This window comes from Cellulosimicrobium cellulans (assembly GCF_007679345.1).
GTDB lineage: Bacteria > Actinomycetota > Actinomycetes > Actinomycetales > Cellulomonadaceae > Cellulomonas > Cellulomonas cellulans_A.
On the sequence record NZ_VEGH01000014.1, the window covers coordinates 56,402 to 145,418 of the forward strand.

Annotated in this window: 79 protein-coding genes, 4 tRNA genes and 1 pseudogene (1 of these 84 only partly in view); 49 read left to right on the forward strand and 35 right to left on the reverse strand. The window is 76.3% G+C overall.

The genetic code is table 11. The features are described from left to right. The 10 genes from FS882_RS16875 to FS882_RS16920 form a co-directional block, all read left to right on the forward strand. Positions 1 to 402, forward strand: partial view of an NADH-quinone oxidoreductase subunit G gene (locus FS882_RS16875; RefSeq protein WP_158374778.1) — the final stretch only. The gene continues 2,259 nt to the left of window position 1, outside the view; the window shows 402 of its 2,661 coding nt (coding positions 2,260–2,661); the start codon falls outside the window, past its left edge; it ends in the stop codon at positions 400 to 402. 20 nt (positions 403 to 422) lie between these two features. Next, a complete protein-coding gene (gene nuoH, locus FS882_RS16880; protein ID WP_158374911.1) occupies positions 423 to 1,808 on the forward strand; it encodes an NADH-quinone oxidoreductase subunit NuoH in 1,386 nt (461 codons plus the stop codon). Beyond that, positions 1,801 to 2,553, forward strand: coding sequence for an NADH-quinone oxidoreductase subunit NuoI (gene nuoI / locus FS882_RS16885; protein WP_158374780.1), 753 nt, complete (start codon positions 1,801 to 1,803; stop codon positions 2,551 to 2,553). The genes nuoH and nuoI overlap by 8 nt, the downstream gene beginning before the upstream one ends. Next, positions 2,550 to 3,467 carry an NADH-quinone oxidoreductase subunit J gene (locus FS882_RS16890; RefSeq protein ID WP_158374782.1) on the forward strand — a complete coding sequence of 306 codons (918 nt, stop codon included), beginning with the start codon at positions 2,550 to 2,552 and terminating at the stop codon, positions 3,465 to 3,467. Before nuoI ends, FS882_RS16890 begins: the two co-directional genes overlap by 4 nt. Beyond that, positions 3,464 to 3,763: an NADH-quinone oxidoreductase subunit NuoK gene (nuoK, locus tag FS882_RS16895; protein ID WP_147795399.1), complete on the forward strand. Its 300-nt coding sequence runs from the start codon at positions 3,464 to 3,466 to the stop codon at positions 3,761 to 3,763. The genes FS882_RS16890 and nuoK overlap by 4 nt, the downstream gene beginning before the upstream one ends. 7 nt (positions 3,764 to 3,770) lie before the next feature. Further along, positions 3,771 to 5,690, forward strand: coding sequence for an NADH-quinone oxidoreductase subunit L (nuoL, locus tag FS882_RS16900; RefSeq protein ID WP_374233551.1), 1,920 nt, complete (start codon positions 3,771 to 3,773; stop codon positions 5,688 to 5,690). A gap of 10 nt (positions 5,691 to 5,700) precedes the next feature. After that, positions 5,701 to 7,323 (forward strand): NADH-quinone oxidoreductase subunit M, encoded by a 1,623-nt coding sequence (locus FS882_RS16905; RefSeq protein ID WP_158374786.1) that lies wholly within the window; start codon positions 5,701 to 5,703, stop codon positions 7,321 to 7,323. Next, complete coding sequence (gene nuoN, locus FS882_RS16910; protein WP_158374788.1) at positions 7,320 to 9,143, forward strand: NADH-quinone oxidoreductase subunit NuoN; 1,824 nt, start codon at positions 7,320 to 7,322, stop codon at positions 9,141 to 9,143. Before FS882_RS16905 ends, nuoN begins: the two co-directional genes overlap by 4 nt. Before the next feature lie 102 nt (positions 9,144 to 9,245). Next, a complete protein-coding gene (locus tag FS882_RS16915; protein WP_158374790.1) occupies positions 9,246 to 10,253 on the forward strand; it encodes a polyprenyl synthetase family protein in 1,008 nt (335 codons plus the stop codon). 27 nt (positions 10,254 to 10,280) lie between these two features. Next, positions 10,281 to 12,083 (forward strand): RDD family protein, encoded by a 1,803-nt coding sequence (locus tag FS882_RS16920; protein ID WP_158374792.1) that lies wholly within the window; start codon positions 10,281 to 10,283, stop codon positions 12,081 to 12,083. A gap of 452 nt (positions 12,084 to 12,535) precedes the next feature. Here FS882_RS16920 and eccCa read toward each other — a convergent pair whose 3' ends face one another. Beyond that, a complete protein-coding gene (gene eccCa, locus FS882_RS16925; RefSeq protein WP_158374794.1) occupies positions 12,536 to 16,513 on the reverse strand; it encodes a type VII secretion protein EccCa in 3,978 nt (1,325 codons plus the stop codon). A gap of 260 nt (positions 16,514 to 16,773) precedes the next feature. Here eccCa and FS882_RS16930 point away from each other — a divergent pair, with 260 nt between their 5' ends. Continuing rightward, entirely contained in the window at positions 16,774 to 18,141 is a 1,368-nt protein-coding gene (locus tag FS882_RS16930) for a hypothetical protein (RefSeq protein ID WP_158374796.1), read from the forward strand. Between the two features lie 97 nt (positions 18,142 to 18,238). Continuing rightward, positions 18,239 to 19,696, forward strand: coding sequence for an RDD family protein (locus tag FS882_RS16935; RefSeq protein WP_187365345.1), 1,458 nt, complete (start codon positions 18,239 to 18,241; stop codon positions 19,694 to 19,696). A gap of 66 nt (positions 19,697 to 19,762) precedes the next feature. Here the strand turns inward: FS882_RS16935 and FS882_RS16940 are convergent, their stop codons facing one another. The 6 genes from FS882_RS16940 to FS882_RS16965 all read right to left on the reverse strand — a co-directional run bounded on the left by FS882_RS16940 (position 19,763) and on the right by FS882_RS16965 (position 24,231). Then, on the reverse strand, positions 19,763 to 20,125 hold the full coding sequence (locus FS882_RS16940; RefSeq protein ID WP_158374800.1) for a hypothetical protein: 363 nt from the start codon (positions 20,123 to 20,125) through the stop codon (positions 19,763 to 19,765). 141 nt (positions 20,126 to 20,266) lie between these two features. After that, the gene (locus FS882_RS16945) at positions 20,267 to 21,772 is read right to left on the reverse strand and encodes a hypothetical protein (RefSeq protein WP_158374802.1); all 1,506 of its coding nucleotides are present in this window, start codon (positions 21,770 to 21,772) and stop codon (positions 20,267 to 20,269) included. Further along, a complete protein-coding gene (locus FS882_RS16950) occupies positions 21,765 to 23,081 on the reverse strand; it encodes a S8 family peptidase (protein ID WP_158374804.1) in 1,317 nt (438 codons plus the stop codon). Before FS882_RS16950 ends, FS882_RS16945 begins: the two co-directional genes overlap by 8 nt. Continuing rightward, positions 23,081 to 23,467, reverse strand: coding sequence for a hypothetical protein (locus FS882_RS16955; protein ID WP_158374806.1), 387 nt, complete (start codon positions 23,465 to 23,467; stop codon positions 23,081 to 23,083). Before FS882_RS16955 ends, FS882_RS16950 begins: the two co-directional genes overlap by 1 nt. 149 nt (positions 23,468 to 23,616) lie before the next feature. Further along, positions 23,617 to 23,901 carry a WXG100 family type VII secretion target gene (locus tag FS882_RS16960; RefSeq protein ID WP_147795412.1) on the reverse strand — a complete coding sequence of 95 codons (285 nt, stop codon included), beginning with the start codon at positions 23,899 to 23,901 and terminating at the stop codon, positions 23,617 to 23,619. An 18-nt stretch (positions 23,902 to 23,919) separates the two neighbouring features. Continuing rightward, positions 23,920 to 24,231, reverse strand: a complete 312-nt coding sequence (locus tag FS882_RS16965) for a WXG100 family type VII secretion target (RefSeq protein ID WP_147795413.1) — start codon at positions 24,229 to 24,231, stop codon at positions 23,920 to 23,922. A 378-nt stretch (positions 24,232 to 24,609) separates the two neighbouring features. On the opposite strand from FS882_RS16965, the gene eccD reads away from it, so the two are divergent. The 3 genes from eccD to FS882_RS16980 are packed head-to-tail and all read left to right on the forward strand — an operon-like array spanning position 24,610 to position 28,715. Further along, positions 24,610 to 25,959, forward strand: coding sequence for a type VII secretion integral membrane protein EccD (eccD, locus tag FS882_RS16970; RefSeq protein WP_158374808.1), 1,350 nt, complete (start codon positions 24,610 to 24,612; stop codon positions 25,957 to 25,959). Between the two features lie 3 nt (positions 25,960 to 25,962). Then, the gene (gene eccB / locus FS882_RS16975) at positions 25,963 to 27,354 is read left to right on the forward strand and encodes a type VII secretion protein EccB (protein WP_158374810.1); all 1,392 of its coding nucleotides are present in this window, start codon (positions 25,963 to 25,965) and stop codon (positions 27,352 to 27,354) included. Further along, the gene (locus FS882_RS16980) at positions 27,351 to 28,715 is read left to right on the forward strand and encodes a S8 family serine peptidase (protein WP_187365346.1); all 1,365 of its coding nucleotides are present in this window, start codon (positions 27,351 to 27,353) and stop codon (positions 28,713 to 28,715) included. The genes eccB and FS882_RS16980 overlap by 4 nt, the downstream gene beginning before the upstream one ends. Positions 28,716 to 28,760: 45 nt before the next feature. On the opposite strand, the gene rarD is transcribed toward FS882_RS16980, so the two are convergent. Then, the gene (gene rarD / locus FS882_RS16985; protein WP_158374814.1) at positions 28,761 to 29,750 is read right to left on the reverse strand and encodes an EamA family transporter RarD; all 990 of its coding nucleotides are present in this window, start codon (positions 29,748 to 29,750) and stop codon (positions 28,761 to 28,763) included. A gap of 138 nt (positions 29,751 to 29,888) precedes the next feature. On the opposite strand from rarD, the gene FS882_RS16990 reads away from it, so the two are divergent. After that, positions 29,889 to 31,286 (forward strand): FAD-dependent oxidoreductase, encoded by a 1,398-nt coding sequence (locus FS882_RS16990; RefSeq protein ID WP_158374816.1) that lies wholly within the window; start codon positions 29,889 to 29,891, stop codon positions 31,284 to 31,286. Between the two features lie 164 nt (positions 31,287 to 31,450). On the opposite strand, the gene FS882_RS16995 is transcribed toward FS882_RS16990, so the two are convergent. From FS882_RS16995 to FS882_RS17005, 3 genes are read right to left on the reverse strand one after another with little or no spacing between them, the layout of a single operon-like run. Continuing rightward, a complete protein-coding gene (locus tag FS882_RS16995) occupies positions 31,451 to 32,227 on the reverse strand; it encodes an amino acid ABC transporter ATP-binding protein (RefSeq protein ID WP_158374818.1) in 777 nt (258 codons plus the stop codon). Continuing rightward, positions 32,224 to 33,111 (reverse strand): amino acid ABC transporter permease, encoded by an 888-nt coding sequence (locus tag FS882_RS17000; RefSeq protein WP_158374820.1) that lies wholly within the window; start codon positions 33,109 to 33,111, stop codon positions 32,224 to 32,226. Before FS882_RS17000 ends, FS882_RS16995 begins: the two co-directional genes overlap by 4 nt. Before the next feature lie 26 nt (positions 33,112 to 33,137). Next, a complete protein-coding gene (locus FS882_RS17005) occupies positions 33,138 to 33,995 on the reverse strand; it encodes a transporter substrate-binding domain-containing protein (protein WP_158374822.1) in 858 nt (285 codons plus the stop codon). Between the two features lie 119 nt (positions 33,996 to 34,114). Between FS882_RS17005 and htpX the strand changes: the two genes are divergently transcribed. Further along, the gene (htpX, locus tag FS882_RS17010; RefSeq protein ID WP_158374824.1) at positions 34,115 to 34,990 is read left to right on the forward strand and encodes a zinc metalloprotease HtpX; all 876 of its coding nucleotides are present in this window, start codon (positions 34,115 to 34,117) and stop codon (positions 34,988 to 34,990) included. Between the two features lie 76 nt (positions 34,991 to 35,066). Here htpX and FS882_RS17015 read toward each other — a convergent pair whose 3' ends face one another. The 5 genes from FS882_RS17015 to FS882_RS17035 all read right to left on the reverse strand — a co-directional run bounded on the left by FS882_RS17015 (position 35,067) and on the right by FS882_RS17035 (position 38,973). After that, the gene (locus FS882_RS17015; RefSeq protein WP_158374826.1) at positions 35,067 to 35,519 is read right to left on the reverse strand and encodes a hypothetical protein; all 453 of its coding nucleotides are present in this window, start codon (positions 35,517 to 35,519) and stop codon (positions 35,067 to 35,069) included. Between the two features lie 11 nt (positions 35,520 to 35,530). Beyond that, positions 35,531 to 37,042, reverse strand: coding sequence for a hypothetical protein (locus FS882_RS17020; protein ID WP_158374827.1), 1,512 nt, complete (start codon positions 37,040 to 37,042; stop codon positions 35,531 to 35,533). Then, positions 37,039 to 37,842, reverse strand: coding sequence for a hypothetical protein (locus tag FS882_RS17025; RefSeq protein ID WP_158374829.1), 804 nt, complete (start codon positions 37,840 to 37,842; stop codon positions 37,039 to 37,041). Before FS882_RS17025 ends, FS882_RS17020 begins: the two co-directional genes overlap by 4 nt. Next, the gene (locus FS882_RS17030; protein WP_158374830.1) at positions 37,839 to 38,309 is read right to left on the reverse strand and encodes a WXG100 family type VII secretion target; all 471 of its coding nucleotides are present in this window, start codon (positions 38,307 to 38,309) and stop codon (positions 37,839 to 37,841) included. Before FS882_RS17030 ends, FS882_RS17025 begins: the two co-directional genes overlap by 4 nt. A gap of 163 nt (positions 38,310 to 38,472) precedes the next feature. Further along, positions 38,473 to 38,973: a YajQ family cyclic di-GMP-binding protein gene (locus tag FS882_RS17035; RefSeq protein ID WP_158374831.1), complete on the reverse strand. Its 501-nt coding sequence runs from the start codon at positions 38,971 to 38,973 to the stop codon at positions 38,473 to 38,475. 113 nt (positions 38,974 to 39,086) lie between these two features. On the opposite strand from FS882_RS17035, the gene FS882_RS17040 reads away from it, so the two are divergent. The 6 genes from FS882_RS17040 to FS882_RS17065 all read left to right on the forward strand — a co-directional run bounded on the left by FS882_RS17040 (position 39,087) and on the right by FS882_RS17065 (position 40,673). Next, positions 39,087 to 39,168, forward strand: a tRNA-Tyr gene (locus FS882_RS17040). Between the two features lie 168 nt (positions 39,169 to 39,336). Further along, positions 39,337 to 39,408: transfer RNA gene (locus tag FS882_RS17045), tRNA-Thr, on the forward strand. A 48-nt stretch (positions 39,409 to 39,456) separates the two neighbouring features. Then, a tRNA-Met gene (locus FS882_RS17050) sits at positions 39,457 to 39,533 on the forward strand. A gap of 78 nt (positions 39,534 to 39,611) precedes the next feature. Beyond that, complete coding sequence (gene rpmG, locus FS882_RS17055; RefSeq protein WP_146839572.1) at positions 39,612 to 39,782, forward strand: 50S ribosomal protein L33; 171 nt, start codon at positions 39,612 to 39,614, stop codon at positions 39,780 to 39,782. A 19-nt stretch (positions 39,783 to 39,801) separates the two neighbouring features. After that, positions 39,802 to 40,251: a MaoC family dehydratase N-terminal domain-containing protein gene (locus FS882_RS17060; protein WP_158374832.1), complete on the forward strand. Its 450-nt coding sequence runs from the start codon at positions 39,802 to 39,804 to the stop codon at positions 40,249 to 40,251. Continuing rightward, complete coding sequence (locus tag FS882_RS17065) at positions 40,251 to 40,673, forward strand: MaoC family dehydratase (RefSeq protein WP_158374833.1); 423 nt, start codon at positions 40,251 to 40,253, stop codon at positions 40,671 to 40,673. Before FS882_RS17060 ends, FS882_RS17065 begins: the two co-directional genes overlap by 1 nt. A gap of 129 nt (positions 40,674 to 40,802) precedes the next feature. Here the strand turns inward: FS882_RS17065 and FS882_RS17070 are convergent, their stop codons facing one another. Beyond that, a complete protein-coding gene (locus FS882_RS17070) occupies positions 40,803 to 41,870 on the reverse strand; it encodes a LacI family DNA-binding transcriptional regulator (protein WP_158374834.1) in 1,068 nt (355 codons plus the stop codon). Between the two features lie 212 nt (positions 41,871 to 42,082). Here FS882_RS17070 and FS882_RS17075 point away from each other — a divergent pair, with 212 nt between their 5' ends. The 3 genes from FS882_RS17075 (at position 42,083) to FS882_RS17085 (ending at position 46,061) form a co-directional block, all read left to right on the forward strand. Continuing rightward, the gene (locus tag FS882_RS17075; protein ID WP_262348375.1) at positions 42,083 to 43,660 is read left to right on the forward strand and encodes an MFS transporter; all 1,578 of its coding nucleotides are present in this window, start codon (positions 42,083 to 42,085) and stop codon (positions 43,658 to 43,660) included. A 65-nt stretch (positions 43,661 to 43,725) separates the two neighbouring features. Further along, the gene (locus tag FS882_RS17080) at positions 43,726 to 44,970 is read left to right on the forward strand and encodes an MFS transporter (protein ID WP_158374835.1); all 1,245 of its coding nucleotides are present in this window, start codon (positions 43,726 to 43,728) and stop codon (positions 44,968 to 44,970) included. After that, positions 44,967 to 46,061, forward strand: coding sequence for a UDP-N-acetylmuramate dehydrogenase (locus tag FS882_RS17085; RefSeq protein ID WP_158374836.1), 1,095 nt, complete (start codon positions 44,967 to 44,969; stop codon positions 46,059 to 46,061). Before FS882_RS17080 ends, FS882_RS17085 begins: the two co-directional genes overlap by 4 nt. A gap of 67 nt (positions 46,062 to 46,128) precedes the next feature. On the opposite strand, the gene FS882_RS17090 is transcribed toward FS882_RS17085, so the two are convergent. The 10 genes from FS882_RS17090 to FS882_RS17135 form a co-directional block, all read right to left on the reverse strand. Next, entirely contained in the window at positions 46,129 to 47,169 is a 1,041-nt protein-coding gene (locus tag FS882_RS17090; protein ID WP_158374837.1) for an adenosine deaminase, read from the reverse strand. A gap of 149 nt (positions 47,170 to 47,318) precedes the next feature. Then, positions 47,319 to 47,885 (reverse strand): response regulator, encoded by a 567-nt coding sequence (locus tag FS882_RS17095; protein WP_410053297.1) that lies wholly within the window; start codon positions 47,883 to 47,885, stop codon positions 47,319 to 47,321. An 86-nt stretch (positions 47,886 to 47,971) separates the two neighbouring features. Continuing rightward, positions 47,972 to 49,267 carry a sensor histidine kinase gene (locus FS882_RS17100; RefSeq protein WP_158374838.1) on the reverse strand — a complete coding sequence of 432 codons (1,296 nt, stop codon included), beginning with the start codon at positions 49,265 to 49,267 and terminating at the stop codon, positions 47,972 to 47,974. Positions 49,268 to 49,289: 22 nt separating this feature from the next. Then, positions 49,290 to 50,129 (reverse strand): ABC transporter permease, encoded by an 840-nt coding sequence (locus tag FS882_RS17105; RefSeq protein WP_158374839.1) that lies wholly within the window; start codon positions 50,127 to 50,129, stop codon positions 49,290 to 49,292. After that, a complete protein-coding gene (locus FS882_RS17110; RefSeq protein WP_158374840.1) occupies positions 50,126 to 51,028 on the reverse strand; it encodes an ABC transporter ATP-binding protein in 903 nt (300 codons plus the stop codon). Before FS882_RS17110 ends, FS882_RS17105 begins: the two co-directional genes overlap by 4 nt. 98 nt (positions 51,029 to 51,126) lie before the next feature. Beyond that, the gene (locus tag FS882_RS17115) at positions 51,127 to 52,356 is read right to left on the reverse strand and encodes a pyridoxal phosphate-dependent aminotransferase (RefSeq protein WP_158374841.1); all 1,230 of its coding nucleotides are present in this window, start codon (positions 52,354 to 52,356) and stop codon (positions 51,127 to 51,129) included. 31 nt (positions 52,357 to 52,387) lie between these two features. Continuing rightward, the gene (locus tag FS882_RS17120; RefSeq protein ID WP_158374843.1) at positions 52,388 to 54,961 is read right to left on the reverse strand and encodes a LuxR family transcriptional regulator; all 2,574 of its coding nucleotides are present in this window, start codon (positions 54,959 to 54,961) and stop codon (positions 52,388 to 52,390) included. Positions 54,962 to 55,005: 44 nt separating this feature from the next. Beyond that, complete coding sequence (locus FS882_RS17125) at positions 55,006 to 55,785, reverse strand: hypothetical protein (RefSeq protein ID WP_158374845.1); 780 nt, start codon at positions 55,783 to 55,785, stop codon at positions 55,006 to 55,008. Further along, positions 55,782 to 57,197 carry an immunoglobulin domain-containing protein gene (locus tag FS882_RS17130; protein ID WP_158374847.1) on the reverse strand — a complete coding sequence of 472 codons (1,416 nt, stop codon included), beginning with the start codon at positions 57,195 to 57,197 and terminating at the stop codon, positions 55,782 to 55,784. Before FS882_RS17130 ends, FS882_RS17125 begins: the two co-directional genes overlap by 4 nt. A gap of 16 nt (positions 57,198 to 57,213) precedes the next feature. Next, positions 57,214 to 57,831, reverse strand: coding sequence for a hypothetical protein (locus FS882_RS17135; RefSeq protein WP_158374849.1), 618 nt, complete (start codon positions 57,829 to 57,831; stop codon positions 57,214 to 57,216). A gap of 341 nt (positions 57,832 to 58,172) precedes the next feature. Between FS882_RS17135 and FS882_RS17140 the strand changes: the two genes are divergently transcribed. The 5 genes from FS882_RS17140 to rplA all read left to right on the forward strand — a co-directional run bounded on the left by FS882_RS17140 (position 58,173) and on the right by rplA (position 60,889). After that, positions 58,173 to 58,245, forward strand: a tRNA-Trp gene (locus FS882_RS17140). Positions 58,246 to 58,359: 114 nt separating this feature from the next. After that, positions 58,360 to 58,644, forward strand: a complete 285-nt coding sequence (gene secE, locus FS882_RS17145; RefSeq protein ID WP_262348376.1) for a preprotein translocase subunit SecE — start codon at positions 58,360 to 58,362, stop codon at positions 58,642 to 58,644. A gap of 71 nt (positions 58,645 to 58,715) precedes the next feature. Then, on the forward strand, positions 58,716 to 59,531 hold the full coding sequence (gene nusG / locus FS882_RS17150; protein WP_158374853.1) for a transcription termination/antitermination protein NusG: 816 nt from the start codon (positions 58,716 to 58,718) through the stop codon (positions 59,529 to 59,531). A 96-nt stretch (positions 59,532 to 59,627) separates the two neighbouring features. Further along, positions 59,628 to 60,059 (forward strand): 50S ribosomal protein L11, encoded by a 432-nt coding sequence (rplK, locus tag FS882_RS17155; RefSeq protein WP_147795436.1) that lies wholly within the window; start codon positions 59,628 to 59,630, stop codon positions 60,057 to 60,059. A 110-nt stretch (positions 60,060 to 60,169) separates the two neighbouring features. Then, positions 60,170 to 60,889 (forward strand): 50S ribosomal protein L1, encoded by a 720-nt coding sequence (gene rplA / locus FS882_RS17160; RefSeq protein ID WP_158374855.1) that lies wholly within the window; start codon positions 60,170 to 60,172, stop codon positions 60,887 to 60,889. 253 nt (positions 60,890 to 61,142) lie between these two features. On the opposite strand, the gene FS882_RS17165 is transcribed toward rplA, so the two are convergent. Further along, complete coding sequence (locus FS882_RS17165) at positions 61,143 to 61,784, reverse strand: hypothetical protein (protein ID WP_158374857.1); 642 nt, start codon at positions 61,782 to 61,784, stop codon at positions 61,143 to 61,145. Beyond that, positions 61,781 to 62,206: a DUF4383 domain-containing protein gene (locus FS882_RS17170; RefSeq protein ID WP_158374858.1), complete on the reverse strand. Its 426-nt coding sequence runs from the start codon at positions 62,204 to 62,206 to the stop codon at positions 61,781 to 61,783. The genes FS882_RS17165 and FS882_RS17170 overlap by 4 nt, the downstream gene beginning before the upstream one ends. A gap of 190 nt (positions 62,207 to 62,396) precedes the next feature. Between FS882_RS17170 and FS882_RS17175 the strand changes: the two genes are divergently transcribed. After that, positions 62,397 to 62,690, forward strand: coding sequence for an MTH1187 family thiamine-binding protein (locus FS882_RS17175; RefSeq protein ID WP_158374860.1), 294 nt, complete (start codon positions 62,397 to 62,399; stop codon positions 62,688 to 62,690). Between the two features lie 202 nt (positions 62,691 to 62,892). Then, positions 62,893 to 63,963: a hypothetical protein gene (locus FS882_RS17180; protein WP_158374862.1), complete on the forward strand. Its 1,071-nt coding sequence runs from the start codon at positions 62,893 to 62,895 to the stop codon at positions 63,961 to 63,963. Positions 63,964 to 63,987: 24 nt separating this feature from the next. On the opposite strand, the gene FS882_RS17185 is transcribed toward FS882_RS17180, so the two are convergent. The 5 genes from FS882_RS17185 to FS882_RS17205 form a co-directional block, all read right to left on the reverse strand. Beyond that, entirely contained in the window at positions 63,988 to 64,956 is a 969-nt protein-coding gene (locus FS882_RS17185) for an alpha/beta hydrolase (RefSeq protein WP_158374864.1), read from the reverse strand. A 31-nt stretch (positions 64,957 to 64,987) separates the two neighbouring features. After that, complete coding sequence (locus FS882_RS17190) at positions 64,988 to 65,950, reverse strand: zinc-binding dehydrogenase (protein ID WP_158374866.1); 963 nt, start codon at positions 65,948 to 65,950, stop codon at positions 64,988 to 64,990. A gap of 84 nt (positions 65,951 to 66,034) precedes the next feature. Continuing rightward, positions 66,035 to 66,853 (reverse strand): maleylpyruvate isomerase N-terminal domain-containing protein, encoded by an 819-nt coding sequence (locus FS882_RS17195; RefSeq protein WP_158374867.1) that lies wholly within the window; start codon positions 66,851 to 66,853, stop codon positions 66,035 to 66,037. 227 nt (positions 66,854 to 67,080) lie between these two features. Next, entirely contained in the window at positions 67,081 to 68,274 is a 1,194-nt protein-coding gene (locus tag FS882_RS17200; RefSeq protein WP_158374869.1) for a homoserine O-acetyltransferase, read from the reverse strand. 86 nt (positions 68,275 to 68,360) lie between these two features. Further along, positions 68,361 to 69,680 (reverse strand): bifunctional o-acetylhomoserine/o-acetylserine sulfhydrylase, encoded by a 1,320-nt coding sequence (locus FS882_RS17205; protein WP_158374871.1) that lies wholly within the window; start codon positions 69,678 to 69,680, stop codon positions 68,361 to 68,363. 599 nt (positions 69,681 to 70,279) lie between these two features. On the opposite strand from FS882_RS17205, the gene FS882_RS17210 reads away from it, so the two are divergent. Beyond that, entirely contained in the window at positions 70,280 to 71,605 is a 1,326-nt protein-coding gene (locus FS882_RS17210) for a C40 family peptidase (RefSeq protein ID WP_158374873.1), read from the forward strand. 102 nt (positions 71,606 to 71,707) lie between these two features. Here FS882_RS17210 and FS882_RS17215 read toward each other — a convergent pair whose 3' ends face one another. Beyond that, positions 71,708 to 72,205 carry an inorganic diphosphatase gene (locus tag FS882_RS17215; protein WP_146835884.1) on the reverse strand — a complete coding sequence of 166 codons (498 nt, stop codon included), beginning with the start codon at positions 72,203 to 72,205 and terminating at the stop codon, positions 71,708 to 71,710. Positions 72,206 to 72,389: 184 nt separating this feature from the next. On the opposite strand from FS882_RS17215, the gene dacB reads away from it, so the two are divergent. From dacB to FS882_RS17290, 15 genes and pseudogenes are all read left to right on the forward strand, one after another. Next, positions 72,390 to 73,784, forward strand: coding sequence for a D-alanyl-D-alanine carboxypeptidase/D-alanyl-D-alanine-endopeptidase (gene dacB, locus FS882_RS17220; protein WP_262348377.1), 1,395 nt, complete (start codon positions 72,390 to 72,392; stop codon positions 73,782 to 73,784). A 183-nt stretch (positions 73,785 to 73,967) separates the two neighbouring features. Further along, the gene (locus FS882_RS17225) at positions 73,968 to 75,080 is read left to right on the forward strand and encodes a zinc-dependent metalloprotease (RefSeq protein ID WP_158374877.1); all 1,113 of its coding nucleotides are present in this window, start codon (positions 73,968 to 73,970) and stop codon (positions 75,078 to 75,080) included. A gap of 1 nt (position 75,081) precedes the next feature. Further along, positions 75,082 to 76,305: a tRNA lysidine(34) synthetase TilS gene (gene tilS / locus FS882_RS17230; protein WP_158374879.1), complete on the forward strand. Its 1,224-nt coding sequence runs from the start codon at positions 75,082 to 75,084 to the stop codon at positions 76,303 to 76,305. Beyond that, positions 76,302 to 76,856 carry a hypoxanthine phosphoribosyltransferase gene (gene hpt / locus FS882_RS17235; RefSeq protein WP_154730732.1) on the forward strand — a complete coding sequence of 185 codons (555 nt, stop codon included), beginning with the start codon at positions 76,302 to 76,304 and terminating at the stop codon, positions 76,854 to 76,856. Before tilS ends, hpt begins: the two co-directional genes overlap by 4 nt. A gap of 130 nt (positions 76,857 to 76,986) precedes the next feature. Next, complete coding sequence (gene ftsH, locus FS882_RS17240; RefSeq protein WP_158374881.1) at positions 76,987 to 79,014, forward strand: ATP-dependent zinc metalloprotease FtsH; 2,028 nt, start codon at positions 76,987 to 76,989, stop codon at positions 79,012 to 79,014. A 2-nt stretch (positions 79,015 to 79,016) separates the two neighbouring features. After that, on the forward strand, positions 79,017 to 79,619 hold the full coding sequence (gene folE, locus FS882_RS17245) for a GTP cyclohydrolase I FolE (RefSeq protein ID WP_222848251.1): 603 nt from the start codon (positions 79,017 to 79,019) through the stop codon (positions 79,617 to 79,619). A 52-nt stretch (positions 79,620 to 79,671) separates the two neighbouring features. Next, on the forward strand, positions 79,672 to 80,556 hold the full coding sequence (folP, locus tag FS882_RS17250) for a dihydropteroate synthase (protein WP_410053296.1): 885 nt from the start codon (positions 79,672 to 79,674) through the stop codon (positions 80,554 to 80,556). Next, a complete protein-coding gene (gene folK, locus FS882_RS17255) occupies positions 80,553 to 81,941 on the forward strand; it encodes a 2-amino-4-hydroxy-6-hydroxymethyldihydropteridine diphosphokinase (RefSeq protein ID WP_158374883.1) in 1,389 nt (462 codons plus the stop codon). Before folP ends, folK begins: the two co-directional genes overlap by 4 nt. Further along, entirely contained in the window at positions 81,941 to 82,426 is a 486-nt protein-coding gene (locus FS882_RS17260) for a DUF3180 domain-containing protein (RefSeq protein ID WP_158374885.1), read from the forward strand. The genes folK and FS882_RS17260 overlap by 1 nt, the downstream gene beginning before the upstream one ends. A 70-nt stretch (positions 82,427 to 82,496) precedes the next feature. Continuing rightward, positions 82,497 to 83,066 (forward strand): PH domain-containing protein, encoded by a 570-nt coding sequence (locus FS882_RS17265; RefSeq protein ID WP_158374887.1) that lies wholly within the window; start codon positions 82,497 to 82,499, stop codon positions 83,064 to 83,066. Beyond that, positions 83,063 to 84,691, forward strand: coding sequence for a PH domain-containing protein (locus tag FS882_RS17270; RefSeq protein ID WP_262348378.1), 1,629 nt, complete (start codon positions 83,063 to 83,065; stop codon positions 84,689 to 84,691). The genes FS882_RS17265 and FS882_RS17270 overlap by 4 nt, the downstream gene beginning before the upstream one ends. Continuing rightward, positions 84,688 to 85,809: a Rossmann-like and DUF2520 domain-containing protein gene (locus FS882_RS17275; RefSeq protein ID WP_158374889.1), complete on the forward strand. Its 1,122-nt coding sequence runs from the start codon at positions 84,688 to 84,690 to the stop codon at positions 85,807 to 85,809. Before FS882_RS17270 ends, FS882_RS17275 begins: the two co-directional genes overlap by 4 nt. After that, on the forward strand, positions 85,806 to 86,696 hold the full coding sequence (gene panC, locus FS882_RS17280; protein ID WP_158374891.1) for a pantoate--beta-alanine ligase: 891 nt from the start codon (positions 85,806 to 85,808) through the stop codon (positions 86,694 to 86,696). Before FS882_RS17275 ends, panC begins: the two co-directional genes overlap by 4 nt. A 2-nt stretch (positions 86,697 to 86,698) precedes the next feature. Further along, a pseudogene (panD, locus tag FS882_RS17285) lies at positions 86,699 to 87,136 on the forward strand (aspartate 1-decarboxylase); the annotation flags it as partial. A gap of 134 nt (positions 87,137 to 87,270) precedes the next feature. Beyond that, positions 87,271 to 88,971 carry an L-aspartate oxidase gene (locus tag FS882_RS17290; RefSeq protein ID WP_158374895.1) on the forward strand — a complete coding sequence of 567 codons (1,701 nt, stop codon included), beginning with the start codon at positions 87,271 to 87,273 and terminating at the stop codon, positions 88,969 to 88,971. The last annotated feature ends 46 nt before the right edge of the window (positions 88,972 to 89,017 follow it).

Genomic DNA, 89,017 nt, shown 5'->3' on the forward strand with positions numbered 1-89,017 from the left:
GCCCCGGCCGTCGCCGCCGCCGAGCCGCCGGCCGTCGCCCCCGGGCACGCGGTCCTGGCGTCCTGGCACCAGCTGCTCGACGCCGGCCGGCTGCAGGACGGCGAGCCGTTCCTGGCGGGCACCGCCAAGCGCCCGGTCGCCCGGCTGTCGCCGGCGACCGCGGAGGCCGCGGGGGTGCTGGACGGCGCGCTGCTCACCGTCGCCACCGACGCCGGGTCCATCACGCTGCCGGCCGTCGTCACCGACATGGCCGACCACGTCGTCTGGCTGCCCACCGCCTCGGCGGGCAGCCAGGTCCGGGACGCGCTGCGCGCGGTGCCGGGCGACCTGGTCCGGGTCGGGCCGGCCGAGCCCGCGGGTCCTGTCGAGGGCACCGCCACCGACGAGGAGGTGACCGCGTGACCGCGACCCTCGCGGCCGTGCTGCCCACCGTGCTCCCCGCCGCCGCGGCGGACGGGGGCGCGGCCGACTTCAGCCAGGACGTGTTCTGGGTCTGGCTGCTCAAGGCCGTCGGCATCCTGGTGTTCCTGCTGCTCAGCGTGCTCATCGCCATCTGGTTCGAGCGCCGCGTCGTCGGCCGGATGCAGCTGCGTCCCGGCCCGAACGTGCACGGCCCGTTCGGCCTGTTCCAGTCGCTCGCCGACGCGATGAAGCTGCTGCTCAAGGAGGACGTCACCGTCAAGGCGGCCGACAAGCTGGTCTACCTGGTGGCGCCGTTCATCGCGGTGTTCTGCTCGCTGCTGACGATGGCGGTCATCCCGTTCGGGCCCGAGGTGTCGATCTTCGGCGTGCTCACCCCGCTGCAGCTCACCGACTTCCCGGTCGCGGTGCTCTACATCCTGGCCTGCGCCTCGGTCGGCGTGTACGGCATCGTCCTGGGCGGCTGGTCGTCCAACTCGACCTACCCGCTGCTCGGTGCCGTGCGGTCCACCGCGCAGGTCATCTCGTACGAGCTCGCGATGGGCCTGTCGCTGGTCAGCGTGTTCATCCTGGCCGGGTCGATGTCGACCTCCGAGATAGTCGCCTCGCAGACCACGATCTGGTGGCTGATCCCGCTGGCGCCGGCGTTCGTCATCTACGTCATCTCGATGGTCGGCGAGACCAACCGGCTGCCGTTCGACCTCCCCGAGGCGGAGGGCGAGCTGGTCGGCGGCTACACCACCGAGTACTCGTCGATGAAGTTCGCCTGGTTCTTCCTGGCCGAGTACATCAACATGCTCAACGTCTCGGCCGTGGCGACCACGCTGTTCTTCGGCGGCTGGCGCGCCCCGTGGCCGCTGTCCTGGATCGGCGACGGCGTGCTCAACACCGGCTGGTGGCCGCTGCTGTGGTTCGTCGCCAAGGTCTGGCTGTTCATGTTCCTGTTCGTGTGGATCCGCGGCACGCTGCTGCGGTTCCGGTACGACCAGTTCATGAAGTTCGGCTGGAAGGTGCTGATCCCGTCGGCGCTGGTCTGGCTGGTCTGCGTCGCGGTCGTCCAGGGCGTCCGCCAGTTCGGCGGCGCGGACGTCATGGCGATGCTGCCGTGGCTCGGCGGCGCGATCCTCGTGATCGTCGCGCTGTCGTTCCTCATCCCGGAGAAGAAGGCCGCTCCGGAGCCGGCGCCGTCGGACGAGCCGTTCGACGCCTTCGCCGGCGGCTTCCCCGTTCCGCCGCTGCCCGGCCAGAGCCTGCCGCCGTCGCCGCGCGCTGCACGGCGCGAGGCGCAGGCGCCCGCGTCGCCCGCCCTCGTCGGCGGACCCGCGACCGACCAGGGCGCGGACGGCGACGCCCCCGAGTCCCCCACCCAGGAGGTGCCGCGTGGCTGACACGCCGGACAAGTCCGTCGAGCGGAAGGGTGGTGGTGGCGAGGTCGCCCGGCCCGCCACGGTCCGCCCGTACGAGTCGCTGATCCCGAAGCGGAGCCCGGTCGCCGACGCGCTCGCGCCCGCCGCCGGTTTCGGCGTGACGATCAAGAACTTCTTCAGCCGGACCGTCACCGAGCAGTACCCGTTCGAGACTGCGCCCGTGAAGCCGCGGTTCCACGGCCGGCACCAGCTCAACCGGTACCCGGACGGGCTGGAGAAGTGCATCGGCTGCGAGCTGTGCGCGTGGGCCTGCCCCGCGGACGCGATCTACGTCGAGGCGTCGGACAACACCCCCGAGCGGCAGATGTCGCCGGGCGAGCGGTTCGGCAGCGTCTACCAGATCAACTACCTGCGCTGCATCTTCTGCGGGCTGTGCATCGAGGCCTGCCCGACGCGCGCGCTCACGATGACCAACGACTTCGAGCTGGCGGGCCCGACCCGCGAGGGCCTGATCTACGAGAAGCAGGACCTGCTCGCGCCCCTGGCCGAGGGCATGCTCGCGGCCCCGCACCCGATGGTCGAGGGCACGACCGACACCGAGTACTACCGCGGCGAGGTCACCGGCCCGACGCCGGCGCAGGTCGACTGGGTCGCCGAGCAGCGCCCCGACGACCCGACGCTGGAGGCCGCGCGCCGCCGGGCGGGCTCCGCGCCGGCGACCGCCTCCGCCGAGGCGCCCGCCCCCGTGGGACGGGAGCCCCGATGACCCCGTCGACCGCCGAGACGGTCCTGTTCTGGGTGCTGGCGCCGATCATGGTGCTCGCCGCGTCCGGCCTGCTGTTCGCGCGCAAGGCGGTGCACGCCGCGCTGTGCGTCATCACCGTGATGATCTCGCTCGCGTTCCTGTACGTCGCCCAGGAGGCGCCGTTCCTCGGCGTCGTCCAGGTGGTCGTCTACACCGGCGCCGTCATGATGCTGTTCCTGTTCGTGCTCATGCTGGTCGGCGTGGACGCGTCCGACTCGCTCGTCGAGACGCTCAAGGGCCAGCGCTGGGTCGGCTGGCTCGCCGCGCTCGGCCTGGGCGTGGTGCTGGTCGGCGTCGTCGGCCGGGCCACCTACCCGGACGCCGTCGGCCTCGCCGAGGCGAACGCGCCCGGCAACCCGACCGGCGTCGCGCGGATCATCTTCGGCCAGCACGTGTTCGGCCTCGAGGTCGTCGGCGCCCTGCTGGTGACCGCCGCGCTGGGCGCCCTCGTGCTCACCCACCGGCAGCGCCTCAAGCCGCTGGTCAAGCAGCCCGAGCGCGCCGCGGCCCGCGTGGCCGCCGGCGCCCGGCTCACCCCGCTGCCCGCCCCCGGCGTGTACGCGCGGCACAACGCGATGGACGTGCCCGCGCTCGACCCCGACGGGAACCCGATCGACGAGTCCGTGCCCCGCGTGCTGCGGATCCGCGGCCAGGAGGCCGGCACCGCCGAGTACCGCGCGGACACCTACCGCCGCGCGGTCACGGCCGTGCTCGCCGAGCGCGGCACGGCCGTGCCGGACGGGGAGGTCGACGCGGCCCTCGGGACCGTCGAGGACGACCCGCGGCCCGCCGCGGCACCGCCCGGGACCACGACCGGCCCGACGGCCGACATCGACCTCGGCGGCGGCTCGACCCGGACGGAGACCGAGCGGTGACCCTCACGAACTACCTGGTGCTGTCCGGGATCCTGTTCTCGATCGGCGCCGCGACGGTGCTGCTGCGCCGCAACGCGATCATCGTGTTCATGGGCGTGGAGCTCATGCTCAACGCGACCAACCTCGCGCTGGTGACGTTCTCCCGGCTGCACGGCGACCTGACCGGTCAGGTCATGGCGTTCTTCGTCATGGTCGTGGCCGCCGCGGAGGTGGTCGTCGGGCTGGCGATCATCGTGTCGATCTTCCGCACCCGGAAGTCGGCCTCCGTCGACGACATCAACCTGCTGAAGAGCTGAGGGGACTGTGGACGTGAACTCCCTCGCCCCGCTGCTGGTGGCGGTGCCGCTGGCGAGCGCGGCGGTGCTGCTGCTGCTCGGGCGGCGCTCCGACCGCTGGGGCCACTGGCTCGGCCTGCTGGCGTCGACCGCGGCGTTCGTCGTCGGCGCGCTGCTGCTGGTCGAGCTGCTCGGCCGGCCCGCGGACGACCGCTCGATCGACGTGCACCTGTTCGACTGGATCTCCGCGGGCCGGTTCGACCTGTCGGCCGGGCTGCTGGTCGACCCGCTGTCGCTCACCTTCGTCCTGCTGGTCACGTTCGTCGGCTCGCTGATCCACCTCTACTCGGTCGCGTACATGGCGCACGACGCCGCGCGGCGCCGGTTCTTCGCCTACCTGAACCTGTTCATCGCGGCGATGCTGATCCTGGTGCTCGCGGACTCCTACCTGCTGCTGTTCGTCGGCTGGGAGGGCGTCGGCCTGGCGTCGTACCTGCTCATCGGGTTCTGGAACCACCACACCCCGTACGCGGTCGCCGCCAAGAAGGCGTTCGTCGCCAACCGGATCGGCGACCTCGGCCTGCTGGTCGCGCTCATGCTCATGTTCGCGACGTTCGGCTCGGTGGACTTCGCGTCGGTCTCCGCCGGCATCGACGGCGGGCTCGCGTCCACCGCCACGCTCACCGCGACGGGCCTCATGCTGCTCCTGGCGGCCTGCGGCAAGTCGGCGCAGTTCCCGCTGCAGTCCTGGCTCGGCGACGCGATGGCCGGCCCGACCCCGGTCTCCGCGCTCATCCACGCGGCGACGATGGTCACCGCCGGCGTCTACCTGATCGTCCGGTCCGCGCCGGTGTTCGAGGGCGCGCCCACCGCGCAGCTCGTCGTGACGATCGTCGGCGCGATCACCCTGGTGTTCGGGGCGGTCGTGGGCTGCGCGAAGGACGACATCAAGAAGGCGCTCGCCGCGTCGACGATGTCCCAGATCGGCTACATGGTGCTCGCCGCGGGCCTCGGCCCGGTCGGGTACGCGTTCGCGATCTTCCACCTCGTGACCCACGGCTTCTTCAAGGCCGGGATGTTCCTCGGCGCCGGGTCCGTCATGCACGGCATGGACGACCAGACCGACATGCGCCGGTTCGGCGGGCTGCGCAGGTACATGGTGATCACCTGGGTGACGTTCGGCCTCGGCTGGCTGGCGATCCTCGGCGTCCCGCCGTTCTCCGGCTTCTGGTCGAAGGACAAGATCATCGAGTCCGCGTTCGTGGTGCCCGAGGGCGCGGGGGAGTGGCGGGCCTGGCTGTTCGGCGCGGTCGCGCTGATCGGCGCCGGGATCACCGCGTTCTACATGTCGCGGCTGTTCTTCATGACCTTCCACGGGACGAAGCGCTGGACGAAGGACGCGGACGGCCACGAGCCGCACCCGCACGAGTCGCCCGCGCTCATGACCATCCCGATGGTCGTGCTCGCGATCGGCTCGGTCGGCCTGGGCTTCGTGCTCCAGCTCGGCGGCGGCTTCACCACCTGGCTCGAGCCGGTCACGGGGCACGTCGAGCACCACGAGCCGGTGCTGCCGGTCGTGGTCATCCAGGTCGTCACGCTGCTGGCCGTCGCGGTCGGCCTCGTCCTCGCGTGGCGGCAGTACGCCTCGCTGCCGGTGCCGGAGACGGCGCCGGAGGGGTCCGCGCTCACCCGCGCCGCCCGGGTCGACCTCTACCAGGACGCCGTCAACGACGCCGTGCTGGTCGAGCCCGGCCGCCACCTGACCCGCTCCCTCGTCTACGGCGACCGCACCGCCGTCGACGGGACGTTCACCGGGCTCGGCCGCCTCACGGTCGGGATCGGGGAGCTCGTGCGCAGGCTGCAGACGGGCTACGCCCGCCAGTACGCCGCCACGATGCTGCTCGGCCTCGTCGTGCTGGCCGTCGTCGTCCTGGCACCTCGGATCTGAGGGGAAGTCGATGTCGTCCTCCGTCGCCACCACGGACGTGCCGTGGCTGACCCTCCTCATCGTGTGGCCGCTCGTCGGCGCGCTCGTCCTGTGGCTGCTGCCGCGGGGCTCGCGCGCCGCCGTCCCGGCCGACGCCGAGGGCACCGTCACCGCCGGGCCGCGGCGGTACACCCGGCAGATCGCCCTCGGCGTCTCGCTCGTCGAGGTCGCCCTCGGCGTCGGCGCGCTGCTCGCCTTCGACACCGGCGCCTCCCGCGTGCACCAGCTGTCCGAGACCCACGCCTGGATCTCCCAGCTCGGCGTCTCGTACGCGGTCGGCGTCGACGGCGTCGGCCTCGCGCTGGTGCTGCTGTCGGTCGTGCTCGTGCCGGTCGTGATCCTCGCCGCCTGGCGGGAGCAGGGCTCCGGCGCGCTGCCCACCGAGCGGCTGCGGCACTACCTGGCGCTCGTCCTGGTGCTGACCGCGTTCATGGTCGCGGTGTTCGCCGCCCGGGACGTGTTCCTGTTCTACGTGCTGTTCGAGGCCATGCTGATCCCGGTCTACTTCATGATCGGCGCGTTCGGCGGCCCGCAGCGGCGGTACGCGGCCGTGAAGTTCCTGCTGTTCTCGCTCGCGGGCGGGCTCATCATGCTGGCCGGCGTCATCGCCCTCTACCTGCAGGGTCCCGGCGGCCCCCAGGGCTTCCTCACCGACAACCTCACCGGGCTCGACCTGCCGGTGGGGACCGAGCGCTGGCTGTTCCTCGCGTTCTTCGTCGCGTTCGCGATCAAGGCCCCGATGTTCCCGGTGCACACCTGGCTGCCCGACGCCGCCGAGCAGGCGCCCGCCGGGACCTCGACGCTGCTGGTCGGCGTGCTGGACAAGGTCGGCACGTTCGGGATGCTCACGCTCTGCCTGCCGCTGTTCCCCGAGGCGTCCCGCTGGGCGGCGCCGGTGATCATCGCGCTCGCCGTCGTCTCGATCCTCTACGGGGCGCTGCTCGCCATCGGGCAGCAGGACCTGTTCCGGCTCGTGGCGTACACCTCGGTCTCGCACTTCGGGTTCATCGTGCTCGGCATCTTCGCCTTCACGTCGACCTCGGTCGCCGGCTCGTCGTTCTACATGGTCAACCACGGGCTCTCCACCGGCGCGCTGTTCCTGCTGGTCGGGTTCCTCGCGGCCCGCCGCGGCTCCGCCCGCATCGAGGACTTCGGCGGCCTGCAGAAGGTCACCCCGGTGCTCGCCGGCGTGTTCCTGGTGACCGGCCTGTCCGCGCTCTCGCTGCCCGGCCTGTCGACCTTCGTGTCCGAGTTCCTGGTCCTGGTCGGGTCGTTCGGCACCAACCGCGCCGCCGCGGTGGTCGCGACCCTCGGCGTGGTGCTCGCCGCGGTCTACGTCCTGTGGACCTACCAGCGCCTGTTCACGGGCCCGGTGCGCGGCGACCTCGCCGGCACCCGGGACATCGGCGGTCGTGAGCGGTGGGTCGTCGGCCCGCTCATCGCGATCATGCTGGTGCTCGGCTTCTACCCGGCGCCCGCGCTGCGCCTGGTCGACGAGCCCGCCGCGCAGACCATCGAGCACGTGGGCGGCGAGCCGCCCGCGGTCGAGATGCCGATCGCCGTCGACGGCGACTCCGAGGGGAGCGAGCAGTGAGCTTCACCGTGCCCGACATCGCGTGGGCCCAGCTCGCGCCGGTGCTCATCGTCCTCGGCGCCGCCGTGGTCGGCGTCCTCGTCGAGGCGCTCGTGCCCCGCCGCGTGCGCCGCGTCGTCCAGCTGACGCTGACCCTGGTCGCGCTCGCGGCCGCCGTCGTCGCGGTCGCCGCGCTCTGGAACGGCGTCGCCGACACCGGCGGCGCGGAGGTGCTCGGCGGGTCGCTGCTCGTCGACGGCCCGACGCTCGTGCTCTGGGCCATCACCGCCGTGCTGGCGCTGCTGGCCGTGCTCGTGATCGCCGACCGCACGGCCACGGGCGAGGACGCGTTCGCCCCGCAGGGCGCCGCGGTGCCCGGGTCCGGCTACGAGGAGGCGGCGCGCGCCGCCGGCCTGGAGCAGACCGAGGTCTACCCGCTCGTGCTGTTCGCGACCGGCGGCATGCTGATCTTCCCGGCGACGGGCGACCTGCTGACGCTGTTCGTGGCGCTCGAGGTGCTGTCGCTGCCGCTCTACCTGCTGACCGGGCTGTCCCGGCGGCGCCGCCTGCTCAGCCAGGAGGCGTCCATGAAGTACTTCCTGCTGGGCTCGTTCGCGTCCGCGCTGCTGCTGTTCGGCATCGCGCTGCTCTACGGGTTCTCCGGCTCCCTGCGGTACGCCGAGATCGCCGAGGCGGTCCGGACCGTGACCGGCATGGACGGGCTGCTGCTCGCCGGGTCGCTGCTGGTGCTCGCCGGCCTGCTGTTCAAGGTCGGCGCGGTGCCGTTCCACTCCTGGACCCCGGACGTCTACCAGGGCGCGCCCACCCCGATCACCGGGTTCATGGCCGCCTGCACCAAGGTCGCCGCGTTCGGCGCGCTGGTCCGGGTGTTCTACACGGTGGTCCCCGACCTGCGCTGGGACCTGGAACCGGTGATGTGGACCGTCGCGATCGCCACCATGGCGGTCGGCACGGTCGTCGCGCTGGTGCAGACCGACGTCAAGCGGGTGCTCGCGTACTCGTCGATCGCGCACGCGGGCTTCGTGCTCACCGGCGTGGTCGCGCTCGTGCAGTCCGGGATCACGGCCGTGCTGTTCTACCTCCTCGCGTACGGCGCGGCGACGGTGGGGGCGTTCGGGATCGTGTCGCTCGTGCGGGAGCGCGGGGCGGTGCGGTCGGGTGCGGCCGGCGCGGTGGGCGCGGCCGGTGCGGCCGGCGCGGCAGGTGCGCGGGTGCCGGCGCTGGCGGCCGCGGGGTCGTCGGCGCGCGCGGGCGCGTCGGCCGGCTCGACGGCGGACGTCGTCGGGACCGGCGCCGGGGCGGGAGCGGGGGCCGGGGACGGCGTCGACCGGCCCGCGGTCGCCGGGGCCGACGGCGAGGAGCCGCCGGTCGAGGCCGAGGGCCCGATCCTCGGCGAGGCCACGCACCTGTCCCAGTGGGCCGGCCTCGGCCGGACCAACCCGGTGCTCGCCACCACGTTCGCGCTGTTCCTGCTGTCGTTCGCGGGCATCCCGCTGACGGCCGGCTTCACCGGCAAGTTCGCGGTGTTCTCCGCGGCCGTCGAGGGCGGCGCCTGGCCGCTCGCGGTCGTCGGCGTCCTGGCCTCGGCCGCCGCCGCGTTCTTCTACGTGCGGATCATCGTGCTGATGTTCTTCACCAGCCCGCACGGCGGCCCGCGCGACGACGCCGACGACGAGGCCCGCCCGGGCGCCGTCGTCGTCGCCTCGCAGGGCTTCGCCGTCGTCGCCATCGGCGCCTGCGCCGTGCTGACCGTGCTGCTCGGCGTGCTGCCGGGGCCGGTCCTGGACGCCGTCGCGGGCGTCGCCCAGCTCCTGCCCTGACCGTCCTCGACCGCACGCGGCCGTGCGCCCGACCACCTGCGTGGCCGGGCGCACGGCCGCGTCGGTTCTGCCCCGGCCCGCCCGGCCAGATAGGTTCGTCCCGTGACTTCCCCGACCACCCTGCCGCTCGCCGATCCCGCGCTCGCCGAGCGCATCGCGGGACGACTCGACCTGGTCGAGGAGCGCCTGCGGACCGCCGTCGCGTACGCCGACCCGCTCGTGGACGACGCGGCGCACCACCTGGCGAACGCCGGGGGCAAGCGCCTGCGCCCGCTGCTGACGCTGCTGGCCGCCGAGCTCGGCGCCACCGCGGCCGCGGACGAGGTCCTGGACGCCGCCGTCGTGGTCGAGCTGACCCACCTCGCCTCGCTGTACCACGACGACGTCATGGACTCCGCGCCGCTGCGCCGGGGTGCACCCGCCGCCCACGAGGTCTGGGGCAACAACGTCGCGATCCTGGTCGGGGACCTGCTGTTCGCCCGCGCGTCCCGCACCGTCGCGCACCTCGGCCCCGAGGCCGTCATCATCCAGGCCGGCACGTTCGAGCGGCTCTGCCTGGGCCAGCTGCACGAGTCCACCGGCCCCGGCGCGGACGACGACGCCGTGCAGCACTACCTGCACGTGCTCGCCGACAAGACCGCCTCGCTCATCGCCACGTCCGCGCGGCTCGGCGCCATGTACGGCGGGGCGTCGCCCGAGGCCGTCGAGACCGTCGCCGCGTTCGGCGAGCGGATCGGCGTGGCCTTCCAGCTCGCCGACGACGTCCTCGACCTCACCTCCGAGGGCGAGGTCTCCGGCAAGACCCCCGGCACCGACCTGCGCGAGCAGGTGCCGACGATGCCGGTGCTGCTGCTCCGGGAGCGCGCCGCGACCGGCGCCGACCCGGCCGACGCCGACCTCGTCGCCCGGCTCGACGGCGACCTGTCCGACGACGGCGTGCTCGCCCAGGTGCTCGCCGACCTGCGTGCGCACGACGTGGTCCGCGAGACCCGGGAGCGGGCCACCGCGCTCGTGTCCGAGGCCGTCGACCTGCTCGCGCCGCTGCCGGACGGGCCCGTGAAGGACTCGTTCGTGTCGTTCGCGGACGCCCTGGTCGACCGGGCGTCCTGACCCGCTGACGGCTTCGGGGGGAGCGGGATGAGCACGCCGACCACGGCGGGGGACGCCGGGGCGGGCGCGGCCGGGGTCTGCGTCGTGTGCGGCGCGGTGCTGGAGCCGGGCGCGGCGTTCTGCGGCGCGTGCGGTGCGCGGGTGCCGGCGGTGAGCGCGCCGGGTGCGGCGGCGAGCGCGAGCGCGCCGACCGTGGGCGCCGTGCGCAGGGAGCCGTCCGCACCGGCACGCGCGGGCGAGTCGCTGCGGGCGGAGCCGCCCGGGCCGGGACGGGGGGCGGCCGCGGCGCCGGGCTGGTCGCTGGGCGCCGACGTGGACGATGCCGTCGCGCCGGTGTGGCGCCGGCTCGTCGCCCTGCTGGTCGACCAGGCGCTGGCCGTGCTCGTCGGCAGCGCGGGTCTGCTCGCGGTGCTGCCCGCGCTGCGCTCCGACGGCTCGGTCGGCGCGCTCCTGGTGCCCGGCCTGCTCCTGCTGCTGCTCGCCGCGGGCCAGTGGTTCGCCGAGGCGTTCGGGGGCCGCACCGTCGGCGGCGCCCTGCTCGGCACCCGCACCGTGTCCGCCCGCACCGGCCGCGCGCCGGGTCTGTGGGCGGTGCTGGTGCGGAGCGTGGTCCAGGCGCTGGGCGTCCTGCTCGGGGGCGTCGGCGTCTACGTCGTCGCGGGCTCGGGCGCCTGGGACGAGGGCCCGGAGCAGCGTGGCTGGCACGACAAGGCCGCGGGCACCCTCGTGCTGCGCGCCCGTGCACCCCGCCGCGAGGACCCGGCGCCCGCCCCCGTGGCACCGGGGACCCGTCCCACGGCCCCGACGTCCGGGCCGCCGCGGTCCGCCGCGGTCACCGCCCCCGAGCCCTCCGCGCCGGCGGCCCCGCGCGCCGCCCCGACGTCCGGGCCGCCCGCCGGCGCGGACGCGCCGACGCCGGGAACCCGGACGTCCGCCGGCGCGGACGCCTCGACGCCGCGGACCGAGAGCCCCGCCGGCGAACAGGCCGCCTCAGCGGCGGGGTCGACCCCCGGCGCCCCGGCGGGCCTGCACGCGCCCGGCCTCGCGGCGGCGGACCTGCACGTGCCGCCTCCGCCCATGTCGGACGCGCGGTCGCCGGACGCGTCCGAGCCGTTCGGGTCGCCCGCGTCGGAGTCGCTCGGTTCGGCCGCGTCGGAGTCGCGCACGCCGGTCCTGCCCGTGCCGCCCTCGGTGCCGGCGTCGGCGTCGCACTCGCCCGACGTGCCCGCGACCCCGCCCGACGTGCCCGCGACCCCGCCCGACGTGCCCGCGACCCCGCCCGACGTGCCCGTTCAGCCGACCGTGCCCGTTCCCGATCCCGCGGCGGCACCTCCAGCGACGGCGCCGCGGCACGCGGCATCGTCCGCCCCCTCGCCGGCCACGCATCCCGCGCCCGCGGCCGACGCCCCGGTCGACCTGCCGGACACGACCGTCCCGACGGCGAGCCTCGGCGACCTGGAGCACACCCGCGTCGGCCGGTGGGCGGGCTCGCTCGACGCGGCGTCCACGCTGGCCCTCGTGCTCGACACCGGCGAGCACATCACCGTCACCGGTCCCGGTCTGGTGGGTCGCCGCCCGGTCCCGGGGACCGAGCAGTGGGCCCACCTGGTCACGATCGACGACCCGGGCCAGTCGGTGTCCTCGACCCACCTGGCGTTCTGGCCGGTCGACGGCGGCCTCGACGTGCTCGACCGCGGCTCCACCAACGGCACGGTCCTCCTGGACGCGGCAGGCAAGCCCTGGAGCCTCCCGCCCGGGCAACCGGCCCGCGTCGGCGCCGGCTGGACCCTGGTCCTGGGCAGCCGCCGCATCACCGTCACCACGGCCTGACGCCGAGGTCGAGCGTTTCCCGCCTGAGACCCCGCAGAACCCCTCGACGTCGCCGAGAACCCTCGACCTCGCCGTCGGGGGAGCCGGCGGGCGACGCTCACCCCGTGCGGATGAGGTGACACGCGCGCCCCCGGCGGCAGCATGGTCGCAGCCGGGTCTCCCGGCAGGCGCGCCGCCCCGGGGCCGGGGGGACCGGGGCCGGCCGCGCCGCCCACTCCGCAGCGCCGCCCCGCCGGTCGCTCCACCCGCGCACGCATCCCACAGGCGAGCAGCCGACGCGTCATCGAGTGGGCGATCGACACGTCGAGTGGGTATGCGGCGGATGCACTCTCGACGTGTCGTTTGCACAGTCGGCGGCGGGACCGTGCCCGGCCGACGCGCGGACGGCTCCCCGCGCAGGGCTACCCGCGGCTCTCGGCGGCGGGACGGCGCCGGCGGGAGCCGCGCGCTCGTCAGAGGGTCGGCGGGGTCCAGGCCAGCTGGACGACCTGGCGGCCCTCGTCGCGGGTCACCAGCTGCGCGCGCCCGGCCACGGACGGCACGGGCTTCGCCCCGCCGACCAGCGCGCCCTCGTCCGGGCTGCCGGACATGACGATGCCCGGGGCGGCCAGGTCGCGGAGCGCCTGCAGGACGGGCTCGTACATCGCGCGCCCGGCGCCGCCGGACCGGCGGGCGAGGACCAGGTGCAGGCCCACGTCGCCGGCCTGGGCGAGCAGCGGCACGAGCGGCTGCAGCGGGTTGCCCGTGGTGGTCGAGACCAGGTCGTAGTCGTCGACGATCACGTAGACCTCGGCGCCGGTCCACCACGACCGGGACCGCAGCTGCTCCGGCGTCACGTCCGGCCCGGGCAGTCGGGTGCGGAGGTAGTCGGCGAGCCCCGCGATCTCGGCCGCCGCCTGGTCCTGGGTCGTGAAGTAGCCCGCGAGGTACTCCTCGGGGATCTCGCCGAGCAGCGACCGCCGGAAGTCGACGGCGAAGATCTGCGCCTGCTGCGGGGTGTGCAGCCGACGGACCTCGGACGCCACGGCCCGGAGCAGCGCGGACTTCCCGGAGCCGCCGTCGCCGAACGCGTACAGGTGCGGCTCCTCGGCGACGTCGATCCCGACCGGCGCGAGCGCGGCCTCGTCGATGCCGAGCAGCAGGCGGCGCGCGTCGGCGCGGGCGTCGGACCGGACGTGGTCGAGCGTGACCTCGTCGGGCAGCAGCCGCAGCTTGGGGCCGGCGGGACCCTGCCACGCGGCGTTGACGGTCTCGATGAGGTGCGCGACGCCGGCGCCGAGGGTGTCGGGCGAGGAGTCGCCGTCGACGCGGGGGAGCGCGGTCAGCACGTGGTGCTTCGACACGGCGAGGCCGCGGCCGGGCCGGTCCTTGGGCACGTTGACGGCGACCTTGCGGTCGATCTCCGAGTCCATCGGGTCGCCGAGCCGGAGCTCCAGCCGGGTGCCGAACAGGTCCTTCACCTGGGTGCGGAAGTCCATCCAGCGGGCGGCGGACGCCACGAGGTGCACGCCGAACGTGAGGCCGCGGCCGGCGAGCGCCTGGATGCGCGGCTCCAGCTCGTCGAACTCGGCGCGGATCGTGGACCAGCCGTCGACGAGCAGGAACACGTCGCCGTAGCCGTCGTCGGCGGTGCCCTGCGCGCGGCGGGTGCGGTAGGTCTCGATCGAGTCGATGCCGTGCGCCCGGAAGTACCGCTCGCGCTCGTCGACGATCGACTCGACCTCGGCGACCGTCCGGCGCACGACGTCGGGCTCGGCCCGGGAGGCCACGCCGGACACGTGCGCGAGCCCGGCCAGCGGGGCGAACGTGCCGCCGCCGAAGTCGAGCACGTAGAACTGCACCTCGAGCGGCGTGTGCGTGAGCGCGAGCGCCGTGACGACGGAGCGGAGCACGGTCGACTTGCCGGTGCGCGGGGCGCCGACGACCGCCATGTGCCCGGCCGCGCCGCCGAGCGACACGGTGAGGTTCTCGCGGCGCTGCTCCAGCGGCCGGTCGACGGTGCCGAGCGGGACCGTGAGCGTGCCGGCGGACCGCCAGCCCGGGGACACCAGGCCGAGCCGCGGGTCGGCGACCAGGTCGGGCATGAGCTCGTCGAGCGTGCGGGGGACGACCAGCGGCGGCAGCCACACCTGGTGCGCGGGCGGGCCCTGGCCCTTCATCCGCTGCACGGCGATGTCGAACGTCGCGCGCGACTCCTCGGGCTCGGTCGCCACGACCTCGGTGGTCGCGGGCTCGACCTCGACCGCACCGAGCACCGGCGCGGCGGTGAACGACTCCAGCCGGGTCAGCCCGGTCCCCGCGACGGTGCCGCCGGCCGCGGCCCGGCGCCGGGCCTTCGGCGGGCCGGAGACGTAGGCGGCGCGGAACTGGATCATCGTCGTGGTGTCGGGCTTCAGGTAGCCCATGCCCGGCACCGGCGGCAGCGTGTAGGCGTCGGGGACGCCGAGCACGGTGCGCGACTCGGCGGCCGAGAAGGTGCGCAGGCCGATCCGGTAGGACAGGTGCGACTCGAGCCCGCGGAGCCGGCCCTCCTCGAGCCGCTGCGAGGACAGCAGCAGGTGCATCTGCAGCGACCGGCCCAGGCGGCCGATCGTCACGAACAGGTCGACGAACTCCGGCTTCGCGGACAGCAGCTCGGAGAACTCGTCGCAGACGATGAGCAGGGCCGGCAGCGGGGCCAGGTCGGTGCGGCCGCCCTTGCGGGCCTTCTCGTAGTCGGCGACGTTGGCGAAGTTGCCCGCGGCGCGCAGCAGCTCCTGGCGGCGGACCATCTCGCCCTGCAGGGCGTCCTGCATGCGGTCGACGAGGGTGAGCTCCTCGCCGAGGTTGGTGATGATCGCCGAGACGTGCGGCATGTCCGCCATGCCGGCGAACGTCGCGCCGCCCTTGAAGTCGACGAGGACGAAGTTCAGGTCCTCGGACGAGTGCGTCATCGCGAGCGCCAGCACGAGCGTGCGCAGCACCTCGGACTTGCCGGAGCCGGTGGCGCCGATGATGAGCCCGTGCGGGCCCATGCCCTGCTGGGCGGACTCCTTGATGTCGAGCGCGACGGGCTGGCCCTGCGGCGTGACGCCGATCGGCACCCGCAGCCGGTCGCGGGGCAGGCGGGGCCGCCACGCGACGTCCAGGTCGAGGTCCCGGACGTCGCCGACGCCCAGGAGGTCGACCAGCTCGGACGACACCTCCTCGTCGCCGCGCTCCGGCCCGGACTCGACGTGCAGCGGCAGCAGGCGGCGCGCGGTGGCCTCGGCGTCCGCGACGGACATCTGGTCGCCCTCGACCCGCACCGGCGCGTTGCCGAGCCGCAGCACGTCGACCGGCGCGCGCACGGCGTCCTCGGTGGCGACCGCCCCGCCGACGTTGAGCCGCAGCGTCGTGGGCTCGTCGAGCTCGTCCCAGCGGTCGGGCAGCTCCAGGACGGTCACGCCGAGCACGCCGTCGGTGGTGAGGATCGCGTTGCCGACCGGGACGTGACCGCCGTCGACCACGACCAGCACGTGCGGCAGCGGCGCCTCGGCGGCGTAGCCGAACCGCGGGCGGTCGACGAGGTCCTCGGGGAGCAGCGACTCGACGTCGGCCAGGGTGGTCCCGATCATCCGGGCGGCGCCGACGGCGTCCCGGGTCCGCGTCGAGTGGGCGTGCGGCAGCCACTTGACCCAGTCCCACTCGGGGAGGGCGGCGTCGCTCGCCACGACGGCGATCTGCAGGTCCTCGGGCGCGTGGAACGTCGCGAGCTGGCTGACGACGGCGCGGGCGAGGGCGCGCGTCTCGCTGGCGGCGCCGGTGATCTCGATGCGGGCGACGGACCGGACGTCGAACGCCAGCGGGACGCCCTGCTGCACCCGGTGGGTCACCAGGAACCGGTGCGCGGCGGACGCGGCGACGGGGTCGAGCTGCGCCAGCGGCGGCGTCTGCGGCGCCTCGAGGTCGAGGCAGAGCGGCTGCGCGCCGACGCCGACCCGCGCCACCAGGAAGTCGTCGTGCTGCGACCGGCGCTCCCACACCCGGGTGCGCTCCTCGGCGACCGCCGGCAGGGCCCGCGGGTCGGGGGAGGTCCACTCGGCGGCGCGGCGCTGCGCGTTCGCGGCCTGCCGGACCGAGTTCCGCAGGTCGGACAGGTAGGCGAGGTACTCGCGCCGGGCACCGACGACCTGGGCCTGGTGCTGCGACCGCTGCCGCCAGCCGTTGACGCCGACGAACCCCAGCGAGGCCAGCAGGAACATGCCCGCCGTGATGAAGCCGCGCGGACCGGGCTGCGTGGTCGCGACGAACACGATCGACCCGACCGAGCCGAGCATGGGGATCGCGTTGGCGAGCATCCCGCTGATGCCGTCGGAGGCCTGGATCTCGGGCGGGGGCTGCAGGACGACCTGTCCGCTGGGGACGGCGGGCGGCTCGAGGCGCGTCCCCTGCTGCGGCGCGATCGACATCGTCGGCGCTCGGTCCCTCCTGCCGGGCGGGGAGCCAGACGCCCCCCGACGTTCCTGTGGCGTCAACCTACCCGCACGGGCGCGCGCGGGTAGGTCGGCGTTCCACCGTCCGGGCGATCCTCGCCGCGGTGCGCCCGGACCGGGGGACGACCGGGGTGCTGACCGGCCCTGACCGCATAGCATGACTGGCGCCGCGCCCGGGGGCGGGCGGGACCGCCGCCGACGCCCCGCCGGGCGCGCGACCGGCGGAGGGAGAGCGCGTGACGGTGCAGGCGACCGGCGCACCCCTGACGCGCGTCGCCGTGCACCTGGGCACCCGCCGCCTCGACGTCGCCCTGGACGCCGGCCGCACCCTCGGCGAGCTGCTCGCCGCCGCGGGTGTGCCGCTCGTCCCGGGGATGCTCGCCCTCGACTCCGCGGGTCGCGTCCTCGACCTCGCCGCGCCGGTCGCCGCGCAGGTGTCCGACGGCGCGGTCGTGCACGTCGTCGCCCCGGCGCCGCGCCCCCGCGGCCGGGCCGCACGCGCCCGCGCCGGCTGGGTCGCGAGGCGGCCCGACCCGCAGCCGGCGCTGCTGGGCGCCGCCGCGGCCGCGGCGGGCGTGCTCGCGGCCGTCGCCCTGATCGACCCCGTCGCGCGGGGCTGGCTCGCGCTCGCCGCCGCGATCCTGCTGGGCGCCGCGGCCCTGGCGCTGGCCGTGCTGCCCGTGGCGTCGGCGACCGCCGCCACGCTCGCCGCACCCGTGCTGGCGTTCGCCGCGGGGGTGTCCGCCGTCGACCCCGCCGGGTCCGCCGACCGCCGGCTCGCGCTCGTCGCCGGGCTGGTGTCCGCGACCGCCGTCGCCGCGGTGCGATGGGTCGCCACCCGGGCGGAGCGGCGGGGCCAGGACGTCGCGGGGGTGCTGGTCGTCGCGGTCGGCGTGGTGGCCGGGCTGGCGCTCGCGGTGCTGCTGGCCGGGCTGCCCGGGGTCGTGGCCGCCGCCGTGCTGCTCGGGCTGACGCCGGTCGCCCTGCGCGCGCTGCCCGTCCTCGCGCTGTCCGTGCCCGACGAGCAGCTCGTCGACCTCGCGCACGTCGCCCGCACCGCGCCGTCCGTCCGCGGGCCCCGGCCGCGCGGCCTGGGCCGGGTCAACGAGCGGCAGGTCGTCCGCACCGTCGACTCCGCCGAGCGCCGCACGGACGCCGGCGTGCTGCTGGTCTGCGCCGTCCCGCCCGTGCTGGTGCCCGTCGTGCTCGCCGCCGCGCTGGGCGACCCGCAGCGGGCGACGCTGCGCGGGTGGGCCGCCGTCGCGCTCGTGGCCGCCCTCGTCGCCGTGCTCTCCCTGCAGCCGCGCGCGGCCCGCGGGCCCGTCGCGCGGTGGGCACCACGGGTGGCGGCCGCGCTCGTGCTCGTGGAGCTCGCGGCGCTCGGCGGCCCACGGCTCGGCGCCGACGCCGTGCCGGTCGCCGCCGCGTGCGTCGTGGCCGGACTGGCCGCGGCCGCGATCGGGGTCGCGCTCGGTCGTGGGTGGCAGTCGGTGGTGGCGTCGCGGTTCGCGGACGCGGTCGAGGGCCTGGGCGTCGTGCTGGCGCTGCCGGCGGCGCTCGTGGCGGCCGACCTGATCGAGACCCTGCGGCGGGTGACGTCGTGAGGCGGCGGGCGGGCAGCGGCGGCGTGGCCCGCGTGGCCCGCGGCGGGGCGGGGCAGCCACAGGGGAGCAGCACGACAGCGACGACGGGGGAGCCGACGTGGACCAGACGATGAGCGCGATCCCGGTCGGCACCGTCGCCGTCCGCACCTGCGCGAGCTGCCACCGGCCGCTGGCCCCCGACGCCCGGTTCTGCACCGCCTGCGGCACCCCGGCCCAGCCCGACGCCACCGTCACGGTCGTCGAGGGCGCCCAAGGCCGGGCCCGCGGCGACGCCCGGCCGCGCGAGCCGCGCCCCGCCGTGCTGCACCCGGCGTTCGGCGACGCGACTCCGGCCGGCCCCGGCCGCCGCGTGCTGGCCTACGCGGTCGACGCCGTCGCCGTCGGTGCGGTCGCGGGCGGTCTGCTCGCCTGGACCGGCTCCTGGCTGCTGGCGGCGCTGGTCGTCGTCGAGCTCGCCGTCGGCGTGCTGGTCTGGGAGGCGCACACCGGACGGACGCTCGGCAACACCGTCCTCGGGCTGCGCACCGCGCGCGAGGAGACGCCGTACTCGGTCGGCCCAGCGCGCGCGTTCCTGCGCGGGCTGGTGCTCGCCGCCGGACACGCCGCCGCGGGTCTGGGGCAGTGGGTGGTCGTCGCGTCCGGGGCGTTCGACAAGACCGGGCGGGCGCAGGCGTGGCACGACCGCGTGGGGCGCGCCGTCGTCGTGGACGTGCGGGCGCACGAGCGGGCCGTGGAGGAGGCCGCCGAGGTCGAGGAGCGCGCGGGGGCCGTGGCGGTCGGGGCGGCGCCGCGCGCGGCCGCGCAGGTCGGCGCCGGGGGCGTGCCGCAGCAGCAGACCACGGGTGCGGCGGCCGGAAGGCCCCCGGTGCTCGCCTCGCCGGCGCAGCGCCCCCAGCCGCAGCAGGTCGCTCCGGCCGCCACCACCACCGCCGTTTCGCCGACCACGGCTCTCCAGCCGCCCGTGCCGGTGGCGCCCGCGCCGCTGGCCACGCCGGCCGACGGCGGCGCGGGAGCCCCGACCGGTCGTCGGGCCGCGCGTGCCGCGGCCGAGCAGGCGTCCGCGGTCCCGGCGGCGCCCCAGGCACAGCCCCCGGCCGCAGCGGTGCAGCCCGCCGCGGACGCCGCGTCGGTCGGCATCCGCCCGGTGGTCCCGGCCCGGCCGGCCCCGGAGCCCGCAGCCCCGCGCGTGGTGCACCACCAGGCGCAGCCGTCGCCGTTCCTGGTCACCCTCGACACCGGTGAGGTCATGTCCGTCACCGGCCCCGGGCTCATCGGCCGGGCGCCGCGTCCGGCAGCCGGCGAGCGGTGCGACCACGTCGTCGTGGTGGACGACCCGGAGCGCAGCGTCTCGCGCACGCACGCGCGGTTCGGGATCGAGGACGGCACGTTCTGGGTGTCCGACGCCGGCTCCGGCAACGGCACCACGCTGCGGCTGCCCGGCGGGCGGGTCGTGCCGGTGCCGGCGGACCAGCGGGTGCTGGTGCCGTCGGGGTCGACGATCCAGGTGGGGGACCGCGGGGTGCGGATCGACGCGCCGGGGGCGGCGCGGGGCTGAGGGACGGCCGCGGCCGGCGGTGGACCTCGCGCGGCCGGCGGGCGACGGCCCGGGCGGGCCTCGCCCTCAGGCGGGCGCCACGTCCGCCGCGGGCAGCCACACGGCTGCGGTCAGCACACGCGGATCGCGCACCCTGACCCGGACCAGCGCGACCCCGTCCTGGTCGGTCCACCGCTCCAGGACCTCCGTCGCGGTCCGCTCCTCGCCGGTCGCCCACCGCAGCACCGCCACGGCAGGGGCAGGGTCCGCGACGTCGTCGTGCTCGCCCGCGGGTACCCGCCGGGCGTTCAGCAGCGGGACGGTGCCGCCGGTGGCCCCGTGGTCGTGGCCCGCGGAGTCCGCCGCCGCGTGCGCCAGCGCGGGCCACCGCTCGTACGTGCCGGAGTCGGGCAGCCACGCGAGGCGCCGTGCGGCGGGGTCGTCGTCCACGCGACCCACCGTGGCAGGCCCGCGACGCCACCCTAGGGGCGGTGGGCGGGCCCGGGAGGGAGCGCTAGGTGGTGCCGGTCGTCGGGGACGACCCGCGGCCGGCGGGACGGCTCACGCCGCGGATCCGCCGGCCGTGCGAGGTCACCAGTCGTCCTGGTCGTCGTCCGCGACGGCGGACACCGGGGCGGCGGACCGGAGCGAGTCCCGCCCGCCGGCGCGGGCGGCAGCCCCGAGGTCGGGACGCTCCCCGCCCTCGTCGACGTCGATGTCCGGGGCGAGCAGCCCACCGGAGGTACGGCGCTTGGAGCCCTTCGCCGCGCCCGCGCCACCGCCGCCACCCATCGGGGCGCCCGCCATGCCGCCGGTACGAGCGCCCGACGCGCCGGCGCCCGTGGCACCGGCCTGCGAGCCCTGGACCAGGGCGGACGTGGAGCCGGAGAGACCAGAGCCGGAGGTGCCGGCGCCGACCGTGCCGAGCGGGACGCCTGTGCCGGCACCCAGGCCGCCGACGCCGCCAGCGCCACCGAGGCTGCCGACGCCACCGAGACCACCAGCACCGCCGCCGGCGGCGAGCCGGTTCAGGCCCGCGCCACCGAGGGCCGCGCCACCCACGGTCAGACCGCCGGCGAGGCCGCCCGCGCCCAGACCGGCGAGGCCGTTCGCGCCGTTGGTGCCCGACGAGCCGGACCCGCCGAGGAACGTGCCGCCGCCCGCGCCGGACCCACCGGGGACCGTGCCGCCGACGAGGCCGTCCGAGGACGTGCCGTCACCGGAACCGGGGACGTGCCCGCCGCCGAGGCCGCTGCCGCCGCCGGTCGAGCCGCCGCCGCCGGTCGAGCCGCCGCCACCGGTCGAACCGCCGCCGGTGAAGATCGGGTCCTTGCCCACGGAGCCGACGCCGGAGTCGTTGCCCCCGTGACCGCCCGAGCCGGTCGGCACCCCGCCGACCGAGGCGCCGGGTGTCCAGGACGACCCGACGAGGCCCGCGCTGGCGCTCGTGCCGGGGGAGTAGGAGTCGACGCCGCGGCCGGCGCCACCGGACGAGCCACCGGACCAGCCGCCGGAGACGCCGGGGCTGCCGGAGCCAGAAGTCGGCCCACCCGTCGGGCCGGTCGAACCCGTCGACGGGCTGTCGACGTTGTCGCGGGAGTCCGAGGGCATGGAGATCGAGTCGATCGCCGAGTCGAGCTGACGCAGTGCAGCCGCGGCCTCCGCCTCGCGCCGCTGCTCCCGCTGACGAGAGAGGACCTCGCCGGCGACGACGCCGGTAACCGGACCGATCCCGGGCAGGGCGACCGTGGTGGCCGCGGTCAGCCCCACGCGCTCGGCGGCGCTCAGCTCCCCGGGGGGGAGGTCGGCGTACGCCTGCTTGGCCGCGACGATGGCGGACGTCGCCGACGCGCCCGCCTGGGCGAGCGCGTCCAGGTCGTCCGCGACCGTCGCGACCTCGCGCGCGAGCCGGGCGAAGTGCTCGAGCGCGGCGTCGGAGCTCGCACCGTCGATCCCGGTGTCGGACCCGACCCCCCGCAGCCCGTCGACGGTCGTCTCCATGCCGGCGGAGTACGAGGAGAGCCGTCGGACCGAGGAGTCCAGGACCCCGAGGTCGGCGTCGCGGGCACGGCCCAGCTGGTCGGCCTGGTCACCCATGATGTCCCCCTGAGTAGTTGGTCGGCGTGTCATGCGGGTCGGTTCCGGATCTTGGGTGGCGGCGTCGCCCCAGGACGACGGCGATCACGATGCCGCCGACGACGACCAGGGCGATGACGCCCGCCACCACCGGAACCACGGGGAAGCCCGGGGAGGCATCCGTGGTGTCGTCGGTCGCCGCAGCGCTGTCGTCGGTCACGGGTGGGGCGCTCGCGTCGTCCTCGGGCCCGGCGGTCGGGGCATCACCGGACGTGCCGAGCACGTCGGACACCAGGGGCTCACGGCCGTCGTCGAGCAGGAACGGGTTCTCATCGGGGTAGCTCGTCGGGTCCACCGAGAGCAGAGTGCGGACGCTCACCGTGCCGTAGCCCCACTCCCAGTCGTGCGCCGGGGTGTCGCGCACCTCGCCGTCGGTGGTGTGGACGAGGGCTTGGAGGAGCTGCCCGGCGGATGCCTCCGGGTGGAGCGACCAGAGCAGCGCCAGGACCCCGGCGGTGTACGCCGTCGCGTTCGAGGAACCCGTCGTCGTCTGGTAGGCGTCCCACGTCCCCGAGAGAGCGCGGATGCCGGCGCCAGGCGCGACGACGCTCAGCTTGCTCCCGACCGGGCTGCCCTCGGCCAGCGTCGCGTCGGACGTCACCGTCCCCGTGGTCACGACTCCGTTGGCCACGGCGGGCATGCCGCTGATCGCCCCGTCGTTGCCGCCCGCACCGATGACGATGGCGCCGGCGCGCAGGGCGTCCGCGACCGCGGCCGACGTGATGTTGTTCGAGCCGGGCACGGCGATGATGTCCGCACCCTCGGCGAGGGCGTCGCGCATCGCGTCGTCCTGCGACCAGTCCTGGTCGGCGGGCGTCTGGCACGCTCCGTCCACGATGATGGCGTACGTGCGCAGGGTCACCCCAGGTGCGACCCCAGGGATGCCCTCCGCGCCGCCGGTGCCGGCGTCGGTGCCGGCGATCATCGTGGCCATGGACGTCGCGTGCCGCCCGTCCGGGTCGGTCGTCGTCGCGGCGTACGGCTCGCCGCCCACCTCTGGAGCGCAGTAGGCGGGCTCGTGCGGCTGCACGTCCGCACCGGCCAGGTCGGGAGCGGCGGTGTTCACGCGTCCGTCGAGCACGGCGACCGTCACGCCCTCGCCCGTCGTGCGCTGGTGGATCTCGGCGAGGCCCGTCGCCTCGTAGTACCACCGGCCGTCGTCGGAGCCGGGCACGGCGGCCACGGCCGCCGCGGGTGAGGCGGCGGCGGCCGCCGCGAGCGCGCACGCGGCGGCGAGAGAACGGCCGAGGCGCGCCGTCGGGCGCGGCATCAGAACGACCGGGTCACGTTCGGTGCGCCGTGGCTCGTCGCGGTGTTCGTCGACGGCGCCGCGTCCAGCCGCTCGGCCAGGAGGCGCAGCTGCTCCTCGACGGCGGCGTCCTGCTGCTCGAGGGAGAGCGCGCTGTCGGCGAGCGCCTGGCGGCACGCGTCGATGGCGGTGCGGATCGACTCGAGGCGGTCCTCCCGCGCCTGGAGCGCGTGGCGGAAGCTCGCTGCGAACGCCTGCACGCTCGGGATCTCCGGCCACGCTCCGGCCTGACCCTCGCGGAGCCGCGAGATCTGCCCCTTCAGCCGGTCCGTGTCGTCGAACAGCGTCACGAGCTGCCCCAGCCGGGCCTGCAGGACCTGGGTCCTGACCTCGACGTCGCCTGCCACGTCCGTCCTCCGCAAGAAGTCTCGTGCGCGTCGCCCCCTGCGACGCGATGGCCGCGCGGTCGCGCCGCTGCCGTCGTGGGTGACGGCGGGCGCGACCGCGCGGGTCGTGCTGGGTCGGCGTCACGCGCGGGGCGCGGCGCCGGGGTGGTTCACCAGCGGGCGGCGTTGGCCCGCTCGGTGGACTGGTACTCCTCGCCGGAGGTCGACACCGCGCGGCCGACGTCGGCCAGCAGCGCCTTCATGTCGGTCAGCGCGGCCTCCCACTTCGCCTTCGCGGCGGTGTAGGCGGTCGACGCCTCGCCGGACCAGTTGGCCCGGAGCGGCTGCAGGGAGCGGTCGAGGTCCGCCAGGCGGGACTCGATGTTGCTCGCGCTCGACTGGATGTCGGCGGCGGCGGTCGACAGACCACCGAAGTTGACCTTGAGGTCAGCCATCGTCTCGTCCTCTCCCGGTCAGCCCAGCCGGCCCTGAAGGCGGCTGAAGGTGGACTGCTGCGACTCGTCCGACGCGGTGTACGTCGACTGCGAGGTGAGCAGGTTGGCCTCGAACTCGTTGAGCGCGGACACGATCTTGTTCGCGTCCTCGCGCCACCGGGCCATCAGCGCGTTGAACGCGACGGCGCCCTGGCCCTGCCAGTGCGACCCGATGCCGGACAGCTTGCCCTCGAGGGCGCTCAGCTCGCGCTGCAGCTCCCCACGGCTCTGGACCACGGCGTCGGCGCCCTGCTTGAGCGCGCCGTCTGCTGCGGAGACCTCTGCTGCCATGTCACCTCCCCCTACACGGCCCGGTGGGCCTGCCTGACGTGCACCCCTGCGGCGCCGCCTGTGCCCGAGCTCACTCGACCCCGGAACCGCGACGAGGCTAACCGACAGGTCGCGGACGCGTCAGGTGAGATCACCCTCCCTGTGGACAACCACGCTGACTGGTGTCATGGATCACCCGTTCGGCCCAGTCGGGCCGCGTGCTCTGTCACCCGGTGTCCCATTTGCCGGGCACGACGCCCTCCGCGCGGGGGACGGCCGACCGGGCGGCGGGCCCACGAGTCCACCCGGACGGCCGCGCCCACCCGTGCGCCCCGCGGGCGGGATCGGCTGCCGTCGCTATGCTGACCGCCGACCTGCCCAGGGAGTACAGGGGACCCGATGACAGACGCACCCGTCAGCACGACGTCCGTGGGGACGCTCGTGCGGGTGTCGGTGACCGCCGGGGACCGCCGCCTCGACCTCGGCATCCCGGGCGCCGTGCCGATGGCCGAGGTGGTCCCGGGCCTGGCCCGCGCGCTGGGCCTGCTGGACGCCGCCACCGCGCACGGCGGGTACCGCCTGGTGCGGGCCGACGGCACGCCCGTCGACTCCGCCCGCAGCCTGCTGGCCGAGGGCGTCGAGGACGGCGCCGTGCTCACGCTCGAGTCCGGCGCGCGCCGCGAGGCGGAGCGGATCTACGACGACGTCGTGGAGGCCGTGGCCGACGCGGTGGAGAACCAGTACGCCCCGTGGACGCCGCGCGACTCCGCGCTGAGCGCCGCGTGGGCGGCGGGCGCGCTGCTGCTCGCCGGGGCCGCCCTGCTGCTCGGCGCCGACCAGGCGTCGCTCGTGCCGCCGGTGGTCGCCGCGCTGGCCGCGGTCCTCGCGCTGGTGGCCGGGGCCGTCGTCGGCCGGGTGGGCACCGAGCCCGCCGCGGGCCGGGTGCTCGTGCTGACCGCGCCCGTGCTGGCCGCGGTCGCCGGGCTGACCGCCACCTCCGCGCCGCCCTCGTGGGGCTGGCCCGCGGCGCTCGCCGGGACGGGGGTGCTGGTCGCCGGCCTGCTGGGGATGCCCGCGCTCGTCGACCGCCGGGAGCTCAGCGCGGCGCCGCTGGCCGGCGGGCTCGCGCTCGCCGTCGCGGGCACCGCGATCGCGCTCACCGACGCCCGCCCCGGGGAGGTGCTCGCGGTGGTCGTGGCCGTCGTCGCCACCGCGAGCATCGGCGTCCCGTGGCTCGCGCTGTCGAGCACGCCGCTGCGCGTGGTGTCGCCGCGCAACGAGGCCGAGATCCTCGCCGACCCGCCCGCGGTGCAGTCCGCGCGCGTGCGCTCGCAGCTCGCGGCGGGGCACCGCATCCAGGTGTCGCTGCGGGTCGCGATCGGGGTGCTCGCCGTGGTCGCCGCGCCGGCGGTCGTCGCGACCGGCGTCGCCGGAACCGTCCTGCTGGTGCTCGCGGCGGCGGGCCTGCTGCTCGCGACGCGCCAGACCTACTCGCGGCTCGACGTGCTGCTCACGGTCGGGCTGTCGGTGGCGCTGCTGGTCGTCGTCGCGGTCGTGGCCGCCGCGCAGCACCCGGCCTGGCGCCCCGCGCTCGTGGGCGTGGCCGGCGCCGCCGCCGCGGTCGTCGTCGGCCTGGGCCTGGTCGCCCCCCGCCGCCGCGTCGGCCTGGCGCGGCTCGGCGACTTCCTGGAGATCGCCTGCCTGGCGCTGCTGCTGCCCCTCGGCGTCGTCGCGGCGGGGCTGGTCTGACCCGTGGCGTCCAAGCGCGACCTCGTCGAGGCGCAGAGCTACAGCCGCCGTCGCCTGCTCACCGCGTTCACCAGCGGCGCGCCCGGCGGCCGGGAGCTCGAGCCCACCAAGCCGCTGCGCGGCGTCGTCGCCGGTGTCTCGCTGTCCGTGCTGCTGGTGCTCGGGAGCCTGGGCTTCGGCCTGCTCAGCCCGACCCTGCCGGACGGCTGGGACGACCAGTCGCTGATCATCGTCGAGGGCGACGGCAGCCGGTACGTCGGCATCCAGGGCACGCTGCACCCGGTGCTCAACGTGACGAGCGCCCGTCTGGTGCTCGACTCGGGCTCGTTCCACGTGGTCGACGTGAGCGAGGACGACATCACCGACGCCCCACGCGGCGCCACCCTCGGCATCGCCGGCGCGCCCGACGAGCTGCCGCTCGCGAGCCGGCTCGCCGCCACGGGCTGGCAGGCGTGCGTCGCGCCCGACGGCGGCACCGCGCTGACGATCGACCCCGACGCCCCCGCCCCGGTCGCCGACCCCGGCGCCGGCGCGCTGGTGCAGGCCGCCGGGACGCTGTACCTGGTGTCCGACGGCACCCGGCACCGCATCCCGGCCGGCGACGAGGCCGCCGTGCTGCGCGCGCTCGGCCTGGACACGGCGACCCCGCTCGCCGCGGGTGCGGACTGGCTGAACCTGGTGCCGGCCGGCTCCGACCTGGCGCCGCTCACCGTCGCGGGCGCGGGCGCCGCCGCGCTCCCCGAGGGTGGGCTGCCGATCGACACCCGGGTCGGCACGCTCGTCCAGGTGACCGGCGTCGGCGACGGCGCCCGGCGTTACGTCGTGGACGCGAAGGGCGAGCTCGCGCCGCTGTCCGACCTCGCCTACCCGCTGTACCTGCTGGGCGCCGGCGAGCTCGCCGCGCGGCCGCTGGAGGTCACCGCCTCGGAGATCGCGGCCGTCCGCACCTCGGCGACGCCCGTGGCCCCGGACGACCTGCCGGCCACGGTGCCGACGCTGCCGCCAGCCGGTTCGACGGCGTGCGTGGTGCTCACCACCGGCGACGCCGACCGGGTCGACCTCGTGCTGCGTGACGCCTCCGAGGTCGTCGCCGGCGTGCGCGTGGCCCCGGGCTCGGGGGCGCTGGTCCGTGCCCAGACGACCGCCGGGGCCGCCGCGACCGTGCGGCTCGTCGACGGCTCCGGGCGGGCCTACCCGGTGCCGGACGCGAGCGACGAGGTCCTGGCCCGGCTCGGCTACGCGCCGGACGACGTGACGCGGGTGCCGCCGGCGTGGGCCGACCTGCTGCCGACGGGGCCGGACCTGACCGTCGAGGCCGCCGCGACCGAGGTCTCCGGCGGGACGGCGGCGGCGACCGGCGCCACGGACGCGGGCACCGGCGCCGGGGCCCCGTGACGGGCGTCCCCGCGGGCGCGCGGCGCGGCCCGGCCCGTCCCGCTCGGCGGTCCGGCGGGCGCCCGGCGCGCGGCTCGACGCACCACGCCGCCCGGCGCACCGCGCCGCGGACGACCCTGGCCGGCCTCGCCGCCGCGCTCCTGCTCGCCGGGCCCGCCGCGGGCGTCGCGCTCGCCGGCCCGCCCGCGGCCGCCGCGCGGGTCCCCGCCGCGACGACCACCCAGTGCACCCAGGAGAAGACCCAGTACGTCGCGGAGGCCCCGCCCGCGCTGACCCGGCTCGCGGCCCAGCGCGCGTGGCGATCGGCCACCGGCGCGGGGGTGCTGGTCGCGGTCGTCGACTCCGGGGTGGACCCCGGGAACGCGCACCTGACCGACGCGGTGGTCCCGGGTGTCGACCTGGTCGGGGTCGCCGGCGACCCGGCGGGCCGGACGGACACCGCGGGGCACGGCACGGCCGTCGCCGGCCAGATCGCCGCCCGCTGGCGGGACGACCTGGGGTCCGGCGTCGTGGGCCTCGCGCCGGCCGCCACGATCCTGCCGGTCCGCGTCTACTACGCCGACGACGACCAGGCCCGCGAGCAGGGCGTCGCCCCGGACGCGACGCGGATGGCCGCGGGCATCGACGCCGCGGTCGCCGCGGGTGCCCGCGTCGTCAACGTCTCGATGAGCACCCCGAACGACACCCCGGCACTGGCCGACGCCGTCCGGCGGGCGACGGCGGCCGGTGCCCTCGTCGTGGCCAGCGCGGGCAACCGGAACACCAGCAGCGACGAGACCGACGGCCCGCGGTACCCGGCGGCGTACGACGGCGTGCTCGCGGTGACGGCGGTCGACGTCGACGACCGGCCGGCCGGCGACGCGATCCACGGCGCGCACGTCGACGTCGCCGCGCCGGGCACGAACGTCCTGACCACCTTCCACGCGGCCGGCGACTGCATGCTGTCCGGCGAGGGCACCTCCACCAGCTTCGCGACCGCCTACGTCAGCGCGGCGGCGGCGCTGCTCGCCGAGCGGTACCCCGAGGAGACGCCCGCGCAGTGGGCGTACCGGCTCGAGGTCACCGCCGCCCGCGCCCAGCCCGCCGCGCGGGACGACCTGGTGGGCTGGGGCGTCGTGCGCCCGGACGCCGCGCTGGAGTTCGTGGACGACGGCACGGCGCCCGGCCCGGTCAGCCCGGTGCACGGGCGGGCTGCGGCGCAGGCCGCGGACGTGCGGACCGTCGACGTCTCGCCGCGCGAGGACCCCCTGGCCGGGGCGCGCGCGGGCGCCGTCTGGTGGGGCATCGGCGGGATCGCGGTCGTGCTGCTCGCGGCGCTGGCCGCGCGCGTGGCGGGGCGTCGGCGCCGGGGCCGGGGCTGACGCTCCTGCTCCCGGGTCGACGGCGGGCCGGCGCGGCCGGTCGCGTCAGGCGGCCGGCGCGGGTGCCGGGGCGGCGGCGCGCAGCCGCTGCGCGCGCTGGGTCCGCACCCCGTCGACCGTGAGCAGCACCAGGGCCACCCACACCAGCCCGAAGCCCCACCAGCGCGCGGGCGGCATCGTCTCGTGCAGCACGAGCACGCCGATGACCAGCTGCAGCACCGGCGCCAGGTACTGCAGGCTGCCGACGACGCTCAGCGGCAGCCGGCGCGCGGACTCCCCGAACAGCAGCAGCGGGAGCGCCGTCGCGATCCCGGTCCCGGCCAGCGCGAGCGCGTGCCACACCCCGGTCGCGGCGAAGGTGGAGCCACCCGTCGTCCCCAGCCAGACCAGGTACACCGCGGACACGGGCGCCAGCACGAGGGTCTCGGCGGCGAGCGCCGGAGCGGCGGCGACGCTGCGCCCCACGCGGTTCTTCAGCAGCCCGTAGACCCCGAACGACCCGGCGAGCGTCAGCGCCACCCACGGCAGCCGCCCGAGCCCGACCGTGATGACGACGACCGCCGCGACGCCGAACCCGAGCGCCACCCACTGCGTCCGGCGCAGCCGCTCGCGCAGCACGACGACGGCGAGCAGCACCGTGACGAGCGGGTTGATGAAGTACCCGAGGGCGGCGTCCACGACGTGGCCGCCGAGCGCCGCGAAGACGAACGTCAGCCAGTTCACCGCGAGGAGCACGGACGCCGCTGCCACCAGGGCCATCGTCCGGCGGTTCCGGAGCACCACGCCGAGCGCCCGCCAGGTGCGGGTGGCCGACAGCACGACCGCGCAGAACACCAGCGACCACAGCACCCGGTGCGCCACGACCTCGACGGCGCCCGACGGCTTCAGCAGCTCGAAGTACAGCGGCAGGACGCCCCAGAGCAGGTAGGCGCCGACGCCGGCGGCGAGGCCGCGCGGGTCGAGGGCACCGGTCGCGGCGGGGGCTGCGGGGGTCGTGCTCGGCGCGTCGGTGGGGGACGGGGACGGGGTGCTCACGACCCGACGCTAGCGCCGCCCGCCGACGCGCCCCGGCCCCGTCCGCGCCCGCGCGCGGAGAACGGCGGGAAGTCGCGGCAGATCGGCAGAGGTTAGGGCGTCCTACACTGGGCCACGACCCCGAAGGAAGGCACCTGCGTGACCTCGAACCGCCCTGTCCGTGTGGCCGTCGTCGGCGCCGGCCCCGCCGGCATCTACGCCTCGGACATCCTGAGCCGCTCGGGCCTGGACGTCTCCATCGACCTCATCGAGCGGCTGCCCGCGCCGTTCGGCCTGGTCCGGTACGGCGTCGCCCCCGACCACCCGCGGATCAAGCAGATCATCGTCGCCCTGCACAAGGTGCTGGAGCGCGGCGACATCCGCCTGATCTGCAACGTCGACTACGGGGTCGACCTCAAGCTGGAGGACCTGCGCCGGCACTACGACGCGGTGGTCTTCGCGACCGGCGCCATCAAGGACGCCGACCTGCCGATCCCGGGCATCGAGCTGGACGGGTCGTACGGCGCCGCCGACTTCGTGTCCTGGTACGACGGCCACCCCGACGTGCCGCGCACCTGGCCGCTGACCGCGCAGCACGTCGCGGTGCTCGGCGCCGGCAACGTGGCGCTCGACGTCGCCCGCATCCTCGCCAAGCACGCCGACGACCTGCTGCCGACCGAGGTCCCGCAGAACGTCTACGACGGCCTCAAGGCCAGCCCGGTGACGGACGTGCACGTGTTCGCCCGCCGCGGCCCGGCGCAGGCCAAGTTCTCCCCGCTGGAGCTGCGGGAGCTCGGCCACGTGCCGGACGTCGACGTCGTCGTGTACCCGGAGGACTTCGACTTCGACGAGGGCTCGATGGCCGCCATCCACTCGTCGAACCAGACCAAGCAGGTCGTCAAGACGCTGACCGACTGGACGCTGAAGGAGCCGGAGGAGCTGACGGCGAGCCGCCGCATCCACCTGCACTTCCTGCACAAGCCGGTCGAGGTGCTCGGCGAGGACGGCAAGGTCGTGGGGCTGCGCACCGAGCGCACCGCGCTGGCCGGCGACGGCTCGGTCGCGGGCACCGGAACCACGCACGACTGGCCGGTGCAGGCCGTGTACCGCGCGGTCGGCTACTTCGGCTCGCCGCTGGTGGACGTGCCGTTCGACGAGGCCAAGGGCGTCATCGCCAACCGCGAGGGCCGGGTCGTGGACGTCGACGGCGAGCCCGTCCCCGGCGTCTACACCACGGGCTGGATCAAGCGCGGTCCGGTCGGCCTGATCGGGCACACCAAGTCCGACGCGAGCGAGACGATCCGGCACCTGGTCGAGGACGCCGGCGACATCACGGAGCCGGGCAACCCGTTCCTGTCCGCGACCGAGCCGGACCCGCAGGCGGTCGTCGACTTCCTGACCGCGCGGGGCGCCCGCCCGATCCACTGGGCCGGCTGGGAGCTGCTGGACGCGTACGAGCGGTCCCTCGGCGAGCCGCACGGCCGCGAGCGGGTCAAGGTCGTGCCGCGCGAGGACATGGTCCGGATCGCCCTGGCCGAGGCGGCGGGCGAGGCCTGACGCCCGGGGCGCCTTCTGCCACCACGGGCGCGAACGGATCCCTTCGTGCGCGCGCGGGAGTGAATGGATCCGTTCGCACCGACACGCCCGGGTGTGTCCGTGCGAACGGATCCATTCGCACGGGGTGGCCGGGGGCGCGCCCGCGGGAGGTCCTGCCCGCGGGGTCAGCCCGTGAAGCGGCGGAGGAACTCCTGGGTGCGGGGCTCGCGCGGGGCGCCCAGCACCTGCTCCGCCGGGCCGCGCTCCAGGATCCGGCCCTGGTGCAGGAAGCAGACCTCGTCGGCGACGTGCCGGGCGAACGCCATCTCGTGCGTGGCGACGACCATGGTCGTGCCCTCGTCCTTGAGCTCACCCAGGAGGTCCAGCACCTCGCCGACCAGCTCGGGGTCGAGCGCGCTCGTCACCTCGTCGAGCAGCATCAGCGCCGGCTGCGTCACCAGCGCCCGGGCGATCGCCACGCGCTGCTGCTGACCGCCGGACAGCTCGTCGGGGAACGCCTGCGCCTTGGCGCCCAGCCCGACCCGCTCCAGCATCGCGGCGGCGCGCTCCCGGGCCTCCCGCTTGCCGACCTTGTGCACCAGCCGCGGCGCCAGCGTCACGTTGTCGAGCACCCGCAGGTGCGGGAACAGGTTGTAGGCCTGGAACACCATGCCGATCCGGGCGCGCACCGCGTTCGCGTCGACCCGGGGGTCGGTGACCTCTTCCCCGGCGACCTCGATGACGCCGTCGTCGACCTCCTCCAGCAGGTTGACGCACCGCAGCAGCGTCGACTTCCCGGAGCCGGAGGCGCCGATCAGCACGACGACCCGGTGCTCCGCGACGTCGAGCGACAGGTCGTCGAGGACGACGTGGTCGCCGAACGCCTTGCGGACCCGGTCGACGCGCAGCAGCGGGGTGCCGGCGGGGACGACGTCGGGGGAGGGGGCGGCGGGCGCGCTCATCGCATCGCCCCCGCTCCCGCGAGCCCGCTCTGCGACCCCAGCCAGCCGCCGCGCTTCGCGAGCGCGTCCGTGAACCGGGTCAGCGGGATGGTCAGCAGCACGAACAGCACGCCCGCGACCACGTACGGCGTGAAGTTGGCGTAGGTCGCCGTCTGGATCTGCGCGGCGCGCACCGCGTCCACCGCGCCGAGGATCGAGATCAGGCCGGAGTCCTTCGACAGCGACACCAGGTCGTTCAGCAGCGGCGGGATCACGCGCCGGACCGCCTGGGGCAGCACCACGTGCCGCAGCGTCTGCCCCCGGGTGAGGCCCAGCGACCGGGCGGAGGCGACCTGCGACGGGTGCACCGACTCGATGCCCGCGCGGAACACCTCCGCGACGTACGCCGAGTACGTCAGCACCAGCGCGAGCCCGCCCAGCACGACCGCCGAGGTCGGGACGCCCTGCAGCCGCAGCCCCGGCAGGCCGAACCCCACCAGCAGCAGCACGAGGATGAGCGGCAAGCCGCGGAACACGTCGACGTACCCGGTGGCGAGCGCGCGCAGCGGGAAGAACGCCGGCCCCCGCAGCGTCCGCGCGAGCGCCAGCAGCATCGCCACGACGACGATGATCACCGCGCACACCGCCATGACCCGCACGTTGAGCCACAGGCCCTCGAGCACCTTGGGCAGCGAGGCCCACGCGACCTCGGGGTCGAGGAACGACTGCTTGACCCGCGGCCACCCCGGCGAGCTCACCAGCCCGAGCACGGCGACGCCCGCCACCACGGCGGTGCTGACCAGGGCGACCAGCGTCGAGCGGCGGGTCTGCCCGCGCCGGTAGGCGTCGCGCTCGCGCTGCCGGTCGGACGGCACCCACGCGGGGCGGGTGCCGTCCGGCGGCATCGCGGGGTCCGCGGGTCCCGCGGGCACTACTGCAGGACCGGCGCGCCGGCCGCGTCGGTGAGCCACTGCGACTCGAGGTCGGCGAGCGTGCCGTCCTCGCGCAGGGTGTCGACAGCCTCGGTCACCGGCTCGGTGAGCGACGAGCCCTTGTCGAGGACCAGGCCGAGCTGGTCCGCGCCGGCCGCGTCGTCGGCGGGGAGCTGGCCGACGAGGACACCGCCGTCGAGCTCGGCCGCGGTGATGTAGAGCGCGGTCGGCAGGTCCACGACGATCGCGTCGACCAGGCCGGCCTGCAGCGCCTGCTTCACCTGGTCGTTGTCGTTGAACACCTGGATGTCGGTGCTCGGGTCGATCGCGTCCTGCGCGACCGTGAGGCTCGTGGTGCCGACCATCGCGCCGAGCTTCGCGTCCTTCAGCTCGGCGATGGAGGTCGCGCCCGCGACGGACGAGCCCTCCAGGGTCACGACGGCCTGCGCGGTGTCGTAGTACGACGACGAGAAGTCGAGGTTCTCGGCGCGCTCGGGGCTGATCGACACCTGGTTGATCGCGAAGTCGAACGACTTGGCACCCGGGGCGATGATCTGGTCGAACGTGACCGGGACCCACTCGACCTGATCGGCGTCGTAGCCGAGCTGCTGGGCGACCGCGTAGGCGACGGCGGCCTCGAAGCCCTCGCCGCTGCTCGGGTCGTTGCCGACGACCCACGGCTCGTACGCCGGGTCGGAGGTGCCGATGGTCAGCACGCCGTCGGTGAGGGTGTCGAGCGCGCCGTCGGTCGCCGCGGACTCCGACGCGCCGGCGTCGGTCCCCTCGTCGACGGGCGCGCAGGCCGCGAGCGCCAGCGCGCTCGCGGCGGCCAGGGCCAGGATGCGGACGGTACGCACGGTGTCTCCTCGGGGAGTGGCGGGATCTGCGGGGTCAGGGTAGGGGAACTGCCGGACGGCCTGCAGCGTTGTCTGGAACGCGGGACGAGTTGTCGGCCGCGAGGACGGGAAGGACGCACATGGGGCACCGGCACTACAACGGCCTGAAGACGGCGCTGCTGTTCGGCGTGCTGTGGGCGGTGCTGCTCGGCATCGGCGCGTTCGTAGCGGGCGGCCGGTACATCTTCGTGTTCGCGCTGCTCGGCGTGGTGATGACCGCGTACTCCTACTGGAACTCCGACAAGATCGCGATCCGCGCCATGCACGCGCGTCCGGTGTCGGAGATCGAGCAGCCCGCCATGTACCGGATCGTCCGCGAGCTCTCCACCGCCGCCCGCCAGCCCATGCCGCGGCTGTACGTGTCGCCGACCGCCGCGCCCAACGCCTTCGCTACGGGTCGGAACCCGCGCAACGCCGCCGTCTGCTGCACCGAGGGCATCCTGCAGATCCTCGACGAGCGCGAGCTGCGCGGCGTGCTCGGCCACGAGCTCATGCACGTCTACAACCGGGACATCCTCACGTCGTCCATCGCGGCGGCCGTGGCCGGCGTCATCACCTCGGTCGCGCAGTTCGCGCTGTTCTTCGGCGGCGGAAACGACCGCGACCGCGGCGGCAACCCGATCGCCGCGCTCCTGATGGTGTTCCTCGCCCCGCTCGCCGCGACGCTCATCCAGCTCGCGATCAGCCGGACCCGGGAGTACGACGCCGACGAGGACGGCGCGGCCCTCACCGGAGACCCGCTCGCGCTGGCCTCGGCGCTGCGCAAGCTCGAGCAGGGCACCGCCGCGCGGCCGCTGCCGCAGGAGCGGGACCTCGTGGACGTGTCGCACCTGATGATCGCGAACCCGTTCAAGGGCGCGGGGATCGGTCGGATGTTCGCGACGCACCCGCCGATGGCGGACCGCATCCAGCGGCTGGAGCGCATGGCGGGGTACGGCGGGGTGGAGCGGTACTGATCCGACGGGTTCGGTACCTCGGGCCGAGTTCGGTGCCTGCGACCACCGAACCCGGCTCGGAGCACCGAACGCGGCGTCAGCGGGTGGTCGGCGACGACGTGGGCCCGCCCAGCGAGGGCGGGGTGCAGGCGCGCAGAGTCGCGGTGGGCTGCGGCTCGGTGGGGCGGGGGCCGTAGCGCTCCCCGAGCGGGGTCTCGCCGACCAGGTCCTCTGCGCGCACCGTGGTGCCACCCTGCTCCACCTCGACCGCGCGCAGCGACGTGTCCTGCCGGCCCTGGTAGAGGACGGCGAGGGCTTCGTCGAGCACGCAGAGCGGGTCGGCGGCGTCTTCCGCCGTGATGGTCCCCGTGTAGAAGGGCGTGTTCCCGAAGTTGCGCTCCCACCGGATCGCGGACGACCTCACACCCGGCAGCTCCGCGACCTGGTCGAACAGGACGTCGTCGGGCACGGGCGCGCTGGGCTTCGCGGACTGTCCCACCGCGCAGCCCGCGAGGGCGGTCGCGACAGCCGTGCCGAGCAGGACCGTCATCCCGGGCCGCCTCACGGCGCTGTCACATCCCACCGGGTCGTCGTCCCGGCGCCGTCGAAGAAGGACCGCTGCTGCTCGAGCCACGCGCGAACCGACGGGTCCGTCGATGCGTCGACCATCGCGCCGGTCTGCGCGTAGACGTCCGTCCCGTGCGCGGCTCCCACGTCGCGGGGGAGCGCGGGCTGCGAGCGATCGGGGTTCTCCGGGTCGTGCTGGCCGGTCGGCGCCTGCGACAGGTCACGCTCGACCGTGACCCACGTGGACCGGTCCGGGTTCTCCCGGCCCTCGAGCATCGGGACGGCGTCCTGGTCGTGCTCCAACGACAGCACGGCCACGGAGTCGGGGATGGCGAACCGGGCGATGGGCGAACCACCGGTGACGACGGCCTGCACGGTGAACCGGTCCTGGAAGACGGCGTTCGAGGCGAGGGACGCGGCCGTCATCCCGCCCTGGCTGTGCCCGGTCAGCATGACCGGGTGGTCCGCCCCGACGCCCGCTGCGATCATCGCCGCCCGCACCTGGTCGTTCATGTGCGTCGACTCGCCGGCCATGAGACGGACGTTCGTCGTGACGTCGACCGGGTTGTCGCCTCGCACGGGATCCCACGGCTGGGTACCCGGGATCTGGACGATCCACGACGAGCTCCCGTCGGCCCCGACCACCTCGGTGATCTGGATCTGCCCCCAGTTCTCGCCCTCACCGATGGTGCCCTGCTCCGTGAAGATGTCCTCGACCGAGCGGGGCGTGTGCCCGGTGAAGTCGCCCTCGACCTGCCGCACCCCGACCTCGCCGGAGTCCTGGAAGAGCCCGAACATCCCGCCCGCGTGGATCAGCCCGCCCACGGCGTCCTCGTACGACCCTGTCGGCCACCGTCCCCCGGACAGCACGTACGGCACCGTCACCCCGCCGAGCGGCCCGCCCAGCAGCATCCCGAGCGACCACGCCGAGCCCTGCACCAGTCCGGGCGCCATGCCGGTCAGGCGCTCGAGGAGCCAGGGGTTGTCGTAGAGCCCGCCCATGAGCGCGCCGGGCGCCTGCGTCAGGTCGACGGTCCGGGCCAGCAGGACCAGCGCCGGCCAGTGGGCGGGCGTCGACACCGCGGAGAGGCCGAGCCCCAGAGTGACGACCGTCCCGCCGATCGCCAGGAACGGCAGCGTCGCCCCGAGCGTGAACCCCGCCGCGTTCTGCAGCGCCTCCAGCACCCGCTGCTGGGTGGCGTCGACGAGCTCGTACGTCGTCGCCGACGCCCGTAGCACCACGGCGGTGCCCTCCAGCCGGGTGCTCACCACGAGCAGCCCGTTCGCGCCGATCGTCGCGGCGGCGACCGAGCCGGCGACCGCCGCGACCTCCCCGGGGCACAGCAGGGTCGCGACGGTGACGTCCGGGTGCACCGCGACGGCCGCGACGGACCCGCTCCACCGCCGGACGTCGTCGCCCGCGGCGTCGAGCAGCCCGGCCTCGGAGCGCAGGTCCTGCAGGCGCGCGCCCATCCCGCCCGCGCCGCCGCTCACGCTGATGCTCACGCGCCGTCCTCCGTCGTCGCGGTCGCGAACCGGCCGGTCAGGTCGTAGAGCAGCGCGGCGCGCACGTCCTCGCGGCTGCGCGGGGTGTGCACGACCTGGCCGTCGGCGGTGCGGGTGAGCTCGACCCAGCCGGCGTCCGTCCGGAGCATGCTGAGCGTCGAGACGTCCGTGCGGCCGCGGCTCGCGACCGACACCACCAGGCTGCCGTCGGTGCCGCGCACGGCCGCCTCGACCACGGCGGGCGGCCCGTCGGTGCCGAGCTCGGTGCACAGGGCGTCGACGGTCGTCGTGTCGCCGGTGCGGATCGCCTGAGCGAGGGCGATGGTGAGCTCCTCGGGGACGCTCGCAGGGGCGGCGGCGACGCGGACCGGCGCCGCGGGGACGTGCCGCAGCGCCTCGTCGACCAGTCGCTCGGCCGGGAAGGCGCTGACCTCGACCCCGGGGCGCGGCGTCGTGCCCGCGAGGCCGGCGCCGGGCACGACGTCGACGCCGCGGGCGAGGCCGGAGCCCGCCTCGGCGTCGGACCACAGCACCGCGAGCAGGGCGCGCTCGCCCGCGGCGGCGGCCACCTCGACGGTGACGAGCGCGGCGCCTGCGCCCTCGGCCGCGGCACGCAGCACGGGGTCGACAGGATCCGGTCCGTCCGCTCCGCCGGGCTCGACCGCCGACCCGTCCCGGTCGACCGGCAGCGCCCCCGCCCAGCCGGGCAGCCCCTGGACGCCCGCGCTCGCGACGGCCCAGTCCCGCTCGCGCAGCCGCGCCCGCAGCCCGCCGTCGAGCGGCGCGAGGGTCGCCGTCACCGGATCCGCCCGATGCGGTCGGCGACGCCGGACCAGTCGGGGGAGCCGGGGGTGGGCAGGCCGCCGGCGACGGTGCCGAGCACGCCGTGGGCGGCCCGGCGCGCCGCCTGCTCGGCGCCGGTCAGCAGGCCGTCCGCGACGCCCGCGAGCCGGCCGACGGTGCGCCGGGCGTCGTCGAGCCGGTCCTCGACGAACCGCATCGCCCGGCGGATCGCCGCCTGCCGCGACTCGAGCTCGTCGGCGAGCCGGTCGAGCGCGCCCGCGGTGCCGAGCAGCTCGTCCTGCGCGGCCGTCACGCGCTGCGCGTGCTCGGCGAGGCGCTCGCGGTACCGGTCGGCCGCGACGCCGACCCACTCGACGCCCGCGCCGGCCCGCACGCGGTCGCCGGTGCGGGCCACGTCGTCCGCGGTCGCGCGCAGCCGTCTGGCGTGCTGCCGGATCGCCTCCGGATCTCCCCCTGCCGTCATGCCACCCGATCGAAGCAGAGGTCAGGGCCCCGCGACAGGCCGACCTGCGCCGCCTGTGGACGACCGCGGCCCCGCCCCCGCCGAGACGGGAGAAGGCGTGGAGTTCCGGCACCCGGAACCCCACGCCTCCTGCGATCTCGGCGCCGGAGCGCCTGCGCCCGCGTCAGCGGTAGTTGATGAACTGCAGCGCTGCGTCGATGTCGTCGGCGCCCTTGAGCAGCGCGATGACCGCCTGCAGGTCGTCGCGGGACTTCGCCGAGACGCGGACCTCGTCGCCCTGGATCTGCGTCTTGACGCCCTTGGGGCCCTCGTCGCGGATGAGCTTGGTCACCTTCTTGGCGATCTCGGAGGACAGGCCCTCCTTGATCGAGGCCTCCAGGCGGTACTCCTTGCCGGACGGCTTGGGGTCGCCGTCGCCGGTGTCGAGCGCCTTGAGCGAGATGTTCCGCTTGATCAGCTTGGTCTGGAACACGTCGAGGACGGCGCGCACGCGCTCCTCGGAGTTGGCGACCATGAGGATCTTCTCGCCGCTCCACGCGATCGAGGCGCCGACGCCCTTGAAGTCGTACCGCTGCGCGATCTCCTTGATGGCCTGGTTCAGCGCGTTGTCGACCTCCTGGCGGTCGACCTTGCTGACGACGTCGAACGACGACTCGCTCGCCATGACTCCTCCTGACCTGTGGTGCGGGTGGTGCGGGGCCGGTTTCGGAACCGGCCCGAACCCTTGCTATCCTTCCATCCGCACCCCGGCGACGCAGTCACCGAGGCGCGCACCCTGGCGGGTTACCCGAGTGGCCAAAGGGGGCTGACTGTAAATCAGCTGGCATCGCCTACGGGGGTTCGAATCCCTCACCCGCCACGCACGGACGACGGGGCGTCTCTCCTCACGGAGGGCGCCCCGTCGCCACGCACGGACGGGCTCGACCTGCTCCGGTGCGGGGCGCGACCGGCTCCGGCCTGCGGGATCACGCGGGTCGGGGGACGGATTTCGCACCCGCCCCGGGCACCGTGTAGCCTGGTCCGCGCTGCCCCGATAGCTCAGTGGTAGAGCACTTCCTTGGTAAGGAAGAGGTCACGGGTTCGAATCCCGTTCGGGGCTCTGTGGTGTGCCGCAGGCCAGGATCGTCTGGCCGGCGTGCGCACCCGAGGCGGGGTAGCTCAGTTGGTGAGAGCGCACGACTCATAATCGTGAGGTCGCGGGTTCGAACCCCGCCCCCGCTACCAGCACTGAATCCAGTGGGGCGTCCGCCGGCGCCCGACGACGAAGATCCAAGCGCTTCGGGCGCGAGAGGTGGCAAGACCATGGCCAGCAAGAGCGCGGACGTCCGTCCGAAGATCACGCTCGCCTGCACGGAGTGCAAGGAGCGGAACTACATCACGAAGAAGAACCGTCGGAACGACCCCGACCGGCTCGAGATGAAGAAGTTCTGCCCGCGCGACGGCCGTCACACGCTGCACCGCGAGACCCGCTGACCTTCCAGCGACGCTGATCGTGGCCGTCAACCCCGAGTACGCGGGACGCGAGTACCCGCCGAACGAGGCGTACGAGGTCGGCCGCGAGCATCTCCGCGCGTTCGCGGAGGCGGTCGGGGCGACGCACCCGGCCCACACCGACGTCGACGCGGCGCGAGCACTCGGGTACCCCGACGTGATCGCGCCGCCGACGTTCGCGGTCGTCGTGGCGCAGCGCGCCGAGGCGCAGCTGATCGAGGACCCCGAGGCGGGCATCGACTTCAGCCGGGTCGTGCACGCCGACGAGCGGTTCATCCACCACCGCCCGATCCACGCCGGTGACCGCCTGGTCACCGTGCTGCACGTGGACGCGGTCACCGAGCGCGCCGGTCTGTCGATGGTGACGACCCGCGCCGTGATCGCCGCGGAGGGCGGCGAGCCCGTCGCCACGGTGACGTCCACGCTCGCGGTCCGCGGAGAGGACGCCTGATGGCCCCCGCGTTCGAGGAGCTGGCCGTCGGGCAGGAGGTCGGCCGCCGCGAGCTCGCCGTCGACCGGTCCCGCCTGGTGCGGTACGCCGGCGCGTCCGGCGATTTCAACCCGATCCACTGGAACGAGCGGTTCGCGACCGAGGTCGGCCTGCCCGGCGTCATCGCGCACGGCATGTGGACGATGGGCGCCGCCGTCGGCGTCGTGTCCGACTGGGTCGGCGACCCGGGCGCGGTCGTCGACTACCAGACCCGGTTCGCCCGGCCCGTGCCGGTGCCGGACCCGGGCTCGGCGGCCGTCGAGGTCGTCGCCGTGGTCGGCGCGCTCGACGCCGACACCCGCACCGCGCGCATCGACCTGACGGTCACCGCCGCGGGCGCCCGCGTGCTGGCCAAGTGCCAGGCGCTCGTCCGCCTCACCTGACGCGCCGCGCCCGCACCGCCGTCCCGGCGCCGTGTCGCGCCGCCCCCGGGTCGATCGGGCGGTGGCGCGGCGATCGGGCGGGCATCAGCCCGCGGCGGCGCGCGGCAGCCCTCGCCGATCCCGCCGGCGTCAGGCGCCCGGCGCCGGGCCCGTGGTCGTGCCGAGGCGCAGCCGGACCGCCAGGACCTCGTCCGGCGGGGTCTCGCCGGCCAGCAGGGCCTCGATGGCCCGGCCGACCACCGCGCCCTTCTCCGTGATCGGCTGCGTCACGGTCGTGAGGACGTCCGGCGCGAGCCAGGGCAGGTCCAGCCCGTCGAACCCGGCGACCGACACGTCCTCCGGCACCCGCAGCCCGAGCTCCCGCGCGCCCAGCACGACCCCCGACGCCAGCAGGTCGGACTGCGCCACGACCGCCGTGGGCCGCGTCTCCGCGGGGCCCGACAGCAGCGCCTGCGCCGCCGCGTGCCCGTGCTCGACCAGCGACGCGGGCGTCTCGTACACCGCGACCGGCGTCACCCCGGCGTCGGCCAGGCCGTCCAGCCGGCGCCGCGCGATCGACCAGGTGATCTGCCCGAGCCGGTCGGCGTCGGCGAGCCCGCTGCGCCGGTCCGGGCCGAAGGGCAGGGTCACGGTCGCGATCCGCTCGTGGCCCAGGCCGGTCAGGTGCCGGGCGATGTCCGCGACGCCCCCCCGGTCCTCGATGCCGACGGTCACGATCCCCGGCAGGTCCTGCCCCTCGACCACGACCAGCGGGATCCCGCGGCGCTGCAGCGCCTGCAGGGTCGGATCGTCCAGCGTCCCGCCCCAGATGAGCACGGCGACGTCCATGGCGGCGGACTCGACCAGCGGGTCGACCGCCGGGGCGCCGGGCTCGAGCGAGCCGGGCACCAGCAGCACCCCGAGGCCGAGCGGGCTGATCGTGTCGACCAGGCCGTCGAGCAGCTGCACCGACACCGGCTCACGGAACGACCGGCGCAGCGCGTCCCCGACGACGACGCCGACGATCCCCGACCGCCCGCTGCGCAGCTGCCGCCCGAGCGGGTTCGGCCCGGCGTAGTCCAGGCCGGCGGCGGCGTCGAGGACGCGCTGCCTGGTCGCCTCGGCGATGGGCCCGGCACCGGAGAAGGCCAGGGACGCGGTCGAGACCGAGACCCCGGCGGCGGCGGCCACGTCGGCCAGGGTCGGTCGCTGGGACACCGCGGCGCCTCCGGGTGTGCGGGGCTCGGGGGTGAGGGGCGTCACCGTCCCCCGTGAGTCGTTGACGCCGTGGCCAGCGTACCCGCAGACTGGTGCGGTCCCCCGAATCGATTCGACCCGCCCGCTCCGGCGCCTGGATCGAATCGATTCGAACCGGGCCTCGACCCGGTCGGGACCTCTTGACCACCCCCTTGCACCGACCTGGAGCTGCCGTGAGCCAGCAGCGGGCCCGCACCGGGCGCGCCCCCCTCCGCCCGGCCAACCGCCGACCCCGCCCTGAGGCGCCCGTGACCGGCGGCCGCCGGCCGGGCCGGTCCGGCCGGGCCACGTCGTCGACTCCGCGGCTGCCCGTGGACCCCGCGGTGCACCGCGCCCGGTGGCTGCTGATGGGCCTGTTCGCGCTGAGCGGCCTCATGCTGTCCAGCTGGCTTGCCCGGCTGCCCGCCGTCCGCGCGGCCCTCGACCTCGGGACCGCGGAGCTGGGCGGCCTGCTCATCGCCGGCTCGATCGGCTCGCTGGCCACCGTGTCGGTCGCCGGCGTGCTGGTCAACCGGTTCGGCGGGCGCGCGGTGCTGTACGTGTCGATGGTGGCGTTCGCCGCCGCCTACGTGCTGATCGGGGTCGGTCCCACCATCGGCTCGGTCCCCGTGCTGACGGTCGGCATCTTCCTGTCGGGCGTCGGCTTCGCGATCGGCAACGTGCCGCTGAACGTCGAGACCGCGGCCGTCGAGCGGCGCATGGGCCGCACCGTGCTCCCGCAGTTCCACGCCGCGTTCTCGATCGGCTCGGTGCTGGGCTCCGGCATCGGCGCGCTGTGCGCCGCGGCCGACGTCCCGCTGCTCGCCCAGTTCGCGGCCACCGCCGTCGTCGGCACCGTGTGGCGGCTGGTGTCGGTGCCCGGCGCGGTCATCGAGTCGCTGCCGCCGGACCGGGCCGCCCTCGCGGCCGCCCGCGACGTCCGCGCGGAGGGCCGCAGTCCGCGCGAGGCGGGCCTCGCCGGCCGGCTGCGCGCCGCCCGGGTCCGCCGCGTCGCCCGCCCGGGTTCCGCCCTCGGTGCCTGGCGCGAGCCCCGCACGCTGCTGATCGGCGTCGTCATCATGTCCGCCGCGCTGTCGGAGGGCGCCGCGAACGACTGGCTGGCGATCGCCGTCGTCGACGGGTTCGACCAGGTCGAGGCCGTGGGCGCCGCGATGTTCGGCGTGTTCGTCGGGGCGATGACCCTGGTCCGGCTGCTCGGCACGCAGCTGATCGACCGGTACGGGCGCGTGACCGTGCTGCGCACCTCGGGCCTGGTGTCGTTCGGCGGCCTGCTGCTGTTCGGCTTCGCGCCGTCGCTGCCGCTGGCGGCCGTCGGCATCGTCGCCTGGGGCTGCGGCGCCGCGCTCACCGTCCCGCTGGGCATCGCCGCCGCGTCCGACGACCCGCTGCGGGCGGCGAGCCGGGTCGCCGTCATCTCGTCGTTCTCCTCGACGGCGTCCCTCGCGGCGCCGCCGCTGCTGGGCCTCGCCGCCGAGCTGCTCGGCACCCGGCACGCGCTCCTGCTCATCACGGTGGCGATGGTCGCGTCGGTGCTGCTGGCCCGGACGGTCCGCCGCCCGGACGGCGTCGCCGGCGCGGGCACCGCCGCCCCCGTGCCCGACGACCCGGCGGCCCCCGTGGTCGCCACCGCCGTGCCCGCTGCGGTCCCCGCGCTCGAGCTGCCGGGGGAGGACGCCGTGTGCGTGCCCTCCGGTACCGTCCGACGGGAGCCCGCCGGCGACCACGTGCCGGAGCCGGCCCGCCCGGCCTGACCCCGGCCGGGGCCGCCGCGCCCCGACCCCGCCCCTACCCGCACGACCTCCCGTGGAGCCCCGCGATGACGCACCCCACCCCGGCCGCCCCGTCCGCACCGCGCGCCGTGCGCACCGCCTCGGTCGCGGTGTTCGTGGTGTTCGCCCTGTCCGGGTTCAACTTCTCGAGCTGGGCGGCCCGGCTGCCGGCGGTGCGGGACGCCCTCGGCCTGTCGGAGGCCCAGATGGGCCTGCTGCTGCTCGTCGGGTCGTGCGGCTCGCTGGTCGCGCTCCCGCTGTCGGGGCTGGTGGTGACCCGGATCGGCGCGGTGAAGGCCGTCGCCGGGTTCGCGCTGCTCAACGCGGCGGGCCTGTCGATCGCGACGTTCGGCGCGGCGATGGGCGAGGTCGTCGTGACCGCCGCCGGCCTCGTGGTGTTCGGGGTCGGCACCGGCGTGTGGGACGCGGCGATGAACCTCGAGGGCGCGATGGTCGAGCAGAAGCTCGGGAAGACCGTCATGCCGCGGTACCACGCGGGCTTCTCCCTCGGCACGGTGGTCGCCGCCGGCGTCGCCGCGGTGGTCGCCGCGGCGCACGTCCCGGTGCAGGTGCACGTCCCGGTGGCCGTCCTGCTGTCCTCGGTCGCGGTGCTCGTGGCGGTGCGGTCGTTCCTGCCCGCGGGCCAGCACGCGCCCGCCGCCGACGGCGAGCACGCCGCGCACGCCCCGCGGTCGGTGTTCGCCGCCTGGCTGGAGCCGCGCACGCTGCTCATCGGCCTGGTCGTCCTCGCCGCCGCGCTCACCGAGGGCGCCGGCAACGACTGGCTGAGCCTCGCGGTGGTCGACGGCTTCGACCAGTCCGACGCGGTCGGCGCCATCTCGTTCGGCGTCTTCGTCACCGCCATGACCGTGATGCGGTTCCTGGGTACGGCGCTGCTCGACCGGTTCGGGCGGGTCGCCGTCCTGCGGCTGTGCGCGGGCCTCGCGCTGGTCGGCCTGCTGATCTTCGGCCTGGTCCCGGACGACCTGCTGTGGCTCGCGCTGCTTGGCGCGGTGCTGTGGGGCATGGGCGCGGCGCTCGGGTTCCCGGTCGGGATGAGCGCGGCGAGCGACGACCCGCTGCACGCGGCCGCCCGGGTGTCCGTGGTGTCGACCATCGGCTACTCGGCGTTCCTGGCCGGCCCGCCGCTGCTCGGCCTGCTGGCGCACGAGGTCGGCTACCGGCACGCGCTGCTGGCGATCGCGGTGCCGATCGTCATCGGCCTGCTCGTGGTGAACGCCGCGGCACCGGCGCGGCGGGAGCCCGCGGAGCGGCCTACGCTCGTCCCGTGACCACCGACGTCCAGTCCGCGACCTTCAGCGAGCTCACCACCCTCGGGGTGGGCGGCCCCGCCGACCGGCTCGTGGAGACGAGCACCGAGGCCGAGCTGATCGACGCGGTGCGCACCGCCGACGCCGAGGGCGTCCCGCTGCTGGTGCTGGGCGGCGGGTCCAACCTGCTCGTCTCCGACGCGGGCTTCGACGGCCTGGTGGTCCGGGACGTCCGGCGCGACCTGACCACGCCCGACCACTCGGCGTGCGCCGGCGTCACCGTCACGGTCGCCGCGGGCACCCCGTGGGACGACGTGGTCGCGCACGCCGCCGCGCACCGGCTCAAGGGCATCGAGGCGCTGTCCGGGATCCCCGGCTCGACGGGCGCGACGCCCGTCCAGAACGTCGGAGCGTACGGCCAGGAGGTCGCCCAGACGATCGCCACGGTGCGGGTGTGGGACCGGCAGAAGAGCCGGGTGCGGACGCTCCCGGTCGTCGACCTGCAGTTCGGCTACCGGACGTCGCTGCTCAAGCGGTCGATGCGGTCGCTGCCGGACGCCGCCGACCCCGGCGCCCCCTGGTTCCCGACGCCGCGGTACGTCGTCCTGGACGTGACGTTCCAGCTGCGCGTCGCCGACCTCTCGGAGCCGATCCGGTACGCCGAGCTCGCGCGGGCCCTCGGCATCGCGGTGGGGGAGCGGGCGCCGCTGCCGGAGGTGCGCGCGACCGTGCTGGCCCTGCGCGCCCGCAAGGGCATGGTGCTCGACCCCACGGACCCGGACACCCGCTCGGCGGGGTCGTTCTTCACGAACCCGGTGCTGACCGAGGCGGACGCCGCGGCGCTCCCCGAGGACGCGCCCCGGTTCCCGGCCGGCGAGGGCCTCGTGAAGACCAGCGCCGCGTGGCTGATCGAGCAGTCCGGGTTCACGAAGGGCTACGGCCTGCCGGGGCCGGCGGCGCTGTCGACCAAGCACACCCTGGCGCTGACGAACCGGGGCGGCGCGAACGCCGGCGACCTGCTCGCCCTGGCGCGCACGGTGCGCGACGGCGTCGCGCACCGCTACGGCATCACGCTGGAGCCGGAGCCGGTCCTGGTGGGCGCCGACCTCTGACGCCGGACGCGCCCGCCCCGGCGCGCCCGTCGCCCCACACCCGTCGCGAATGAGCGCGGTGGGTTGATCAACCGGAGGGTTGCGCAACCGGGTCGGCAGCCAGCCACGCGTCGATGCCGGCCAGGAGGCGCGCCCTCGTGCCGTCCGAGGCCCGGCTCGCGCGGATCGACGCGCGGGCCAGGTCGGCCAGCTCGGCGTCGGTGAAGCCGTGCACCTCGCGGGCCGTCGTGTACTGCTCCACCAGCCGGGACCCGAACAGCAGCGGGTCGTCCGCACCGAGGGCCACCGTCGCACCCGCGTCGACCAGCCGGCGCAGCGGCACGTCCTCCGGCCGGCGGTAGACGCCGAGCGACACGTTGGACGCCGGGCACACCTCCAGGGCGATGCCGCGGTCCACGATCCGGCCCAGCAGCGCGCCGTCCTCCGCCGACCGCACCCCGTGGCCGAGGCGGTCCGGGGCCAGCGACTCCAGGACGTCCTCGACGTGGGGCGGGCCGAGCAGCTCGCCGCCGTGCGGCACGGACGCCAGGCCCGCCCGCCGGGCGATCGAGAAGGCCGGGGCGAACTCCGGGGTCTCGCCGCGGCGCTCGTCGTTGCTCAGGCCGAAGCCGATGACCTCGCCGGGGCCGTCGCCCGCGTACCGGGCGGCCAGCCGCGCGAGGGTCCGCGCGTCCAGCGGGTGCCGCATCCGGGACGCGGCCACGATCACGCCCACCTCGACGCCGAGGTCCGCGCTCGCCGACCGCGCCTCGTCCAGCACGATCTCCAGGGCGGGCGTGATGCCGCCGACCGGAGGCGCGTACGACGTCGGGTCGACCTGGATCTCGAGCCGGCCCGAGCCCTCGGCGGCGTCGTCGGCCGCGGCCTCCCGCACGATCCGGCGCAGGTCCGCCTCGCCGCGGACGCACGCGCGGGCCGCGTCGTACAGCCGCTGGAACCGGAACCAGCCCCGCTCGTCGGCGGGGACCCGCAGGCCCTCGCCGTCGAGCAGCGTGGCCGGCAGCCGGACGCCCCGCTCAGCGGCCAGGTCGGCGAGCGTCTGCACGCGCATCGACCCGGTGAAGTGCAGGTGCAGGTGGGCCTTCGGGAGCAGGGCCAGGTCGCGCACCCGGCGAGTCTGCCTGATCCCCGCGCGCCCCGCCCCCTCCGCCGCGCCGGGGCCCCGCCGGCGCGAGGTCGAGGGTTCGCGTCGAGGTCGAGGGGTTGCGCGGGCGGTTTGACGCGAAACCCTCGACCTCGGCGGGGCCCGGCACGGGGTCAGGGCGCGGGGAGGAGGCCGCGCTGCATCGCGACGGTGACCGCGTGGGTGCGGTCGTCGACGCCGAGCTTCGCGAACGAGCGCAGCAGGTGCGTCTTCACGGTCGCCTCGGTGATGTACAGCTCCCGGCCGATCGCGGCGTTCGACAGACCGCGCGCCACCCCGGCCAGCACCTCGAGCTCGCGCGCCGTCAGCCGCTCGCCCTCGCCGCGCATCTGCTGCACCAGCCGCGACGCCACGGACGGCGACAGCGCCGACTCGCCCCGGGCGGCGCCGCGCACGCCCGCCACGAGCTGGTCCCGCGGGGTGTCCTTGAGCAGGTACCCGGTGGCGCCCGCCTCGACCGCGCGCAGGATGTCCGCATCGGTCTCGTAGGTGGTGAGCACGAGCACCCGCACGCCCGGCAGCTCGGCGACGATCCGCGCGGTCGCGGCGGCGCCGTCGAGCACCGGCATCCGCAGGTCCATCAGCACCAGGTCCGGCCGGAGCGTCCGCGCGGCCTCGACCGCCGCGGCCCCGTCGGCGACCTCGCCGACCACCTCGACGTCCGGCTCGACGGTCAGCATGCCGACCAGGCCCGACCGCACCACGGGGTGGTCGTCGGCCACCAGCACCCGTACCGCCGCCGTGGTGTCCTGCTGCTCCCGCGCGGTCACACCGTCCCCGTCCCCGGGCCGGCGTGCGGCCCCTCGTCGCGGAGCGGCATCGCCAGCCGCACCCGCGTCCCGCGGCCGGGCTCCCCGGCCACGTCGAGCGTCCCGCCGCCGGCGGTGACGCGCTCGCGCATCCCGCGCAGCCCGACGCCCTCGGCGGTGCCGGGCGCGAGGCCCTGCCCGTCGTCCAGCACCTCGAGCGACAGGGCGCCGTCGTCCCGCACCAGCCGGAGCAGCACCCGGCGGGCGCCCGCGTGCTTGCGGACGTTGGCCAGCGCCTCCTGCGCGGCCCGCAGCAGCACGACCTCGGTGTCCCGGTCCGGGGCGCCGGCGTCGCCGAGCACGACCTCGACGCGGACCCCCGTCTCGGCCTGGAACCGCTCGGCCAGCCGCTCCAGCGCCTCGGCGAGCGTGGCGTCCGCCAGGGCGGCCGGCCCGAACGCGGCGACCAGGGCCCGCGCCTCGGCCAGGTTCTCCCGGGCCACCCGCTCCACCTGGTCGAGCCGGTCCCGCGCGAGCTCGGCCCGGCCGGCGTCGAGCTGCGCCTGCGCGGTCTGCGCGAGCATCACGACGCTGGTGAAACCCTGCGCGAGCGTGTCGTGGATCTCCTGGGCCATCCGCTCCCGCTCCGCGAGCACCCCCGCGGCGTGGTTGCTCTCGGCGAGCTGGGCCTGGGCGGACTCGAGCCGTTCGAGCAGCTCCGCCCGCTCCTCGGACCGCTCGGCGACCCGGGTGATCCAGACGCCCAGCGCGAGGGAGAAGATCAGGCCGACCGCCATCTGCGCGACCAGCACGACCAGGTCGCGCGCCGACGGGTCCTCGCCCGCCGCGAACGCCGCCGTGGCGATCGCGGTGCACGAGCACACCGCCAGCACGACGGACGCCACGACGCCCTCGCGCATCGAGGCCGCGAAGAACCAGACCTGGGAGAAGCCGACGAACAGCAGGATCGACCCGATGGTGCTGACCCCGCTGCACAGCGAGACCACCAGCACCAGCACCACCAGGTACGCCCGGGTGAGCCGCAGGTCGCCGGTCCGCGCCCCGCGGCGGCCGACGAGCACGTACGCGGCCAGCAGCACGAGCAGGCCGCCGAGCGCGGCCCAGGTGGAGCCGGCCGGCGGGTAGCTGTCGGCGACGGTGACGATGGAGATCGCGCTGATCGCCAGCAGGGCGTAGAAGGCGGCGTCCCACCCGGCCAGCGAGCGGCGCCAGAACATCGTCCGCTCGGACTCGGCACGGGCGGCGCCGGGGGCCGGGGCCGTCGCCCCGTCCCCCGGTCGTGCTGCGCTCATCACGGGCCCAGTGTGGCGCAGGTCAGCCGTCGTCACGGCGCCGCCACCGGAAGGTCCGCACCCCGACGACCAGCCCGACGACCAGCCACGCCAGGAGCACCGCCGCGGTGGCGCCGTGCTGCCAGGACCCGGACGGCTCCAGGGCGGCCGCCTCGTCCGGCAGGAACACCGACCGCATGCCCTGCGCCATCCACTTGAGCGGGAACACCGACGCCACCTGCTGCATCCACGACGGCAGGTCGTAGAACGCGAAGAACACCCCGGAGATGAACTGCAGCACCAGCACCACCGGCGTCACCACCGCGCTCGCGGAGCGGCCCGACCGCGGCAGGGACGAGAACCCGACCCCGCACACCGCGCCGGCGGCCGCGCCGAGCAGGAACACCCAGGCGAACGTGGCCCACCCGGCGGCGTCCGGCATGTCGACGTCGAACAGGAGGGCGGCGACGGCCAGCAGGAGGGCCACCTGGACCACGGAGACGACCAGCACCTGGCCGACCTTCCCCAGGAAGTACGCGGCCGGCGGCAGCGGCGTCCCCCCGAGCCGCTTGAGCCCGCCCTCGTCGCGCTCGACCGGGATGGAGATGGCGAGCGACTGGAACGACGACAGCAGCACGCCCGTGGCGATCATGCCGGGCAGGAAGTACTGCGCGAACGGCACGCCGTCCGCGACCTCCGCGCCGTCCTGGCCGAACACCGTGGCGAAGATCGCCAGCATGATGATCGGGTACGCGAAGATGAAGATGATCGCGTCCCGCTCGCGGAAGAACCCGCGGATCTCGTAGCGGGCCCGCTCGACGCCGAGGGGCAGGGTCCCGGGCAGGCGGCCGGTCGTGGTCCGGTCCGTGGTCGTGGCGCTCATCGTGCGGCCTCCGTCGTCGCCAGGGCGGACGGGGCCGCCGGGGTGCCGAGCTCGTCGTCCGCGATGAGCCCGAGGTAGATGTCCTCCAGCGTCGGCCGGACGACCTGCAGGCCGGGGACCTCGCCGCCGAGCCGGGCGCCGAGCGCCGCGACCAGCGCGGTGGGGGCGTCGGTCTGCTCGCGGCGGACCGCGCCGCCCTCGGTCCACTGGACGACCGCCTGCCGGGCCGAGCGACCGCCGAGGTCGGCCGGGGTGTCGACCGCCACGACCCGCCCGGACCGGACGACGGCCACCCGGTCGGCCAGGTGCTCGGCCTCCTCCAGGTAGTGCGTCGTCAGCAGGATGGTGGTGCCCCCGTCGCGCAGCCCGGACACCAGGTCCCAGAACGCGTGCCGGGCCTCCGGGTCGAACCCGGTCGTCGGCTCGTCGAGGAACAGCAGCTCCGGGCGCCCGACGATGCCCAGCGCGACGTCGAGGCGCCGCCGCTGGCCGCCGGACAGCTGCCGGCTGCGGGTCCGCGCCTTCTCGCGCAGGCCGACCGCCTCGATCACCTCGTCGGGGTCCCGCGGGTCCGGGTAGTACCGGGCGAAGTGGTGCACGAGCTCGGAGACCGTCGCCTCGGCGAGGTCGTGCGTGCCCTGCAGCACGATGCCGATGCGGGCGCGCCAGTCGCGTCCCGCGGTCTGCGGGTCGGCGCCGAGGACGCGGACGTCACCGCCGTCCCGGTGCCGGTAGCCCTCCAGGATCTCGACCGTCGTCGTCTTGCCCGCCCCGTTCGGGCCGAGCACGGCGACGATCTCGCCGCGGGCCACCGTCAGGTCGAGCCCGTCCACGGCGCGCTTCTCGCCGTACCGCTTCTGCAGGCCGGTCACCCGGACCGCCAGGTCGCTGTCGTCCATGGCACCCAGCCTGGCGGGCGGGGGTCGCGGGGCGGGACGACCGGGGGACGGGACCGCCCGTCCACCGATCGGTGGACGGGCGGGTCGGCCGGGTCGGGTCAGCCCTCGGCGAGCAGCGCCTGGATGCGCCCGACGCCCTCGGCCAGGTCGGCGTCGCCCAGCGCGTAGGACAACCGCAGGTACCCGCTCGGCCCGAACGCCTCGCCCGGGACCACCGCGACCTCCGCCTGGTCGAGCAGCAGCGCGGCCAGCTCGGCGGAGGTGGTGGGCGTGACGCCGCGGAACGTGCGGCCGAGCAGCCCGTCCACCGCCGGGTAGGCGTAGAACGCGCCCTCCGGGGCGGGGATCACGACGCCGTCGATCTCGGACAGCATCGACACCATCGTCCGCCGGCGGCGGTCGAACGCCTCGCGCATCGCGGCGACGGCCGACAGGTCACCGGTGAGCGCGGCGATGGCGGCGTGCTGGGACACGTTGGCGACGTTGGACGTCAGGTGCGACTGCAGGTTCGTCGCGGCCTTGACGACGTCCGACGGGCCGACGAGCCAGCCGACCCGCCAGCCGGTCATCGCGTAGGTCTTGGCGACGCCGTTCAGCACGACCGTGGTGTCCGCGAGCTCGGGGACCGCGGACAGCACCGGCGTCGCCACCGCGCCGTCGTAGGTGAGGTGCTCGTAGATCTCGTCGGTGACGACCCAGATGCCGTGCTCGAGCGCCCAGCGGCCGATCTCGGCGGTCTGCTCCGGCGAGTGGACGGCGCCGGTCGGGTTCGACGGCGAGCAGAACAGCAGCACCTTGGTCCGCGGGGTCCGTGCGGCCTCGAGCTGCTCGACGGTGACCTTGTAGCCCTGGTCGACGCCGGCGACCACCTCGACGGGCACGCCGCCGGCCAGCCGGATCGCCTCGGGGTAGGTGGTCCAGTACGGGGCCGGGAGCAGCACCTCGTCGCCCGGGTCGAGCAGCGTCGCGAACGCCTGGTAGACGGCCTGCTTGCCGCCGTTGGTCACGAGGACGTCGGCGGGGGAGATCGCGTAGCCGGAGTCGCGCAGCGTCTTGGCCGCGATCGCCTCCTTGAGCGCGGGCAGCCCGCCGGCGGGGGAGTAGCGGTGGTTCGCGGGGTTCCGCGCGGCGGCCACCGCGGCCTCGACGATGTAGTCCGGCGTCGGGAAGTCCGGCTCCCCGGCGCCGAAGCCGATGACCGGCCGGCCGGCGGCCTTGAGGGCCTTGGCCTTCGCGTCCACCGCGAGGGTGGCGGACTCGGCGATGCCCCCCACACGGGCGGACACGCGACGGGGGCGGGCGGGCTGGGCGGGGGCGGACGCGCTCACGGGGCCATCCTCGCAGAGGACGCGGCCGGGCTCACGCGAGGCGCGCGATCTCGGCCCGGTCCCGGGCGCCCGTCTTCCGGCGGATGTTGCGCAGGTGCGCGTCCACCGTCCGCCGGCTCAGGAACAGCCGGGCGGCGATGGCGCCGTTCGACTCCCCGAGGGCGACCAGCCCGACGATCTCGCGCTCCCGGCCGGTGAGCACCGAGGCGAGGCCCGCGGCGGGCTCGGCGTCCCGCAGCGCGTGGTCCGCCTGCGCCGCCCGCTCCGGGTCGCCCGCCAGCCGGAGCAGCCGGCCGGCGTTGCGGAAGCACCGCGCCGCGAGCGGTCGCACGCCGAGGTCGACGAGCTGGTGCCCGGCCGCCATCAGCGCCCGGGGATCCTCGTCGTGCAGCGCCCGCGCGGCGGCGAGGTAGGCCGCGTACCGCGGGCCACCGAGCCGGTCCGCGCCGCCGGCCGTGCGCCGGGCACGCTGGGGGTCGTACCGCAGCAGCAGCCGGTGCAGCTGGGCGACGTCCGCGGCCAGCCCGTACCGCCGCTCGACCAACCGCTCGAGCATCTCGTCCTGCACCCGCACGGCCCGCTCGGGGTCGTCGTGGGCGTACAGGTCCATCGCCGTGGCGGACGCCGGGTCGCCGAACGGCAGCGCCGCGCCGCACCCGGTGGGCTGCCGGGCGAGGTGCAGCGGCCCTTCCGCCCCCGGTTCCGGCCAGCCGGCCAGCACGAGCGTCGCGAGCAGCACCCGGACCGCCCCGTCGGGCGGCAGCACCAGCCAGCGGGCGCCGGCGCCGGAGGCGAGCACGGCGTACAGCTCCCGGCGGGCATCGGCGAGCTGCAGCCGCGCCGTCATCGCGAGCGCGGCGATGTACCGGCCGCCGACGGCGGCCGGGGATGCGCTGTCCGCTGCGCGGCGGACCATCGCCCGCCCGTGCGCCAGCGCGTCGTCCATCCGGTTGTCCCCGAACACGGCGACCCCCGTGAGCAGGTCCGCGCTCTCGCCCAGCAGCGCCGGCCAGCCGCTCCGGTCGACCGCCAGCACCCCGAGGGCGTCGCGGGGCTCGCCCAGCACCAGCCGGCACGCCGCGAGCGCGACACGCGCGGTCGCGCCGCCGAACCCCGGCTCCGCGGTCAGGGGCGCGAGCACGGCCGCATGGTCCGGGGGCACCGCGTCGAACTCCGCCTGCAGCGCGACCGACAGGGCGACGAGCGCGGGGTGGGCCGGCGAGCAGGGCGGCAGGTCCGTCAGGTCGGCGAGCACGGCGTCGCAGGGCTCCCCTGCGCCGAGGCGCAGCCGCGCGCGGAGGTACCGGAGCTCGACCGTGGTGAACGGTGCCGGGTCGGCGGTGCGTTCCGCGCGGTCCAGCACCTCGTGCGCGGTCGCGCGCTCGCCGGAGTCGAGCAGGCAGCGCACGAGGCGCACGGCGTCCTCGGCGGAGCCGCGGTCGCGCCACGCCCGGGTGGCGGCGTGCCGCTCCGCGGCCACGGCACGGGCGGAGGAGGCGGCGGAGACGGCGTCCGCGAGGTCGCGCGCCGACGGTGACTCCGGGTGGGCCGGCAGGTCGCCCGGCGGCGCCACGCCGACCGGGGGATCGCCGTCGGCGGCCAGCCGGGCGCGCAGCAGCTGGGCGGCCCGATCCGCGTGCGAGGTCCGCTCGGCCCGGTGCAGCGCCTCCGCGAGCACCCGCCGCCGGCGGCCGGTGAGCGGCGCCCGCGCGACCCGGTCCGTCAGGCCGGGCGGATGCAGCTGGACCACGGGGAACGGGCGCTCCGGTGCGCCCGGGTCGCGCCCGGTGCGCAGCACGCCGGCGTCCTCCAGCCGCTCGACGGCGCCACCGCACAGGGCCTCCGCGGTGGCCGTGCTGACACCCCCGACGACCGCGAGCACGTCGAGCGCGTCCCGTTCCTCCTGCTCCAGGCCGGCAAGGTGCGGCGTCCAGGGCCAGTCGGCCCCGGGGCGTCGCGGGCCGGTCTCGGCCACCACGCCGTCCGCCGCGGCGACCGCCCCGTCCGCGACCGCGGCCTCCAGCAGCGCGCAGGCCAGCACCGGCAGCCCGCCGGACTCGGCGTGCAGCTGCGCGGCGACGGCCGGGGACACCGCGCAGCCGACGTGCTCCTCCAGGACGGCGTGCAGCCGGTCGACCCCGAGCCCGTCCAGCCGCAGCTCGGCCAGCGGCTGCACGGTGCGCGCGAGCCAGGCGTCGGGCCCGGGCGGCACCGTCGCGACGACGGGGTTGCCCAGGCGGGCGCGCAGCAGACCGAGCAGCGCGCGGGACCGCGGGTCCAGCAGGTGCGCGTCCTCGAGCAGGACGACGTGGTCGCCGTCGGCGAGGAACTCGTGCAGGACCTCGTAGAGCCGCGCGAACACCACCACCGGATCGCGCAGCCGCGCCCCGAGGCCGGGCGGCAGGGACAGGCGCAGCGCCTCCAGGTCGGGGACCCCGGCCGCGCCGAGGACGCGGAACGCGTTGCGCCCGCGCTCGCGGAGCAGGTCGTCGAGCCGGCTCAGCAGCGCGGACCGGCCGGAACCGGGGCCGCCGGTCACCCGGACGCCCACGCCCCGGTCCACCAGGTCGAGCACGCGACGGGCCTCGTCGTTCCACAGGGGCACGCCGTCCTCCCCGGGTCCGGGCGCCCCCCACGACCGTCGGGCAGTCACGAGCGTAGACGGCCGCGGGTGGCGGGGGCGGGGTCCTTGGTCACCGCGGTCGGTCCCGTCGTGGCGGAGCGAGCGGGGCGGCGCGCGAGCGCGGTGCCGGCACGCAGGAGCGCGGCGGCACCGAGCGCGAGCGCGGCGGCCGTCCCGCCGGTCCGGGCGAGGCCCCTGCGGACCGGGTCCGGGGCCGTGCCGGCACCCGGGGGCGGGACTGCCCCCGACCCGGCCGGGGCGTCGCCGAACCAGGACACGACGAACGCCGCCCGCACCACCTGCACCTCGCCCGGGGCGCCCGTCACGGCCGCCGGGTCCGGTAGGGACACCCGCACCGGGACGACGACCTGGCCGCCCGCGTGCACCCGGGGCTCGGCCCCCAGGGCGTCGCCGTAGGACACCGGCTCGGCGAGCGTTCCGGCCGCGTGCCACTCCACGAGCCGCCCGACGGCGTCGACCCGGCCGTACTCGACGGCCAGCGCCCGCGCCAGCGTCTCGGCCACCGGTCGGTCCGCTGTCAGCACGCCGTCGAACGGCACCGGTGCGGCCCTGGACGCGGTGCCGGCCGCCGAGACGCGCCACTCACCGGCCACGGCGTCACCGGGATGCGCCAGGTCGAAGGTGTGCCTCAGGGGCTCCCCCTGCACGGTGAGGGCGGTGGCCGGGTCGGTGTTCGCCGCCCGCGTCCCCGCCGCGGCGGCATCGCCGCCGACCGCCAGCCCGGCAGCGGCGACCGAGACCAGCGCCGCCCATCGCGCCCGGGACCACCATCGCACCGTGCTCACCCCGCTCCCCGCGCGCCCGTCGGCAGCGCGTCCACCAGCGTCACCCGCGGCGTCACCCGCAGCGTCAGCGCGGGCACCTCCCACAGCACCGTCAGCCGGGCGGGCTCCGACCACGCCGGCCCGGCCTCGTTCGTGAACTGCGCCCGGTACTGCCACCCGTCCATCTCCGCGGTGACGCCGCTGAGGACCAGCGGCAGGGAGGTGCCGCCCGGCACGTCCTGGAAGTCGGTACCGCCGGCGGTGCTCACCTGCCACTGCGCCGCGACGGGCGCGTCGGTCCCGCCGTACGCGGCGCGGAACGTCGCGGAGCCGCCCTCGGTCACGATCTGCGGGGCGGGGTGCTCGGTCACGACCGGCCTCGCGACCTCGACGGTGAGCCGGGCGCCGGTGGTCCACCGGGTGCCGAACTCGTTGTCCACGCGCAAGCGGTACCACCACCCGTCCATGTCGAGGGTGACCGGGTCGAGCGTCAGGGTCGGTCCCTCCGGCGCGTCCAGGAGCTCCCAGGTCTGCCCGCCGTCCGTCGAGCGGAGCCACCGGGCGGTGAGCGGCGGCTCGCCGGTGTACTCCGCGGAGAAGGTCACCGCGGTGCGTTCGGGTGCGACGGTGTGCGACGGGTGCCGTGTCACGGTGGGGGGCGCCTTGACGGTGAGCACCGCATAGTCCGTCGTGACCGACCCCCCCGTGTTGCTGAACCGCGCCCGGTACCGGGTGCCGCTCTCCGGCAGGCCCACCGGGCCGACGGCCAGCGCCGGGGTCGTCGCGCCCTCGATCGTGGTCCAGGGGCCGTCGGGACCCGTCGAGCGTTCCCAGTGCGTCGTGGTGGCCGCGGCGGTCCCGCCGTACGCCGCCGTGAAGATCGCGGTGGCGCCGACGCCCACGGTCTGGTCGACGGGGTGCAGCGTGACGACCGGCACCGCCGGGATGACGTGCAGGACGGTCGGCCCGATCTCGAGCCACACGGGGAACCGCATCACGCGGAGCCGGTAGTGCCAGCCGTCCATCGACATCGTGACGTCGGACAGCGTGAGGGTGAGGTCTGTCGCCCCGGGGATGTCGGTGAACGTCTGCCCGTCCGTGGACACGGACCACTGGGCGGACGTCGGCGCGACCCCGCCCGCGGTGGCGTCCTCGGACGCGTCCAGGGTCACGGACCCGCCTTCCGCCACCGAGTGGCCGGCGGGCAACGACCGGCTCGCCGCCCCGGCGGGCGAGACTGGCGGGGCAGGGGCCGCCGCCGCCGGGGCCGCCAGCAGGACGGTCAGCGCCAGCACCAGCACGGATGCCGCCTGCCGCGTCGAGCCGCGTGCCACCGGGGGCAGACCCTCCCCGTGCGCCTGCCCGGCCGACGGCGCACCGAGCACGGCCAGCAGCACGGTGGCGGCCGCCCGGACGATGCGGAGCGGGGACACGGGGGTCGCCTCGCGCTCAGGACCCGAGCCGCGGGTCGAGGTAGGACACCGTGAAGTCGGCGACAAGGGTCAGCTCGTCGCCCGCGGCGCCCTCGAGGTCGCGCGGATCCGGCAGGACGACGCGCACCGCGATCGGCACCGACTCGCCGCCGGCGATCGTGACCGCCTGCGTCCCGTGCAGCACGTCGCCGATGCTGCGGTGCTCGGCAAGCGTGCCGGCGTCCCGCCACCCGATGACCTGGCCCTGGTCGTCCAGGACGCCGTACTCGACCGTGAGCGCCGCGGCCAGCGTCGCGGGCACGTCGGCCCCGACGTCGAAGGCCCCGTCCCAGGTCGTGGCGTCCGGCCCGTGGTTGGTCAGCGTCCAGTCGCCGCGCACCTGGTCGACGTGCCCGGAGGTGTCGAAGGTGTGGTCGATCGGGTCGCCGGCGATCCGGAGCAGGGCGCCCTGGGGCGCCGTGCCCGCGTCCGGCACCTCGGCCCGGAAGGTGTTCCCGGCGAGGGTCGTGTACAGCGTGCTGAGCGCCCCGGTGCCGACGGCGGTCGCCGCCACGGCGCCGATGCCGACGACCGCGGCGATCGTGCGGAGGCTCCGGCCGCGGGAGGGCTTGGTCTGGTCGATCGTCCTGGACACGATGTCTCCGTCCTCTGCGCTGTCGCCGTCAGTGCCACTGTCGTCCGGCCGCAGGGACCAGGCCCGGGCGGGCCGGAGACTAGGCGTGCGGGACGGCGGAGATCGGTGGCGGGCGGCCGGAGTACCGATCCCGCCGACGGGGCGACCTACGACCAAGGTCCCGGCCGTGCGGAGGGGCCGAGGACGAACTCGTCGCCCGGGTGGCGCCCTCCGGCGCCGGGGCGTCTCGGAGGTGGTTCGACCTCGGCCCGCGCGTCGCGTAGAGTGGTCCACCGGTGGTTGACGTCCGCCATGATGAGCCGTGCCCCGGCGGGGCGCTCGTCACGGATCGACGCCGCCGTAGGGTAGTGGCGCAATTGGTAGCGCACCGGTCTCCAAAACCGGCGGTTGCGAGTTCGAGTCTCGCCTGCCCTGCGCGTGTGGTCACGGACCGCGCGGCTCCCCCGGGGACCTCCCGGGGCGCGGCCGCCGGCCGACATGAGGCGCCCGGCGACGGCCGGCGTCGCGAGACGTAGGGGAATCGATCAGGTGAGCGACTCGGCACCCGTGGCGGCGTCCGACGCGGGCGAGCCCGCGGAGCGGACCGGCGGCAAGAAGGCCGCCCGCCCGGAGAAGAAGCGCGGCCTGTTCGCCCGGATCGCCCTCTTCGTCCGCCAGGTGATCGCGGAGCTCAAGAAGGTCGTCCGCCCGACCCGGTCCGAGCTGGTGACCTACACCGCCGTCGTGCTGGTCTTCGTGGCCGTCGTGATGGCCTTCGTGACCCTCGTGGACTTCGGCATCGGCCGGGCCACGTTCTGGATCTTCGGGGGCTGAGCCTCCGCGGCGCCCCCGCGGGGCGCACGTCACCTCAGCACCACCTTCCGCAGCAGAAAGCAGGTTCGCCCGTGTCGCAGGAATCGCAGGAGCCCGGTCTGGGTGCCGCCGAGTCCGAGCTCGACGACGCCCTGGCGTCGGTCGAGGCGGTCGAGGCCCCGGCCGCCGGCGAGCCCGCGGACGAGGCGGCCGACGAGGTCGAGGCCGTCGAGGTCGACGACGAGCCGGTCGAGGACGAGGCCGTCGAGGACGAGGCCGGCTCCGCCGACGAGGACGACGTCGACGTCGACGAGGACCCGGTCGCCGCGTTCAAGGCGCAGCTCAAGTCGCAGTTCGGCGACTGGTACGTCATCCACTCGTACGCCGGCTACGAGAACCGGGTCAAGACGAACCTCGAGAACCGCATCCAGAGCCTCAACATGGAGGACTTCATCTTCCAGGTGGAGGTCCCCATGGAGGAGGTCGTCGAGATCAAGAACGCGCAGCGCAAGGTCGTGCGCCGCGTCCGGATCCCCGGCTACGTCCTCGTGCGCATGGACCTCACCGACGAGTCGTGGGGCGCCGTCCGGCACACCCCGGGCGTCACGGGCTTCGTGGGCCACACCCACCAGCCGGTCCCGCTGACCCTCGACGAGGTGTTCTCCATGCTGGCGCCGACGATCGAGGCGAAGGCCCCGGCCGCCGCCCCGCAGCAGAAGACGGCCACCCCGATCGAGGTCGACTTCACCGTCGGCGAGTCGGTCACCGTCACCGACGGCCCGTTCGACACGCTGCCGGCCACGATCTCCGAGATCAGCCCCGAGAACCAGAAGCTCAAGGTCCTCGTCTCCATCTTCGGCCGGGAGACCCCGGTCGAGCTGTCGTTCAGCCAGGTCGCCAAGATCTGACCCGCCGCCCCGCGCCACGCGGGGCGCGCGCGGACGCAGCACTGCAACCGGGTCATCGCCCACGGCGTCGGCCCACGAGAGAAGAAAGGGTGGCTCATGCCCCCGAAGAAGAAGGTCACCGGCCTCATCAAGCTCCAGATCAACGCCGGTGCGGCGACCCCCGCCCCGCCGATCGGTCCGGCGCTGGGTCAGCACGGTGTCAACATCATGGAGTTCTGCAAGGCCTACAACGCGGCCACCGAGTCGCAGCGCGGCAACGTGATCCCGGTGGAGATCACGGTCTACGAGGACCGGTCCTTCACCTTCATCACGAAGACCCCGCCGGCCGCGGAGCTCATCAAGAAGGCCGCCGGTGTCGCGAAGGGCTCGCCCACGCCGCACACGGTCAAGGTCGCGACGCTGACCGCGGACCAGGTCCGCGAGATCGCCTCGACCAAGCTCGAGGACCTGAACGCCAACGACCTCGCCGCCGCCGAGAAGATCATCGCCGGCACCGCGCGCTCGATGGGCATCAAGGTCGAGGGCTGAGCCCCCGGCTCGACTGAACCACCGCCCGCCCCGGGACCTCCGGGGCGGGCGCCCCAGTGGCAGGGCCCTGTGCGGCCCGACGACCACGACTGCTGAAGGAGAGAGAGCAGATGGCGAAGCACAGCAAGGCGTACCGCGCCGCGGCCGAGAAGATCGAGGCCGGCACCACCTACAACCCGCTGCAGGCGATCCGCCTCGCGCAGGCCACGTCGACCACGTCGTACGACGCGACCGTCGAGGTCGCCATGCGCCTCGGTGTCGACCCGCGCAAGGCGGACCAGATGGTCCGCGGCACGGTCAACCTGCCGCACGGCACCGGCAAGACCGCCCGCGTCATCGTGTTCGCGACCGGTGAGCGTGCCGAGCAGGCCCGCGCCGCCGGTGCGGACGAGGTCGGCGGCGACGAGCTGATCGAGAAGGTCGCGGCCGGTTACACCGACTTCGACTCCGCGGTCGCGACCCCGGACCTCATGGGCAAGGTCGGCCGTCTCGGCAAGGTGCTCGGTCCGCGTGGCCTCATGCCGAACCCGAAGACCGGCACCGTGACCATGGACGTCGCGAAGGCCGTCGCCGACATCAAGGGCGGCAAGATCGAGTTCCGCGTCGACAAGCACGCGAACCTCCACTTCATCATCGGCAAGACGTCGTTCTCCGACACCCAGCTGGTGGAGAACTACGCCGCCGCGCTGGAGGAGATCCTGCGTCTCAAGCCGTCCGCGTCGAAGGGCCGCTACATCACCAAGGCGACCGTCTCGACCACGAACGGCCCCGGCATCCTGGTCGACCAGAACAAGACCCGGAACCTCACCTCGGAGGACGAGGCGGCCTGAGCCACCTCACCCGGAACACGGAGGCCCGGCACCCCTGAGGGGGTGCCGGGCCTCCGCCGTCCGCGCTCGAGCGGTGGCGCCGAGCGCGGTGGCTCCAGCCGAGCGCGGCAGCTCCTGCTACCGCGCCCGGCGCGAACCACCGCGCTCGGCGACGACGGTCCGCGCGGGGCCGCGCGGCGCCGGGGGAGCAGTCCCGGCCGACGCCGCGCGGCGGTCGTGGGCCGGCCCTGTCAGGGGGCCGGCCGGTGCGGGGCTAGTGCCCCGCGTGTCCCGTGTCGGCCGGGAGGCCGTGCGAGCCGTGCGGGACCGCGTGGGCGCCCGCCTCGGTGGCCGCGAGGCCCGGCACGGTCACCAGGGCCACCAGCAGCGCGCCCGCCGCGAGCGTCCCCGCCTGACCCGCCCCGCCGGGGGCCCGGCGCCGGGACCCCGGGGCGCCCGCCGCGCGCAGGCCGAGGGCGAGCAGGACGCCGGTCGCCAGCGCCAGCACCAGCGCGGCCGCCTCGGCGGCGGTGGTCGCCGTCCCGGTCAGCGGGGCGCTGAGCAGCACCGCCGGCCCCGCCGCCAGGGCGACGCCGGCGGCTGCGCGGGGCGCCGGGGCGGGTCCGCGCAGGGCGAGGACGCCCCAGCCGAGGGTGACGAGCCCCAGGGCGGCGAGCGCGACGCCCACGGGCAGGTGGTGCTCGAGGTGGCCCGCGCCGACGCCGCAGGCGACCAGCCCCAGGCCGAGCGCCGCCAGCGACGACCACTGCCGGGCCAGCGCCTCGAGCGCGCCCTCGCGGACCGCGCCGGCGTCCGGGACGACGGCGCCGCCCGCCGGCCGCGCCGGGGCGTGCGTGCGGCCGCCGAGCAGCCCCCGCGCCGGCCCGGGCACGCGACCGGCGAGCGACGCGCTCACGCCCGGCGCGCCGCGGCCGGGGCGGTGGCGGCGCGGTCGGCGCGGTCGGCGCCCAGGCCGACGCCCAGCAGCAGGATCGCGCTGGCGAAGTGCAGCACGTTGTCCGCGCCGTTCAGGGCGAGGATGTTGGCCGACGACCCGACGAGGAACAGGCCGAGCAGGCCGACCAGCAGGTAGACCGCGCCGACGGTGGTGTTCGCGCCGCGCGCGGCCCGCACGGAGGACAGGGCGGCGCCCAGCAGGGCGGCGCCGATCGCGAGGTGCACGATGTTGTGCAGGGGGTTGACCTCGAAGAAGATCAGCGTCCCGCCCTCGGTCCCCGCGAAGTCGGCGCCGGAGCTCACGAAGAACCCGGCGATCCCGACGAGCAGGTAGACGGCGCCGAAGATCCCGCCGACGAGGCGGTTGGCAGACTGGCCCATGGTGATCTCTCCTCCCGGGGTGACGTCCCCGCTGGTGTGGCGCACGGGGCGTGCGCTGGTCGGGGTTCGGAGCCGGGGCGGGACCGGATGGGTCCGGCCTGCGGGTGAAGCGCGCCGCACCCGTGCGCGCGCGCCCCGCACCCGTCCGGGGGCTGGACGGACCCCCGTCCCGTGCACCAGGGTGGGAGGCATGCTCGTGGCGTTCTCCGTGTCCCCGCTCGGTGCGGGTGAGTCCGTGACCGAGGCCGTGGCCGACGCCGTGCGCGTCGTCCGGGACTCCGGCCTTCCGCACCGCACCGACGCGATGTTCACCACGATCGAGGGCGAGTGGGACGAGTGCATGGCCGTCGTGAAGCGGGCGTCCGAGGCGGTCGGCCGGCACGCCGGCCGGGTGAGCCTGGTGCTGAAGGCGGACGTCCGGCCGGGGCGCACGGGTGAGCTGACCGGCAAGGTCGAGCGGCTGGAGGAGCACCTGTCCGCGTGACGGCGCGCGCGTCCGGCCCCCGTGCCGGGCGCGTCGGCGTGGACATCTCGTGCAGATGGGTGAGCCCGGGGACCCGTGCGGTGCCCGGGGTGGAAGACTTCCGCGGGGTGGAGCGCCCGGCGGTGCCGGGCACCGAGCAGCGGTGCGTGCGGCGCGGTGGGGCGGTCCGGCAGGGGGCCGCGGGAAGGGATGCAGCGGACTGATGGCGATCTTCGAGCTCGACGGCGGCCAGGGGACCCTCGTCCAGCCGATGCGGCCCCGGGCCGACGCGTTCGAGTCCGACTCGTCCGCGCTGGTGACCGAGCACGTGTCGGACCTCCTGGGCGAGCAGGTGCTCCCGGTCCGCGAGGGCGGCAGCGGCGGCCCGCACCTGCTGGCGCTGGACGCGGGCTCGCGGCCCGTGGTGGTCGAGGTCGTGCAGCTGCTGGACGAGGCGGGCCTGGTGCGCGCGCTGCGGCACGCGGGCGGCGCGGCCCGGCTGAGCCGTGCCGAGCTCGCGCGGATGTACCGCGGCGGGCCGGAGGCGTTCGAGGCGGACCTGGCGGTGTTCCGGGACCGTGCGCCGGTGCTGCAGTCGCAGCGGCCGGTGCCGCCGGGCGCCCGGCTCGTCGTGGTGTGCGCCGACGTCGCGGAGGACGTGCTGGAGGCGGTCGACCACGTGACGGCCGCCGGCGGCGTGGAGGTGCTGCGGCTGGGCGTGACGCAGGGCCCCGGCGGCCGCCGCTACGTCGACGTGTCCCCGCTGCGCACGACCCCCGGCCAGCGCCGCGCCGTCGAGCCGGGGCCGCGGACCGGCGCGGTGCCGGTGACCGCCGGGCGCACGGCCGCCTCGGGCGCCCAGCGCGGCGTCGCCGCGACCGACCCGACCCCGGTGGTCCGCCCGGACGACGCCGAGCACCACCGGCACGCCGCGCCCGCGGCCGCGCCGCGCCCCGCGCCGCGGACGGACGAGACCACGCTGATCCCGCCCGTCGTGGACGACGTCCCGGCACCGCGCGACGGCGACGCGGCCGACCCGCTGCCCGAGCTGGAGGCGCTGGCCGCCGCCGAGCGCCGCGACCTCGAGCTGGTGTGGCACCGGGTGCGCCGCAACCAGCGGCTGGTGGCGACGCTCCGGGTGGACGGGCTGATCGAGCTCGCCGACGGCAGCGTGCACGCCGACCCGAGCAGCGCCGCGACCGCGGCCGCGGACCTGGAGCGGCCGGCCGACGGCTGGCGGGTGTGGCGGTTCGGCGAGGACGGCCCGACGCTCGGCGAGGCCGTCGGCGCCTGACGGCCCGCGCGCCGCCGCGGTCCCTCACGACCAGCCGTACGCCGCCGCCCACCGGCTGATCTCGGCGTACAGCCGCGCCCGGACCGGCGCCGGCGACAGCGTGAGGTCGTGCAGCCCGCCCGTGATCCGCACCACCGACACCACCGGCCCGAGCTGCACCGCGCGCCGGGCCAGCAGCTCGACGTCGAGCACCACGTCCGCGGCGCGCATGTCCTCGCTCCACCGCGGGCTGATGACGGTCCGGTCGGACGCCAGCATCAGCACGGGCACCCGGATGTGCAGCCCACGGGCCACCTCGGCGTGCCCGGCCAGGATCGCCGCCAGCCAGCCGGCCCGCACCGGGAACGACGGCACCGGCCGCCAGGCGTCGTCGTAGGTCCACTCGCCGCCGTCGGCGGCGCGGAGGGTGCGGGCGTAGTAGCCGGGGTCGATGTTGGGCAGCGGCGCCTTCGGCTGCAGCCGGGCCAGCCGGGCGATCGCGGGGGCGCTGATGTGCCGTGCCAGTGCCGCGCCCTGCAGCTCGAGCCACGGCGAGTTGAGCACGAGGCCGTGCAGGCGCCCGGGATGCCGGTTCGCCCACAGCGACGCGATCAGCCCGCCGGTCGAGTGGCCCATGAGCATCACGCGCGCGAACCGGCCGAGGTCGCGGTGCACCTGCTCGAGCGCGGCCTCGATCTCCTCGTCGTACGTGCGCAGGTCGGCGACGTACCCGGGGGTCTGGTGCGGCCGCAGGCTCCGCCCGTACTTGCGCAGGTCGAGGGCGTAGAACGCGGCCCCCTGCGCGTGCCAGAACTCGGCGAGGCCGGTCTGGAAGAAGTAGTCGGACCAGCCGTGCAGGTACAGCACCGCGCGCGAGGGCCGCAGCCGCTCGGGCGTCGGCGGCGCGTACCGGACGAGGCTGGCGACGACCTCGCCCTCGTCGTCCGGCGCCAGGTCGATCGTCCGGACCCGGTAGTCCTCGCCGAGGACGTCCTCCTGCCACCGGCCGGCCATGGCGCGCCCCCCTCGTCGGCCCCGGGGGCCGTCAGACCTCTGCGACGACCTTGCCGAACTGCTCGCCGCGCGCCAAGCGTGCCAGGCCGTCGCCGACCCGGGCCAGCGGGACGGTCGAGTCGACGACCGGCCGGACGCCGGTGCGGGCGAGGAACGCGAGCAGCTGCTCCAGGTCCTGCTTGCTGCCCATCGTCGCGCCGAGCACCGCGATCTCCAGGAAGAACACGCGCTGGATCTCCATCGCGGCGGGGTCCCCGGTGGTGGCGCCGGCGACGACGACGGTCCCGCCCGGCCGCACGGAGCGCACCGAGTGCGACCAGGTCGCGGCGCCGACGGTCTCGATGACCAGGTCGACGCGGACGGGCAGCCGCTCGCCGGCGCCGACGGCTCCCGCGGCGCCGAGCTCCAGGGCCCGCGCACGCCGGCGCTCGTCCCGGCTGGTCACCCAGACCTCGAGGCCCGCCGCGGCGGCGAGCCGGATCGCGGCCGTGGCGACGCCGCCGCCCGCGCCCTGCACGAGCACCCGCTGCCCGGGCTGCGCGCGGCCGGTCACGAACAGCATCCGGTACGCGGTGAGCCAGGCGGTCGGCACGCAGGCCGCCTCGACGAACGACAGCGCGGCGGGCTTGGCGACGAGGTTCCACGTGGGGACCGCGACCCGCTCGGCGATCGTGCCGGGATACCGCTCGGACAGCAGCGACCGCGGCTCCGCCGGACCGACGCCGTGCCCGGACGCGCCGCCGATCACGGCGTGCAGCACGACCTCCCGGCCGTCGGCGGTGACGCCGGCCCCGTCGGTGCCCAGCACCATCGGCAGCTGCTCGGGCCTCAGGCCCACGCCGCGCAGCGACCACAGGTCGTGCTGGTTCAGCGCCGCCGCGCGCACGTCGACGGTCGTCCAGTGCTCCCGGGCCTCGGGCTCGGGGTGCTCCCCGACGGTCAGCCCCGCCAGGGGGTCGTCGGGCGAGAACCGGGTGACCATCGCGGCGAGCACCCCTCGACCCTAGCCCCGCCGTCGCCCGGCGACCCGGGACCCGCGCCCCGGCGTTCGGGCGCGCGGGGTGCGGGGGCGGGCGGGTCAGAGGAGAGGGAGCATCCGACCCAGGTCCGGGACCGAGTCCGAGGTGAACCGCGGCGCGAGCGCCGCCGCCAGCACGTCGACGTCGTACGGCACCCGGCCGGCGGCGAGGCGCACCCAGGTCAGCGGCTGCACGACGTCGAGGTCCCAGCCGCCGCGGGCCTGCACGATGTGCAGCAGCTCCGTCGCCACGAGGTCGAGCGCGTCGCCGTCGAGCGGCCCGGCCGAGGTGACCCCGTCGCCGAGGCCGCCCTCCGGCCCGAGCCCGCCCGGGACGCCCGGCAGCGGCCCGACGCCGGTGCCGAGCTCCGCCCGCGACCCGGGGGCGGCGCCGCGGGCGCGCGCGAGGGAGCGCTGCAGGTCGTCGGCGTGCACGACGAGCTCGGTGACCCGGGAGGCGAGCATGGTGGACAGCAGGACGGGGCCGCGGCGCGCCTGCACCACGCGGTCGTCGGGGCCGAGCTCGTCCGCCCGGCGCAGCGCGCGCTGGACCAGCGCGTCGACGTGCCGCAGCGGGTCGTCGGCGATCTCCGCCGCGAGCTCCTTGGTGACCCGGTCGATGTCGGCGGCCCGGCCCGCGTACGAGCCCAGGTACTCGGCGAGGGTGAGCGGCACCGTGCCCGCCGGCGCGGGCTCGCACACGGCGAGCGCGTCCATCGCCCGGCCGAGGTGCGCGACGAGCTCGGCGACGCTCCACCCGTCCAGCACGCTGGCCGCGCGCGCGGTGTCGGCGTCCAGCACGTCCCCGACCCACGAGCGCAGCGCGTCCCACTGCCGGCGCAGCACCTCGGTGCGCGCGGTCACGTCCCCGGTCCTCATGGGGTCAGCGTGCCAGACCCGGACGCGCGCCCGGCCCGCCGTCCGCGCCCCCGGCGCCCCGGCGCCCCCGTGCCCCCGTGCCCCCGTGCCCCCGTGCCCCCGTGCCCCGTGCCCCCGTGCCCCCGTGCCCCCGCGCCCGCGAATGGATCCTCTCGCACGAACACGCCCGGGCGAGTCCGTGCGAAAGGATCCATTCGCCGCCCGGGGTCCGGCCCGCCCGCGCGGCCTCAGCCCGCCAGGTGCTCGCGCACGAGCGGCCCGAGCTGCTCGTGCTCGATGAGGAACCCGTCGTGGCCGTAGGGCGTCCGCAGCGTGCGCAGCGGGCGGGCCCCCGGGACCCCGGCGGCGATCCGCGCGGACTGCTCGGGCAGGAACAGCCTGTCGGAGTCGACCGCGACCACCAGCGTGTCCGCGGTGACCGTGGCGAGCGCGGCCTCGACGCCGCCGCGGTCCCGGCCCAGGTCGTGCGTGATCATCGAGCGGGTGAGCACGGCGTAGGTGTTGGCGTCGAACCGGCGCGCGAGCTTGTCCCCGTGGTGGTCGAGGTAGGACTGCACCGCGAACCGACCGCCGTCGAGCGGCTCCTCGCCGCCCTGCGGGATGCGGCCGAACCGGGCGTCGAGCTCGGCGGCGCTGCGGTAGGTCTGGTGCGCGATCTGCCGCGCGAGCCCGAGCCCGACGTGCGGGCCCTCGCCGTCGGGGGCGTCGTAGTAGTCGCCGCCGCGGAACCGCGGGTCGGCGGTCAGCGCGGTGAGCTGGGTGTGGAACGAGGCGATCTGGTCGCCGGAGGTCTGCGCGCTGGTGGCGATCGCGGCGAGCCGCCGGACCCTGTCCGGCGCGGTGACCGCCCACTCCAGCGCGCGCTGCCCGCCCATCGACGCGCCCACGACGAGCGCCCAGGACCCGACGCCCAGCGCGTCGGCGAGCCGCAGCTCGGCCGCGACCTGGTCGCGGACGGTCAGCTGCGGGAACCGGCTGCCCCACGGCCGGCCGTCGGGCGCGGTGCTCGCCGGGCCGGTGCTGCCCTGGCAGCCGCCGAGCACGTTCGGCGCCACGACGAACCACCGGTCGGTGTCGATCGGCGCCCCCGGGCCGACGAGCGTCGACCACCAGCCGGGCGTCGGGTGGCCGGGTCCGGCGTCGCCGGTGACGTGCGAGTCGCCGGTGAGCGCGTGCAGCACGAGCACGGCGTTCGAGCCGTCGGGGGCGGGCGTGCCCCAGGTCTCGTAGGCCATCCGCACGTCGGGCAGCCGGCCGCCGGCCTCCAGGTCGAGGGCGCCGACGTCGACGAACCGGCGCCGGCCCACCGGGTCGCCCTCGCGCCAGGCGGACGACGCACGGGGCGGGGTGCCCGGTGCGGGCCGCCCGCTGCGGTCGCCCGGACCGGCGGCTGGGGTGGTGCGGGTGGTGCGGTGGGGCACGGGGCGTCCTGACGTCGGTGCGCCGACGGGCGCCGCGGGGGTCGCGGCGCCCGTCGGGGTGGATCGGGTGGCGGGCACGGGGTCGCTCAGGCCCCCTTGGCGGCGCGGAAGCCGGCGTCGAGGTCGGCGAGGATGTCCTCGATCCCCTCCAGGCCGACGGAGAGCCGGACCAGCCCGGGCGTGACGCCGGACAGCGCCTGCTCCTCGGGCGTCAGCTGGCTGTGCGTGGTCGAGGCCGGGTGGATGACCAGCGAGCGGACGTCGCCGATGTTCGCGACGTTGGAGTGCAGCTCCAGCGCCGAGACGAACGCCTGGCCCGCGGCGGCCCCGCCCTCGACCTCGAACGCGAGGACCGCGCCGGTGCCGTTCGGGCCGTACTTGCGGCCGAGCTCGTACTGCGGGTGCGACGGCAGGCCGGCGTAGGTCACCGACAGCACGTCGTCCCGGGCCTCCAGCCACTCGGCGACCTTCTGGGCGTTGGCGACGTGCCGCTCGACCCGCAGCGACAGCGTCTCCAGGCCCTGGGCGATGAGGAACGCGTTGAACGGGCTGATCGCCGCCCCGAGGTCGCGGAGCAGCTGCACCCGCGCGCGCAGCACGTAGGAGAGGTTGACCCCGAACGCCCCGTCCTTCCCGAGGTCCCGCGCGAACACCAGGCCGTCGTAGGACGGGTCGGGCGTGTTGAACGAGGGATAGCGCTCGGGATCGGCGCCGTAGTCGAACGTGCCGCCGTCGACGATCACGCCGCCGATGGCCGCGCCGTGCCCGCCGAGGTACTTGGTCGCCGAGTGCACGACGACGTCCGCGCCCCACTCCAGCGGCCGGATCAGGTACGGCGTCGGGACGGTGTTGTCGACGATCAGCGGGACGCCGGCCTCGTGGGCGACGCCGGCGACGGTCTCGATGTCGAGGACGTCCTGCTTCGGGTTCGGCACCGTCTCCGCGAAGAAGGCCTTGGTGTTCGGGCGGACCGCGTCGCGCCACGCCTGCGGGTCGTGCGGGTCGGTGACGAACGTCGTCTCGATGCCGAACCGGGGGAGCGTGTGGTGCAGCAGGTTGTAGGTGCCGCCGTACAGGCTCGGGCTGGCGACGACGTGGCTGCCGGCCTCGGCGATGTTGAGGATCGCGTACGTCTCGGCGGCCTGGCCGGACGCGAGCAGCAGCGCGCCGACGCCGCCCTCGAGCGAGGCGATCCGGTCCTCGACGGCCTGGACGGTGGGGTTGCCGATCCGGGTGTAGATCGGGCCGAGGTCCTTGAGCGCGAACCGGTCGGCGGCGACGCCGGCGTCGGGGAACACGTAGGACGTGGTCTGGTAGATCGGCAGGGCACGGGCGCCGGTGGCGCTGTCGGGCGTCTGGCCGGCGTGGATCTGGCGGGTCTCGAAGGACCACTGCGACTGGGTCATCGGGCTCTCCTGGCGTGCGTGGGGGCTGGCGGTGCGGGCGGGTGGTGGGCGGTGCGCACGCGCGTCGTGCCAGGAGGGGTCCCGGGCGGCCGGTGCCGGTGTGCGGCGCCCCGGGCGACGGTCGGTGTCGCGGTCTGCGGGGGCGCCGGGGCCGCGTGCCCCGGGGGGCCTGCGGGCACAGCCGAGCGTGCGCTGGTCAGCGACACATTCGGCGGGACATGCGGCCCACAGTACGGAGCGGCCACCAGGAGGTGGAACAGCCGTCTCGGATGATGGGACACGCTGTCCACCGCGCGACGTCCCGGGTGGGCAGAACGGCACGTCGGGACCCGTCCGCGTGCTCCGGGCGGGTGATTCGCGTCCGTCGCTGTCCGGTTCGTCCCGAACCACGCCGATGTGACTCGTGTGAACGGTGTGACTCGTGTTCACTTCTGTGATTTTCCCCGGTAGCGTCCTTCGCGGGGCGCGGGACTTTCCGCCGGCCCCGGCCGCGCACGACGTGCGCGGGGGGCGGCGGACAGGCGACGAGAGGCAGACGGGTGCGGACGACGGGACGAGCGCGCGCGGCGCGCGGGGCAGCCGCGGCGATCACGGCGGCGGTGCTCCTGCTGCCCGCGGGCGGGGTGGCGCTGGCCGACCCGGACGTGAGCGACCAGGACGTCCGGGACGCGCGGCAGGCCGTGTCGTCCGCGTCCTCGGCGGTCGCCGGCATCGAGGTCCGGCTCGCGGAGCTCAGCACGCAGGCCGAGACCAGCCAGGTGGCGGTGCAGCAGGCGGGTGAGGCGTACGCGCAGGCCCAGGCCGACCTGGCCGCCGCGCAGCAGGCGGCCGCCGACGCCGCCACGCGGTACGACGAGGCGCAGGAGCAGTTCACCTCCGCCCGGGCGACGCTGGTCGCGATCGCCCGCGAGGCGGCCCGCTCGGGCGGCTCGATGGACACCCTGCAGGCCCTGCTCTCCGCCGACGGCTTCGAGGAGGTCGTCCAGCGCAGCGAGGGGCTGTCGCACGTCAGCTCGAAGGCCGACCAGGCCGTGCAGGGCTACCTCGCCGCCGAGCAGGTCGCCACGACGCTCAAGGGCAAGGCCGACGAGGCCGCCGCCGCGCGCACGGCCGCCGCGGCCGGGGCCGAGGACGCGCTCGCCGCGGCGCAGCAGACGCAGGCGGACGCCGACGCGGCCGTCGCCTCCGCGCAGGCGGAGCGCGCGGGCCTGATCCAGCAGCTCGCCGCCGCCCGGAGCACCAGCGCCGAGGTCGAGCAGGCGCGCCAGGACCAGATCGACGCCGAGCGCCGGCAGCGCGCCGAGGCCGCCGCCCAGGCCGAGCGCACCGCCACCCCCGCGGTCGGCACGCCCGCGGCGGGCGGCGGCAGCACGACGCCGGCGGCGGGCGGGGGGACGACCGCGCCGTCGACGCCCAGCACGCCCTCGACGCCGAGCACGCCCTCGACGCCCAGCACGCCGTCGAACCCCGGCACCCCCTCGACGCCCACCCCGCCGCCGGTCACGACGCCGCCCGTCACCCCGCCCCCGGTCACGACCCCGCCGCCGGTGTCCGCGAGCAAGGCGGAGACCGCGATCGCCTGGGCCCGGACCAAGCTGGGCCTGCCCTACGTCTGGGGCGGCACCGGTCCCAACGGGTACGACTGCTCGGGCCTGACCCAGGGCGCGTGGAAGGCGGCCGGCGTCAGCCTGAACCGCACCTCCCGCGACCAGTACCGCCAGGTCACCAAGATCGCGTACAGCGACCTGCAGCCGGGCGACCTGGTGTTCTGGGGCACCAACAAGAACGACGCGAGCAGCGTCTACCACGTGGCGCTCTACATCGGGAACGGCCAGATCCTCGAGGCCCCGAGCGAGGGCAAGCCGGTGCGGGTCGCCGCCATGCGGTACTCGAACTCCATGGCCTACGCGGGCCGCGTCGGCTGAGCCGGCGCCGCCCCCGCGGGCGACGACGACGGGCCCCGGCGCGCGTGCTGCGCACCGGGGCCCGTCGTCGTGCACGGCCCGCCGGGAGGCGGGCCGTCCTGCTCAGTGCTGGTCGTACCCCGCGTCGATCGCGCGCTGCCGGGAGCGCTCGATCTCGGCCTCGGCCTCGGCGCGGCCGACCCAGTGCGCGCCCTCGACCGACTTGCCCGGCTCCAGGTCCTTGTAGACCTCGAAGAAGTGCTGGATCTCGAGGCGGTGGAAGTCCGAGACGTCGTCGATGTCCTGGCGCCACGCGGCGCGCTGGTCGCCCGTCGGCACGCAGAGCACCTTGTCGTCGCCGCCGGCCTCGTCGCGCATGCGGAACATGCCCAGCGCGCGGCAGCGGATCAGGCAGCCGGGGAACGTCGGCTCCTCGAGCAGCACGAGCGCGTCCAGCGGGTCGCCGTCCTCGCCCAGCGTGCCGTCGATGAAGCCGTAGTCGTCGGGGTACCGGGTCGAGGTGAACAGCATGCGGTCCAGGCGGATCCGTCCGGTCGCATGGTCGACCTCGTACTTGTTCCGCTGGCCCTTGGGGATCTCGATCGTGACGTCGAACTCCACACCTGCTCCTTCGTCTCCGCCGCCGGCGACCGTGGCGCTGCGGCGCGCAGCTGATCACGGCGGCGTGCCAGGTGGTGGCCCGTCGCCTTCAAGCCCCTAGTGTGACGCACGGACGGCTCGGCGGTGGCCCGGGCCGCGGATGTCGACGGGAACGGGTGGTCCGGTGGCGCGCGCGGGAAGGACGGTGGGCGTCTCGGCGCTCGTGCTGGTGCTCGCGGGCGGCGCCTACGCGACCGCGGACGCCTACGACGTCGTCCCGGGGGTGGTCACGCTCGCGCCCGAGGCCGCGCCGGCGGCCCCGTTCCCCCAGGTGCCCGGGGCGACCACGACCGGCGCGGGCGCCGCGGTGCTCGCCGACCTGGACCCCGCGGTCCCGGCGCCGGACGCCGCCCGGGTGCAGCCGCTCCTGGACGGCCTCGCGGTCGACCCGCGGCTGGGACCCAGCGTGGGGGCGGTGGTGGCCGACGCGCTCACCGGCGAGGTGCTGGGCGAGCACGCCTCCGACGCGGCACGCACGCCCGCGTCCACGGCGAAGCTCGTCACCGGCGTCGCGGCGCTGACCCGGCTCGGGGCCGACCGCACCTTCGACACCACGGTGCGTCAGGGCGCCGGGGACCAGGTCGTCCTGGTCGGCGGCGGCGACATGATGCTGGCCGCGGGCGCGGGCGACCCGGACGCGGTGAACGGCCGCGCCGGCCTCGCCGACCTCGCGGCCGAGGTGGCGGTGCAGCTGCGCCTGGCCGGCCGGGACACCGTGACCGTCGGCCTCGACGACACGCTGTTCAGCGGGCCGGCGACCGCGCCCGGCTGGGACCCCGCCGACCTGGCCGCCGGGTACGTCGCCCCGGTCGCGCCGCTGGCCGTCGACATCGCGAAGATCTCCGCGGGGGAGTACCCGCCCCGCCGGGCCGACCCCGCGCTGCACGCCGCCACGGAGTTCGCCGCCCGGCTCACCGAGGCCGGCATCACCGTCACCGGCAGCCCGGCGCGGGTGTCCGCGCCGGCGACCGGCGACGTGCTCGGCGTCGTGTCCTCGGCGCCGGTGCCCGAGGTCGCGCAGTACTTCCTCGACACCTCGGACAACACGATCACCGAGGTGGTCGCCCGGATGGTCGCGCTCGACCTGGGCCTGCCCGGCAGCTTCGAGGGCGCCACCCAGGCGGTGCTGCGCACCGCGCAGACCCTCGGCGTGGACACCGCCGGCGCGACGCTGGCCGACGCCTCCGGCCTGGCGGACGGGTCGGCGCTGCCGCCGCGGATGCTGCTCGACCTCCTGCAGCTGGTCGTGGACCCGGCGCACCCCGAGCTGCGCGAGGTGAGCAACGGCATGCCGATCGGCGGCCTGACCGGGACGCTCGCCGACCGGTTCCGGTCCGGTGACGCGACCGGGCTGGTGCGCGCGAAGACGGGCAGCCTGACCAGCGTCACCTCGCTCGCCGGGTCGGTGCTGGACGCCGACGGCCGGCTGCTGCTGTTCGTGCTCATGGCCGACCAGACCGGGGCGGTGGGGCAGTACCAGCCCCGCCAGGCGCTCGACGGGTTCGTCTCGGCGCTCGCGGGCTGCGGCTGCCGGGGCTGACCCCGGGCGGGGCGCGGGCGGGCTGGTCGCGCGGGCGGGCGCTCGCGCGCCCGCGGCCTGATCCCCACCGGATCGTCCCGGTGCCTGCCGATCGGTCGGGTGGCGGCGGGACGATCGGGTGGAGACGCGGACCGGCGCGGCCCCGCGCGGCGACCCGCGGCGCCGCGTGGTTACGGTGGGCGGGTGCAGCCCGCCGTCGACTGGGACCTGGCCGCCCGGCTCGCCGCGCGCGCGGTGCGGTCCGGGCCCGCCGCCACGCGCGCCGAGCGGGAGGCGGTCGTGGCGGACCTGCGCGCCGCGGCGCCGGTCGCCGCGGAGCACGTGGCGCGGATCACCGGCATGTCGGCCGCCGACCCGGGCGCCCCCGCGCACGAGGTGCGGGTCGTCGACCGCGCGTCCTGGGCCCGGGCCAACGTCCGCTCGCTGGCCGCGCTGACCGACCGGGTGGGGGTGCCTGCGGCCCGCGGGCTGCGCGGCACCGCCGGTGCCGGGCAGGTCGCCGCGGTGCTCGGCCTGCTGTCGGGCGCGGTGCTCGGGCAGTACGACCCCTGGGGCGGCCGCGGGACGCTGCTGCTCGTCGCGCCGAACGTGCTCGCGGTCGAGCGCGCGCTCGGCGTCGACCCCGCCGACTTCCGGCTGTGGGTGACGCTGCACGAGCAGACCCACGCCCAGCAGTTCGCCGCCGCGCCGTGGCTGGTCGGGCACCTGACCGACCGGCTGCGCGCCCTGCTGGCGGAGGACGCCGGGCGGCCGTGGTGGTCGCCCCGGGGCGGCGCCGCCGCGGAGCAGCGGACCGCGCAGCAGCGGGCCACGCCGGAGGGGGCCGCGGAGCAGGCGGCGGGCGCGCCCGGGTGCGCCGCCGTCGCGGGCGGGGCCCCCGCCGCGGGCGGGGCCGCCGGCCGACGCCCCCGGTCGCTGCTCGACCTCCTCGACCCCCGGCAGCGGGTGCTGCTCGACGAGGTCGGCGCCGCGATGGCGCTGCTCGAGGGGCACGCCGACGTGACGATGGACGCCGTGGGCCGGGCGGTCGTGCCCTCGGTGCGCCGCATCCGCCGCCGGTTCGAGGCGCGCCGGGACGGCGCCGCGGGTACCGGCGGGATGCGCACCGCCCTGCGCGCGGTGCTCGGGATGGACGTGAAGCTCGCCCAGTACCGCGAGGGCGCGGCGTTCGTGCGCGCGGTCCGCCGCCGGGTCGGCACCGACGGGTTGAACGCGGTGTGGACCGGGGCGGACGCGCTGCCGTCCGCCGCCGAGATCGCGGACCCGGCCGCCTGGGTGCGCCGGGTGCACGGCTGACGTGGCCGGTCCCCACCCGGCGGTCGCCGCCGTCCGCGGGGCCGCGGCGGCGGCGCTCGCGGACCTCCCGGACGGTGCCCTGGTGCTCGTCGCCTGCTCGGGCGGCCCGGACTCGCTGGCCCTCGCGGCCGGGGCGGCGTTCGTGGCGGGGTCCCGGGCCCGGCGCGGCGCGCCCGGACCGCGCGTCGGGGCGGTCGTCGTCGACCACGGCCTGCAGCCGGGCAGCGCCGCGGTCGCGGGACGGGCGGCGCGGGACTGCCGGGCGCTCGGCCTGGACCCGGTGGAGGTGGTGGCGGTCGACGCGACCGGGTCGGGCGGTCCGGAGGCCGCGGCGCGGGACGCCCGGTACGCGGCCCTCACCGCCGCCGCGGACCGGCACGGCGCGGCGGCGGTGCTGCTCGGGCACACCCGCGACGACCAGGCCGAGGGCGTGCTGCTGGGCCTGGCCCGCGGCTCCGGGGCGCGGTCGCTCGCCGGGATGCCCGCGGTCCGCGGCGTGCTGCGCCGGCCCCTGCTGGGGCTGTCGCGCGCCGAGACGGTCGCCGCGTGCGCCGCGCTCGGGCTGGACCCGTGGCACGACCCGACGAACGTGCCGTCCGAGGGCGACGCCGGCGCCCCGGCCCGGTCCCGGGTCCGCGCGCGGGTGCTGCCGGTGCTGGAGCGCGAGCTCGGCCCGGGGGTCGCGGCCGCGCTCGCCCGGTCGGCGGACCTGCTGCGCGAGGACGCGGATGCGCTCGACGCGCTGGCGGCCGACCTGCTGGCCCGCGCGGAGGCCGCCGCGGCGGCTCCGGCGGCGGGCGCAGCGGGCACCCGCGCGACCGGCGGTCCCGCGGGTCGCGAGCCCGCGACGCCAGGCCCCGCGACGCCGGGCGCCGCGGGTGCCCCCGGCGGCACCCCCGCCCCCGCCGTCCTGCTCGACCCCGCCGTCCTCGCCGCCGCTCCCGCGGCCCTGCGGCACCGCGCCCTGCGGGCCGCCGCCGTCCGCGCGGGCGCCCCCGCCGGGTCCGTCAGCCGGGCGCACGTGGCGGCCGTCGCCGCGCTCGTCACCGACTGGCGCGGGCAGGGGCCCGTGCACCTGCCCGGGCGCGTCGCGGCGTGGCGCGCGTGTGGCAGGCTTGCGCTGCGCGCAGCATCCCCGTCGTCCGTCCCGGGCGACGTCGTGCGCGCGGGCCCGGGGGCACGCCGGGCCGTCGACCCGGACGACGAGGGAGAGCCGCAGCGGTGAACGTGGACGACATGGGCGCGGACCTGGAGCGCGTGCTCCTCACCGAGGAGCAGCTCGGCACCCGCCTGGACGAGATCGCCGCGCAGATCGACGCGGACTACGCCGGGCGGGAGATCCTGCTCGTCGGTGTGCTCAAGGGCGCCGTCATGGTGATGGCCGACCTGGCCCGCCGGATCAGCACCCCGCTCGCGATGGACTGGATGGCGGTGTCCTCCTACGGCTCCGGCACCAAGTCCTCCGGCGTCGTGCGGATCCTCAAGGACCTGGACGCCGACCTCACGGGCCGGCACGTGCTGATCGTCGAGGACATCATCGACTCCGGCCTGACCCTGTCCTGGCTGCTCGCGAACCTGCGCAGCCGCGGCCCGGCGTCGGTCGAGATCGCCACGATGCTGCGCAAGCCGGAGGCCGCCAAGGTCGAGGTGGACGTGCGCTACGTCGGGTTCGACATCCCGAACGAGTTCGTCGTCGGCTACGGCCTCGACTACGCGGAGAAGTACCGCAACCTGCCGTTCGTCGGCACCCTGGCGCCGCACGTCTACTCGTCCTGACCGCGGGTCCCGCGCGGGGGTGCGTCCTGCCCTGGGCGAACACGGGCCGTCCGCCCCAGGTTCGGCGTGTAACTTCTGAAGACTCCACCCCTGCGACCGGAGGGACGAGGGGGCCTGCCCCCGTCTGCACATGACACTCAAGCGCCTCACCCGCGGACCCGTCCTGTGGATCGTCGTCGCCGTCGTGATCCTGTGGATCGCGGCCAGCGCCTTCATGTCCTCCGGCGTCCAGCGCATCGACACCTCCGACGGCCTCGAGCTGCTGAAGGACGGCAAGGTCGAGCAGGCCCTGGTCACCGAGGGGTCGCAGCGGGTCGACCTCACGCTGTCCGAGGACTTCGTCAAGGACGGCGACAACCTCGGCAAGAACGTGCAGTTCTACTACGTCGTGCCGCAGGGGCCGACCGTGGTGGAGGCCATCGCCGACGCGGACCCGTCCGGCGGGTACACCTCGGACGTCCCGCAGCAGTCGTGGTGGGGCAGCCTCCTGACGCTGGTGCTGCCGTTCGTCATCATCCTGGGCCTGTTCTGGTTCCTCATGTCGTCCATGCAGGGCGGCGGCTCGCGGGTGATGTCCTTCGGCAAGTCGAAGGCCAAGCTCGTCACCAAGGAGACCCCGCAGGTGACGTTCGCGGACGTCGCCGGCGTGGACGAGGCCGTCGAGGAGCTGCACGAGATCAAGGAGTTCCTCTCCGACTCGGAGAAGTTCCAGGCGGTCGGCGCGAAGATCCCGAAGGGCGTGCTGCTGTACGGCCCGCCCGGGACGGGCAAGACCCTGCTGGCGCGCGCGGTCGCGGGCGAGGCGGGCGTGCCGTTCTACTCGATCTCCGGCTCGGACTTCGTCGAGATGTTCGTCGGCGTCGGCGCGAGCCGCGTGCGCGACCTGTTCGACCAGGCCAAGCAGAACGCCCCGGCGATCATCTTCATCGACGAGATCGACGCCGTCGGCCGGCACCGCGGCGCGGGCATGGGCGGCGGCCACGACGAGCGCGAGCAGACCCTCAACCAGATGCTGGTCGAGATGGACGGCTTCGACGTCAAGACGAACGTCATCCTCATCGCGGCGACCAACCGCCCCGACATCCTCGACCCCGCGCTGCTGCGCCCGGGCCGGTTCGACCGGCAGGTGTCGGTCGAGGCGCCGGACCTCAAGGGCCGCGAGCGGATCCTCCAGGTGCACGCGCAGGGCAAGCCGATGGCGACCGACGTCGACCTCCAGGCCGTCGCCCGCCGCACGCCCGGCTTCACCGGCGCGGACCTGGCCAACGTGCTGAACGAGGCCGCGCTGCTCACCGCGCGGTCGAACGCGCAGATCATCGACAACCGCGCGCTGGACGAGGCCATCGACCGCGTCATCGCCGGCCCGCAGAAGCGCACCCGCGTGATGAAGGTCAAGGAGCAGAAGATCACCGCGTACCACGAGGGCGGCCACGCCCTGGTGGCGGCGGCGCTCCGGTACACCGACCCGGTGACGAAGGTGACGATCCTGCCCCGTGGCCGCGCGCTCGGCTACACGATGGTCATGCCGACCGAGGACAAGTACTCCACCACCCGCAACGAGCTGCTCGACCAGCTCGCGTACGCCATGGGCGGCCGGGTGGCCGAGGAGCTCGTGTTCCACGACCCGACGACCGGCGCCAGCAACGACATCGAGAAGGCCACCGCCACGGCCCGCAAGATGGTCACGCAGTACGGCATGAGCGAGCGCGTCGGCGCCGTGAAGCTCGGCTCGGACGGCAGCGAGCCGTTCATGGGCCGGGACATGGGCCACGGCCGCGACTACTCCGAGACGGTCGCCGGCACGGTCGACGTCGAGGTCCGCAAGCTCATGGACGCCGCGCACACCGAGGCGTGGGAGATCCTCGTCGAGTACCGCGACGTGCTGGACCACCTGGTGCTGGAGCTCCTGGAGAAGGAGACCCTCAACCAGCAGGAGCTGGCGGTCATCTTCGAGCCGATCACCAAGCGCCCGCCGCGCGAGGTGTGGCTGTCCAGCGAGCAGCGCTCGGTCTCCGACCGCCCGCCGGTGCTGACCGCGAAGGAGAAGGCGGAGCAGAACGGGTCCGTCGTCCCGCAGGACGAGGCCGCCGCGGCCCGGGACGAGCACCCCGCCGCCGTCGTGGTCGAGGTGCCGCCGAACCAGACGCCGGACGCCTGAGCGTGGCGGCCGACGGCCGCGGCCGCCGCCGCGAGGTCCCGCCCTACGACGCCGCCCGGGCGGAGGCGGCGGTCCGGGAGCTGCTGCTCGCGGTGGGGGAGGACCCCGAGCGCGAGGGGCTGCGGGACACGCCGGCGCGCGTGGCGCGGGCGTACCAGGAGATCTTCGCCGGCCTGCGCCAGGACCCGCGGGACGTGCTCAGCGCGACCTTCGACATCGGGCACGAGGAGATGGTCCTGGTCCGGGACATCGAGGTGTACTCGACCTGCGAGCACCACCTCGTGCCGTTCCACGGCGTCGCGCACATCGGCTACATCCCCGGAACCTCCGGGAAGGTCACCGGCCTGAGCAAGCTCGCGCGCCTCGTCGACGTCTACGCGCGCCGGCCGCAGGTGCAGGAGCGCATGACGGGCGAGATCGCGGACGCGCTGGTCGAGATCCTGGAACCGCGCGGCGTGCTGGTCGTCGTCGAGTGCGAGCACCTGTGCATGTCGATGCGCGGCGTCCGCAAGCCCGGCTCCCGCACCGTCACGTCCGCGGTGCGCGGGCAGATGCGCGACCCGGCGACCCGCGCCGAGGCGATGAGCCTCGTCACGGCCCGCTGAGGGGCGCGGACCCGGTTCCCGCGGGCCCCCGACGACCGCCTAGGCTGACTGCGTGCGCACCCCCTCGCCGCTCCCGCCCGGGCTGACCGACGCCGGTCGGGCGGGCCGGACCCTGGTCATGGGGGTGGTGAACGTGACGCCGGACTCGTTCTCCGACGGCGGGCGGTGGTTCGCGCCCGACGCCGCGGTGGCCCACGGGCTGGGGCTGCTGGCCGACGGGGCGGACCTGCTGGACGTCGGCGGCGAGTCGACGCGGCCGGGTGCCGAGCGGGTGCCCGTGGCCGAGGAGCTGGACCGGGTGCTGCCGGTGATCCGCGAGCTGGCGTCCCGCGGCGCGGCCGTCAGCGTGGACACCACGCGCGCCGAGGTGGCGGAGGCGGCCGTGGCCGCGGGGGCCGTGGTGGTCAACGACGTGTCCGGAGGCCTGGCCGACCCGGCGATCCGCGAGGTCGTCGCCCGCACCGGCGTCGTGTACGTGGCGATGCACTGGCGCGGGCACGCGGACGTCATGGACTCCCTGGCGCAGTACGACGACGTGGTGACGGACGTGCGCCGCGAGCTCGCCGACCGGGTCGCCGAGCTGCGCGCGGCCGGGGTCGCCGACCACCAGGTCGTGCTCGACCCGGGGCTGGGGTTCGCCAAGCCCGGCTCCGCGAACTGGCCGCTGCTCGCTCGGCTGCCCGAGCTCGTCGCCGACGGGTTCCCGGTGCTGGTCGGCGCCTCGCGCAAGCGGTTCCTCGGCCACCTGCTGGCGGGCGAGGACGGCGTGCCGGTCGGGCCCGAGCAGCGGGACGCCGCGACCGCGGCGGTGTCGGCGCTCGCCGCGGCCGCGGGGGCGTGGTGCGTGCGGGTGCACGAGGCACGAGGAACGGCCGACGCGGTGCGCGTCGCGGCCCGGTGGAGGGCGGCTGCGCCGTCCGGGGAGGACGAGGGATGAGCGACGAGGCGGACGTGCCCGGGCGGGACGGCCACCGGCTGGACCGGATCCGGCTGACCGGCGTCACGGCGACCGGGTACCACGGCGTGTTCGACCACGAGCGCCGCGAGGGGCAGACGTTCGTCGCCGACGTGGTCGCACACCTCGACACCCGGCGCGCCGCGGCGACCGACGACCTGCGGCACACCCTCAACTACGGCGTTCTCGCGGAGCAGGTGGTGACGGTGCTCGCGGGCGAGCCGGCCGACCTGGTCGAGACCGTGGCCGAGCGGATCGCCGCGACCGTGCTCGCGCACCCGCAGGTGCAGTGCGTCGACGTCGCCGTGCACAAGCCGCAGGCGCCGATCACCGTGCCGTTCGGGGACGTGGTGGTCGAGGTGCGCCGGGACCGGACCTGGCTGCCGGCCGCGGAGCCGGTGCCGGACGACGCGCCGCGGTGGCTGCCGGAGGCCGCCGGCGCGCCGGCGGTGCCCCTGGCCGAGCCCGCACCGGTGCCCCCGACGGCGCCGGTCGAGCCCGTCGCGCCCGTGGCACCCGGGGCCACCGCTGTGCTGCCGCTCGCCGCGGTCGCCGTGCCCGGCGACCTCGACGTGCCGCCGGCGCCCGCCGGCCCTGTGCCGAGCGCGCCCGAGGACGCCTGGGACGCCGAGGACGAGGTGGTCGAGGCCGAGCTGGTGCAGGACGCCCTCGACGCCGCGCCCGACGCCCCGGTCGAGGTCGTGCTCGCCATCGGCTCGAACCTGGGCGCCGCGCAGGACACCCTCCGCGACGCCGTGGCCGACCTGGCCGCCGTCCCGGGCCTGGAGGTGCTCGACGTCTCGGCGCTGGCCCGCACCGCCCCCGTCGGCGGGCCGGAGCAGCCCGACTTCCTCAACGCGGTGCTGATCGCCCGCACCACGCTGTCCCCGCGGGACCTGCTGCGCGCCACGGCGGAGGTCGAGCGGCGGCACGGGCGCGAGCGGCTCGTGCACTGGGGCCCGCGCACCCTCGACGTCGACATCATCGTCTACGGCGACGTCTCGGCCGTGACCGACGACCTGGAGCTGCCGCACCCCCGGGCCCACGAGCGGGCGTTCGTGCTCCAGCCGTGGGCGCAGGTGCAGCCGGACGCCGTGCTGCACGGCCTGGGCGGCGGCCCCGTCGCCCAGCTCGCCGCCACGGCGCCCGACCGGGACGGGGTCCGCTGGCTCGCGCTCGACTGGCTGACCGCCCCCGTGCCCGCCGCCCAGCCCGACCCGGGCGCGGCGCCCGCGCCCGTCGGGGACGGCGTCCCGGAGCCGATCGGCGGTGAGGACCCCGCCGCCACGGGTGACCCGATCGCCGAGGGTCCCGTCGAGCGGGCCGACCCGCTCGGGGACCCCGCACCGGGCCGGCGGGACCTCTGATGCAGCGCACCCGCCTCCGCACGCTGGTGCTGGTCGCCGTCCTGGCGACGGCGGTCGGCTGGCTCGTGGTCCGCGCGCTGGGCAGCCGGGGCGTGGTGCTGCCGCAGGTGCCCTGGCTGATGGTCGGGGTCCTGGTGCTGATCGCCGCCGTCGTGCTGGCGATGGGCTGGTCGGTGCGGCAGTACCTGCGCGGCAAGCACCCGACGCTCGACCCGATGCGCGCGGCGCGGACCGCCGTGCTCGCGAAGGCGTCCTGCTACACCGGCGCGCTGCTGACCGGCTGGTACGCGGCGCAGGTGCTCGACGTGCTCGGCGACCTCGGGATCGAGGCCCAGCGGGACCGGGCGCTGTCCGCGGGGCTCGCGGTGCTCGGCGCGCTGGTGCTGACCGCCGCCGGGCTGGTGGTGGAGTGGATGTGCCGGATCCCGCCGCCCGAGGACCCGGAGCAGGCGCCGGGCACCTCGCCGGACGCGGCCGCGGGCTGAGCCGGGCGCGTCCGGGGGACCGGCGCAGGTCCCGGGCGCCGCGGCGCCGCACGATGCGAGGATGGTGCGCATGAGCACGCCCGAGGGTGCCAGCCGCCCGCAGCCCGACGTCGCGCCCGCGCCGGCCCCCGCGCCCGGCGCCGAGCCCGTGCGAGAGAGCGAGCCCTTCGAGCCCGCCGGCGTCGAGTGGACCCCGGTGTCCCCGCGCCTGGCCTCCGCGCGCCTGGTGGTCGCGCTCGCCTGGCTGGGCGTCCCGCTGGTCGCGCTGGTCGTCGTCGCGGCGATCGCCGGCTCCGTGTGGGTCTGGGCGTCGGCCGCGCTGGTCGCCGTGCTCGTCGCGTGGGTCGTGTGGCTGGTGCCGCGCCAGGTCCGGGCGATGGGCTACGCCGAGCGGGCGGACGACCTGCTGCTGCGCCGGGGCATCCTGTTCCGCTCGATGGTCGTCGTGCCGTACGGCCGCATGCAGTACGTCGACGTGACGGCCGGCCCGCTGGCCCGCAGGCTCGGCATCGCGTCCGTGCAGCTGCACACCGCCTCGCCCGGCACCGACGCCTCGATCGACGGCCTGCCCACCGCCGAGGCGGCGCGGCTGCGCGACCAGCTGGCGTCCCGGGGCGAGGCCCGGCTGGCGGGGCTGTGACCGCGGACCGCCCGCTCCCCGCGACCCCCGCACCCGCGCCCGAGCCGGCCGCGGACGACCTCGCGTGGCGCCGGATGCACCCCGTCACCCCCGCGGTGAAGGGCTGGAAGGTGCTCGCCGCGGTGCTCGCGATCATCGCGTGGAACGCCGCCGACGACGTGCGGCAGCTCGCCGAGTGGCTCGGCGGCCGGGCGTGGCTCGTGGTCGCGGGCGTGGTGGTGCTGGTCGCGCTGGTCGGGTTCGGCTACTCCGCGATCGCCTGGCGGATGACCCGGTTCGCGGTGACCGACGAGGCCGTGCACCTGCGCTCCGGCGTGGTGTTCCGGCAGCAGCGCCAGGCCCGGCTCGACCGGCTGCAGGCCGTCGACGTGGTGCAGCCGCTGCTCGCGCGCATCATCGGCCTGTCCGAGCTCCGCCTCGAGGTCGCGGGCGGGGCCGGCTCCGCGGTGTCGCTCGCGTTCCTGCGCGAGGCCGAGGCCGAGCAGCTGCGCGCGGAGCTGCTGGCGCGCGCCGCCGGCCTGCACCCGGGCCGCCGGCCGCGGCCCGCGGGCGCGACCCCCGGGGCGGCGACGCCCGCCGGCGCACCCGCGGCGCCCGGCACCACCGCCCTCGGCGCCGACCCGGGCGCGGCGCCGGTCGCCGTCCCCGCGACCGACCGCCCCGGCGCCGACGACCCCGCGGCCGCGCTCACCGTCCCGGTCGAGCCGGACGTCGACGACGGCTGGGACGGGCCGGCCCCCGTGGCGCCCGAGCGCCCGGTGTACGAGGTGCCGGTCGGCCGGCTGCTGGCCTCCACGCTGCTGTCCTCGGCGACCATCTGGCTCGTCGTGATGCTCGGCGCGGTGGGCGCCCTGATCGCGGGCACCGGGCAGGTGGGCTCGGCCTTCGCGCTGCTGCCCGCGCTGCTCGGCGTCGTGTCGTACACCTGGACCCGGTTCAACCGCGGCGCGAACTTCCGCGCGGCGATCTCCCCGGACGGCATCCGGCTGCGGCACGGCCTGACGGAGTCCCGCGCGCAGACCGTGCCGCCGGGCCGGGTGCAGGCCGTGCGGGTCACCCAGGGCCTGCTGTGGCGGCGCCCCGACTGGTGGCGGGTCGAGGTGAACGTCGCGGGCTACGGCAGCAGCGGCGACCAGACCCAGACGGAGAACGTCCTGCTGCCCGTCGGCACCCGCGAGGAGGCGATGCTCGCGCTGTGGCTGGTGCTGCCGGACCTGGGGACCGAGGACCCGCAGGCGCTGGTCGACGCCGGGCTGACCGGCCGGGAGGCGGACGGCGGCTGGGCGGTGGCCCCCCGCCGGTCGCGGTGGCTGGACCCGGTGGGCTGGCGCCGGCACGGCGTGACGGTCACCGACCGGGCGCTGGTGCTGCGCTCCGGGGTGCTGGTCCGCCAGCTCGTCGTCGTGCCGCACGAGCGGACGCAGTCCCTGGGCCTGGAGCAGGGGCCGCTGCAGCGCCGCCTCGGTCTGGCCTCGTTCCAGCTGCACTCCACGCCGGGACCGGTGTCCCCGCGGGTCGACCACCTGGACCAGCGGGTCGCCGCGGGCCTCCTCGACGAGCAGGCGACGCGGGCGAGGACCGCGCGCGCCGGGGCGGGGCCGGAGCAGTGGATGCGCCGGGCATGACGCGGCTGGGGATCGGCGTCGTCGGCGCGGGCCGGGTCGGCGCGGTGCTGGGCAGCGCCCTGCGCGCGGCCGGGCACCCGGTGGTCGGTGTGAGCGCGGTGTCCGAGGCGTCCCGCGAGCGCGCGGACGCGCTGCTGCCGGGCGTGCCGGTGCTGGACGTGCCGGAGGTGGTGCGCCGCTCCGAGCTGGTGCTGCTCGCCGTGCCCGACGACGCGCTGGCGGAGCTCGTGGCGGGCCTCGCGGCGACCGGCGCCTGGCAGGGGGGTCAGATCGTCGTGCACACCGCGGGCCGCTACGGGGCCGCGGTGCTCGGCCCCGCGCGGGCCCAGGGGGTCATCCCGATCGCGCTGCACCCGGCGATGACGTTCACCGGCACGTCGCTCGACCTGTCCCGGCTGGTCGGCTGCACGTTCGCGGTGACCGCGCCCACCCCGGTGCTGCCGATCGGGCAGGCGCTGGTGGTCGAGATGGGCGGCGAGCCCGTGGTGCTGGACGAGGCGGCCCGCCCGCTCTACCACGCGGCCCTGGCGCACGGCGCGAACCACCTGGTCGTGCTGGTCGCGCAGGCCGGGCAGGCGCTCGCCGCCGCCGGAGTCGCCGACCCCGGCGCGGTGCTGCGGCCGCTGCTCACCGCCGCCCTGGACGGGGCGCTGCGGGCCGAGTCGGCCGGCGGCGGGCGGGACGCGGAGGGCGAGGTCACCAACGGCGCCGTCACGACGCTGACCGGGCCCGTGCGGCGCGGCGACGCGGGGACGGTCGCCGACCACCTCGACGTGCTGACCGACCTCGGCGTGCGCACCGGGGCCACCGACGTGGCGGCGTCGTACCGGGCGCTGTCCCGCGCGGCGACCGGGCGGGCGCTCGCGGCCGGGCTGCTGCGCGCCGAGCAGGGGCGGGCGCTGCTGGACGTGCTGGCGACGGGGGACCCGGCGGCGGACGCCGGGCCCGGGTCCGCGTCGCCGGCTGCCGGCCCCCCGCCGGCGCCCGGCGCACCCCGGGGTGGCGCCGGCCCGGCTCACACCGGGGGACCGGACGGGAGTACGGTGCACGGCGCGCACGACGACGAGGGCGAGGGCGGGACGGACGCGCCCGGCGCCGACCAGGAGGACCAGGCATGACCGAGGCACGCACGGGTGCCCCCACGCTGGCGCGCACGCGCCGCGAGCTCGCGGACGCGCTGGCGACCCGCCCCGGCGGCCGGCGCGCCGTCGTGATGACGATGGGCGCGCTGCACGCCGGGCACCTGTCCCTGGTGCGCGAGGCGCGCGCCCGCGGCGAGCAGGTGGTGGTGACGATCTTCGTCAACCCGCTGCAGTTCGGGCCCACCGAGGACCTGGACCGCTACCCGCGCGACCTGGCGGGCGACCTGGCGTCGCTCACCGGCCCGGACCTGCTGGGCACGGGTGACGTGGTGTTCGCCCCGACCCCGGACGTCATGTACCCCGACGGGGACCCGGGGGTGCGGGTGTCGGCCGGCGCGGTCGGCTCCGTGTACGAGGGCGCGACCCGCCCCGGGCACCTGGACGGCGTGCTGACCGTGGTGCTCAAGCTGATGCACCTGGTGGCGCCGGACGTCGCGCTGTTCGGGCGCAAGGACGTCCAGCAGCTCGCCGCTGTCCGCCGCATGGTGCGGGACCTGGACGTGCCGGTCGAGGTCGTCGGCGCGCCCACCGTCCGGGACGCCGACGGGCTCGCGCTGTCGTCGCGGAACGCGTACCTGTCGCCGGCGGAGCGGGAGCAGGCCCTCGCCCTGAGCCGCGCGCTGGCGGCCGGCCGGGCCGCCGCGGAGGCCGGCGGCGCACCCGACGCGGTGGTGGCCGCCGCGCGGGCCGTGCTGGACGACGCCGCCGTCGGCACCGACTACGTGGCGCTCGTGGACCCGGTGACGTTCGAGGACGTGACCGGGCAGGCCGTCGACCTGGCCGGGCGCACGGCCGTCCTGGCGCTCGCGGCCACCGTGGGCGCGACCCGGCTGATCGACAACTCCGACGTCAGGTGGGCGTGACCATGACCTCGCTGCAGCGGCCGATGATGATCGGCAAGATCCACCGCGCGACCGTGACGCAGGCGGACCTGCACTACGTCGGCTCCATCACGGTCGACGCGCACCTGCTGGCGGCGGCCGACCTGCTGCCCGGCCAGCAGGTGGACGTCGTCGACGTGACCAACGGCGCCCGGCTCACCACCTACGTGATCGCCGGCGAGGCCGGGTCCGGGCAGATCTGCATCAACGGCGCCGCCGCGCACCTGGTGCACCCGGGCGACGTGGTCATCCTCATCGCCTACGGCATGCTGTCGGACGCCGAGGCGCGGACGTACGAGCCGCACGTCGTCCTCGTCGACGCCGAGAACCGGATCATGGACACCGGGCACGACCCCGGCACCGTCCCGGAGTCCTGGACCGCGGCGTCGGGGCTGCACCCGAGCGGCGTGCCGTTCGACCAGGGCCGGACGCTGGTGGAGCGGGACGGGGCCGCCGGGCCCGGCAGCGACGGGGCGCGCGACGGGCAGGACCACCCGGTGCGCGACGACCTGGGGGCGGGGGCGAACGACGCCGGGCGGGACGCGGGCGCCGGACGGTGACCCGGCTGGCCCGCCGGCTCGCCGCGCCCGCCCCGGGCTGGACCGCCCGGGCGGACGCCGTGGTCGTCGGCTCCGGCATCGCCGGCCTGACGGCGGCGCTCGAGCTGCGGACGCGGGTGCCGCGGGTGCTGCTGGTGACCAAGGACCGGCTGGTGTCGGGGTCGACGGTGTGGGCGCAGGGCGGCATCGCCGCAGCGCTCGACCCGGCGGACTCCCCGGAGGCGCACCTGCGGGACACGCTCGTCGCGGGCGTCGGCCTGTGCGACCCCCGCGCCGTCGAGGTGCTGGTCACCGAGGGCCCGGCGCGCGTCCGCGAGCTCGTCGCGCGCGGCGCGGTGTTCGACACCGAGCCCGACGGCACGCTGAGCCTGACCCGCGAGGGCGGCCACCACGCCGACCGGGTCGCGCACGCGGGCGGCGACGCCACCGGCGCGGAGATCTCCCGCGCCCTCGTCGCCCAGCTCGCGGCGGTGCAGGCCGACCCGGGCATCGAGGTGATCGAGCACGCGCTGGTGCTGGACGTGCTCACCGGCGCGCCCGGGCGCGACGGCCGGCCCGGCCCGGTGTGCGGCGTGACGCTGCACGTGATCGGCGAGGGCAGCCGGGACGGCGTCGGTGCGGTGCTCGCGCCCGCGGTGGTCCTCGCGACCGGCGGCATCGGGCAGGTGTTCCGGTCGTCGACCAACCCGGTCCAGGCGACCGGCGACGGCCTGGCCGCGGCGCTGCGGGCGGGGGCGGCGGTCGGCGACATGGAGTTCGTGCAGTTCCACCCGACGGTGCTGTGGCTCGGCGCCGGCGTGAAGGGCCAGCTCGCGCTGATCTCCGAGGCGGTCCGGGGCGAGGGCGCGCACCTGGTCGACGTCGACGGCCACCGGTTCATGTCGGGCGTGCACCCGCTGGCCGAGCTCGCGCCGCGGGACGTCGTGGCGAAGGCGATCGTCCGGCAGCTGGCGCGCACCGGTGCCGACCACGTGCTGCTCGACGCCCGGCACCTCGGCGCCGAGCGGATCGCTCGCCGGTTCCCGACGATCGGCGCCCGGCTGGCCGAGCACGGCCTCGACCTGGCCACCGACCTGGTCCCGGTGGCCCCGGCGCAGCACTACCACTCGGGCGGCGTCGTCACCGACCTGGCGGGCCGGTCGACGCTGCCCGGGCTGTACGCGGTCGGCGAGGTCGCGTGCACCGGCGTGCACGGGGCGAACCGGCTGGCGTCGAACTCCCTGCTCGAGGGCCTGGTGTTCGCGCACCGCGCCGCGCACGACATCGCCCGGCGCGTCGAGTCCGGCGCGCTGCGCCCCGCCGAGCCCGTGGAGCGCCCCGGACCCGAGGCCCTGGTCGCGGGCGCGGCCCGGTCCCGGGTGCAGCGGATCGCCACCGACGGTCCGGGGGTGCTCCGGTCCGCGGCGGGGCTGGCGGCGGCCGCGCAGGCGCTCGCGGCCGTGCGGACGGACGCGCACCGCGCCGTCGAGGGGGGCGAGCGGCCGGTGGCGGACCCGCAGGTCGCTGAGTGGGAGACCACTAACGTGCACCAGGTCGCGACGGTGCTGACCGCCACGGCGGCGACCCGGCGCGAGACCCGGGGCGGGCACCTGCGCAGCGACCACCCGGACCGCGACGACGCCGCGTGGCTGGTCCGCGTGGAGGCGACCGTGACCCCGGACGGCGACCTGACCCAGCGCCTCACCCCCCAGGACTGACGGCGCCCCCACCCCACCGGCGCCCCACCCTCCCACCCCCACCCCG

Excerpts from the sequence above, each read along its gene's own strand:
- FS882_RS16890 (WP_158374782.1), top strand. The coding sequence starts at position 2,550 with ATGACCCCGTCGACCGCCGAGACGGTCCTGTTCTGGGTGCTGGCGCCG.
- FS882_RS16905 (WP_158374786.1), top strand. The coding sequence starts at position 5,701 with ATGTCGTCCTCCGTCGCCACCACGGACGTGCCGTGGCTGACCCTCCTC.
- FS882_RS16920 (WP_158374792.1), top strand. The coding sequence starts at position 10,281 with ATGAGCACGCCGACCACGGCGGGGGACGCCGGGGCGGGCGCGGCCGGG.
- eccCa (WP_158374794.1), bottom strand. The coding sequence starts at position 16,513 with ATGTCGATCGCGCCGCAGCAGGGGACGCGCCTCGAGCCGCCCGCCGTC.
- FS882_RS16945 (WP_158374802.1), bottom strand. The coding sequence starts at position 21,772 with ATGGGTGACCAGGCCGACCAGCTGGGCCGTGCCCGCGACGCCGACCTC.
- FS882_RS16950 (WP_158374804.1), bottom strand. The coding sequence starts at position 23,081 with ATGCCGCGCCCGACGGCGCGCCTCGGCCGTTCTCTCGCCGCCGCGTGC.
- FS882_RS16960 (WP_147795412.1), bottom strand. The coding sequence starts at position 23,901 with ATGGCTGACCTCAAGGTCAACTTCGGTGGTCTGTCGACCGCCGCCGCC.
- FS882_RS16965 (WP_147795413.1), bottom strand. The coding sequence starts at position 24,231 with ATGGCAGCAGAGGTCTCCGCAGCAGACGGCGCGCTCAAGCAGGGCGCC.
- eccD (WP_158374808.1), top strand. The coding sequence starts at position 24,610 with ATGACAGACGCACCCGTCAGCACGACGTCCGTGGGGACGCTCGTGCGG.
- FS882_RS16995 (WP_158374818.1), bottom strand. The coding sequence starts at position 32,227 with ATGAGCGCGCCCGCCGCCCCCTCCCCCGACGTCGTCCCCGCCGGCACC.
- FS882_RS17000 (WP_158374820.1), bottom strand. The coding sequence starts at position 33,111 with ATGCCGCCGGACGGCACCCGCCCCGCGTGGGTGCCGTCCGACCGGCAG.
- htpX (WP_158374824.1), top strand. The coding sequence starts at position 34,115 with ATGGGGCACCGGCACTACAACGGCCTGAAGACGGCGCTGCTGTTCGGC.
- FS882_RS17015 (WP_158374826.1), bottom strand. The coding sequence starts at position 35,519 with ATGACGGTCCTGCTCGGCACGGCTGTCGCGACCGCCCTCGCGGGCTGC.
- FS882_RS17030 (WP_158374830.1), bottom strand. The coding sequence starts at position 38,309 with ATGACGGCAGGGGGAGATCCGGAGGCGATCCGGCAGCACGCCAGACGG.
- FS882_RS17035 (WP_158374831.1), bottom strand. The coding sequence starts at position 38,973 with ATGGCGAGCGAGTCGTCGTTCGACGTCGTCAGCAAGGTCGACCGCCAG.
- rpmG (WP_146839572.1), top strand. The coding sequence starts at position 39,612 with ATGGCCAGCAAGAGCGCGGACGTCCGTCCGAAGATCACGCTCGCCTGC.
- FS882_RS17065 (WP_158374833.1), top strand. The coding sequence starts at position 40,251 with ATGGCCCCCGCGTTCGAGGAGCTGGCCGTCGGGCAGGAGGTCGGCCGC.
- FS882_RS17080 (WP_158374835.1), top strand. The coding sequence starts at position 43,726 with ATGACGCACCCCACCCCGGCCGCCCCGTCCGCACCGCGCGCCGTGCGC.
- FS882_RS17095 (WP_410053297.1), bottom strand. The coding sequence starts at position 47,885 with ATGCTGACCGTCGAGCCGGACGTCGAGGTGGTCGGCGAGGTCGCCGAC.
- FS882_RS17100 (WP_158374838.1), bottom strand. The coding sequence starts at position 49,267 with ATGAGCGCAGCACGACCGGGGGACGGGGCGACGGCCCCGGCCCCCGGC.
- FS882_RS17105 (WP_158374839.1), bottom strand. The coding sequence starts at position 50,129 with ATGAGCGCCACGACCACGGACCGGACCACGACCGGCCGCCTGCCCGGG.
- FS882_RS17110 (WP_158374840.1), bottom strand. The coding sequence starts at position 51,028 with ATGGACGACAGCGACCTGGCGGTCCGGGTGACCGGCCTGCAGAAGCGG.
- rplK (WP_147795436.1), top strand. The coding sequence starts at position 59,628 with ATGCCCCCGAAGAAGAAGGTCACCGGCCTCATCAAGCTCCAGATCAAC.
- rplA (WP_158374855.1), top strand. The coding sequence starts at position 60,170 with ATGGCGAAGCACAGCAAGGCGTACCGCGCCGCGGCCGAGAAGATCGAG.
- FS882_RS17170 (WP_158374858.1), bottom strand. The coding sequence starts at position 62,206 with ATGGGCCAGTCTGCCAACCGCCTCGTCGGCGGGATCTTCGGCGCCGTC.
- FS882_RS17175 (WP_158374860.1), top strand. The coding sequence starts at position 62,397 with ATGCTCGTGGCGTTCTCCGTGTCCCCGCTCGGTGCGGGTGAGTCCGTG.
- FS882_RS17180 (WP_158374862.1), top strand. The coding sequence starts at position 62,893 with ATGGCGATCTTCGAGCTCGACGGCGGCCAGGGGACCCTCGTCCAGCCG.
- FS882_RS17185 (WP_158374864.1), bottom strand. The coding sequence starts at position 64,956 with ATGGCCGGCCGGTGGCAGGAGGACGTCCTCGGCGAGGACTACCGGGTC.
- FS882_RS17195 (WP_158374867.1), bottom strand. The coding sequence starts at position 66,853 with ATGAGGACCGGGGACGTGACCGCGCGCACCGAGGTGCTGCGCCGGCAG.
- FS882_RS17205 (WP_158374871.1), bottom strand. The coding sequence starts at position 69,680 with ATGACCCAGTCGCAGTGGTCCTTCGAGACCCGCCAGATCCACGCCGGC.
- ftsH (WP_158374881.1), top strand. The coding sequence starts at position 76,987 with ATGACACTCAAGCGCCTCACCCGCGGACCCGTCCTGTGGATCGTCGTC.
- folK (WP_158374883.1), top strand. The coding sequence starts at position 80,553 with ATGAGCGACGAGGCGGACGTGCCCGGGCGGGACGGCCACCGGCTGGAC.
- FS882_RS17260 (WP_158374885.1), top strand. The coding sequence starts at position 81,941 with ATGCAGCGCACCCGCCTCCGCACGCTGGTGCTGGTCGCCGTCCTGGCG.
- FS882_RS17265 (WP_158374887.1), top strand. The coding sequence starts at position 82,497 with ATGAGCACGCCCGAGGGTGCCAGCCGCCCGCAGCCCGACGTCGCGCCC.
- FS882_RS17275 (WP_158374889.1), top strand. The coding sequence starts at position 84,688 with ATGACGCGGCTGGGGATCGGCGTCGTCGGCGCGGGCCGGGTCGGCGCG.
- panC (WP_158374891.1), top strand. The coding sequence starts at position 85,806 with ATGACCGAGGCACGCACGGGTGCCCCCACGCTGGCGCGCACGCGCCGC.